The sequence below is a fragment of the Exiguobacterium sp. SH4S7 genome, from assembly GCF_004336795.1.
Taxonomy (GTDB): domain Bacteria; phylum Bacillota; class Bacilli; order Exiguobacteriales; family Exiguobacteriaceae; genus Exiguobacterium; species Exiguobacterium aurantiacum_A.
Map to the genome: position 1 here is coordinate 1 of NZ_SJUT01000004.1, position 114,912 is coordinate 114,912.

115 protein-coding genes and 1 tRNA gene (1 of these 116 only partly in view) are annotated in these 114,912 nt (G+C 52.7%); 78 read left to right on the forward strand and 38 right to left on the reverse strand.

Going from position 1 to position 114,912, the window contains the following annotated elements:
* The coding region (locus EVJ29_RS08985) for a helix-turn-helix domain-containing protein (RefSeq protein ID WP_148669324.1) at window positions 1-123 on the reverse strand (123 nt) is incomplete at its 3' end.
* A 182-nt stretch (window positions 124-305) separates the two neighbouring features.
* Window positions 306-1,121: a histidinol-phosphatase HisJ gene (hisJ, locus tag EVJ29_RS08990; protein WP_131504997.1), complete on the reverse strand. Its 816-nt coding sequence runs from the start codon at window positions 1,119-1,121 to the stop codon at window positions 306-308.
* Between the two features lie 109 nt (window positions 1,122-1,230).
* Here hisJ and EVJ29_RS08995 point away from each other — a divergent pair, with 109 nt between their 5' ends.
* Genes EVJ29_RS08995 through hisE form a run of 10 tightly spaced genes read left to right on the forward strand, consistent with a single transcriptional unit; the run spans window position 1,231 to window position 8,181 of the window.
* Window positions 1,231-2,154 (forward strand): ATP phosphoribosyltransferase regulatory subunit, encoded by a 924-nt coding sequence (locus EVJ29_RS08995; RefSeq protein WP_070327390.1) that lies wholly within the window; start codon window positions 1,231-1,233, stop codon window positions 2,152-2,154.
* Window positions 2,151-2,759, forward strand: a complete 609-nt coding sequence (hisG, locus tag EVJ29_RS09000; RefSeq protein WP_070327389.1) for an ATP phosphoribosyltransferase — start codon at window positions 2,151-2,153, stop codon at window positions 2,757-2,759. The genes EVJ29_RS08995 and hisG overlap by 4 nt, the downstream gene beginning before the upstream one ends.
* On the forward strand, window positions 2,756-3,973 hold the full coding sequence (gene hisD / locus EVJ29_RS09005; protein WP_070327388.1) for a histidinol dehydrogenase: 1,218 nt from the start codon (window positions 2,756-2,758) through the stop codon (window positions 3,971-3,973). Before hisG ends, hisD begins: the two co-directional genes overlap by 4 nt.
* Window positions 3,970-4,986, forward strand: a complete 1,017-nt coding sequence (locus EVJ29_RS09010; RefSeq protein ID WP_131504998.1) for a pyridoxal phosphate-dependent aminotransferase — start codon at window positions 3,970-3,972, stop codon at window positions 4,984-4,986. The genes hisD and EVJ29_RS09010 overlap by 4 nt, the downstream gene beginning before the upstream one ends.
* On the forward strand, window positions 4,973-5,560 hold the full coding sequence (gene hisB / locus EVJ29_RS09015; protein ID WP_070327386.1) for an imidazoleglycerol-phosphate dehydratase HisB: 588 nt from the start codon (window positions 4,973-4,975) through the stop codon (window positions 5,558-5,560). The genes EVJ29_RS09010 and hisB overlap by 14 nt, the downstream gene beginning before the upstream one ends.
* Window positions 5,557-6,144, forward strand: a complete 588-nt coding sequence (hisH, locus tag EVJ29_RS09020; protein WP_071397365.1) for an imidazole glycerol phosphate synthase subunit HisH — start codon at window positions 5,557-5,559, stop codon at window positions 6,142-6,144. Before hisB ends, hisH begins: the two co-directional genes overlap by 4 nt.
* Window positions 6,122-6,841, forward strand: a complete 720-nt coding sequence (locus EVJ29_RS09025; protein WP_131489811.1) for a 1-(5-phosphoribosyl)-5-[(5-phosphoribosylamino)methylideneamino]imidazole-4-carboxamide isomerase — start codon at window positions 6,122-6,124, stop codon at window positions 6,839-6,841. Before hisH ends, EVJ29_RS09025 begins: the two co-directional genes overlap by 23 nt.
* Window positions 6,828-7,595, forward strand: coding sequence for an imidazole glycerol phosphate synthase subunit HisF (hisF, locus tag EVJ29_RS09030; protein WP_070327383.1), 768 nt, complete (start codon window positions 6,828-6,830; stop codon window positions 7,593-7,595). Before EVJ29_RS09025 ends, hisF begins: the two co-directional genes overlap by 14 nt.
* Entirely contained in the window at window positions 7,544-7,876 is a 333-nt protein-coding gene (hisI, locus tag EVJ29_RS09035) for a phosphoribosyl-AMP cyclohydrolase (protein ID WP_131465196.1), read from the forward strand. Before hisF ends, hisI begins: the two co-directional genes overlap by 52 nt.
* Window positions 7,873-8,181, forward strand: coding sequence for a phosphoribosyl-ATP diphosphatase (gene hisE / locus EVJ29_RS09040; RefSeq protein WP_070327382.1), 309 nt, complete (start codon window positions 7,873-7,875; stop codon window positions 8,179-8,181). Before hisI ends, hisE begins: the two co-directional genes overlap by 4 nt.
* A gap of 41 nt (window positions 8,182-8,222) precedes the next feature.
* Here hisE and EVJ29_RS09045 read toward each other — a convergent pair whose 3' ends face one another.
* Window positions 8,223-9,146 (reverse strand): DUF7916 family protein, encoded by a 924-nt coding sequence (locus tag EVJ29_RS09045; protein ID WP_070327381.1) that lies wholly within the window; start codon window positions 9,144-9,146, stop codon window positions 8,223-8,225.
* A gap of 88 nt (window positions 9,147-9,234) precedes the next feature.
* Here EVJ29_RS09045 and EVJ29_RS09050 point away from each other — a divergent pair, with 88 nt between their 5' ends.
* The gene (locus EVJ29_RS09050; protein WP_016509483.1) at window positions 9,235-9,789 is read left to right on the forward strand and encodes a maltose acetyltransferase domain-containing protein; all 555 of its coding nucleotides are present in this window, start codon (window positions 9,235-9,237) and stop codon (window positions 9,787-9,789) included.
* A 43-nt stretch (window positions 9,790-9,832) separates the two neighbouring features.
* Here the strand turns inward: EVJ29_RS09050 and EVJ29_RS09055 are convergent, their stop codons facing one another.
* The 5 genes from EVJ29_RS09055 to EVJ29_RS09080 form a co-directional block, all read right to left on the reverse strand.
* The gene (locus tag EVJ29_RS09055; protein WP_131504999.1) at window positions 9,833-11,191 is read right to left on the reverse strand and encodes a glycosyltransferase family 2 protein; all 1,359 of its coding nucleotides are present in this window, start codon (window positions 11,189-11,191) and stop codon (window positions 9,833-9,835) included.
* 191 nt (window positions 11,192-11,382) lie between these two features.
* Window positions 11,383-12,393: a pyridoxal phosphate-dependent aminotransferase gene (locus tag EVJ29_RS09060; protein ID WP_131505000.1), complete on the reverse strand. Its 1,011-nt coding sequence runs from the start codon at window positions 12,391-12,393 to the stop codon at window positions 11,383-11,385.
* The gene (locus EVJ29_RS09065; RefSeq protein ID WP_070327378.1) at window positions 12,390-13,148 is read right to left on the reverse strand and encodes a transporter substrate-binding domain-containing protein; all 759 of its coding nucleotides are present in this window, start codon (window positions 13,146-13,148) and stop codon (window positions 12,390-12,392) included. The genes EVJ29_RS09060 and EVJ29_RS09065 overlap by 4 nt, the downstream gene beginning before the upstream one ends.
* Window positions 13,149-13,270: 122 nt before the next feature.
* Complete coding sequence (locus tag EVJ29_RS09070; RefSeq protein ID WP_236633492.1) at window positions 13,271-13,786, reverse strand: AAA family ATPase; 516 nt, start codon at window positions 13,784-13,786, stop codon at window positions 13,271-13,273.
* 125 nt (window positions 13,787-13,911) lie between these two features.
* Window positions 13,912-14,418 (reverse strand): hypothetical protein, encoded by a 507-nt coding sequence (locus EVJ29_RS09080; protein ID WP_070327376.1) that lies wholly within the window; start codon window positions 14,416-14,418, stop codon window positions 13,912-13,914.
* A 142-nt stretch (window positions 14,419-14,560) separates the two neighbouring features.
* Between EVJ29_RS09080 and EVJ29_RS09085 the strand changes: the two genes are divergently transcribed.
* The 14 genes from EVJ29_RS09085 to nhaC all read left to right on the forward strand — a co-directional run bounded on the left by EVJ29_RS09085 (window position 14,561) and on the right by nhaC (window position 31,049).
* Window positions 14,561-16,024: a phytoene desaturase family protein gene (locus EVJ29_RS09085; RefSeq protein WP_131489809.1), complete on the forward strand. Its 1,464-nt coding sequence runs from the start codon at window positions 14,561-14,563 to the stop codon at window positions 16,022-16,024.
* Between the two features lie 16 nt (window positions 16,025-16,040).
* A complete protein-coding gene (locus EVJ29_RS09090; protein WP_071397378.1) occupies window positions 16,041-16,469 on the forward strand; it encodes a GNAT family N-acetyltransferase in 429 nt (142 codons plus the stop codon).
* Between the two features lie 102 nt (window positions 16,470-16,571).
* Window positions 16,572-17,003 carry a RicAFT regulatory complex protein RicA family protein gene (locus EVJ29_RS09095; RefSeq protein WP_070327373.1) on the forward strand — a complete coding sequence of 144 codons (432 nt, stop codon included), beginning with the start codon at window positions 16,572-16,574 and terminating at the stop codon, window positions 17,001-17,003.
* Window positions 17,004-17,056: 53 nt separating this feature from the next.
* Window positions 17,057-19,588 carry a DNA mismatch repair protein MutS gene (gene mutS / locus EVJ29_RS09100; protein ID WP_131489808.1) on the forward strand — a complete coding sequence of 844 codons (2,532 nt, stop codon included), beginning with the start codon at window positions 17,057-17,059 and terminating at the stop codon, window positions 19,586-19,588.
* A gap of 4 nt (window positions 19,589-19,592) precedes the next feature.
* A complete protein-coding gene (gene mutL, locus EVJ29_RS09105) occupies window positions 19,593-21,389 on the forward strand; it encodes a DNA mismatch repair endonuclease MutL (protein ID WP_131489983.1) in 1,797 nt (598 codons plus the stop codon).
* A 164-nt stretch (window positions 21,390-21,553) separates the two neighbouring features.
* Window positions 21,554-22,201, forward strand: a complete 648-nt coding sequence (locus EVJ29_RS09110) for a 50S ribosomal protein L25/general stress protein Ctc (RefSeq protein WP_070327370.1) — start codon at window positions 21,554-21,556, stop codon at window positions 22,199-22,201.
* A 208-nt stretch (window positions 22,202-22,409) separates the two neighbouring features.
* Entirely contained in the window at window positions 22,410-23,249 is an 840-nt protein-coding gene (locus EVJ29_RS09115; protein WP_070327936.1) for a formate/nitrite transporter family protein, read from the forward strand.
* A gap of 191 nt (window positions 23,250-23,440) precedes the next feature.
* Window positions 23,441-25,285: an anaerobic ribonucleoside triphosphate reductase gene (locus EVJ29_RS09120; RefSeq protein ID WP_131465184.1), complete on the forward strand. Its 1,845-nt coding sequence runs from the start codon at window positions 23,441-23,443 to the stop codon at window positions 25,283-25,285.
* Entirely contained in the window at window positions 25,263-25,718 is a 456-nt protein-coding gene (gene nrdG / locus EVJ29_RS09125; protein ID WP_070327369.1) for an anaerobic ribonucleoside-triphosphate reductase activating protein, read from the forward strand. The genes EVJ29_RS09120 and nrdG overlap by 23 nt, the downstream gene beginning before the upstream one ends.
* Window positions 25,719-25,773: 55 nt before the next feature.
* Window positions 25,774-26,592 carry a fumarylacetoacetate hydrolase family protein gene (locus EVJ29_RS09130; RefSeq protein WP_131443861.1) on the forward strand — a complete coding sequence of 273 codons (819 nt, stop codon included), beginning with the start codon at window positions 25,774-25,776 and terminating at the stop codon, window positions 26,590-26,592.
* Window positions 26,593-26,713: 121 nt separating this feature from the next.
* A complete protein-coding gene (locus EVJ29_RS09135) occupies window positions 26,714-27,967 on the forward strand; it encodes a S1C family serine protease (RefSeq protein ID WP_131465182.1) in 1,254 nt (417 codons plus the stop codon).
* Between the two features lie 54 nt (window positions 27,968-28,021).
* On the forward strand, window positions 28,022-28,366 hold the full coding sequence (locus EVJ29_RS09140) for a DoxX family protein (protein ID WP_173647363.1): 345 nt from the start codon (window positions 28,022-28,024) through the stop codon (window positions 28,364-28,366).
* Between the two features lie 22 nt (window positions 28,367-28,388).
* Complete coding sequence (locus tag EVJ29_RS09145) at window positions 28,389-29,486, forward strand: amidohydrolase (RefSeq protein WP_131489807.1); 1,098 nt, start codon at window positions 28,389-28,391, stop codon at window positions 29,484-29,486.
* Between the two features lie 162 nt (window positions 29,487-29,648).
* Window positions 29,649-31,049 carry a Na+/H+ antiporter NhaC gene (nhaC, locus tag EVJ29_RS09150; protein ID WP_370246370.1) on the forward strand — a complete coding sequence of 467 codons (1,401 nt, stop codon included), beginning with the start codon at window positions 29,649-29,651 and terminating at the stop codon, window positions 31,047-31,049.
* A 15-nt stretch (window positions 31,050-31,064) separates the two neighbouring features.
* Here nhaC and EVJ29_RS09155 read toward each other — a convergent pair whose 3' ends face one another.
* Complete coding sequence (locus EVJ29_RS09155) at window positions 31,065-32,261, reverse strand: HTH domain-containing protein (RefSeq protein ID WP_131489806.1); 1,197 nt, start codon at window positions 32,259-32,261, stop codon at window positions 31,065-31,067.
* 81 nt (window positions 32,262-32,342) lie between these two features.
* Between EVJ29_RS09155 and EVJ29_RS09160 the strand changes: the two genes are divergently transcribed.
* Together EVJ29_RS09160 and EVJ29_RS09165 are read left to right on the forward strand one after the other, a co-directional pair.
* Window positions 32,343-33,473, forward strand: a complete 1,131-nt coding sequence (locus EVJ29_RS09160) for a mandelate racemase/muconate lactonizing enzyme family protein (protein WP_131465174.1) — start codon at window positions 32,343-32,345, stop codon at window positions 33,471-33,473.
* A complete protein-coding gene (locus EVJ29_RS09165; protein WP_131489805.1) occupies window positions 33,460-34,131 on the forward strand; it encodes a hypothetical protein in 672 nt (223 codons plus the stop codon). The genes EVJ29_RS09160 and EVJ29_RS09165 overlap by 14 nt, the downstream gene beginning before the upstream one ends.
* Window positions 34,132-34,166: 35 nt before the next feature.
* Here the strand turns inward: EVJ29_RS09165 and EVJ29_RS09170 are convergent, their stop codons facing one another.
* On the reverse strand, window positions 34,167-34,916 hold the full coding sequence (locus EVJ29_RS09170; RefSeq protein WP_071397395.1) for a GDSL-type esterase/lipase family protein: 750 nt from the start codon (window positions 34,914-34,916) through the stop codon (window positions 34,167-34,169).
* 117 nt (window positions 34,917-35,033) lie between these two features.
* Between EVJ29_RS09170 and EVJ29_RS09175 the strand changes: the two genes are divergently transcribed.
* From EVJ29_RS09175 to hfq, 7 genes are all read left to right on the forward strand, one after another.
* Window positions 35,034-35,954, forward strand: coding sequence for an ABC transporter ATP-binding protein (locus EVJ29_RS09175; protein ID WP_070327361.1), 921 nt, complete (start codon window positions 35,034-35,036; stop codon window positions 35,952-35,954).
* A complete protein-coding gene (locus EVJ29_RS09180) occupies window positions 35,947-36,945 on the forward strand; it encodes an ABC transporter permease (RefSeq protein WP_070327360.1) in 999 nt (332 codons plus the stop codon). The genes EVJ29_RS09175 and EVJ29_RS09180 overlap by 8 nt, the downstream gene beginning before the upstream one ends.
* A 179-nt stretch (window positions 36,946-37,124) precedes the next feature.
* Entirely contained in the window at window positions 37,125-38,654 is a 1,530-nt protein-coding gene (locus EVJ29_RS09185; protein ID WP_131465170.1) for a M4 family metallopeptidase, read from the forward strand.
* A 130-nt stretch (window positions 38,655-38,784) separates the two neighbouring features.
* Entirely contained in the window at window positions 38,785-39,636 is an 852-nt protein-coding gene (locus tag EVJ29_RS09190; RefSeq protein WP_131465168.1) for a PPK2 family polyphosphate kinase, read from the forward strand.
* A gap of 112 nt (window positions 39,637-39,748) precedes the next feature.
* Window positions 39,749-40,342 (forward strand): AmiS/UreI family transporter, encoded by a 594-nt coding sequence (locus EVJ29_RS09195; RefSeq protein WP_131440514.1) that lies wholly within the window; start codon window positions 39,749-39,751, stop codon window positions 40,340-40,342.
* A 237-nt stretch (window positions 40,343-40,579) separates the two neighbouring features.
* Window positions 40,580-41,530 carry a tRNA (adenosine(37)-N6)-dimethylallyltransferase MiaA gene (gene miaA, locus EVJ29_RS09200; RefSeq protein WP_070327357.1) on the forward strand — a complete coding sequence of 317 codons (951 nt, stop codon included), beginning with the start codon at window positions 40,580-40,582 and terminating at the stop codon, window positions 41,528-41,530.
* 12 nt (window positions 41,531-41,542) lie between these two features.
* Entirely contained in the window at window positions 41,543-41,791 is a 249-nt protein-coding gene (hfq, locus tag EVJ29_RS09205) for an RNA chaperone Hfq (protein WP_016509830.1), read from the forward strand.
* Between the two features lie 41 nt (window positions 41,792-41,832).
* On the opposite strand, the gene EVJ29_RS09210 is transcribed toward hfq, so the two are convergent.
* A complete protein-coding gene (locus tag EVJ29_RS09210; protein WP_236633493.1) occupies window positions 41,833-42,345 on the reverse strand; it encodes a hypothetical protein in 513 nt (170 codons plus the stop codon).
* Window positions 42,346-42,502: 157 nt separating this feature from the next.
* On the opposite strand from EVJ29_RS09210, the gene EVJ29_RS09215 reads away from it, so the two are divergent.
* From EVJ29_RS09215 to EVJ29_RS09240, 6 genes are all read left to right on the forward strand, one after another.
* A complete protein-coding gene (locus EVJ29_RS09215; RefSeq protein WP_236633494.1) occupies window positions 42,503-43,684 on the forward strand; it encodes a DNA-binding protein in 1,182 nt (393 codons plus the stop codon).
* 15 nt (window positions 43,685-43,699) lie between these two features.
* A complete protein-coding gene (locus tag EVJ29_RS09220; RefSeq protein ID WP_131505002.1) occupies window positions 43,700-44,635 on the forward strand; it encodes a CobW family GTP-binding protein in 936 nt (311 codons plus the stop codon).
* Complete coding sequence (locus tag EVJ29_RS09225) at window positions 44,632-45,414, forward strand: 5'-3' exonuclease (protein ID WP_131465162.1); 783 nt, start codon at window positions 44,632-44,634, stop codon at window positions 45,412-45,414. Before EVJ29_RS09220 ends, EVJ29_RS09225 begins: the two co-directional genes overlap by 4 nt.
* The gene (locus EVJ29_RS09230; protein WP_131440526.1) at window positions 45,395-45,784 is read left to right on the forward strand and encodes a reverse transcriptase-like protein; all 390 of its coding nucleotides are present in this window, start codon (window positions 45,395-45,397) and stop codon (window positions 45,782-45,784) included. Before EVJ29_RS09225 ends, EVJ29_RS09230 begins: the two co-directional genes overlap by 20 nt.
* 110 nt (window positions 45,785-45,894) lie before the next feature.
* The gene (gene fumC, locus EVJ29_RS09235) at window positions 45,895-47,295 is read left to right on the forward strand and encodes a class II fumarate hydratase (protein WP_070327351.1); all 1,401 of its coding nucleotides are present in this window, start codon (window positions 45,895-45,897) and stop codon (window positions 47,293-47,295) included.
* Between the two features lie 170 nt (window positions 47,296-47,465).
* Window positions 47,466-48,956: a GGDEF domain-containing protein gene (locus EVJ29_RS09240; protein ID WP_131465158.1), complete on the forward strand. Its 1,491-nt coding sequence runs from the start codon at window positions 47,466-47,468 to the stop codon at window positions 48,954-48,956.
* 14 nt (window positions 48,957-48,970) lie between these two features.
* Here the strand turns inward: EVJ29_RS09240 and EVJ29_RS09245 are convergent, their stop codons facing one another.
* Both EVJ29_RS09245 and EVJ29_RS09250 read right to left on the reverse strand, forming a co-directional pair.
* On the reverse strand, window positions 48,971-49,456 hold the full coding sequence (locus tag EVJ29_RS09245) for a dihydrofolate reductase (protein ID WP_131505003.1): 486 nt from the start codon (window positions 49,454-49,456) through the stop codon (window positions 48,971-48,973).
* On the reverse strand, window positions 49,453-50,247 hold the full coding sequence (locus EVJ29_RS09250) for a thymidylate synthase (RefSeq protein ID WP_131465154.1): 795 nt from the start codon (window positions 50,245-50,247) through the stop codon (window positions 49,453-49,455). Before EVJ29_RS09250 ends, EVJ29_RS09245 begins: the two co-directional genes overlap by 4 nt.
* A gap of 173 nt (window positions 50,248-50,420) precedes the next feature.
* Between EVJ29_RS09250 and EVJ29_RS09255 the strand changes: the two genes are divergently transcribed.
* The 3 genes from EVJ29_RS09255 to EVJ29_RS09265 all read left to right on the forward strand — a co-directional run bounded on the left by EVJ29_RS09255 (window position 50,421) and on the right by EVJ29_RS09265 (window position 52,902).
* Complete coding sequence (locus EVJ29_RS09255) at window positions 50,421-50,945, forward strand: type 1 glutamine amidotransferase domain-containing protein (protein WP_131505004.1); 525 nt, start codon at window positions 50,421-50,423, stop codon at window positions 50,943-50,945.
* A gap of 26 nt (window positions 50,946-50,971) precedes the next feature.
* Entirely contained in the window at window positions 50,972-51,706 is a 735-nt protein-coding gene (locus EVJ29_RS09260) for a Bax inhibitor-1/YccA family protein (protein ID WP_084812878.1), read from the forward strand.
* Between the two features lie 80 nt (window positions 51,707-51,786).
* The gene (locus EVJ29_RS09265) at window positions 51,787-52,902 is read left to right on the forward strand and encodes an NAD(P)/FAD-dependent oxidoreductase (protein WP_131465150.1); all 1,116 of its coding nucleotides are present in this window, start codon (window positions 51,787-51,789) and stop codon (window positions 52,900-52,902) included.
* Between the two features lie 36 nt (window positions 52,903-52,938).
* On the opposite strand, the gene EVJ29_RS09270 is transcribed toward EVJ29_RS09265, so the two are convergent.
* Entirely contained in the window at window positions 52,939-53,514 is a 576-nt protein-coding gene (locus tag EVJ29_RS09270; protein ID WP_236633495.1) for a TetR/AcrR family transcriptional regulator, read from the reverse strand.
* Window positions 53,515-53,625: 111 nt separating this feature from the next.
* Here EVJ29_RS09270 and EVJ29_RS09275 point away from each other — a divergent pair, with 111 nt between their 5' ends.
* The 6 genes from EVJ29_RS09275 (at window position 53,626) to EVJ29_RS09300 (ending at window position 63,199) form a co-directional block, all read left to right on the forward strand.
* Window positions 53,626-54,498 (forward strand): ABC transporter ATP-binding protein, encoded by an 873-nt coding sequence (locus tag EVJ29_RS09275; protein WP_201740699.1) that lies wholly within the window; start codon window positions 53,626-53,628, stop codon window positions 54,496-54,498.
* Window positions 54,499-55,296 (forward strand): ABC transporter permease subunit, encoded by a 798-nt coding sequence (locus EVJ29_RS09280; RefSeq protein ID WP_131505005.1) that lies wholly within the window; start codon window positions 54,499-54,501, stop codon window positions 55,294-55,296.
* Window positions 55,297-55,360: 64 nt separating this feature from the next.
* Entirely contained in the window at window positions 55,361-56,173 is an 813-nt protein-coding gene (locus tag EVJ29_RS09285; protein ID WP_131465142.1) for an aldo/keto reductase, read from the forward strand.
* Between the two features lie 122 nt (window positions 56,174-56,295).
* Complete coding sequence (locus EVJ29_RS09290; RefSeq protein WP_131440548.1) at window positions 56,296-57,042, forward strand: TspO/MBR family protein; 747 nt, start codon at window positions 56,296-56,298, stop codon at window positions 57,040-57,042.
* Between the two features lie 269 nt (window positions 57,043-57,311).
* Window positions 57,312-61,751 carry a glutamate synthase large subunit gene (gltB, locus tag EVJ29_RS09295; RefSeq protein ID WP_131505006.1) on the forward strand — a complete coding sequence of 1,480 codons (4,440 nt, stop codon included), beginning with the start codon at window positions 57,312-57,314 and terminating at the stop codon, window positions 61,749-61,751.
* Window positions 61,748-63,199 carry a glutamate synthase subunit beta gene (locus tag EVJ29_RS09300; RefSeq protein ID WP_131443846.1) on the forward strand — a complete coding sequence of 484 codons (1,452 nt, stop codon included), beginning with the start codon at window positions 61,748-61,750 and terminating at the stop codon, window positions 63,197-63,199. The genes gltB and EVJ29_RS09300 overlap by 4 nt, the downstream gene beginning before the upstream one ends.
* A gap of 149 nt (window positions 63,200-63,348) precedes the next feature.
* Here the strand turns inward: EVJ29_RS09300 and EVJ29_RS09305 are convergent, their stop codons facing one another.
* From EVJ29_RS09305 to EVJ29_RS09315, 3 genes are all read right to left on the reverse strand, one after another.
* Window positions 63,349-64,668, reverse strand: a complete 1,320-nt coding sequence (locus EVJ29_RS09305) for a Na+/H+ antiporter family protein (protein WP_131443845.1) — start codon at window positions 64,666-64,668, stop codon at window positions 63,349-63,351.
* A 147-nt stretch (window positions 64,669-64,815) separates the two neighbouring features.
* The gene (locus EVJ29_RS09310; protein ID WP_070327338.1) at window positions 64,816-65,529 is read right to left on the reverse strand and encodes a YebC/PmpR family DNA-binding transcriptional regulator; all 714 of its coding nucleotides are present in this window, start codon (window positions 65,527-65,529) and stop codon (window positions 64,816-64,818) included.
* Between the two features lie 79 nt (window positions 65,530-65,608).
* Window positions 65,609-66,055, reverse strand: coding sequence for a MarR family winged helix-turn-helix transcriptional regulator (locus EVJ29_RS09315; protein WP_070327337.1), 447 nt, complete (start codon window positions 66,053-66,055; stop codon window positions 65,609-65,611).
* 386 nt (window positions 66,056-66,441) lie between these two features.
* Here EVJ29_RS09315 and adhE point away from each other — a divergent pair, with 386 nt between their 5' ends.
* Window positions 66,442-69,033: a bifunctional acetaldehyde-CoA/alcohol dehydrogenase gene (gene adhE, locus EVJ29_RS09320; protein WP_070327336.1), complete on the forward strand. Its 2,592-nt coding sequence runs from the start codon at window positions 66,442-66,444 to the stop codon at window positions 69,031-69,033.
* A 40-nt stretch (window positions 69,034-69,073) separates the two neighbouring features.
* Here adhE and EVJ29_RS09325 read toward each other — a convergent pair whose 3' ends face one another.
* From EVJ29_RS09325 to nikA, 7 genes are all read right to left on the reverse strand, one after another.
* Window positions 69,074-69,358 carry a hypothetical protein gene (locus EVJ29_RS09325; protein ID WP_141737213.1) on the reverse strand — a complete coding sequence of 95 codons (285 nt, stop codon included), beginning with the start codon at window positions 69,356-69,358 and terminating at the stop codon, window positions 69,074-69,076.
* 74 nt (window positions 69,359-69,432) lie between these two features.
* Window positions 69,433-70,746, reverse strand: a complete 1,314-nt coding sequence (locus tag EVJ29_RS09330) for an MATE family efflux transporter (protein ID WP_161567344.1) — start codon at window positions 70,744-70,746, stop codon at window positions 69,433-69,435.
* Window positions 70,733-71,503 (reverse strand): ABC transporter ATP-binding protein, encoded by a 771-nt coding sequence (locus tag EVJ29_RS09335; protein ID WP_131505008.1) that lies wholly within the window; start codon window positions 71,501-71,503, stop codon window positions 70,733-70,735. The genes EVJ29_RS09330 and EVJ29_RS09335 overlap by 14 nt, the downstream gene beginning before the upstream one ends.
* Window positions 71,487-72,257 carry an ABC transporter ATP-binding protein gene (locus tag EVJ29_RS09340; RefSeq protein WP_131505009.1) on the reverse strand — a complete coding sequence of 257 codons (771 nt, stop codon included), beginning with the start codon at window positions 72,255-72,257 and terminating at the stop codon, window positions 71,487-71,489. Before EVJ29_RS09340 ends, EVJ29_RS09335 begins: the two co-directional genes overlap by 17 nt.
* Window positions 72,258-72,275: 18 nt before the next feature.
* On the reverse strand, window positions 72,276-73,055 hold the full coding sequence (locus EVJ29_RS09345; RefSeq protein ID WP_070327333.1) for an ABC transporter permease: 780 nt from the start codon (window positions 73,053-73,055) through the stop codon (window positions 72,276-72,278).
* A complete protein-coding gene (locus EVJ29_RS09350; RefSeq protein ID WP_161567031.1) occupies window positions 73,052-73,993 on the reverse strand; it encodes an ABC transporter permease in 942 nt (313 codons plus the stop codon). The genes EVJ29_RS09345 and EVJ29_RS09350 overlap by 4 nt, the downstream gene beginning before the upstream one ends.
* Before the next feature lies 1 nt (window position 73,994).
* On the reverse strand, window positions 73,995-75,494 hold the full coding sequence (gene nikA / locus EVJ29_RS09355) for a nickel ABC transporter substrate-binding protein (RefSeq protein WP_070327331.1): 1,500 nt from the start codon (window positions 75,492-75,494) through the stop codon (window positions 73,995-73,997).
* 266 nt (window positions 75,495-75,760) lie between these two features.
* On the opposite strand from nikA, the gene EVJ29_RS09360 reads away from it, so the two are divergent.
* From EVJ29_RS09360 to EVJ29_RS09395, 8 genes are all read left to right on the forward strand, one after another.
* A complete protein-coding gene (locus tag EVJ29_RS09360; protein ID WP_131465130.1) occupies window positions 75,761-76,957 on the forward strand; it encodes a hypothetical protein in 1,197 nt (398 codons plus the stop codon).
* Between the two features lie 111 nt (window positions 76,958-77,068).
* The gene (locus EVJ29_RS09365) at window positions 77,069-77,965 is read left to right on the forward strand and encodes an alpha/beta hydrolase (protein ID WP_236633496.1); all 897 of its coding nucleotides are present in this window, start codon (window positions 77,069-77,071) and stop codon (window positions 77,963-77,965) included.
* A gap of 142 nt (window positions 77,966-78,107) precedes the next feature.
* Complete coding sequence (locus EVJ29_RS09370) at window positions 78,108-78,854, forward strand: DeoR/GlpR family DNA-binding transcription regulator (protein ID WP_070327328.1); 747 nt, start codon at window positions 78,108-78,110, stop codon at window positions 78,852-78,854.
* On the forward strand, window positions 78,851-79,780 hold the full coding sequence (pfkB, locus tag EVJ29_RS09375; protein WP_070327327.1) for a 1-phosphofructokinase: 930 nt from the start codon (window positions 78,851-78,853) through the stop codon (window positions 79,778-79,780). Before EVJ29_RS09370 ends, pfkB begins: the two co-directional genes overlap by 4 nt.
* Window positions 79,777-81,684 carry a PTS fructose transporter subunit IIABC gene (locus tag EVJ29_RS09380; RefSeq protein ID WP_131489796.1) on the forward strand — a complete coding sequence of 636 codons (1,908 nt, stop codon included), beginning with the start codon at window positions 79,777-79,779 and terminating at the stop codon, window positions 81,682-81,684. Before pfkB ends, EVJ29_RS09380 begins: the two co-directional genes overlap by 4 nt.
* A 132-nt stretch (window positions 81,685-81,816) precedes the next feature.
* Window positions 81,817-82,338 carry a GNAT family N-acetyltransferase gene (locus tag EVJ29_RS09385; RefSeq protein ID WP_131505011.1) on the forward strand — a complete coding sequence of 174 codons (522 nt, stop codon included), beginning with the start codon at window positions 81,817-81,819 and terminating at the stop codon, window positions 82,336-82,338.
* Between the two features lie 48 nt (window positions 82,339-82,386).
* Window positions 82,387-83,052 carry an alpha/beta family hydrolase gene (locus EVJ29_RS09390; RefSeq protein WP_131465120.1) on the forward strand — a complete coding sequence of 222 codons (666 nt, stop codon included), beginning with the start codon at window positions 82,387-82,389 and terminating at the stop codon, window positions 83,050-83,052.
* A 198-nt stretch (window positions 83,053-83,250) separates the two neighbouring features.
* A complete protein-coding gene (locus EVJ29_RS09395) occupies window positions 83,251-85,230 on the forward strand; it encodes a methyl-accepting chemotaxis protein (RefSeq protein WP_131505012.1) in 1,980 nt (659 codons plus the stop codon).
* A gap of 63 nt (window positions 85,231-85,293) precedes the next feature.
* On the opposite strand, the gene EVJ29_RS09400 is transcribed toward EVJ29_RS09395, so the two are convergent.
* Both EVJ29_RS09400 and cls read right to left on the reverse strand, forming a co-directional pair.
* Window positions 85,294-86,136 (reverse strand): GGDEF domain-containing protein, encoded by an 843-nt coding sequence (locus EVJ29_RS09400; protein WP_158625523.1) that lies wholly within the window; start codon window positions 86,134-86,136, stop codon window positions 85,294-85,296.
* A 228-nt stretch (window positions 86,137-86,364) separates the two neighbouring features.
* Window positions 86,365-87,822: a cardiolipin synthase gene (gene cls / locus EVJ29_RS09405; protein WP_071397439.1), complete on the reverse strand. Its 1,458-nt coding sequence runs from the start codon at window positions 87,820-87,822 to the stop codon at window positions 86,365-86,367.
* A gap of 95 nt (window positions 87,823-87,917) precedes the next feature.
* On the opposite strand from cls, the gene EVJ29_RS09410 reads away from it, so the two are divergent.
* The 3 genes from EVJ29_RS09410 (at window position 87,918) to EVJ29_RS09420 (ending at window position 89,974) form a co-directional block, all read left to right on the forward strand.
* Window positions 87,918-88,343 (forward strand): OsmC family protein, encoded by a 426-nt coding sequence (locus tag EVJ29_RS09410; protein ID WP_131443834.1) that lies wholly within the window; start codon window positions 87,918-87,920, stop codon window positions 88,341-88,343.
* An 85-nt stretch (window positions 88,344-88,428) separates the two neighbouring features.
* A complete protein-coding gene (locus EVJ29_RS09415) occupies window positions 88,429-88,917 on the forward strand; it encodes a GNAT family N-acetyltransferase (RefSeq protein WP_071397441.1) in 489 nt (162 codons plus the stop codon).
* A 61-nt stretch (window positions 88,918-88,978) separates the two neighbouring features.
* Window positions 88,979-89,974, forward strand: coding sequence for a Gfo/Idh/MocA family oxidoreductase (locus EVJ29_RS09420; RefSeq protein ID WP_131505013.1), 996 nt, complete (start codon window positions 88,979-88,981; stop codon window positions 89,972-89,974).
* A 40-nt stretch (window positions 89,975-90,014) separates the two neighbouring features.
* On the opposite strand, the gene EVJ29_RS09425 is transcribed toward EVJ29_RS09420, so the two are convergent.
* The gene (locus EVJ29_RS09425; protein WP_131489791.1) at window positions 90,015-91,049 is read right to left on the reverse strand and encodes a PTS sugar transporter subunit IIC; all 1,035 of its coding nucleotides are present in this window, start codon (window positions 91,047-91,049) and stop codon (window positions 90,015-90,017) included.
* A gap of 246 nt (window positions 91,050-91,295) precedes the next feature.
* Here EVJ29_RS09425 and EVJ29_RS09430 point away from each other — a divergent pair, with 246 nt between their 5' ends.
* Together EVJ29_RS09430 and EVJ29_RS15610 are read left to right on the forward strand one after the other, a co-directional pair.
* Window positions 91,296-93,959: a cation-transporting P-type ATPase gene (locus EVJ29_RS09430; RefSeq protein WP_071397444.1), complete on the forward strand. Its 2,664-nt coding sequence runs from the start codon at window positions 91,296-91,298 to the stop codon at window positions 93,957-93,959.
* Window positions 93,960-94,016: 57 nt separating this feature from the next.
* Window positions 94,017-94,148 carry a hypothetical protein gene (locus tag EVJ29_RS15610; protein ID WP_016509559.1) on the forward strand — a complete coding sequence of 44 codons (132 nt, stop codon included), beginning with the start codon at window positions 94,017-94,019 and terminating at the stop codon, window positions 94,146-94,148.
* Between the two features lie 71 nt (window positions 94,149-94,219).
* Here the strand turns inward: EVJ29_RS15610 and EVJ29_RS09435 are convergent, their stop codons facing one another.
* The 3 genes from EVJ29_RS09435 to EVJ29_RS09445 all read right to left on the reverse strand — a co-directional run bounded on the left by EVJ29_RS09435 (window position 94,220) and on the right by EVJ29_RS09445 (window position 95,656).
* Window positions 94,220-94,474 carry a hypothetical protein gene (locus tag EVJ29_RS09435; RefSeq protein ID WP_070327313.1) on the reverse strand — a complete coding sequence of 85 codons (255 nt, stop codon included), beginning with the start codon at window positions 94,472-94,474 and terminating at the stop codon, window positions 94,220-94,222.
* A 106-nt stretch (window positions 94,475-94,580) separates the two neighbouring features.
* Entirely contained in the window at window positions 94,581-95,213 is a 633-nt protein-coding gene (locus EVJ29_RS09440; RefSeq protein ID WP_016509573.1) for a hypothetical protein, read from the reverse strand.
* Between the two features lie 86 nt (window positions 95,214-95,299).
* Window positions 95,300-95,656 (reverse strand): PilZ domain-containing protein, encoded by a 357-nt coding sequence (locus tag EVJ29_RS09445; RefSeq protein ID WP_071397445.1) that lies wholly within the window; start codon window positions 95,654-95,656, stop codon window positions 95,300-95,302.
* A gap of 147 nt (window positions 95,657-95,803) precedes the next feature.
* On the opposite strand from EVJ29_RS09445, the gene EVJ29_RS09450 reads away from it, so the two are divergent.
* On the forward strand, window positions 95,804-96,064 hold the full coding sequence (locus EVJ29_RS09450; protein ID WP_233589672.1) for a hypothetical protein: 261 nt from the start codon (window positions 95,804-95,806) through the stop codon (window positions 96,062-96,064).
* Window positions 96,065-96,080: 16 nt separating this feature from the next.
* Here the strand turns inward: EVJ29_RS09450 and EVJ29_RS09455 are convergent, their stop codons facing one another.
* The 6 genes from EVJ29_RS09455 to EVJ29_RS09480 form a co-directional block, all read right to left on the reverse strand.
* The gene (locus EVJ29_RS09455; RefSeq protein WP_070327311.1) at window positions 96,081-96,776 is read right to left on the reverse strand and encodes a queuosine precursor transporter; all 696 of its coding nucleotides are present in this window, start codon (window positions 96,774-96,776) and stop codon (window positions 96,081-96,083) included.
* 146 nt (window positions 96,777-96,922) lie between these two features.
* The gene (locus EVJ29_RS09460; RefSeq protein ID WP_131505014.1) at window positions 96,923-97,483 is read right to left on the reverse strand and encodes a hypothetical protein; all 561 of its coding nucleotides are present in this window, start codon (window positions 97,481-97,483) and stop codon (window positions 96,923-96,925) included.
* A 137-nt stretch (window positions 97,484-97,620) separates the two neighbouring features.
* Window positions 97,621-97,691 (reverse strand) — tRNA-Thr (locus tag EVJ29_RS09465).
* Window positions 97,692-97,800: 109 nt separating this feature from the next.
* On the reverse strand, window positions 97,801-100,182 hold the full coding sequence (locus EVJ29_RS09470) for an immune inhibitor A domain-containing protein (RefSeq protein ID WP_131505015.1): 2,382 nt from the start codon (window positions 100,180-100,182) through the stop codon (window positions 97,801-97,803).
* A gap of 165 nt (window positions 100,183-100,347) precedes the next feature.
* The gene (locus EVJ29_RS09475; protein WP_236633497.1) at window positions 100,348-101,121 is read right to left on the reverse strand and encodes a class I SAM-dependent methyltransferase; all 774 of its coding nucleotides are present in this window, start codon (window positions 101,119-101,121) and stop codon (window positions 100,348-100,350) included.
* 41 nt (window positions 101,122-101,162) lie between these two features.
* The gene (locus EVJ29_RS09480; RefSeq protein WP_070327307.1) at window positions 101,163-101,474 is read right to left on the reverse strand and encodes a hypothetical protein; all 312 of its coding nucleotides are present in this window, start codon (window positions 101,472-101,474) and stop codon (window positions 101,163-101,165) included.
* 181 nt (window positions 101,475-101,655) lie between these two features.
* On the opposite strand from EVJ29_RS09480, the gene EVJ29_RS09485 reads away from it, so the two are divergent.
* From EVJ29_RS09485 to EVJ29_RS09525, 9 genes are all read left to right on the forward strand, one after another.
* Window positions 101,656-102,519, forward strand: coding sequence for a cation diffusion facilitator family transporter (locus EVJ29_RS09485; RefSeq protein ID WP_131465099.1), 864 nt, complete (start codon window positions 101,656-101,658; stop codon window positions 102,517-102,519).
* 86 nt (window positions 102,520-102,605) lie between these two features.
* Window positions 102,606-103,082 (forward strand): GNAT family N-acetyltransferase, encoded by a 477-nt coding sequence (locus tag EVJ29_RS09490; RefSeq protein ID WP_071397451.1) that lies wholly within the window; start codon window positions 102,606-102,608, stop codon window positions 103,080-103,082.
* Between the two features lie 47 nt (window positions 103,083-103,129).
* Complete coding sequence (locus EVJ29_RS09495; protein WP_131505016.1) at window positions 103,130-104,119, forward strand: LacI family DNA-binding transcriptional regulator; 990 nt, start codon at window positions 103,130-103,132, stop codon at window positions 104,117-104,119.
* 109 nt (window positions 104,120-104,228) lie between these two features.
* Complete coding sequence (locus EVJ29_RS09500; protein WP_131505017.1) at window positions 104,229-105,173, forward strand: carbohydrate kinase family protein; 945 nt, start codon at window positions 104,229-104,231, stop codon at window positions 105,171-105,173.
* Window positions 105,170-106,600, forward strand: coding sequence for a sucrose-specific PTS transporter subunit IIBC (locus EVJ29_RS09505; protein ID WP_131465094.1), 1,431 nt, complete (start codon window positions 105,170-105,172; stop codon window positions 106,598-106,600). Before EVJ29_RS09500 ends, EVJ29_RS09505 begins: the two co-directional genes overlap by 4 nt.
* Window positions 106,601-106,622: 22 nt before the next feature.
* Window positions 106,623-108,041 carry a glycoside hydrolase family 32 protein gene (locus tag EVJ29_RS09510; protein WP_131505018.1) on the forward strand — a complete coding sequence of 473 codons (1,419 nt, stop codon included), beginning with the start codon at window positions 106,623-106,625 and terminating at the stop codon, window positions 108,039-108,041.
* Between the two features lie 124 nt (window positions 108,042-108,165).
* The gene (locus tag EVJ29_RS09515) at window positions 108,166-108,459 is read left to right on the forward strand and encodes a hypothetical protein (RefSeq protein ID WP_131505019.1); all 294 of its coding nucleotides are present in this window, start codon (window positions 108,166-108,168) and stop codon (window positions 108,457-108,459) included.
* Between the two features lie 77 nt (window positions 108,460-108,536).
* The gene (locus EVJ29_RS09520) at window positions 108,537-108,959 is read left to right on the forward strand and encodes a hypothetical protein (protein ID WP_131505020.1); all 423 of its coding nucleotides are present in this window, start codon (window positions 108,537-108,539) and stop codon (window positions 108,957-108,959) included.
* Window positions 108,960-109,041: 82 nt separating this feature from the next.
* Window positions 109,042-109,458 (forward strand): hypothetical protein, encoded by a 417-nt coding sequence (locus EVJ29_RS09525; RefSeq protein ID WP_236633498.1) that lies wholly within the window; start codon window positions 109,042-109,044, stop codon window positions 109,456-109,458.
* A 25-nt stretch (window positions 109,459-109,483) separates the two neighbouring features.
* Here EVJ29_RS09525 and EVJ29_RS09530 read toward each other — a convergent pair whose 3' ends face one another.
* Window positions 109,484-110,329, reverse strand: a complete 846-nt coding sequence (locus EVJ29_RS09530; RefSeq protein WP_131465086.1) for an alpha/beta fold hydrolase — start codon at window positions 110,327-110,329, stop codon at window positions 109,484-109,486.
* Between the two features lie 116 nt (window positions 110,330-110,445).
* On the opposite strand from EVJ29_RS09530, the gene EVJ29_RS09535 reads away from it, so the two are divergent.
* From EVJ29_RS09535 to EVJ29_RS09545, 3 genes are all read left to right on the forward strand, one after another.
* The gene (locus tag EVJ29_RS09535) at window positions 110,446-111,441 is read left to right on the forward strand and encodes a helix-turn-helix transcriptional regulator (protein WP_016509555.1); all 996 of its coding nucleotides are present in this window, start codon (window positions 110,446-110,448) and stop codon (window positions 111,439-111,441) included.
* Window positions 111,442-111,662: 221 nt separating this feature from the next.
* A complete protein-coding gene (locus EVJ29_RS09540; protein ID WP_131505021.1) occupies window positions 111,663-112,523 on the forward strand; it encodes a metal-dependent hydrolase in 861 nt (286 codons plus the stop codon).
* Between the two features lie 8 nt (window positions 112,524-112,531).
* The gene (locus tag EVJ29_RS09545) at window positions 112,532-113,290 is read left to right on the forward strand and encodes a DUF817 domain-containing protein (protein WP_131505022.1); all 759 of its coding nucleotides are present in this window, start codon (window positions 112,532-112,534) and stop codon (window positions 113,288-113,290) included.
* Window positions 113,291-113,326: 36 nt separating this feature from the next.
* Here EVJ29_RS09545 and EVJ29_RS09550 read toward each other — a convergent pair whose 3' ends face one another.
* Complete coding sequence (locus EVJ29_RS09550; RefSeq protein ID WP_131465080.1) at window positions 113,327-113,617, reverse strand: hypothetical protein; 291 nt, start codon at window positions 113,615-113,617, stop codon at window positions 113,327-113,329.
* Between the two features lie 336 nt (window positions 113,618-113,953).
* Between EVJ29_RS09550 and EVJ29_RS15365 the strand changes: the two genes are divergently transcribed.
* Both EVJ29_RS15365 and EVJ29_RS09560 read left to right on the forward strand, forming a co-directional pair.
* Window positions 113,954-114,226, forward strand: a complete 273-nt coding sequence (locus EVJ29_RS15365) for a hypothetical protein (RefSeq protein ID WP_131465078.1) — start codon at window positions 113,954-113,956, stop codon at window positions 114,224-114,226.
* A gap of 366 nt (window positions 114,227-114,592) precedes the next feature.
* Window positions 114,593-114,912, forward strand: the 5' end (the start) of a protein-coding gene (locus EVJ29_RS09560) for an ABC transporter permease subunit (RefSeq protein ID WP_201739007.1). The gene runs 541 nt beyond the window's last position; only the first 320 of its 861 coding nucleotides appear in the window; the start codon lies at window positions 114,593-114,595; its stop codon lies off the right edge, out of view.

Here is a 114,912-nt window from a genome sequence, read left to right on the forward strand (position 1 = left end):
GTGGATGGTGATGCGGTCCTCGAGCAGCTTGTTGTAGACGAAGCGGGCGCAGCCGATCGTCCTGACGAGGAACTCGGCCTGTGCCGCCGTCGGGTGGAGCCTGTATTTGTAGCCCTTCAGCATGTCTGCCCCTCCCTTCCACCAGATAGTAGGATGATTCTCTTCTCATTCCGATACCCGCGACGGGGGATGGGGAATCTGACGGAATCACGAACTTCCGTTCGTCATATCTGTCACAGGGGTGGCCAAAAGGTTTATGTACGGGCGATCCATCTCCCACCTACGCTGGGCTTCGCCCCAGACGCTTAGAGGTGGGAGAATTCTCGCTTAATTATGTTAAAGTCGGCACCGACATCTGCCGCAATATGGGCGTCCGAACCGAGTACGAGTGGGATGCCGAGCCGGGTCGCTTCAGCGGCGACGGCCATGGCGTATGGCTGTCCGCAGGCGGCTTTACGGAGACCGGCGGTGTTGAAGTCTAGTCCGAACCCGCGTGAGGCGATTGTACGCAACAGTCGCGACTCGGCGTCTTTGACGTTCGCACGGTCCCATGAGTAGTTCGTCTGATATTTAATCGGTAAATCGATATGCCCGATGCGCGCGACGTTCAGTCGCTCCCACGGGAACTGTAACCCGGTCTCGAGCGCTTCGTAATACCGGTGTAGCACTTCTTCGAACGACCCGATCCGGCTGACGAGCGCATCAAACGTCTCCGGTGAGAAGTCGACGGGCAGGAGCTCGCCTTCGACTTGTAGAAAGTGTTGAGACAAGATCGTCTCGTCGAGGTATGAGCGATAGGGCTCGAGCAAGGCGAGCGTCTCATCGACATATCCCGGCAAATAATCGATCTCGAGACCAATCCGGATCTCGAGTCTTTCGGCGTAATCTCGTTTTAACTGCCCGACCTCTTCTATATAACGGGGCAATAAGTCGAGCGACATCGCCGAGTCTTGATCTGGCGTCGGATCAATGAAACGTACCGGCAGCGGGGCGTGCTCGGTGAACGTCAGCGTCCGAAAGCCTTGAGCAAGTGCTTGTTCGACGTACGCGTTGAGTGAATCGGTCGATCCGTGCGGACAAAATGGGGTATGGACGTGGCCATCATGGGTATAATCAATCATCAAACATCGTTCCTTTCGAGTTCGCCGGTTGACAGCATTGGCTTGATTTGATAAATTTAACACACTACTTTAGTTTGGTAAAGTGATAATAAGGTAAAGGGTGATACTGATGATTTGGTTCAATAAAAAAGGATCCATCCCGGAAGGATGGCACGAGTTGCAAGGTGAGGACGTGCTGCGTCCGAAGCAATGGATAAAATCATTTTTAGAGCGGGCCGAGGGGGACGGCTATAGTGTGATCGAGCCGCCGCTCGTTGAATACTATTCCCATTATCAAGATCTCGCACTCTTCGATGAGTCGGCGTATTACCGCTTGTTCGGCAACGATGGGGAGTTGCTCGTCATGCGACCGGACTACACGCTCCAGATCGCAAGGAAGCTCGCCGACGGACATGAACCGATGCGCGTCGCTTATGCCGGTGCCGTCTATCGACGCACGCCGAAGCATTCGGGACAACCGCATGAACGTCAGCAACTCGGTCTTGAATGGATCGATGGGGATTCAAAAGATATGGAGTTGATCGAATCGTTCCTTAGTATGACGGAACGGGTCCTGCCGAAAGGAAGCTTACGCATCCAAGTCGGATCTGCTGCATTGATCGCGTTAGTGGCGAACGAGGCCGGTATCCCGGAACGGACGTTGCGTCAATACTTAGCACTCCGTAATTTGGAGTCACTTCGCGACCTCGCGGAATCATATCAATACCCGTTGATCGCCAAGCTGCCGTTCTTGATCGGTGACTCGGCGTTAGCAGAGTTACGCGACCTCGCGGAACCGGGCTTAAAACCGGCCATCGACGAAGTGGAGCATGCGGTCGAACATCTACGTGCGATCGGATTGAACGTCTCGTACGACTTCGGACAGACCGGCGACTTTGATTATTATTCAGGTTTGACCGTGACCGGCAGTATCGACGGCAGACGCGTCCTCTCAGGTGGCCGTTACGACTCGTTATACGGGCATTTCGGACAGTCGCGACGTGCCTTCGGACTATCGCTCGACTTAGAACAGTTAGGTGAGGTGATCAAATGAAAGTCGCAATCGCGAAAGGGCGCATCGAAACAGCGGCCCGTGAGTATTTTGAACAAGTCGGTCTCACCGTTTGGCCGGAAAAGCGGGGCCGTGAGTTGACCGTCGAAGTAGACGGTCATGAATTCATCTTCGTCAAAGGCGATGACGTCTATAAATACGTCATGCATGGCGCAGCGGACGTCGGAGTCGTCGGCGGCGACATTTTACGCGAGAAGACACCAGGCGTCCTCGAAGTCGTCGATTTGCCATTCGGCCGTTGCCGTATGGCGGTATGTGGTCCGAGAGAACGGAGAAACGGTACGAAGAAGCTGAAAGTTGCCAGCAAGTATCCGAATATCGCCATCTCGCACTTTGCCTCGAAACGTCAAAACGTCGAAGTGATCGCTTTGAACGGTTCGGTCGAACTCGCGCCGTTGACCGGTCTCGCCGACTGCATCGTCGATATCGTCGAGACGGGGGCGACGCTTCGCGCGAACGATTTAGAAGAATATGAGACGATTTTCACGGTTAACGCGAAATTCATCACGAGCGAGACAGCGCTCGCGAACGACCCGGACGAATTGAAAGCGTGGATTCGCCGGTTAAGCAAGGAGGCAGACAGATGAACGGACAAACGAATCGCACGCGCCGAGAACAGTGGGCAGAAGCCGTCAAACCGATTTTAGAATCGGTTGAGGCGAGAGGTGACGCGGCGCTCCTCGAATGGACGACGCAATTTGACGGGGTCGATGTGATTGAAACGGTCGACCTTGAGACGTTTGAACCGCCGGAGGCGTATCGGGAATTGACCGAGGCGCTAACGCTCGCGGCCGAACGGATCCGTACGTTTCATGCGCGGCAACAGCGTCAAGACGACGTCTTCGAAGATGAGATGTTCCGGCTCGGTCGTCGGTTCATGCCGCTCGATTCGGTCGGCGTCTATGTGCCTGGCGGGACGGCGGTCTACCCGTCGAGTGTGTTGATGAACATCATCCCAGCGAAAGTGGCCGGAGTGAAGCGGGTCGTCATGGTGACGCCACCGAAACAAGGCGGGATCGACTTATCGCTGTTGATTGCCGCGAAGATTGCCGGTGCCGACGAATGTTATCTCGTCGGTGGCGCCCAAGCCGTCGCCGCACTCGCGTTCGGCACCGAGACGATTTCGGCCGTCGATAAGATCGTCGGGCCGGGCAACGCTTATGTGGCGACCGCGAAGTCACTCGTCTCGCATTTCGTCGGGATCGATTCCGTCGCCGGTCCGTCCGAAGTGTTGATCATCGCCGACGAAACGGCCAATCCTAGATGGGTCGCAGCCGACCTGCTCGCGCAAGCCGAGCATGACGTCGAAGCGACAGCACTCGCCCTCGTGACGACAAGTGAACAGGCCGAAGCGATTCGGTCTGAGCTGGACAAGCAACTGCTCGATCTGCCACGCCGTGACATCGCGGTCGAAGCGCTCAAGCGCGGAGGCGTCCTCGTCAAAACGAAAGCAGAAGCAATTCGCTACGCGAACGATATGGCGGCCGAACACGTGCAACTTGCGGTGACAGATCCAGCCGATTATATGGCACAGATTCGCCACGGCGGCTCGTTCTTCCTCGGCCATGAGGCGGCCGAGGCGTTCGGTGACTATATTGCCGGACCGAACCACGTCTTGCCGACGAGCGGGACGGCCCGCTTCTCGAGCGGACTGTCGGTCGATGATTTTTACCGCAGACAGACGTTTCTCGAGATGACAGCGATCGACGAAGCGGTCACACGCGCCGCGATCCGAATCGCGAGACAAGAACAGCTTGAAGGACACGCCCGAGCGATGGCGGTCCGATTGGAGGACGTATGAGACGTAACTATACAGCGATTCCGCGCTATGTCCCACATGCGGTGAGCGGATACGCGCTAAATCAAAACGAGAGTCAATTAGAGCTGCCGGAGCGCCTGCAACGAGCGATTCAGCTCGTGACGCTCCGCTCACTCAGCCGTTATCCGGTCGATGAGCTGACGGCCCTTAAAACTAGCTATGCGACTTATGCGGGTGTACAAACTGACCAATTGATGGTCGGGAGCGGCAGCGATGAGCTGCTCGCCATACTTTGTCAAGCCATTCTCGACACAGAAGACGTCGTCTTGGCACCGGCACCCGACTTTTCGATGTACGGCATTTACGCGCACATCGCCCGGGGCCAGTTCTTCCAACCTGAGGCAGACGGCCTCACGATCGATTCATTGCTTCGATTGATTGAAGCGAACGAACCGAAACTTGTGCTCGTGTCGAACCCGAACAATCCGACCGGGAAGATGTGGACGCTCGACCAATTAGAAATGATTGCGAAACAAGTCCCGTACCTCGTCGTCGACGAGGCGTATATCGACTTCACGATGAGTGATTCCTTCAAGTCGCGACTCGCGGATTACCCGAACGTCATCATTTTGCGGACGTTATCGAAAGCGTTCGGACTCGCGAACTTACGGATCGGCTTCATGATCGCCCATCCCGATTTGATCGAGAAGATCGACCGGTTCCGCTCGCCGTTCAACGTCAGTGGATTGAGCGCGGCTGTTGCGACCGTCGTCCTTGACGACCCGGATTATATCGCTCAGTCCGTCGCGTTCCATAACGGGCAACGTCAAAAGCTCGAACGACTGCTCGCGCCAATCGGCAACGTCTTGCCGAGCCGGGCCAACTTCCTATACGTCGAGACGCCCAATAGTGAGCTATGGGCCGAGCGGTTCCTCGCTTACGGTGTCCACGTCCGTGCGTTTCCGACCGGACTGCGCGTCAGTGCGGGGACGGACGAGGCGTATCGATTCATCAAACAAATGTTAGAAGAGGTGACTTCTTTTGAGAACAGCTGAAATTAAACGTGAGACGAAAGAAACGAACATCGAGCTTCGCCTCGATTTAGACGGTACAGGTCAAAGTGACATTAAGACAGGCGTCGGCTTTTTCGACCATATGTTGACACTGTTCGCCTTCCATAGCCGCATCGACTTAACGGTGCAAGTCGAAGGGGACACGTGGGTCGATGCGCACCACACGGTCGAAGACGTCGGCATCGCCCTCGGGCAGATGATCTTAGAAGCGCTCGGGGACAAAGTCGGGATCCGTCGCTACGGGACGAGCTACTTGCCGATGGACGAGACACTCGCCCGGGCCGTCATCGACGTCTCGGGACGCCCGTTCCTCGTCTACCGAGCTGAAATCAACAATCCGAAGCTCGGTGACTTCGACACGGAACTCGCGGAAGAGTTCTTCCGCGCCGTCGCGATGAACGCGCGGTTGACGCTCCATCTTGACGTGTTATACGGATCGAACTCGCACCATATGATTGAAGGGCTGTTCAAAGCGTTCGGCCGCGCCCTCGCCGAAGCGATCGGGAAAGACGGGCTCGACCGCCTCCCTTCGACGAAAGGACGGATCGAAGGATGAACGTCGCGGTGATTGACTACGGCATGGGAAACGTCTTCAACGTCGAACGGGCGCTACAAGCGATCGGTTGTTACGTCACGATCACGAACGATCCGGCTGAAATCGAAGCGGCCGACGCCATCCTCTTGCCTGGCGTCGGTGCGTTCCCGCAAGCGATGCAGTCGCTTGAGGACACGGGACTCATTCCGTTGCTCAAGCGAGTGGCGACAGAGAAGCCGTTGCTTGGGATTTGTCTCGGGATGCAACTGTTATTCGAGTCGAGCACGGAAGGCATGCCGACGCCAGGACTTGGTTTGATTGAAGGACGGGTCGAACGGATGCGGGCCAAACGGTTGCCTCACGTCGGTTGGAACTCGATTTTACGCGACGAGGACGTCTATTTCGTCCACTCGTATCACGTCGTGACCGCTGACGACAATATCGTCGCCTCAGCTGACTATATGGGAGAGCGCGTACCGGCCATCGTCCGATCAGGTCTCGTGACCGGGATGCAATTTCACCCGGAGAAGAGCGGCGCGTTCGGACTCAGCTTATTAAAAGAATGGAAGGAGGCGGTCGAACGTGAAACTGCTACCGGCAATTGACTTAATCGGCGGCAAGATTGTCCGCCTGACTGAAGGTGATTTCAACACGGAAGAGCAATACGGCGACCCGTATGAGAAGTTAAAAGAATGGACCGGGCGCGTCCCGATGCTCCACTTGATCGATTTAGAAGGAGCGAAAGCTGGTGAGCCGAAACATCTCGATGTCGTCCGTTTCGCCAAATCGTGCGGCTTTTTCGTCCAGACGGGCGGAGGGATTCGCTCCGAAGCAGCGCTTGATGCTGTCATGGCTACTGGTGTGGACCGTGTCCTGCTCGGTACGAAGGCGTTCACCGATCCTGATTTCCTGGACCGGGCACTCGCCAAGTACGGGAGTCGTGTCGCCGTCGCCCTTGACGCCTATGACGGCATCGTCGCCATCAACGGCTGGCAAGACGCGACCGAACTAAAAGACATCGATGTGGCCATCGATCTCGCCAGCCGCGGGGTCGAGACGATTCTTTACACGGACATCGGTTCGGACGGGAAACTGAACGGACCGAACTTAGAGCGCATGAAAGCGCTCCGGGCAGCTGTCTCGGTCACGCTCATCGCCTCGGGCGGTGTCACGACCGAAGCCGACGTCAAGGCACTGAGTGAGGCCGGAATTGATGAGGCGGTCGTCGGGAAAGCGCTTTTGTCTGGCAAAGTCAGTCTTGACGACTTGATCGAATGGGAGGCGCGACATGCTAAAGCGTAGAATCATCCCATGTTTAGACGTGAAAGACGGACGTGTCGTCAAAGGCATCGAGTTTGTCGAACTGCGTGACATCGGTGACCCTGTCGAGATTGCCAAGTACTATGACGCCTCAGGTGCGGATGAACTTGTCTTTCTAGACATTACGGCAAGCACGGAACGAAGACAGACGATGCTTGACGTCGTCAGTGCCGTCGCCCGAAAAGTGTTCATCCCGCTCACGGTCGGGGGCGGCATCCGTTCACTTGAAGACATCTCGTCCCTGCTCAAAGCAGGAGCCGACAAAGTGTCGCTCAACACGCTCGCCGTCGAGTCACCTGACTTGATCAAGCGGGCAGCCGAACGTTTCGGTTCCCAGTGTATCGTCGTCGCCATCGACGTCCGTTTCGAAGAAGGTGACTATTACGTATACACGTACGGCGGGAAACACCGGACCGAGCTGACGGCAGTCGATTGGGCCAAGCGCGTCGCTGAACTCGGGGCCGGGGAGCTGCTCGTCACGTCGATGAACCAAGACGGGAAACAGAGTGGCTATGATTTAAAAATTCTCGAATTGCTACGGGCAGCGGTCGATATCCCGATCATCGCCTCAGGCGGGGCCGGGAACGCTGAACACGTCGTCGAGGCACTTGAAACAGTCGACGCCGCCTTACTCGCTTCGATCTTGCACGACCGAAAAACGACAGTAGAAGAGGTGAAGCACGTATGCAGCGCGAACAACTTGCCGATGCGGTTCGTTACGACGCAAACGGACTAATACCGGCGATTATCGTTTCGACGGAAGATAACGCCGTGCTCATGCTAGGTTATATGAACGATGAGGCGATTCAGAAGACGATTGAGACGAATATCGTCACGTTCTGGTCACGTTCGAAAGGGCGGCTTTGGATGAAAGGTGAATCGAGCGGCAACACGCTCGACCTTGAGAGCATCCATGTCGATTGCGATCAAGACGCGCTGTTAGTCCGCGTCCATGCGAACGGACCGACGTGCCATACCGGAAATCGCAGTTGCTTTTTTACGGAGGTGAACACATGATCCACGAACTCGAAAAACTGATTCAAGAACGAAAGACAGAGCCGAAAGAAGGTTCTTATACGTCGTACTTGTTTGATGAAGGGTTAGACAAAATCGCGAAAAAGTTTGGGGAAGAGTCGTTCGAGGTCGTCATTGCGGCATTGAACGATGAAGACTTGGTCGAAGAGACGGCTGATTTGTTGTACCATTTGCTCGTCTTGCTCGCAGCCAAAGGCGTCTCCTTACATGACGTCGAGACGTTGCTCGCCGAACGGCATGGGACGACGACACCGGCGAAACCGCGCCGCGACGTCACGGAATGGTGACAGACAAAGGGAAGGAAGCCGCGGCTTCCTTCCCTTTCTGGTTAACGATTGACGGAAGCAGCCATACGAATGTACGTATGACGGCGTCCACGGATGGCGATTGACAACGCCTGAATATTCTCAGGTGTGGCGATTCCGGACAGACCGGCGTCGCCGATATGGAAGATGTCGGTACCGCCGCGTTTTGATGATAAGGCGATGTCGCGGATCGTCCCTTCGTCGGCGCCTTCTTGTGACGTTCCGATGGCGGCCAAGACGAGCTTGTTCAGTGCTTGGATTTCTTGCGTCACGTGATAGAACTCATCTTCACGGACACCTGGGACGGTTCCTGGCGCGGGAATCAAGATGATGTCGGCACCAGCTTCGGCAAAGCGGACGTACGCATCACGGTCGATCACGTTACCGACACCCGCTTGATGCATCTTCCCGGCAATGATGACGCCGGCAAATTCAGATCGGGCCGTGATGATCGCCTTTTCGATGGCCTCATTCGTGACACCGGTGTTCGGATTACCGGTCAAACAGACGAAGTCGATTCCGAGTTCGGAAGCGCGGGCGAACGCTTCCTGCGTCGCCAGTCGGCCTTGTTTCACGTCGAACATGTCCGAGGACTTCTCGCTGAAGTCGACAGGCTCGAGATTGACACCGACCGGCAGTCCGATCAGCCGTTTTAATTCCGTGATCGGATTGTCGGACATCGTCTCACCCGGGATGTCGCCGAATAGGGCGTGGCTTTCAAGCCCCTTTATGTACGGATGGAACACGTCAAGCATGTTGAGCAAGATCATGTCGGCACCGAAAGCCCGGGCGAGCTCGGCGTTCGTCACTTCAGGATAGAGCGGCTGCACGGTCGGAATGACTTCGGCGAGCACGGTCCGGCCTTCGGCTTTTCGGATCGACTCAATCAAATCGTTACGGTTGAACGTCAAGAAATCACTCGCTTTGCAATCAAGAATGCGTTTCATAGTCAATTACCTCCTCTGATTCGTCCATTTTCCTATTCCCTATTCTCGCCAATATTCCTCTATAATAAAATAGAATGGAGGCAAAAACATGACAGAAAAAGAAAAGATGATTCAAGGTGAACTTTATCTGGCCGGTGATTTGGAACTCGTCGCTGACCGGCGGCAGGCGCGACGTCTGACGGAGCGGTTCAATCAGTCTGGGATCGATGAGCTCGACGTCCGCAAGCAAGTACTCGGCGAACTGTTCGGTTCGACCGGGGCATCGTTCTACCTCGAACCGACGTTCAAGTGTGACTACGGATACAACATTCATCTCGGGGACCGTTTTTTTGCGAACTTTGACTGCGTGTTTTTAGATATCTGTCCGATCCGGTTCGGAGATGATTGTATGCTTGCTCCAGGTGTCCATATCTATACAGCAACACATCCGCTCGACCCGACAGAACGGATCTCAGGCCTCGAGTATGGCAAACCGGTCACGGTCGGACATCGCGTCTGGATCGGTGGCGGGGCCATCATCAATCCGGGCGTGACGATTGGGGACGATGCGGTCATCGCCTCAGGTGCGGTCGTGACGAAAGACGTGCCGGCCCGTGCCGTCGTCGGGGGAAATCCGGCCCGAGTGATCAAGCTGATTCCATGAATCTTAAAATGACCTTTCCGAACTCGTTCGGAAAAGTCATTGTTCATTTCCAGACTCGTTTTACGTTGAGCGTTTCTTGGGCATAACCCCAAACGGAAATCGGGGACATGAACAATTGATAGCTCACAACAAAAAAGATGAATCCGAAGAAGTTTTTGCGGACCCGTAAGTTCAAGTTTTTGAAAACGTAATCGCGTTGGTAGAAGTAGAGCAGTCCATAGCTAAGGACGGTCAATGGCAGGACGAGGAGCGTCATCGGTCCAACGATCCAATAATGACCGAACAGAGCGAGAACGAGACCCGGGATCCAGAAGAACGTGAAGGCGATATCGAGATACGGCATGATCAAATTGACCCCGGTCAAGTACTTCGTATAAAGCTGGGGCTGACGCCACGGTTTCACTTCTTGCAACCCCTCAATCATCCCACGGGCCCAACGCGACCGTTGACGCGCGAAATGGCGGAACGATTCAGGCGCGTCCGTGAACGCGACGGCGAGCGGTTCGAAATAGACGCGACGTTTCATTTCAAGGAGACGCCACGTGAGAACGATGTCTTCTCCGATCGCGTCCGGCCAACCGCCGACTCGTTTGACGGCATCGGTCTCGTACAAACTGAACGCACCTTGAGCGACGAGTGTCCCTTGGTAAAGCCCTTGAAGCCGCTTGATCGATGCGATGCCGAGAAAATAATCCCACTCTTGAAGCCGTGTCCAAAACGAACTGCGGCTATTGCGAACGAGCATGCTGCCGGCGACGGCACAGACGTCTTTTGGACTCGACACGAGCCGTGCGACCAAATAGCGAATCGCGGACGGATGAATCAACGTATCGGCATCGAGCGTGATGATGTATGAGGTAGTCACTTTCGTTAAACCGTAATTGAGCGCTTGGAACTTGCCGGCTCTCGGTTCATGCAATAGCTCGATTTGTAAGTCGAAATCTTCTTGCGCCCGCATCACTTCGGCTGATGTCGCATCGCTTGAGTTGTTATCAATGACGAATACTTGGAGCGGGCCCGTGTAGTCTTGCAGTGCCACGTAACGAATCGTCTCATAGATGGATGATTGTTCGTTGTAGGCGGCAATCATGACCGTCACGGCTTCGTCCGGATGTTCGTTTGTGAACGGCGGCTGCCGATCGAGGACGAGACTAGCGAGCAAGAACGCCATCAAATAGCCCGGAACGTAAGCGATACCACCGATGATGAACAAGGCGAGCACCCAATTCGTCAGTGCAGCCAAATCGGTCAACCAAGGTAAAGAGATGTAGATAGAAAACAATAACCAGAGCCATGAAAAACCGTGTGCCAACCAAAAGCGAGTCAAAATCGTCCAATACCAACGATTTCCGATGCGATTGCGTCCCCATCTCGATTCGACCGGTTCATTTCGTGAAATCATATGATGTCCTCAATTCTGTTTCAATGGAAACGAGCTTGTCTAATATTGAAAATATATCGTTCAAGTTAGATATACAGACAGCAAATTGAATTTTGATGGGGAATGATTATAAAGTCAACAAATGATGCGTCGTGCATAAAAAATATTGACCCAAATTAAAAACAGGACCCGGGTCCTGTTTTTAGTTTTAGTTATGAAATTGTTTCGGATGCGTGCGCCCAAGCCATCAATGTTTGTCGAGCAAGGGCAAGTGCTTGCTCGTTCCCGAGCGTGACGCGGATCCCGTCCGGTTGCCGCGACGTATGGATGCCGTGCTCGGCTAAGTGGGACCAAACCGCTTCGGATTGGTCGAGTGTGACGTATAAAAAATTCGCCTCAGCTGGCTGAACTTGACCGATCGTCCCGAGTAACTCTGACCACTTGACGCGCATGTCGTGATGCCAAGCGATCGATTCGTCCAAATAGGTCGCATCAGCCAAAAAGACGTTGGCAATTTTCGCGCTCACACCGCTTATATTGAACGGGGGGACGAACTGCCGGAAATACTGAGCGAGTTCGGTCGTCGTGATCATAAACCCGAGACGGACGTTGGCTAAGCCGAACGCCTTTGATAGCGTCCGTAAGACGATCACGTTCGTCAGTTCATTCAAGTGCGTGACGATACTTGATGCAGGCGTGAAATCGATATACGCCTCATCGACGATCAAATAAGGGACGAGGCCTGCCAGTTCGGTCAACTCACCGACCGTCCACAACTTACCGGTCGGGTTGTTTGGGTTCGACAACAGCAACAGCTTCGGTGCATGTTGCTGAATCGCCAGGGCGAGCGCCTCATACGATAAATCGTCCGCCTGAACATGCCGACCGTGTGCGATCGTCGTGAAGATCGGGTAGAGCGCGAAGTCAGGACTCGGTGACAAGACGACGTCTTCTGGTGACAAGAGCGCCTGCGTGACGACGTGAATCATCTCATCACTGCCACAGCCTACGAGCAACTGGTTCGGTTCGACGCCAGCATAGGCCGCGTAGCGGGTGAACAGTTCATCGATCGGTTGGACCGGATACTCATGCAGGTCATGGAACGAGATTGTTGCCAGCTGTTCATGCAATCGCTTCGGCACCGGGAACTGGCTTTCGTTTTGATTCAACCGATGTCCTTCCGGATAAGTGACGGGATAGATTGGGAGGTCGACTTGCCTCATTCCGTCGGCTCCATCGAGAACCATTTTTTAGCGAGTTTATCGATCTCGCCTGAGTCGATCATCTTGTTCAGCTCATCGTTGAACTGATCACGCAAGTCGTCTTCCAATTTGAAAGCGGCCGCCGATCCTTTTTCGCCGTCTTCTTTAAGCGCGAACGTATAAAGACCTGCGTCTTGGTCTAAGTATTTTTGAGCGACCGTGTCTTCGATGACCATCGCGTCGATGCGGCCCGTGTTCAACTCTTGAACGATTTCTGGAATCTTATTCAATGAGACGAGTTCAGCGTCAGGTGCTTGGTCTTGAGCGATAGTCTCTTGAATTGAAGCGGTCTGGACGCCGATCTTCTTGCCGGCTAGCGCTTCGATCTCTTTTAGCGATTCATCTTTTGTCATGATCAAGTTCGTTGCCGATAAATAGATGTCCGAGAACGACGCATTTTCTTTCCGCTCTTCGGTCGGCGTCATGCCGGCCATGACAAAGTCAATCCGTCCGGCGTTCAAGGCTCCGAGCAAACTACCGAAGTCCATGTCCTCAATCTTTAACTCATAGCCGAGACGCTCTGTGACCGTTTCAGCGATCTCGATGTCGAAACCGACGATCTCATCCCCGTTCGCCGTATCAACGAACTCATATGGGAAGTAATCGGCACTCGTTCCCATGACGAGTGTCTTTTTTTCTTCTCCCGTTGTCTCTTGGCTGCACCCCGCTAATAATGCGCTTGCGACTAGTCCCCCTGTAACGATCCACTTTTTCATGTATGAATTCCTCCTTCAAGATATGAGACTAAGTGTAATTGTATAATTATTAATTGTAAAGCATAAAAATACAGAAAAGCTAAAAAAAATCATCCAGTCCGCTTTAAACTGGATGACAAGGATCATCCGTCAATCTGCTGCACGTAGCTGATGACGTCGGTCAAATAGGTCTCGATCATGCGATTTGCATCGATTGTAAGCGTATGCATAAAGTCTGGTTTTTTACGATTTGCGACAGTTCGATGAAAATCGTCCGGGGAAACGGATTCGATTTGACTAATCTTGCGTTCGCGCTCGGAAAGGCGGCGATTGATTTCATCGACGTCGTCGACGACACACTCGACGTAGCGATAAGTGGCGCCATGGTTTTCGGCGAGTGCCAATCCGCGTTCAAGCATCACATCATACAGGCAAGGGCTGTCCAGAATGACGTTCCGGCCTAGTGACAAATTGAACGCAACAAGCGCCCAATCGATGTCATAGGCGACTTTTCCGGCCAGTGCCGGGTCAAGCTTATGATCCACCATTGATTCGAGCAAGGCTGTCTTCGTCACGTCATGGTCGACGATGACCGCATTGAGCTGAGGCGCGATGGCACGGGCCAGCGTCGATTTGCCTGAGCCCGGAAATCCGGACATTTGTAAAAAGAACATGGTCTCACCTTACTTTTCGTTTGATTTACCACGGCTGAAACCGGCGAATAACCTGCCACCGAACGGCAACATCGCCTCGTCAACGAAGCAGACGAGGTCGTCAATCTCATTCATTTGTTCATGTCTTCTTTTGCGGTGATGTTCCATTTTTTCAACGCTCCGTCTTCTTCGTAAATGACCCGGACTTCCATCTGACTCAGTACGAGCCGTTGCTCCGAGGCAAAAAGGACGAGCGGATAGCCGGTCGACAGCGGCTCGTCCGCCTCATAAATGGGACTGTGGGCCTGCATCGCGTAATAGCCGTCAGACCTGGTGTTAGCCGCACCGGCGTCAACTTGGATGACTGTCTCGAAACCTTGTAGCCGTAGTACGTAACTGTACGTCGTTCGGGCCCCACGTTCGAGCCGCCATTCCTCAATCACGGCCTCATGATCGTTTTGATTCGCTTCGAATAAAACTTCTTGCGCCGTGTATTCTCGTTCATATGGAATCATCTCTTGAATGTTGACGGCCGTCATCGTCGCGAGTTTTTGCGATTCTTCCGATGGCGGTGTGATGAGAATCCCGATAAAGATCAAGATAGGGATGAGCAAATAAATGATGACCCGACTTTGCATATGGCTTCACCTGTCCTTTATCGAGTTTTTTCGCCATAATTTGTCAGAACCCTGCCTGACACTTGAAAAATGTCACGAGCAGCACGTTCAATCGTCAAAAATAGGACGACCGGATGTATGATGAATTCAGGAGGGGATTGGGATGAAGATTGGGGTTATCGGCGGGGGAATTGCCGGGTTGACCACGGCGGCTCTCGCTAGTCGATCGGGACATGACGTGATCGTGTTTGAATCATCGCGTGAATGGGGCGGATGTGCCGGTAAGTTTGACCGCGGGGACTACCGTTTCCCGGCGGGGGCGACGCTCGGGATGGGGTTCGAACGAGGCGGACTCCATCAACGCGTGCTCGACTACTTAGACGAGGCGGTCGCAGTCGAGAAGCTCGACGAAGTAATGCATGTCCATCTGAGTGATCGAACGGTCGTCTACTATCAAGCGCGCCAAGCGTTTCTCGATGAACTGAGTATGAAGTTTCCGGAACTGCAGTCGGATATCCGGTCATTTTTTCAAGAAGTATGGACGGATTTTGATAGAATCCGACCGCTGTTCGAGCGATTGCCGGCTTTACCGCTCCGGACGCTTGACGATGCGCTGACCGCATTTCGCGGATTTCGGCCGAATCAAGTAGCGGCACTCGTAAAACTATATCGTCCGCTACATGAAACGTTGCGACGTCATCGGTTGGGCGGGACACCGTTCGAGCAATTCATCGATGGCATTTTACTCGATAGTTTACAGACGGGGGCACGCGAGGCGAGTCACTTGCTCGCGACCGTCGCGCTATCGATTTATCATGAAGGGGCATTTTACGTCGAAGGTGGATTGTACACACTCGCCCACGCCTTGGAACGATCGATTCGACATAGCGGAGGCACGACGCTGCTCGGTCGTCAAATCATGAAAATCGAGCGCGTCGCCGACGGCTGGTTATTGACCGATCGCCGGGGCCGGCTTGAGATCGTCGACGTCGTCGTTGCCGCGATCCCGCTCGAGGCGACACAGCGCTTGCTGAGCGGTGCTGACGAGCGTCGATTTGCCGGGCAATATCGACGTCAGTTGAAGCAATCGCAATGGGGCACGTTCAGTCTATACGTGACGTTGCCCGAGCGCGTCTGTCTGGACCGGCCCTTATTCCAACAAGTGTATACGGACGACTTGCCGTCCGGCCATGCCTTCATCTCGATGTCGGCCGAGGACGACGTGTTACGGACGTCTCTCCCCGAACGGACCGTGACGGTCTCGACGCATATCGATTTATCAGAGTGGGACGATTGGAAAGACAGGGCCACCTATGAGAAACTAGAAGCAATATGGACCGAGCGTCTCATCTCGGCCGTGAAGCGGGCGTTTCCGGACTGGACGGGCGAATCAGCGGTCCTCCTTCCCGGGGGTCCAGGAGCGTGGGTGAAATATACGAGACGACCGCACGGTGCTGTCGGCGGCTATGCACAAACACCGCGTCAGGCTCTGTTCCATGCCGCGAGCTATCGGACGACGCTACCGAACTTTTTCGTGTGCGGGGATACGGTGTTCCCGGGAGCGGGGACGATCGGGGCAATGACGAGCGGGTTGCACGTCGGACGTGCGCTCGGTGCAAAGCTATAATGAAGGAGACGGTGTCATGCATAAGAAAACATTTAATGAGCTGACGACGAAAGAACTGTATGATCTGTTGGCGCTGCGGACCGAGGTGTTCGTCGTCGAGCAAGATTGTCCGTATCAGGAAGTCGACGGGAAAGATGTCACGGCGCATCATTACTGGATCGAAGAAGACGGTGTGATGGTCGCCGCACTCCGAGTTCTCGTCGAAGAAACGCCGATCGCCATCGGTCGTGTCGTCACGAAAGCGTCACATCGAGGCAAAGGGTACTCGCGCAGGCTAATGGAAGAAGCTGTCATTGACTTCGGGTCCGTCGAGCTCTACTTACAAGCTCAGACATACGTCGAACCGTTCTATGCGAGTTTCGGCTTTTCGCGAACGAGTGAAGAATACTTAGAAGACGGTATCCCGCATGTTGATATGACGCGGGAAAGAACAAAATCTTCCTAAAGCAGTGCGGTACCGTTCGCCAGAAGTTCATGGTAGAATGTTGAGGAATACATGCGCACATGAAAACGTGCGATAACATTATAGCGTGCAAAGGGGTTTACGATGGTGACTGACCAACAAGTAATTGAAAAAGCGAAAGAATTAGCCGACCTTTTGGCAAAGACTCCAGAAGTGGCCCGCTTCAAAGAAGCGGAAACGAAAGTGAACGAAAGTGAACGCGTCCAAACGTTGATCAAACGGATCAAATATTTACAAAAAGAAGCGGTCAACTGCAAACATTACGGCAAGACCGAAGCGCTTGCCAAAGTCGAACTAAAAATCGACAAGGCGATGGACGAACTCGATTCGATTCCGGTCGTCCAGGCGTTCCAAGAGACACAAGTCGAAGTGAACGACCTCCTTCAATACGTGACGGTGACGCTCGCCAACTCGGTGACGGACCGAATCATCGAAGCGACGGAAGGCGACGTACTCGCAGGTAAAACAGGAAGCGGCATGGCAGCGGAGAAATCACGCGGCGGTTGCGGATACTAAAAAACAACAGCTGGCCTTTGGTCAGCTGTTCTACTTTATAGAGGTGAGACGAAATGGAAGCGATACATCAGACACCGATGATGAAGCAATATTTTTCAATCAAGGCGGATTATCCTGACGCCTTTGTATTTTACCGGCTCGGTGACTTTTACGAGCTCTTTTTTGAAGACGCCCAAATCGTGGCGAAAGAACTCGAATTGACGCTCACCGCGAAAAACGGCAAAAACGCCGAGCATCCGATCCCGATGTGTGGAGTCCCGCATCACTCGGCAGCCGTCTACATCGAGCAGTTGATCGAAAAAGGATTCAACGTCGCGATCTGCGAGCAGATGGAAGATCCGAAAGCGACAAAAGGCCTTGTGAAGCGGGAAGTCATCCAAGTCATCACGCCAGGTACTTACATGGCCGCGCTCGGAGACAAAGACAACCGTTATTTGGTCGCAGTCGCCAAAGTTGGTGAAACCTACGGGGTCGCCCGTGGTGACGTGACAACAGGTGAATCTTGGCTGACGACGTTGCCGACGAAAGAAGCGGTCCTCCGTGAAGTCGAAGGATTGATCCCGAGTGAGATATTAGTCGATGACGATCAGCTCGCGGACATGTTGCAGCCGCTCGGGATCCCGCTGTCGATTCAAGTCGAACGCCGGTCGAGCGAACTGTCCGCATCGGCGAAAGACGACGCCCAAGTGAGCGCGTTTGATTTGCTGTACGCCTATTTGACACGGACGCAAAAGCGGGCGCTCGACCACTTGCAGCCGGCGATCGCCTATGAGGTCGAGGCCCACATGCAGCTCGACCCGAATACGGCACGCAATTTAGAACTGTTCCGCTCGGCCCGGTCCGGAGAACGGAAAGGCTCACTCTTATCACTGCTCGACGAGACGACGACCGCCATGGGTGGACGTCTTTTAAAGCGTTGGCTCGAACAACCGCTCTATACAGAGCAAGCGATCCATGAGCGTCAAGACGCGGTCGAGAACTTACTTGACGATTTCATGCTGCGCGACCAACTCCGGGACGAATTGAAACACGTCTATGATATCGAGCGGCTCGTCGCGAAAGTCGGCTACGGGACGGCGAACGCGCGCGATCTCGTACAATTGCGCGACACACTAGCACGCATCCCGGCTTTGAGCGTGATGCTCGAAGCGGTCGCATCAAGCCGGTTGCATCATATCCATGAAGACTTGGACACGTTCGAAGACTTGGCGGCGCTTCTTGAAGCGGCGCTCGTCGAATCTCCACCGATCTCGACGAAAGAAGGCGGAATGATTCGTAAAGGCTATTCTGAAGAGCTCGATCAGTTGCTTGAAGCGAAAGCGAACGGGAAGTCGTGGATCGCGAACCTGGAGCAACAAGAGCGGATCGCGACCGGGATCAAGTCATTAAAGATCGGCTACAACCGTGTCTTCGGGTATTATCTCGAAGTGACGAAAGCGAACGCCCGTTTACTCGAAGAAGGTCGGTACGAGCGGAAACAGACGCTGACGAACGCCGAACGCTACGTCACGCCCGAGCTGAAAGAAAAAGAAGCGCTCATCCTCGGTGCGGAAGAGAAGAGCTGCACGCTCGAGTATGACTTGTTCGTCACACTGCGCGACCGAGTCAAACTCGAGACGAAACGGTTGCAACAGCTCGCACGGTCGCTCAGTGAACTTGACGTCCTGCTCGCTTTGGCGATCGTCGCCGAAAAGCGGGACTACGTGCGTCCGACAGCGTCCGCAAACGTTCAAATCGATCGCGGCCGGCACCCGGTCATCGAGACGGTTCTGCCACGCGGTGACTATGTCGCCAACGACTTGACGCTTGACGACTCGCGTCAGATGCTGTTGATCACCGGACCGAACATGTCCGGTAAATCGACGTACATGCGCCAGTTCGCGTTGATCGCGATCATGCACCAAATCGGATCGTTCGTCCCGGCCGAGGCGGCCGAACTGCCGCTGTTTGACCGCATCTTCACTCGCATCGGGGCAGCGGACGACCTCGTGAGCGGTCAGTCCACGTTTATGGTCGAAATGACCGAGACGCGCCAGGCCGTGACCGAGGCGACGGCGAACAGCCTGATTTTGCTTGATGAGATCGGGCGCGGGACGTCGACGTATGATGGGATGGCGCTCGCGCAAGCGATCGTCGAATATATCGCCTCCTCAATCGGCGCGAAGACGCTGTTCTCGACGCATTATCATGAGCTGACCGTCCTCGAAACGACGATCCCGACGCTCGAGAACGTCCACGTCCGCGCCATCGAACGCGACGGACGCGTCGTCTTCTTGCATGAAGTTCATCCAGGCAAGGCCGACAAGTCTTACGGCATCCACGTCGCGGAACTGGCCGACTTGCCGCAATCGCTCATCGAACGAGCCCGGACGATCTTAACAGAGCTCGAACAAGAGAAAGAGCGGGGCGCTGCCCCGACTGACCCGATAACGAAGAAGTCGAGCGATGAAACCGCTCAGCTCTCTTTGTTCGAGACAAAAGATGAGTTAAAACAACAATTGCTCGAGCTCGATCTTTTAGCGATGAACCCGATCGAGGCGATGCAGGCGCTCTATGCGCTCCAACAGTCTGCGAAGAAAGGGTGAGTCGATGGGAATCATTCAAGAGTTGTCAGAACAGTTAGCCAACCGGATTGCGGCTGGGGAAGTTGTCGAACGACCGGCATCGGTCGTGAAAGAACTCGTCGAAAACGCGATTGATGCCGGCGCGACGAAAGTGGAAGTCGAGCTAGAAGAGGCCGGGATCCGGCTCATCAAAGTGCGGGATAACGGCCACGGCTTTTATGAGGATGACGCGGCCCGTGCTTTTTTAAGACATGCGACGAGCAAGATACGAGACGAACATGATTTGTTCCGGATCCGGACGCTCGGATTCCGGGGCGAGGCTCTCGCCTCGATCGCATCGGTCAGTCACGTCACGTTAAAGTCGCGCCGGGCTGATGAGGCCGGCTTTGAGATGACGCTACATGGCGGCGTCGTGATCGAGCAAACACCGACTGCTGCGAACGTCGGGACAGAGATCACGGTCAGTCAATTGTTCTATAATACGCCAGCCCGTTTGAAATACTTGAAAACGTCTGCGACCGAGCTCGCGAGCATCACCGACACGTTGAACCGGATCGCCTTGTCACACCCAGAAGTTCGATTGACGGCTTTCCATGAAGACAAGGAGCTGCTCCGAACGAACGGGAACGGGGACATCAAGCAAGTTATGCTCGCGATCTACGGTCGGCAAGTCGCCGCCCAAATCGTGACGGCGTCGAGCAAGACGAATGACTACAGCTTGAGTGCTCACCTCGTGCGGCCCGAAGTGACGCGTTCAAATAAACAGTATGTGACTTTGATCTTGAACGGGCGGAGCATCAAAAATTTCGCGCTCACACAAAGCGTGCTCGAAGGCTATCATACGCTTCTGCCGATCGGTCGTTACCCGATCGCTGTGCTCGAAGTGAACATGGACCCGATGCTGATTGATGTCAACGTCCATCCGACGAAGCGGGAAGTGCGGCTGTCAAAAGAGAAGGAACTCTGTCAACTGATCCGGGAGACGGTTCAGCTGACACTTCGGGAGCAACGGTTGATCCCGTCGGTCAAACCAAGACAGCCGTCCGTTCCGACAGAGCAATCGAAGCTTGATTTCACCGTCGAACGCTCAGACACAACAGTTGAGCCGAGCGCATGGAACTATCCGATTCCACGCGATCCGGTGACATCTCCGAGTCGCTGGTCGCCGACACCACTCGTTCAAGAGACACCGGTCGAAACAGTGCTGTCAGAAGAACCGGGGGTTGAAAAGGCGGAACGCCGGCTGCCGGCGCTCGACGTCATCGGCCAACTCCATGCGAGTTACATCGTCTGCGGCGCGGACGATGGCATGTACATCATCGACCAACACGCCGCCCAAGAACGCATCAAGTACGAGCTGTTTTATGACCAACTCGGCCAGCCTGAAAAAGAGTATCAGTTGTTGCTGTTGCCGCTCACGCTCGAGTTCACCCAACAAGAGACGCTTGCGATCGAAGAAGTCGTCCCGCTTCTTAAAGAAGCGGGCCTCGATTTAGAGGCGTTCGGAGGCAATACGTTTCTCGTCCGGGAAATCCCGACATGGTACCCGCAGCACGATCTCGAAGGGACAGTCCGTGATTTGATCGAGATGGCGATTCGGGACCGATCAATCGATATCGCTAAATATCGCGAAGAGGCGTCGATCCTGATGGCGTGCAAACGATCGATCAAAGCGAACCATCCGTTAAACCTCGAGATGATGCGACAGTTGATCCGCGACCTTGGCGAGACGACGTCTCCGTATACGTGTCCACACGGACGTCCGATTTTAGTGAAGTGGAGTACGTATGAACTCGAGAAGTTGTTCAAACGTGTCATGTGACAAACGTTGTAATCTTAATTTAACCGACTGTAACGTTTATGGATGCTTAGCTATGGGAACAATATACACATGTCGTCAAACACATCGAGGTTGAGAGGTGGAGTTCACACTGCCTCACCCTCAAGATGTAGACATGATTCATAAACCAGTAGGGGGAAATGATTATGACAGACACGCTTAAAGTAACGACACGAGAATTACGACCACGTTCGGTTCGAACAAACTTACGTAAAGAAGGAAAAGTACTTGGTGTCGTTTACGGCTACAAAGTCGAAAGCACACCAGTCGCGTTTGAAGAAATGGCATTGCGCAAGATTCTCCGTGAACACGGAGACAACGCCTTGATCGAACTCAACATCGACGGCAAGAAAGTAAACACACTCGTTCACGGGACGGAAGTTGACCCGTTCACGAACACATACAAGCACGTCGAGTTCATGGCAGTCAAAATGGATGAGGCAACTGAAGTTGAAGCAGACGTCACACTCGTCGGCGACGCGAAAGGTGTCAAAGAAGGCGGCTTCTTGTCGCAAGCACTCTATAAAGTCACTGTTTCGGCAACACCTGCTAACATCCCAGAGCGGATCGAGCTCGACGTTAGCAAGCTAGAGATCGGTGACTCACTCACAGTTGCTGATATTCCAGAGAATAAAGATTACGAAATCTTATCTGAAGGCGATCTTCAAATCGCATCAGTGAACGAGCCGGTAGCAGTCGAAGAAGAGGAAACTGAAGGTGAAGAAGCTTCAGCTCCAGAAAAATCGACTAAAGCATCGACTGATGAGACGACAGAGTCTTCTGAGAAAGAATAATTGGTTTCATGCGGCCCTTTACGAAGGGTCGCTTTTTTTAGTCACAAATCCGACAAATGTAACCGATTACGATGTGAAAAGTATGTCAACAGTTCGAATGGGCAGTTGCAAAAATGTCGCTCCGGGCTTATATTGTTAATGATTTCACATGTTTGTTCTTATTATATGGTTCATTTAAACAGAAAGAAGGGTTTGTGACATGGCATCAATGGAAATCCATGCACTCGAATCATTACGGAAGAAAGCACAGGCTTCCTCAGCGATGATTCACTATCGGCCGATGGAATATTTTTTACGGGCAATGCTCGCGGGGATTTTTATCGGGTTCGCATCAATCTTCACATTAAAAGTCGTCAACGGCATGTATCTTGTAGATTCACCATTTACGACGCTCATCGGGGGATTCTCGTTCGGGATCGCGCTCGTCATGATCATCTACGGAGGCGCTGAACTATTTACCGGGAATACGATGTATTTTACGACTTCAACGATGCGTGGCTATACGACGCTGAGTGATACGATGCTCGTCTGGTTGCTTTGCTTCGTCGGGAACGCGCTCGGCGGCATTCTTTTCGCCTTGTTGCTCGCGCCGACTGGAGTCATTCAAGAGCTCGGCATGAACAACTGGTTATTTGCCGTCGTCGAGAGCAAGATGCATCATACGACAGTCGAAATCTTTTTTAGAGCCATCTTCTGTAACTGGATGGTCTGTCTCGCCATCTTCTTGCCGAAACAGATGAAAAATGAATTTGCCCAAATCTTCTCGATGATCTTCCTAGTAGCCGTCTTCTTTGCTTCAGGGTTTGATCACGTCATCGCCAACTTCGTCTTGTTCGCACTCACACTCGTTGTTCCGCATCCAGAAGCAATCAGCTTTGCTGGAGCCATCCACAACTTGATTCCGGCTACGTTCGGAAACATTATCGGAGGCGCGTTATTCATGGGAGCGATCTATACATGGTTGAACGCTAAAGGATTGCGTGAAGCACAAGAGTCAGAGCAAGAAGAAGTCGAACTGAAAATCGTCAAGCCAGCCAAAGAAGTATGACATACATCACGAAACGCACAGTCGAGCCCACATCAGGGATTCGGCTGTTTTTTTACGTTCGGGATCGGTTGCAACTGTCACAATATCGACGTGCCTCAAATCGATAAAACGTGACATAATCTATATATAGAATTTTTATCGGTTATCAGCCGTTAAATAATCAATATATAGCGAGGTGATGCGGAGTGAACATGCTCCAGCTTTATAACGATGTCTGTGTGCTACCAGATCAAGATTTGATCCAAGAGAACGCCAACGTCGACGGGAAGTCGCCACTCGGCAAACTAGCGCGCATATCTTCAGAAGTGTCAAAACAATTATCGACCACGTACCTATTGTCGGAACGGTCACGTCTAGCGATCCGTGATAACTACTTGTATGTGCATGACGCCGATTACTATGTGACCGGATCGACGACGTGTTGTCAAATCCCGCTCGGAGAGTTACTCGCGAACGGGTTCCACACCGGACACGGGACGATTCGTCCCCCGCAGGACATTCGTTCGGCGCTGGCGCTCGCCTCGATCATTCTTCAAGCGAATCAGAACATGCAGCACGGGGGACAGGCGTTCCCGATGTTTGACGTCGATCTCGCTCCTTACGTCGAGAAGACGTATGAACGTCAACTCGAGCGGTTGAACGGACTACCGATTGAGCTGACGGTGGAGCAACAACAGCAGATTGCTGAAGCAGAAACCGTATCGGCGACGTACCAGGCGTGCGAGGCGTTTATCCATAACGCCAACTCGATGCATTCGCGCGGCGGCGGTCAAGTTCCGTTCGTGTCGATCAACTACGGCACCGACACGAGTCGGTGGGGACGGGTGTTTATCCGCGAGTTATTAAAAGCGACAGAGCGAGGATTAGGCAACGGGGAGACGCCGATTTTCCCGATTCAAATCTTCAAAGTAAAGGAAGGCGTCAATTTCAATGACGGGGACCCGAACGTCGATTTGTTCCGCCACGCATGCCGCGTGACGGGCAAGCGGTTGTTCCCGAACTTCTCGTTCGTCGATGCGCCGTTCAACCTTCAGTACTATGACGGGACACATGCTTCGGAAGTTGCCTATATGGGCTGCCGGACGCGGGTGATGGGAAACCGTCATGGGGCAGAGACGTCGATCGGAAGAGGTAATTTATCGTTCTCGACGTTGAATTTAGTGAAGATGGCACTCGTGTCATCCGATATCGAGTCGTTTTATAAGACGTTGGATGGATTCGTTGACATCGCCATCGAGCAATTGCTCGAGCGCTTCGACTATCAATGCAAGCGACATGCGGACGAATTCCGCTTTCTTTATGCGCAGCACGTCTGGCGGGGGAGTGAGACGCTTTTGCCTGAATCGGAATTACGAGACGTGTTAAAACAAGGGACGTTGTCGCTCGGCTTCATCGGTCTCGCCGAAGCGCTACGCGTCCTCGTTGGCGGGACGCACGTTGAATCAAGAGAAGCAGAACGTCTCGGGCTTGATATCGTGACCCATCTCGCGGAACGGATGAGGCAGGCGGGAGACGATCATGATTTAAACTTTTCGCTACTGGCGACGCCGGCCGAAGGATTGTCCGGGAAGTTCGTGTTAAACGATCAACACGAATTCGGGATGATCGCCGGTGTGACCGATCGCGCGTTTTATACGAATTCGTTCCACGTCCCAGTTTATCAACACGTCTCAATCCGGGACAAGGTTCGAATCGAGGCACCATACCACGCCTTATGTGACGCCGGACATATTACGTACGTCGAGGTCGACGGTTCGCTCGCCCATAACCCGGAAGCGGTTGAATCGATCGTGCGGCTCATGCGGGCGCATGACGTCGGCTATGGCTCGATCAATCATCCGGTCGATCGTTGCGGGAGTTGCGGTCTAGAAGGAATCATCGACGAGTCGTGCCCGACGTGCGGGGAACGAGATCAGATCGAGCGGATCCGTCGTATCACCGGTTATTTGGTCGGGACGATGGATCGATGGAACTCGGCGAAACGAGAAGAAGAACGAGCGAGGGTGAAACATCATGCGCGTCCTATCCGTACTTGAAGAATCGGTCGTCGATGGTCCGGGCATTCGAACCGTGATTTTTACAGCAGGCTGTCCGCATCGTTGCCCGGGCTGTCACAACCCTGAATCGTGGAATCCGCGAGGCGGTCGTGACATCTCGGTCGAAGAGTTGTTGGACCGTGTCGAGACGGCCGCATGGGAAGGCGTGACCATATCGGGCGGTGAGCCGTTCCTGCAACCGGCTGAGCTGTCGGAGGTCGTGCGCGGTTGCAAGACACTCGGGAAGAACGTCTGGATCTATACTGGCTACACGTTCGAAGCGCTACAACAGCTAGAAAATGAGGACATCGACATCGTCCTTGACCACGCCGACGTGCTCGTCGACGGGCGTTTCGAGCAGCCGCTCATGGACCGCTCGCTCCGTTTCCGGGGGTCGAGCAACCAGCGGATCATTTTTCTGAACAAAGCGTGATCGGGGCGACAACGCCCCGATTTTTTGTATACTAACAAAAAAGGGGGAAATCATTATGAAATGGTGTAGCTATGAAATCGAAGGGGAGACAAGAGTCGGGGTGGTCGAAGCGGACCAAGTATATGATGTCAGTGATCAACTACATACGAACTCATTGTTAGAAGTAATTGCTCGCGAATTTAAACCGGATATCGATCTAGACGTCGCAAGCGTACGAGCGCTCGAAGACGTCAAACTTCAAGCGCCATACCGGCCGCTGAAAAATGTCATCTGCATCGGGAAAAACTACGAGGAGCACGTGAAAGAGATGGATACGGCGGGAGCCGGTAAGCTCGTCATCTTCACGAAAGCACCGACCTCGGTCGTCGGTCCTGATGCCATCGTCGAGCGTCATGCAGCGCTTACCGACCAACTTGACTATGAGGGCGAGCTCGCCGTCATCATCGGAAAGTCAGGACGCGACATTCAAGACGTCGAGGACCACATTTTTGGGTATACCATCATTAACGATATTACGGCACGAGACGTGCAAAAGCAGCACGTCCAGTTTTTCCGCGGCAAGTCGTTCGACACGTTCTGTCCGTTCGGACCATTTATCGTCACGCCGGAAGAACTCGAATTTCCACTGTCAATCCGCACAGACGTGAACGGGGAAAACCGTCAGCTCGGATCGACAGATGACATGATCCGACCGATCGATGAACTGATTCGGACGCTCTCAGCAGGGATGACGCTCGAAGCGGGTGACATCATCGCGACCGGGACGCCAGCCGGGGTCGGACATGGGATGAAGCCACCGGTCTACCTCCAGTCCGGAGACCGGGTCGAAGTGACGATTTCCGGGCTCGGCACGTTACGGAACGACATCGTCTGACGAAATTGACGCAAATTGTGAAGAATCTTGTAATCGTTCCGTCAATTCCATGAAACGGTGCCGGCTTCTATTATACTCAGGGTAGAAGTTAGAGGAAACATCATTGAGGAGATGACATGTTATGGAACGAAATGATCGGCCAAATGAACAAAATCGACATGAAGATTGGTTAGATACAGAGCTAGGTTCGTCAAAGCGGGCGCCTGAGCCTCCGCAAGCAGAACAAGTCGCTCGGCCCTCTTTCATGAGCCGGATGTTCCCAGGGTTCATCGGCGGCGTCGCCGGGGCGTTGTTGACCGGTGCGATTGCGTTACCGTTTATCGATCAAGCACCTGACGTCACGTCGAATACGAATGTGACGTCAGACGGGACACCTGTCCAAACCTCATCGAACATCAAAGACACATCGGTCACCAATGCGGTCGCGGTGGCACAACCGGCAGTCGTGACCGTGAACAACTTCGCGGCGAGCGGATTCTCGAACGAAGCGGTCGAAGCGGGTGTCGGATCAGGGGTCATCTATAAAAAAGAAAATGGCTCGGCTTACATCGTCACGAACCATCACGTCGTCAATGGCGCCGACCGTCTGACCGTCACGTTCAACGACGGTTCAACTGCTGATGCGAAGCTCATGGGAAGCGATGCGACGTACGATTTGGCCGTGCTCGAAGTCGACGCGGACAACGTATCGTCTGTGATTAAGATCGGGAAATCGAGCGAATTGAAACCGGGGCAGACGGTCATCGCCATCGGTAACCCGCTCGGACAGTTTGAGAACTCGGTCACACGCGGGATCGTCTCTTCGACGTCGCGTCTCGTACCGGTCGATACGGACGAGAACGGACAAGCGGACTTTAATGCCGAAGTCATCCAAACGGATGCGGCCATCAACCCCGGTAACTCTGGTGGGGCGTTGATCAATGAATCCGGTCAGTTGATCGGGATCAACTCGATGAAAATCGCGACCGATTCTGTCGAAGGGGTCGGCTTCTCGATTCCGGTCGACATCGCGTTGCCGCTCATCAATCAAATTGAGCAGACCGGCGAAGTGAACCATCCGTCGCTCGGTGTCTCATTGCGTGACGTTAATGAGTTCCCGCCTGGTTATTTGACTGAACAGATCAAGCTACCGGAGTCGGTGACGGCCGGGACGATTATCGTCGACGTGCAGGCGAACAGTTCGGCGGCGGCAGCGGGCCTTGAGGCTCGTGACGTCATCGTCAAAATCAACGATCAACCCGTGTCCTCGTTCATCGATTTGCGGAGCGAATTGATTCGTGACACGGACGGCGTCGTCACGATCGAGTACGTCCGGGACGGCAAGACCGAAACGGTCGATGTCGAGATTCAAAATGCGAACGGAGACGCGTTGTAAAGATGGGCACGATGCCCATCTTTTTTGTTATGCTTAGAAAAAGGAGGGGATAACGTGATTCGTAAGTTATACGGTGTGTTATTTTTAGGGGCCGGCATCATGCATTTCGTTCAAGAGCGCGCCTTCATGTCGATTATTCCGAAATCATGGCCGTTCAAGCGCTTCATGGTACAGGCTAGCGGTGTGATTGAAGTCGTCTATGGCGTGTTGTTGCTCTTGAACAAAGGGACCGGTTTCGTCAAGAAGACGTTGCCAGCTTTTTTGATTGCCGTGTTCCCGGCAAACATCAATATGGCACTCAAACCATCCCGGATCGGGGGCAAGACGTTACCAAAATGGGTGACATGGGGTCGACTGCCGCTGCAATGGGTGTTGATCAAAGGCGTCAAGAAACTGTGACTACATAACGGGGGAATCAATCATGACTACGAACGTACTGAACTGGTTCGAGCATTTTCATGCTCATCCGGAAGTGAGTTGGAAAGAAGAAAAGACGACGAAGACGATTGCGGACATCTTGGCGTCATGGAACGTGCGTCACGAGACGTTTGACGACGTGACGGGTGTTATCGCTGAAATCGGCACCGGTGCCGACGTTATCGCCGTCCGAGCCGATATCGATGCCTTATGGCAACAAGTCGACGGAGAGTTCCGGGCCAACCATTCGTGCGGCCACGACGCCAACATAAGCATGGTGCTCGGCGCGCTCGAGCTGTTAAAGGACGAGGCGCTCTCGAAACGGATCCGCTTTATCTTCCAACCGGCGGAAGAACAAGGTAACGGCTCGCTCGCGATGATCAATAAAGGGGCACTTGACGATGTCAGCCACTTGTACGGCATTCATTTGCGCCCGCTCGAAGAGCTGAAGCGCGGCCAATACGCCGCTGCGATTCAACACGGCGCCGCTTTGTTCTTGAAAGGACGGATCATCGGGGACGATGCCCACGGTGCGAGGCCACACCAAGGTCAGAATGCGCTCGACGTCGTCTTCACGATTCAACAGATGTTGAAAAGCATCTATCTGTCGCCGTTTGAGCCGCATTCGATCAAGCTGACCGGTGTCCAGGCAGGAAGTGACAACATGAATATCATTCCGGGCAACGCCACGTTCTCGATTGACGTGCGGGCCCAGCAAAATAAAGAACTGCTCGAGCTTCGTGACCGTCTCGAGACGATGTTGCATCAAATTAGCGTGCTGCATGGCGTCGAGATCGAGTTGGAATGGCAAGACTTCACGCCGGGTGCCGAGATCGGGAAACACTCGAGCCGGATTACAGCAGAAGCGATCATCGCACTCCATGGCGAGGACGCGCTCGTCAATCGCATCGTGACGTCGGGAAGTGACGATTTTCATTTTTACACGGTCGAGAAACCGGGACTCGATGCCACGATGATCGGGATCGGGGCAAATTTGACGCCGGGACTGCATCACCCGCAGATGACGTTCGACCGCGACGTCTTGCCTGAAGGGGCGGCTTTGCTCGCCGAGACGCTACGCCGAGCGGTTGCAATACTATAAAGTGAAACGAAATGGACGGGGCGTCAGCTTGCCGTCCATTTTTTTGTTGCCAACTCCTCATGTAAGCGTTATCATAATTTCATTAGCGACAATATAACGACAATTCTGAATTTTCGCTAACGGGGAGGAATTTACATGGAACTGCAGGGGAACAGGCAAGACATGAAGCTTGGTTGGGCGTTGTTGCCGCTACTTGTCATGATTGGGGTCATGCTCGTCGCCATCGTCAAACTCGAGCAAGGGCCACACATCCCGCTCATCGTCGGGACGGCGACCGCTTCGCTTGTCGCGTGGCGTCACGGCTACAAATGGAAAGACATCGAGGAGATGATGTACAAGGGGATACGGCTCGCCTTGCCGGCGGTCGTCATCATCATCTTGGTCGGTTTGACGATTGGCGCCTGGATCGGGGGAGGCGTTGTCGCCACAATGATATATTTTGGGTTGAAGATCATCTCGCCGGCCTACTTCCTCGTGACGATCTGTCTCATCTGTGCGGTCGTTGCTTTATCGATCGGCAGTTCGTGGTCGACGATGGGGACGATCGGTGTCGCCGGGATGGGCATTGGGCTCAGCATGGGGATTCCGGCGCCGATGGTCGCAGGTGCCGTCATCTCGGGCGCCTACTTCGGCGATAAGATGTCGCCGCTGTCGGATACGACGAACCTTGCGGCCGGTTTGACGCATACGAACTTGTTCGTCCACATCCGTCATATGCTTTATACGACGATTCCAGGACTCATCATCGCGCTCGGCGTCTATTGGTGGCTCGGGACGCGTTTCAATGATACGGCGACGAATCCTTCAGATATCGTGCAGACGCTCGGCATTTTGGAGGACAGTTTCGTCATTTCGCCTTGGTTGCTACTGATTCCGCTCGCGGTCATCGTGCTCGTCACGAAAAAAGTACCGGCCATCCCGGCACTCGTCGTCGGGATCGCGCTCGGCTTCCTGGCCCAAGTCGTCATTCAAGGCGGATCGCTCTCGGATAGCGTCGGTGCGCTTCAAAGCGGCTATGTGATCGACACCGGCAATGAGCTCGTCGATAATTTATTCAGTCGAGGTGGGCTCGACGCGATGATGTATACCGTCTCGATGACGATCGTCGCGATGACGTTCGGGGGGATTTTGGAGTATTCGGGGATGCTGCAATCAATCATGAACCAGATCGTCAAACTAGCGAAGACGGCCGGCTCGATGATCGCGTCGACGATTCTTGCCGGGATTGCGACGAACGCGACGTGTTCCGAGCAATACATATCGATCGTCGTGCCGGCACGCATGTTTGCCGGGGCCTATGAGAAGATGGGGCTCCACTCGAAGAACTTGTCCCGGGCGCTCGAGGACGGCGGCACGCTGACGTCAGTGTTCATCCCGTGGAACACGTGCGGGGTGTTCATTCTCGGGACGCTCGGTGTCGGGGCGTTCGAGTACGCGCCTTACGCCGTGCTCAACTTCGTCGTCCCGGTCATCTCGATCATCTATGCGTTCACAGGATTCACGATCGAACGGATCACGGTGTTGCAAGCAGAAACACAAGTCGAAGATCAAGCGGCATTATAAAAATTTCCCGGCCCTCTAGGCCGGGAAATTGAATTTATAGACGGCACGGGGGCGGCCTTGGGCGTAACTCATTTCTTCACCAATGACGCTGACAAGGTATGCGTCGTGTAGTTTTTTGATGAGTCGCTCGGTCGTCCGTCGCGAGACGTTCAAGTAGTCGGTCAGCTCTTTGGCGGTGAACTCGAGTTTGCGTTTCGAGAATCGGATGATCTTGCCGGCGTTGGCCGGGCTGATGCCGACTTGTTTGACGATATCGAACGCAACTTCTTCGGTCACACGGTAAGAAGTCACGTCGTCGCGTTTCGGGAAAGACAATCGCTTCGAGTCGTCAACGATGCGGACTCGTTCGTCGGTGGCTGCAGACAAGGCGATTTGTGCATGTTCGTAAGCTTGTTGGTATTGGGTGCCGTAGCCGATCCCGATTGAAGAGTCAAAAGACGCGGGGGCGAGCGTGTTTTCTTCGAGGGCGCTGATCGTCTCGCCTTTCGTCGTCAACAGAGCGGTCGAGGGACCGTCCGTCGTTTCGAGATGTCCGCCGATATAGTGAACCGTTGCCAAATGGTCGCGGAGCGCCTCAGAATCGGTATCATATAAAATGATTGAAAATTGAGCGTTGTCCGCCAATAGTTGCCGAACACGTTGAATCAGTTGCTCGAGATGGTACCGGATCGTACTCGGCGGCTCGATCATGAGCTGACTCTCATAGCCTTGCTCCTGCAATTGGCTGTGGACACGCTCGATGCTCGTCAAGGCCAAGTTCGTTTGAGCGGGTTGTAAGTCCGCATGAAACGCGAATACGTCTTGAAAGTCGACGTCAGGATGAATCTTCATTAAACGAGGTGGTGTCGTCACTGCGGGGAGGGACGATAAAATCGCCGCCAACCGTTTCGGCTCGATCACATCGATCGACACGTGTTCGAGGGAGACGGCACGAGTGAGCGCCGCCGACAGGAGCGTCGTCAACAGCACGGTCTCGTCTTGGACGACGTGGTGCGCCATATTCGTACTGAGATAAGGCAGCGCGTACGAATAAGGGAACGATCCCGAGAAGAAGACGCCGTCGAACGAACCGAGCTGTTTGGCGATCGTGGCCGCCTCGTGCGGATGTTGATACGTATAGTAGGCGAAGCGAACATCTTCATAATCAGGGGCCAGCGCTGTGATGGTAGCGACGAAGTCGGCTGAACCGACGATTGCTAAATGAAGCGACATGCGAAAACTCCTCCTTGCAATTTAGCGACTATTTAACGACAATATATACAATGAACTTTTAAATGTAAAGGAGCACTTATCATGAAACTAGAAAAAATAGAACTGTTTGCGATTGAACTACCGCTCAAAGTCCCGTTCATCGTCAGCTACCATCGCTATGACGTCATGCCGTCGGTAATCGTCAAGATGACGACCGAATGCGGTCTCGTCGGGTACGGTGAGGCGGTTGCCGACGAACACGTGACGGGCGAGTCGCTTGAGAGTACGATCAGTGTCATTCGCCACTTGCTCGGTCCACTGTTGATCGGACGGAACCCGATGCATCTAGAACGGATTCACGACGAGATGGACCGGGCCATCCGTGACGTTCCAGCGGCCAAGGCAGCGCTCGACATTGCTTGCCATGACTTGATCGGGAAGAAGCTCGGACAACCCATCTACGAGTTGCTCGGCGGACGCTATCACGACGCCTTCCCGGTCACACACGTCTTAAGTATCGGTGAGCCTGAAGCGATGGCGGCGGAAGCGTCGGAACAGGTCGCAGAAGGTTACACGGCCGTCAAAATGAAAGTCGGCGTCGATGTCGCCTCGGACGTCCGTCGTGTCGCGGCAGTAAGGCAAGCGGTCGGTCCTGACGTCCCAATCCGTGTTGATGTCAACCAAGGCTGGGTAAACGCGGCGAAGACGCTGCAGGCGATGCGTAAGCTCGAACCGTTTGATATCGATTGGGTCGAGCAACCGGTCAAAGCCGACGATTTTGAAGGAATGCTCGAAGTTAAAGGCAAAATATCGGTCCCGCTTATGATTGACGAAGGGGTACGGGGTGTCGCCGACATGCGCCGCTTGACGATGATGCAAGCGGCGCATAAAGTGAACGTGAAATTGATGAAGTGCGGCGGCATCTATCCGGCGAAAAAACTCGTCCATATGGCCGAGATGTCCGGTATCGAGTGTCAAATCGGCTCGATGGTCGAATCGTCGATCGCTTCGAGCGCGGGCTTTCACGTCGCGTTCTCGAGTAAAATCGTTCAATCGGTCGAACTGACCGGCCCGCTCCGGTTCGCTACGGACGTCGGCAATTTGACGTACGATTTACCGTTCATCCGCTTGAACGACCGTCCGGGTCTCGGTGTCGACGTCGATGAGGACGTGCTCCGTCGCCTGACGACCGATTACTATGAAGTCGGAGGCGCCGATCATGTGGCACGGTGAATGCAATGGACTTGAACTCGACGTTCGGCATTTGACCGATATGGACTTGACGGCCATCGAAGCGGTGCAACAAACCGTGATTGCTGATCTTGCCGAAGGTAGCCATTACCAAGCGCTCACGACAGACGAATTCATGAAGCTGTTGTCGGATCAGACGATCATCGGCGCGTTCCACAAAGATGCGTTGATTGCGTTTCGGGCGTTGCTCATCCCGCCGCTCGATGACGAACATTTAGGTCGTGACATCGGGCGGCGTGAGGATGAACTCGATCGCATCATCTACCAAGAGGTGACGAACGTCGATCCGTCTTATCGGGGCTACCGTTTGCAGCAACATTTAGGGAAGCTGTTGATGGAAGAATTGAGCCAAGACGAGCGGTTTGACCTCGTCTGTGCGACCGTCGCCCCGTTCAACATCCCGAGCTTGAAGGACAAGTTTGTCCTGGGCCTAAGAATCGGCGCACTCAAACAAAAGTATGGCGGTAAACTTCGTTATATCTTTATGAAAGAACTGCATACGGGTTGGCGACCGTTAGGTGAGACGGCGTGGCTTGAGATGAGTGATACGGACGGCCAAGTCGAATTATTGAAGACGGGTTGGTACGGCACGGCGATGAAACGAGTCGACGAGACGTGGCTTATCCAATATGAACGGTAAAAATGGCCTGATCCATGTGATCAGGCCAAACGTGTTTAGTCGAGGATAAATAAAATGTCATCGGCAAGTTTTTCATACGTCCGATCGCTCGGGTGGAACTGATCGCTTGCGAGGTCTCGGGTGACGTCGCTCACGTACGCGAACGGATCGATCACGTCGATGCGGTAAGTATTCCCAAGGTTAGCCGCCGCAGCGTTCCAGTCGAGAATCAGCTGGTTGAACGCCTGTCCGTTCGTGTTCTCGGGGAACGGGTTGTAAAGCGCGATATAGACGATTTGAGCCGTGTCGTTCAGACCACGGATTTCTGCAAAGATATCATTTAAGTTTGCTTTAGCGTCCGTGACGACTTGTTCGATATCGACAGATTCGAAGTTATCGACGTTTTCGCCCCGGTTGAACAGGTCGTTGCCGCCGATCGTGAGCGTGATGTAGCGGGCGTTTTTGATTGTCCGCTGAACTTCCGGCTGAGCGAGCTGAGCGAGCAGGTCCTCGGTGCGTGCCCCCGATATGGCCAAGTTTTGTGTGCGGATATCTTGGTCTTCGAGAGCTGCGCTGACCGGTTGAACGTAACCGGCGCCTGACGTCGAACCGACGCCGCGTGTGATTGAATCACCGAGAGCGACGAAAATTTCGCCGTCTGGTTCAGGTCTCGTATCTTCGCTGACCGAGAGCGTACGCTCCGGCGGGTTGACGATGTCTTGATACCCAATCCAAAGACCAAACAAGGCCGTTGCCGTCAACAAGACAGAGCCGATTAAAAAGGCATACCATTTCCCATTTTTCATCTGATGACCTCACTTTCTATGTAACCATCATATCAAATATATTTGAACCTGCCCTATGTGAATGTTCGAATAGGACAGAAGCGGACGAGTCCGCTAGAATAGAGTTGAGGTGAGACGATGCAACCAACATTGAAAATAGACCATTTGACAAAAGTAATCGGGAAAAAAACCATCATCGACGATATCTCGTTCGATGTGTTTCCTGGGGAAGTGTTCGGCTTTTTAGGACCGAACGGTGCTGGTAAGACGACGACGATCCGGATGATCGTCGGCTTGATCAAACCGACGAAAGGGTCCGTCTCGATTTGCGGTTTTGGCGTCGAGCGCCAGTTCGTCCAAGCGATGAACCAGATCGGGGCGATTGTCGAGAATCCCGAGCTGTATAAGTTTTTGAGTGGCCGCGAGAACTTGAACGTGTTCGCGCGCATGTTACCGGGTATCACGGAGGCCCGGATTCAAGAAGTGATCGACCTCGTCGATTTGACGGCCCGGATCGATGACAAAGTGAAGACGTACTCGCTCGGGATGCGCCAACGGCTTGGAATCGCGCAAGCGATGCTCAACAACCCGCGTGTCTTGATTTTAGATGAACCGACGAACGGGCTCGATCCGATGGGTATCCGTGATTTGCGACTGTTTATCCGTCGCCTCGTCGAAGAAACCGGACTCAGTGTGCTCGTTTCAAGCCACATCTTGGCGGAAATTGAGTTGCTCGCTGACCGTGTCGCCATCATGTCGCGCGGCAAGATTGTGAAAGTCGGTACCGTTCAAGAGCTGATCAATGAATTGGCGTCGACGGTCGACGTTCACGTGGCGGACAGTTTTGAGGTGTTGCCGATTGTTCGTGGTTTTGAATCGATCGAGCAGGCGGACGTCGTCGACGAACGGACGATCCGTGTCTCGATGAACTTAGAAGACACGGCCCGATTAAATCGTTATTTGCTTGATCGAGATGTGGAAGTCTTTGGTCTCGAACGACGTGTTCAGACGCTCGAAGAACTGTTTATCACATTGACCGGGGGTGACCATATTGTCTAATCCATCTTTACTCGGCCTGATTCGTAACGAAGTGTTGAAGATCCATAATAAGCGACGACTATTGGTCGTCTCGGTCATCCTCGTCGTACTCGTCTCGATGTTCACGTACGCCAACTATCGTCAAATCGAGAAGCAGCGTGAAGAGCAAGGGACGATCGACTGGCGTGTCGACTTGCAGCAAGAGATCGTCGATACGCAAAACCGGCTCGCCTCGGCGAACGTCCAAGACGAGTTCCGGCAAATCCTCGAGTTCCAAGTGCAACAAAACCAATACTACTTAGATAACGACATCAACCCGAGTTATCCTGGGGCGCCGACGTTCATGCGTGTCTTCTTCTCCCAAGGGACGACGCTCGTCCTGCCGCTGTTCATCATCGTTCTGATGGCAGACATCGTCAGCGGCGAGCATAACGACGGGACGATCAAGACGCTGTTGTCACGTCCGGTCCGGCGCTTTAAGATTTTGTTGGCGAAATGGATGACGACGCTGTTGTACACATCGATCCTCATCTTCATCACGGCGTTCGTCAGTTATGCCATTTCAGGGATCGTGCTCGGATGGGACGGTTGGACCGCACCGATCTTGACCGGATTCCAGGCCTCAGCGACCGGGACGTTCTCGACCGACTTCGTCCATACGCTGCCGATGTGGCAATACTTGCTCATGTCGGTCGGTCTATCGTGGTTCGTCGTGGCGGCCGTCGGTACGATCGCACTCATGATTTCGGTCCTCGTCAAAAATACGGCGACCGGGATCGGGATCATGATGGCCATCCTCATTTCGGGACCGCTCCTCACGTCGCTCGGTTCGAACTGGGACAGCTCGAAATACTTGGTGAACGTCAACTTCGGTCTTCATACCTATCTCGAGGGACAAGCCCCGCCGATTGATGGGATGACACTGCCGTTCTCGCTCATCGTCATTTTCGTTTGGACGCTCGCGGCGTTGGCGTACGCGTTCTATCACTTCACCCAAAAAGATGTCTATTAAATGAGAAAGTGTCACCATCCCGGTGACGCTTTTTTTATACGGTTGAAAGCACTAAACAGGAAGACTGAATAGGTTAAATGTCTCAATAGTTAGAATTGTCAAAATAATCAATAAGTTGGATTCCTTAACTGTGGGAAACTATGTAAAGTAAGAGACACCACATAAGGAGGGAAACACATATGAAAAAAGTTTTATCGACATCATTGATCGCAGGCGTCTTACTCGTTCCACAATTCGCCGGGGCGGCAGAACTGAAGACAGGCACGTTGACAAAACCATCGACTGAGGCGCCGGCGACGATCGTCAAAGAGTTCGCCAAAGCGAAAGGAGAATTCAAGACGATCGAATCGAAGCGCGACAAAGTCGGACAAGTCGTCAAACTCCAACAGACGGTGGACGGTGTTCCCGTATTCGGCGGTATCGTCGTCGGAGTGGTCGACGAGGCCGGACAATTGAAGACGGTCGTCGATGACACGAAACAACTGAAAGGACTACATAAATCGATCAAACTGAACGAACGAAAAGCAGTCGCCCGCTATAAAGAACTTGTCGGTCATACAGGCGCCTACGAGCTCGAGCCGGCAGCGGAACTCGTCATCTACCCGAACAAAGGTGAAGCGGCTTATGCCTATGAGGTGACCGGGACGATCCTCGATGCTGAGGAACCATCACGTTGGACGTACTTCATCGATGCGGCGAGCGGCGAGGTGTTGAACAAATACAACCAGTTGGCTCACGCCAAACCGGCGAACGGCGTCACAGGAACGGCGTTTACCGGAACGGGGATCGACGTGCTCGGACAGAGCCAAACGTTCAAGACGACGAAGAGCGGTTCATATTACTATTTACAAGACTCGACGCGCGGTAAAGGCATCTACACGTACGATGCCGGCAACCGGACACGTCTTCCCGGATCACTTTGGGCCGACGTCGATAACGTCTTGAACACGACGTATGACCGGGCCGCGGTCAGTGCGCACGTGAATGCGACTAAAACGTACGATTTCTTCAAAAACACTTACGGCCGCAATAGCTACGACAACAACGGGGCGGCTCTCAACTCGACGGTCCATTACAGCCGCAGTTACAACAACGCGTTCTGGGACGGCAGCAAGATGGTTTACGGGGACGGGGATGGACAGACGTTCACTTACCTCTCGGGTGCGCTCGATGTCGTCGCCCACGAGTTGTCACACGCCGTCACCGAGTACACGGCCGGTTTGATCTACCAGAACGAATCGGGTGCGATCAACGAAGCGGTGTCTGATATCTTTGGTACGGTCGCCGAATACAGTGTCGGATCGAACTTTGACTGGTTGGTCGGGGAGGATATCTACACGCCAGGCGTTGCAGGGGACGCTCTACGTTCGATGTCGAACCCGGCCGCTTACGGTGACCCGGATCACTATTCGGTGCGTTATACAGGAACGCAAGACAATGGCGGTGTCCATATCAACTCAGGAATCGTCAATAAAGCGGCCTACTTGTTAGGTAATGGCGGATCGCATTACGGTGTCTCGGTCCAAGGTGTCGGCGTCATGGAGATGGGGGACATCTACTACCGCGCCCTCACGGTCTACTTGACACCGACTTCGAACTTCTCGAGTCTTCGCCAAGCGGTCGTCCAATCGGCTAAAGACCTTTACGGTTCGACGAGCACACAAGCCGTTGCTGCCGCGAAATCGTTTGACGCGGTCGGCATCTATTAATCGGAATCAATTAAGTAGACAGACATCTCTTCCCGCGCGGAAGAGATGTTTTTAGTTTAGTAGGTGATAGACTCGCTAAAGAGGGTAAATAGGGTTGTAGTTTAAACTGAACTGATTCAGAGGAGGATTTATGAATATTCACCAATTTCGTATCGACCATAAAAATGGAATTCGCTTGAGCGACTTCCAAACGAGCATGCAAGACCGGCCGTCTGATGAGACGTTGACTGAGGAATTGATTCCAAAAAGTGTCGACAGGTTAAAAGAGTTACATTGGAAGCTATATGCCGAGGCTAAAAAGGGTGTCGTCGTCGTCTTGCAGGCGCTAGATGCCGGAGGGAAAGATGAAGCGATCAGCTATATCTTCTCAAACTTGAATGCCCAAGGGTTGAAGACGAACGCCTTCCAAAAGCCGTCGGACACCGAAAAGAAACATGACTACTTATGGCGGATGCACGATTTGATGCCGGAGCGGGGTCAAGTCGGTATTTTGAACCGATCGTATTACGAAGAAGTCATCGCACCCCGCGTCCACGATCTACTAGGCGACGAGGTGATCCCAGATGAAGCGAACGTATGGGCCGTGCGCTACCGTCAGATTAACGATTATGAGCAGTATCTTAAGGAGAACGGCTTTGAGGTCATCAAATTTTTCTTTAACGTCTCAAAAGAAGTGCAACGCGATCGTCTGCTCGAACGCTTGAAAGACCCGAAGAAGAATTGGGAGTTTTCATTCAGTGATGTCGAGGAGCGGAGACATTGGGACGATTACCAGGCCATCTTCGAAGACATGTTGTCGAATACGTCGACAAGTCAGGCACCATGGTATATTCTTCCGGCCGACGATGACTGGTACGCGCGTTACATCGTCTCGACCGTTATGATCGACGTGCTCGAGAACATCAATCCGCAGTTCCCGACGTTCACGGAAGAGGAGCAGGAAAAGATTGACGAGGCGATTAAAGAGTTAGAAAGTGAATGATTGAGCGTCGTGTACTGAAACGATTGATTTCCCTATTGCGTTGAAAGCGAATCCAATGTACAGTGGACGTATCGAATCAGACGTCAGACATCTATACAAAGGAGCAATCATTGTGGGGAATATTAGTTTGTTGTTCGGCGGCGTGGCACTGTTCATTAACAGCCTCGTCCTGTTTGGGAAAGTCGATATGAAAAGTGCCGGGGTGTTCAGCCTGTTCACCGGCATGTTCCAGGCGTTCATCGCGACATGGCTCGTCATCGGGGCGAGCCCGTCAGAACTGTTTGGATACGCAGGTATTTACTTGTTCGCATTCACGTATTTGTACGTCGGTGTGACGTTCATCTTTAACTTGGACGGACGCGGTGTCGGCTGGTTCTCACTGTTCGTCGCGATTTCGGCACTATTTTACGCCGTCGTCGGGTTCGCGAACGGTGACAGCATGGGCGCGGTGACGTGGTTGTTCTGGTCGTTCCTTTGGGGATTGTTCTTCTATGGGATGGCGCTGGAACGAGCGATCGACGGCGTGACAGCACGCGTCGCCTTCGTCCTCGCTTGGTTGACGTTGATCGTACCCGCATTGCTCGGCTTGGCCAATTTGATGACGCCGCTCTATGACGTCATTTGGTGGGCGGCGAGCGGTACGGCTGTTCTCTACTTTGCCTTCGCGATGTCGCGGTTCAAACGCCAAGTCGAGACGGCAAACTAAAAACGCTCATCCTGAGCGTTTTTAGTTTGCATGTTAAATTGTGTCTAAAGTGTGAAAAGTGGGAAAGGAGTAGGTAAAGGAGGCGGTCACAGATGAGTGATGGCTTGATTTTACTGCTCGGTTTATTAATCTGCGGTTGGATGCTGTTTGCGGTCGTGTTTGATGATACAATTAAAAGAAGAATTTGACGGGCCGTTTCCTTTTTAGGAACGGTCTTTCGTTTGAGGAGTGACAGAAATGAAAAAGACACCAGTCATCGTGATTGTCGGGCCGACGGCAGTCGGGAAGACGAAGACGGGCATCGAGCTCGCCAAGGCGTTCGACGGAGAAATCGTATCAGGCGACTCGGTCCAAGTGTACCGCGGAATGGATATCGGTTCCGCCAAAGTGACGGTCGAAGAGGCGGAAGGCGTACCGCATCATTTGATCGACATTTGTGACCCGGATGAAGCGATGAGCGTCGCCAAATTTCAACGTCTCGCCCGCGCGGCGATCGACGATATCTACTCGCGCGGGAAGGTGCCGATTGTAGTCGGTGGGACGGGCCTGTATATTCGGGCGATTTTATACGATTACGAGTTCACGGAGCGACCGGTCGATACGGAACTGCGTGCAGCGCTTGAAGCCGAAGCGGAAGCACACGGCGCCGAGGCGTTACATGACCGCTTGCGTGGCCTCGATCCGAGGCGCGCCGACATCATTCATCCAAATAATGTCCGCCGTGTCATCCGTGCCCTCGAAGTCGCGCTCTCAGGTGACGAGCAGGCAATGGATAGTGCCCCATCTGAGCATTACGATTATAAGTTGTTTGTCCTGCACGCCGATCGCGACGTCTTATATGAGCGGATCAATCATCGCGTCGATTTGATGATCGAAGCGGGTCTCATCGAAGAAGTCGAGCGCTTATTGCGTGCCGGGTACCGGGAGACACAGGCGCTACGGGCCATCGGCTATAAAGAAGTCGTGCCGTACTTAGACGGGAAACTGACGCGAGAGCGGATGACCGAGACGTTGAAACAACATACACGCCAGTTTGCAAAACGGCAATTAACGTGGTTCCGTCATCAATTTGATGGGATTTGGGTAGATATGGGAAAGAAATCATTTGAACTATCGTATAAAAATATCTATGATGAGGTTGAGGAGTTTTTTCGAAAATTCCGATTATTTGAACGAGACATAGACTAGGGGGAATGCAACATGAAGGCAAGCTATAACATCCAAGATCATTTTCTGAACCAATTGCGCAAAGAGATGGTTCCGACGACCGTGTTTTTAGTCAGTGGCTTCCAAATTCGCGGAGTCATCAAATCATTTGACAACTTCACAGTGATCGTCGAGTCGGAAGGGCGCCAACAGTTGATTTATAAACATGCGATTTCGACGTTCTCGCCAGCACGGAACGTCACGTTGTTCGAACCGGAAGCGGTCGAGATGACGGAAGGTTAATTGAAGCATAAGGAAAGAGCGGCCCGGGGACCGCTCTTTTCTTATGCCGTTTTTATGTTGCGGTCATCATGGAGCGCCTCGAGGACGCGATGGATGGCGCAGCCACCGAGCAACGAGTCGAGTTGCTCGCACATTTGGGCGGGACTCGACCGATACAAGTGCGTATACGTCCGTTTCCACGAGCGGTCGGCCGACTGGATGCGGACGAGCAGGTCGGCGTGACCGAGCTCTTTCAGCTTATCGATATTCATCCGGTTCGTCCGGGCGAAGGCAGATAAGACGACCGCTTTCGCGAGCGGTGTTTGCACCGGATACCCTGAGACGATTAAAGCGGCCATCGCTCCTTTCATCTCATGCGCGACGACCGAGTCGATGAGGTCGTCGTGCGTATATGGATTTCCAGCGTGACCGGCGACTGCCTGCTCAAGCTCATTGTCTGATACGGGACAGACCGCCCCTTCGAGGATACCGTCAATCGTTGGATGGACATCTGCATAACGTGCCGCTTCCCCTGTCGCGATCAACCGTTCATACGTGTCTAGTAGTGAAATCATCATCATTCCCCCTTTTTGTAACTACTTATATCGTAACAATATAGGTAAGCGCTTTCAATATATTCCTCACAAGTTTCTGACCAGTAACGAAAGTATGTTCGCCTCGAACGATAAAACACGATACAATGGGCAAAGAGAAGAAAAAGGGGGTCATATCATGAATTATTATCAACAGATCGACGCGGTCGCAGGTGGTGGTACGTTCGACCGGGCCAGGTTTCAAGTTCCGAAAGTCGAGAAGTCGACGCTTCGGCTAACGGATTTGTCGGACGGGACACCGATTCAGACGAATGCGCTCGTCAGTTCGGTCGAGGTGCGGGAAGGGAAGTCTGGCGCCAAATGGTTGCAACTTAATTTGACGACGTCTGGCGGGCTGATCCGGGCCAAACATTGGCTGCGGGGCAACGAAGATCAACTGCTACCGATTTACGAATCGGGCGTGATCGCCTTAGAAGGAAAGATTGACGTCTATCCGAAGCCGGACGGCGCCAAATCGATCACGATCGATCGTGTCCAACCGATGTCCCGGGACGAGGCGGTGTCGCTCTTACCTGGACTTCCAGGCGACGAGACGTTCGATCAGTATGCCGAAGAGCTGTTCGCGATTTTGTCGACGCTGTCTCCGGACTATGAGGCGATCGCGTTGGCGCTCCTCGATCAATATTGGGACGATTTCGTATTGGCCCCGGCTGCTCTCTACCATCACCACAACTACGTCGGTGGACTGTTAAAACATACGGTCTGCATGTTGCGACTCGGTTACCGCATCCAAGAGCAAGACGATTATTTGGCGACTGCGTTCCGGATCATCAAAGAAGCCGAGCAGTTGCACAAAGTAGACGTATGGAATACGATGAACGGTGTTAAAGTCGAGCAGGCGTTCCGTGGGACGTTTGAGTCGCTCTATACGGCGTGTGAGGCGATGGCAGAACTGAAAGAACCGCTCCGCTGGGACGAACTCGCGCTCGGTATCTTGTTCCATGACATCGGCAAGTTGTTCGAATACAGTCATCTGTTGTCGTCACCGAGACGGTTCGAGCAGCTGTTTTACGTCACCGGCACGAGTGAGACGACAGGGATCGCCATCAATCCGATGGGGAGTCTGGTCGGTCACATGCCATACGGAGGGCTGTTGTTCGAGAAGAGTCAACAAGCCGCCGGCATCACGTTGCCGCTTGACGTCCACCACCGGATTTGGCATATGATCTTGTCCCACCACGGAAAACGGGAATGGGGTTCTAGCGTCCTGCCGGCCACGACCGAAGGGTGGCTGCTTCATTTGATCGACTTGTTGGACGCTCGCTACGAGAAGTGGGCACGGGTCCACGAAAATTTATAAAGTGAGGTGCAAGGCATGATTCCCGTGCAATTAGTGACCGGCTTTTTAGGCGCCGGAAAAACGACATATATGAACCGTCTTTTAGAAGCGACGGACGAACGATTGCTCTTGATCGTCAACGAGCTCGGCTCGGTCAACATTGACGAACAATTGATCGTCAACATGGATCAAGAACAGATCGAACTGTCGAACGGTTGTATTTGTTGTTCAATCCAAAATGATTTGAGTAAGACGTTTTATCAACTCGCCTCGCGAGGCGAGTCGTTCGATCGCATCGTCATCGAGACGACAGGTGTTGCCGACCCGGCTCCAATCATCCAGACGATTTATTACGACGATTACTTACGATCGCGCTTTAAACTGACGGCGATTTTGACCGTCGTCGATGCGAGCCAGATGGACCGCGAACTGTTCATCGAAGGTATCCATCAAATCGCCTATGCCGATGTGATCTTGCTCAACAAAGTCGATCTCGTCAGCGAGGCCGAGCTCGGGCGTGCCCACGGCCGGATTCGTGAATTGAACCCGACCGTACGTGTCATCGAGACAGAGCAGACGGTCGGAGCGTATGAGTTACTCGAGAATACGTTCCAGCTCTCCCGCATCGATGAACGTCTGCTCGGCGAGCTGACAGCCGGACATACGTCCGTCTCGACGCTGCGGGCTATCACGATCACGACCGACGTGCCGTTAAACCGCGAGCGGGTCACGCGTTACGTCAGAGAAGTGCTCATGCACTATGAACAAGACGTCTATCGTCTCAAAGCGATTGTCCGTATTGAAGGCGAGTCTTCAAAATTTGTCGTCCAGGCGACGAACCAGTTGATGGGCGCGACGTTCGCCAATGAACCGAGCGACGATACCCGGTCTGTTTTTGTCTGGATCGGCAAAGAACTTGACCGGGAAGCGCTTGAACGCGGGATGAAAGCTTGTGAGGTGAATGAACGATGAGATTGATGCTAGTAGATGGATTTAACTTATTATCACGTTATTATTTTGCGACCGAACGACGCCGGGCGCTCGACCCCGAAGTGACGTTGAAAGGTTTGCTCCGTAAAGTCGACGGCTGGACGAACGAGTTTACCCATATCGCTTTCTTTTGGGACGGACCGATTGAAACGACGCATCGGTTCGCCTTGTTCCCTGACTATAAGGCGACCCGGACCGGTCTGCCGGAACCGTTGTTTCATGATTACGTCAAACTGCGGGCCGCGCTCACGGAACGCGGCATCTTTCAGTCTGAGCTGGCCGGGTACGAGGCGGACGATTTGATGGGGGCCGTCGCGACGGCGTTTCCCGGGGAATCGTACATGTACTCGTCCGACCGGGACTTGCATCAACTGTTATCCCCGAACGTGTTTCAAATCGTCCCTAAAAAAGGTGAGGAACTGTTGATGAGCCGGGAATTGTTCGAAGCGACGTACGGGGTGAGACCGTTACAGTTCGTCGATGTGAAGGCGCTCCAAGGCGATGCGTCGGACAACATTCCGGGCGTCAAAGGGATCGGTCCGAAGACGGCGACGATCCTCGTGCAGTCATACGATACCGTCGAGCAATTATACGAGCTGTTGCGAACGGAACAGTTGCTTGAAGCACATCAAAAGTATGCGAAAAAATTGGACGGTCACGAAGAAGTCGCGTTGCTGTCGAAGCGTCTGTCACAAATCGATATCGACGCTCCGATCGAGACCGACTGGGAGGCGTACCGCTTTGGTTCACGTTTATTTTGACGCGGCCACGAATCAACAGACCGGGGAGAACGGGCTCGGTGTCTGGCTAAAGGCGTCCGATGGGACGGTCGTTACGTTCACAGAGAAGCGGACCGGGCTATCGAGCGTTCAAGCCGAGCTCGCGGCACTCGTCTTCGCGCTCAAACAAGCTGAAGCGCTCGAAGGGGAGTCGACGTTCCTGTTTTATTCAGACGCCGAGACAATCGTGCGTGCGCTCGAGCAACGCTTTATGAAAGACAAATCGGTCAAACCGCTATTTCTTGAGGCGTTGATCGCCTACGACGAACTGCCGGTCACGTTCATCAAGTGGATCCCACGGGCAGACAACCGGGCTGACTCGGTCGCAAAGGCAGCGCTGCTTGGCAGATGAAGAAGTCGAGACGTGTCTCGACTTTTTTTCGATTCTCATAGGCGCACGTTTCTTTTTTGCAAAAATTTCGCTAAAATGAAAGCGTAGTCAAAAAAAGAGGGGGAATTTTCATGGATTATCGGATCGAACGGGACACGATGGGGGAAATCAACGTCCCAGCTTCAGCAAAATGGGGAGCACAAACACAACGAAGCTTAGAGAACTTTAAAATCGGGACGGAGAAAATGCCGCTCGAAGTCGTTCATGCGTTCGCGATTCTGAAAAAAGGCGCGGCCTTGGCCAACGCTGAATTAGGGGTCCTCGAGCAGGGCAAGGCGGACATTATCGCCGAGGTCGCAGATGAGATTGTGGCGGGTGATCATGACGCCGAGTTCCCACTCGTCGTCTGGCAGACAGGATCAGGCACACAATCCAATATGAACGTCAACGAAGTGATCGCCCACTTGGCGAACGACAAGTTAAAAGCACGCGGGCAGACGCTGACGATTCATCCGAACGATGACGTCAACAAGTCACAAAGTTCAAACGACACGTATCCGACTGCGATGCATATCGCCGCCATCCTTGCCGTCGAGGATAAAGTCATTCCGGCGATTGAAGCGCTCCATGCGACGCTCGACAAGAAGGCCGAAACGTATATGGACGTCGTGAAGATCGGGCGCACCCACTTGCAGGACGCGACGCCGGTCACGCTCGGGCAAGAGATCAGCGGCTGGGTCCGCATGCTTGAACTATCGAAACAGATGATTGAACGGACGCTTGAACCGTTAACAGAACTCGCGCTCGGTGGGACAGCGGTCGGGACAGGCATCAACGCGCATCCGGATTTCGGTGAAGTTGTCGCTGCCAAAATTTCGACTGAGACCGGTAAACGTTTCGTGACGGCCGTGAACAAGTTCCACGCGCTCACGAGTCACGATCAACTCGTCTTCACGCACGGGGCGTTGAAGGCGCTCGCAATGGACGCGATGAAGATCGCCAACGACGTCCGCTGGCTCGCTTCTGGTCCTCGTGCCGGGATTGGCGAGATCACGATTCCTGAAAATGAACCGGGTAGCTCGATCATGCCTGGAAAAGTGAACCCGACGCAAAGTGAGGCGTTGACGATGGTCGCGGCCCAAGTTCTCGGCAACGATACGACGATCGGGTTCGGCGCGAGCCAAGGGAACTTCGAATTGAACGTCTTTAAGCCGGTCATCATGTACAACTTTTTACAGACGTGCCGTTTATTGACAGACAGCCTTCATTCGTTCGATGTGCACTGTGCCGTCGGGATTGAGCCGGATTTAGATGTGATCGCCCATAACGTCGAGCGCTCGCTTATGCTCGTCACGGCGTTGAATCCGCACATCGGCTATGAAAATGCTGCGAAGATTGCCAAGCATGCCCATAAAAAAGGCATCTCATTGAAAGAGTCAGCGCTCGAGACAGGTCTATTGACTGAAGAGCAGTTCGACCAGTGGATTCGTCCGGAAGAGATGACATCACCTAATCTAAAAGTTGGAAAATAACAGGAAGAGCGGTCGTTGAACCGCTTTTTTTTTGATTTTATAGGACGTTTGAACTAGATTAATGTCAAACAATAGGAATTAAATGAGGAAATAGTTGTATTTTCGCGGGTGAAGTCGCATAATCAGAGACAGAAGCGAATATCGGGGAGAACGAAACTGGGGGGTCGGGCATGGAGCAACATCAACTCACAGATCGCGTATATGGAATTTTGGCGAAAATCACGGAAGCTAGACAGATTCAAAAAACCGAAATCGAATTTTTATTAGATTGGATGAAAACGGAAGTCAAAAACCGTCGACTCATGCATCTGCTTGAGATTTTTAGTCGGGTCGAGTCTGACGTGCGTGAACTGCCGCCCGTCTTGACGCAGTCAGAAGCGATTGCGTTGATTGCGCCGGTCAAACGTTATATTCATACGGTTTTGGGAATCGAACAAGAAGATGAAGACTTAGTATTGATTTTATCGGGTAGTTTCTCTACGTTTAGTCGCTACAAACCGAGAGTTGAAAAGTTAGGGGCGAGGCCGGTGTTTCTGCAGACGATCGCAGAAGCGGTCGAGTACGATTATGAAGACGTCCCGAAAGCGATCGTCATGGATGTCGAACTATGGTCTCACTTCCCAGAGCGAGACATTCAGTCGTTCGTCAGCAAAATGAAGAAACTTTATGTGCCGCTCATCGTCATCGGGACGAATGAGCATTATCGCTTGGCCGCTTATTCATACGGCTTTGATGATTACTGGGAATCGTGGATCCCGATGGAAGAACGGCTCGTCCGGCTCGGCTTACATATTGAAAAGGCACGGCTCGTCTCAAACGCGCTTCTCGTCGATGAATTGACGGGCGCTTTTAACCGTAAATACTTAAAAGCGACGTTCAGCCGGTTCGTCTCCCGCTTAGAACGTTCCGGAGAGAGCTTCACGCTCGCACTTTTAGACATCGATCACTTTAAGCAGTTAAATGACACGTTTGGCCATGCGTATGGCGACGAAGTGTTGCATCGCATCGCCGAAGAAATCCGTCTAGCCATCCGCTCGAGCGATGAGTTGATTCGGTACGGCGGCGAAGAGTTTTTGGTCATCCTTAACGTTTCCGACCGGACCGTCGTCGACGCGGTACTTGAACGGGTCAGGACGCGGATCGAGCAGATGGAGTTTCCTTATGAGCACCATGTCACCGTGTCAATCGGTTATACGCGCGTCTGTCAGACCGGGATGACGCTCGGAGAGTGGTGCGCCTATGCCGACGAGGCCTTGTATAAAGCGAAGCGTGACGGGCGTAACCGCATCATCCGTTATTCGTCTGCAGTTCGAGAAGAGAAGCGTCTCGCTTATGTGACGATGAGCCCGCAAAAATACGCCTCACTAGCCGAACAGCTGCCGAAACAACATCGGCGCTACGAGGTCGTCTATCGACCGTACGACTTATACGCCTGTAACGATAACGTCGAGATGTTCATCTTAGACGAGTCGGGGTCGACCGCGACGAAAGGGACGCTATCGGCCGTGAAAGAACAACGCGGCAAGTATAGCCATATCCTTGCCGTCACGAAGCGAACGGCGACCGAGCTCGGGACGCTGTACGATGATTTGGCGGAGCAAGACCGTAACGACGTCATCACAGAAAAAATTGAGCAATGGCTTGAAAAATTACCGGATTGAAAAAGACATCGATTTCATTCGATGTCTTTTTTGTCGTATTGGCGGAACGTGAAACTATAATCATGTCGCTCATCTTTCGGATGGAACTGTTCTTCCGTGACGATGAGATTTTGCGGCGTGAGCGGATAATACGTGTCCGCCTCGAACGTCCCGTCGACTTCGGTAATATAGAAGCGTTCGGTGACTGGCATCGTCTGTTCATAAAGCGTCGCCCCGCCGATGACCAAGAAGTCCTCGGTGTCGCGCGCGGTGAGGATGCGATCGAGGTCGTGCCAGACTTCGACGTCGGGTGCTGAAAATTCACGGTTCGACGTGACGACGATGTTGCGCCGGTTCGGAAGCGCCCGGCCGATCGATTCAAACGTCTTTCGACCCATGACGACCGTCTGACCCGTGGTGACGGCTTTGAAGTATTTCAAGTCGTCAGGCAGGCGCCAGAGCAAAGCGTTGTCTTTCCCGATTTCACGATTTGATCCACAAGCGACGACATGGATGATCATACGCTGACCGCTCCTTTAATGTGCGGGTGCGGGTCGTAACCGACGAGTTCAAAGTCCTCGAACCGGAAGTCCTCGATCGATGATACGTCACGCAAGATGTTCAGTTTCGGAAGCGGGCGCGTGTCACGCGTCAGCTGCAGCTTCACTTGCTCGAGGTGATTATGATAGATGTGCGCGTCACCGAGCGTGTGGACGAAATCGCCGACCTCAAGACCGGTCACGTGGGCGACCATGTGCGTCAGCAAGGCGTATGACGCGATATTGAACGGCACACCGAGGAACGTGTCGGCGCTGCGTTGATACAACTGGCATGATAGTTTGCCGTCGGCGACGTAAAACTGGAACAACAGATGGCACGGCGGGAGCGCCATGTCCTCGAGTTGACCAGGGTTCCAAGCAGACACGACGAGTCGACGAGAGTCGGGATTCGTCTTGATCTGTTCGATCACTTGGGCGAGTTGATCGACACTCGAGCCGTCTGGTTTCGGGAACGAGCGCCACTGGGCACCGTATACCGGGCCAAGATTGCCGTCCTCATCCGCCCATTCGTTCCAGATACGGACACCGTTGTCTTGTAGGTAACGGACGTTCGTGTCGCCAGAGATGAACCAAAGCAGTTCATGGATGATCGAGCGCGTATGTAATTTCTTTGTCGTGATGAGCGGGAACCCGTCCTGCAGGTTGAAGCGCATCTGATAGCCGAACACGCTCGTCGTACCGGTACCGGTCCGGTCTTCTTTGACGACGCCGTGGTCCAGAATATGGTTACATAAGTCGTGGTATTGTTTCATGGTAGGTGTGCCCCCTTTTCAATCATTCATTTCTAACGTTATCACATCTACCACAAGATGTAGATGATTTCTTGACTGTAAAATCGATATACAGCTACGAGACAGTGATTATTCGTTTTCGGGATGTCCGATTTCGGGTATACTAGGGAAAGACAATTAAAGGGAGGGATTCGATGAAGTTACAAGGTATGAATATTTTGCAGATCGTCAGTGACGACTTTGAAGACTTAGAGCTCTGGTATCCGGTCCACCGGTTACGTGAAGAAGGGGCGAACGTCATCCTCGCCGGCGAGAAAGCGGATCACGCTTATATTGGGAAGTATGGCGTCCCGGCCAAGTCGGACGTGGCGTTCGACGACGTCGACATCTCGTCGTATGATGCGTTGCTCGTCCCGGGCGGCTGGTCGCCCGACTTGTTGCGCCGTTTCGACTCGGTGAAAGGCTTCGTCCGCTACATGGATGAGCAAAAACGGCCGATCGGTCAAATCTGTCACGCGGGCTGGGTATTGATTTCAGCCAACATCCTTCAAGGCGTCAACGTGACGAGTACACCGGGCATTAAAGACGACATGGAAAACGCGGGCGCGATCTGGCACGATGAGTCGGTCGTCGTCGATGGCCATATCGTCTCGAGCCGTCGTCCGCCAGATCTGCCCGACTATATGCGTGAGTTTATCAAGGTCATGGCCAAAAACTGAAAAAAGAATAAAGGAGATTTCTACAGTTGAACTTAAAATCTAACCCAATTCTCCGTAAATCGATGGAGTCGACTGCTTATAGCACGGAGCCGATGACGAAAGCCGGTACGTGGTCGAAAGTGTTCACGTTGCTCTTGCTCGTGACGGCCGCGGCTGGTACGACATGGCTGCTCGTTCCGACGATCGGGGAAGCGCTCTTGTTCCCACTCATGATCGGCTCGCTCATTCTTGGCTTGATCATGGCGCTCATCATCACCTTCAAACCGAACACGGCGCCTGTCGTCGCACCACTCTACGGCATCGTCGAAGGGGTGTTCGTCGGTTCGATTTCGTACTTCTTTGAAGCGATGGCACCGGGCATCGTCGGTCGCGCCGTCTTGACGACGTTTATCGTCGCGTTCGCGATGTGGTTCGTCTATTCTACCGGGCTCGTCAAAGTGACGCAAAAGTTCCGGGCCGGTGTCACGGCCGCGATCTTCACGGTCATGCTATTGTATCTCGTCCAGATCGGCATGAGTTTCTTCGGTTCCGGACTTCCGTTCATGACGGGGTCGTCACCGCTCGCGATCGGTGTCCAGTTCGTCATCGTCATCATCGCCTCACTTGCGCTCGTCCTCGACTTCGACTATATCGCACGTCAAGTCGAAGCCCGGGCACCGAAGCAGTTGGAATGGGTGGCGGCGTTTGGATTGATTGTAACGCTCGTCTGGCTCTATATCGAATTGCTCGACTTATTGTACCGCCTCGCGATGCGAGACTGATCATCGGCCTTGGGCCGATGATTTTTTTAGGAAGACAGGAAAGGATGTGACCGCCCTCGCGATTAAAGGGGGCGAAACTTATGAAAAAAATTATTATCATCGGTTCGGGCATCGTCGGCATCTCGGCTGCCTATCATTTGGCCGGGAAAGCCGACGTCACCGTCATCGATCGAAAAGAAGTGGGCCGGGCGACCGACGCGGCCGCAGGCATCGTCTGTCCGTGGATCGCCCAACGCCGCAATAAAGCCTGGTACGCGCTCGCCAAAGGCGGTGCCCGCTATTATAGAGACGTCGTCGCCGAGTTAATGAATGAGGGTGAGCGTGATACCGGCTATAAACGCGTCGGGACGCTCGCGTTGCATGAAGACAAGAAGTTGAACGAGATGCTTGAGCGGACGACGCTGCGCCGGGAAGAGGCACCAGAGATCGGTGAGTTAACTCGACTGTCGGCTGAAGAGGCGAAAGTTCTTTTCCCACCGCTGTCAGATGAATACGATGCGCTCCTCGTCGAGGGCGGGGCCCGCGTCGATGGCGAGAAGTTGCGCGCGGCGCTCGAACGTGTCGCCGTCAAACGTGGCGTGAAACTTATCGACGGCTCTGCCGTTCTCGTCGAAGAAGACGGCTATCACGTCGAATGTGACGGCGTCCGCTACGATGCGGACGAAATCATTTTGGCGTGTGGGGCCTGGTTGCCTGAACTGCTCGAGCCGATCGGTTATACGGCACGCGTCTCGGGGGAGAAAGCGCAAATCGTCCACGTCCAGTTACCAAACGTCGATGCGTCAGATTGGCCGGTCGTCATGCCGCCGCGACGCCGGTATTTGCTCGGGTTCGAAGGGGGTCGGGTCGTCATCGGTTCGACGCATGAGCGGGGCAAGGCGTTCGACGCACGCCCGACGGCGGTCGGTGTCCATGAAGTGCTCGCAAAAGGTCTGGAGTCGGCGCCTGGCTTAGCAGAAGCCGAATTGATCGAGACGCGTGTCGGTTTCCGTCCGGTCACACCGAACTCGATCCCGATTCTTGGTCGTGTGCCGGGGGCGGAGAAATTACTCGTCGCCAACGGTCTCGGTTCATCGGGCTTGACGGTCGGCCCGTTTATCGGCAAAGTACTTGCAGACTTGGTGCTGACGGGAGACTGCGAACTTGATCTGTCGCTTTATCCGATAGAAGACCATGTCTACCGACAACTGCAGTGAACGAAACAGGCGACAATCCGCGGATTGTCGCCTGTTTTAACGGCTTCGTCGCATGATCCCGTGCAAGAAAAAATGAAAATACTCCTGCATCGTCTCGGTCATTTCGTGCGAAGTGAAATCTGGATCTGATAAAACTGCCTGTTGCATCAAGCGAACGTAACGAAGGTAAGCATCGGTCGATACGTCTGGGTCGATCGCCCCGGTCGTCTTGCCGTACTCGATCAAGCTTCGAAACGCGGCATAGCCACGGGCCGCGAGTTGTTGCCATGACGGGTCGGCCGTGACGATTGATAACACCGCGTCATCGAACAATGCCGCCGATTCAATTTTCCGTCTTAATATCTCAATCAGTAACTCCTCGAACGGGATGTGTTCCCCGATGCGCTCCTCGATCCAGCCCATCTCATCTTCGGTCAGACGCGTGAGCACTTGAAGGACGACTTGTTCCTTCGAGCCGAAGTAATTGTAAATTGAGACAGGTGAGACTGAGGCAGAGCGGGCAAGTTCACTGATCGTGAAGCGTGACTGCTTCTCGCTCATCAGCGACTTGGCGGCGTCAAGTATGGCCCGTTGTTTCGTCTCCGTCCGTTTCGTAAAACCGTCCACCTTCATCCCTCTTCTCCATTGTTTTGTAATCAATATACCATTTCCATTTCAAAAAATAACGTGATATACTAGTTTTGTAATCATATCATGTTTATATTTCAAAAAGGAGAGGGCGAAATGATCCAAATTGAGAAGTTGACGAAACGGTTTGACCAGACGCACGGTATTTTCGACGTCTCGTTCCGTGTCGAGCCCGGCACCGTTTTTGGCTTCATCGGTCCGAACGGGGCCGGGAAGTCGACGACGATTCGTCATTTGATGGGACTGCTCCACGCCGACTCAGGGAAAGCGACCGTGATGGGGCATGACTGCTGGAAGGAGACCGAGACGGTGAAGGCGCTCGTCGGCTATTTGCCAGGTGAGATCAACTATCCGCAAGACATGACCGGGGAAGAAGTCATTCGTCTGACGAGACGCCTTCACGTGACGAGTGCGGAGCGGGAGCGTCAATTGCTCGACGTGTTCGCTTTCGATACGGGTTTGAAAGTCCGGAAGATGTCGAAAGGGATGAAGCAAAAACTCGCCATCGTCACGTGTTTCATGAAAGACGTTCCTGTGTATGTCCTCGACGAGCCGACGAGCGGGCTCGACCCGCTCATGCAAGAGCGTCTCGTCGACTGGGTGCTCGCTGAAAAAGCAGCCGGGAAAGCGATTTTGATGAGCTCGCACCACTTCCCGGAAATGGAGAAGACGTGTGACCGGGCCGCCCTCATCCGCGACGGCCGGATGATCATCGAAGAAGAGATGGCGGAGCTGAAACGGCGAAGCAAAAAGACGTATCGCATCGGCATGAAAGACGAGGCGGCGGCGATCAAATTGAGCGAACAGATCGGGACACGTGAACAGACATTCGTCACGGTGTCGTTATCGACGTCAGAAGAGTTGAACGGCTTGATCGAGCTGCTCGCCCGTCACGACATCGCGTCTTTGACGAGCGGCACCGACGAACTCGAGCACATGTTCATGCAATATTACGGGGAGGCGACTTAAATGGTACTCGTATCGTCACTGTTCAAGCAAAATCGGGGTTGGATATTAGGTTACGCGCTCGGGACGAGTGTGTACTTGTTCTTCTTGGCGGCCATCTTCCCATCGATTCAAGAGACCGGCCTGATCGAAGGGAAGCTCGATTCACTACCGCCAGAGCTGCTCGACGTGTTCAAGATCGACCCGAATCTCGCGATGGACAACGTCATCAACCTGCTCGCCGGGAACTATTATGGGCTCATCTTCTACGTGCTCGCCATCTTGTTCGCGTTGACGTTTGCGTCAAGGCTCATGGCCAAACCGGTCGACTCGGGCGAGGTCATGCTCTACATGGCGGCCCCAATCTCAAGAAGCGGCTACGTGACGGCGAGTATCGCCTTGCTGGTCATCGCGACCGTCTTGTTCGTCGGGTTGAACGGGCTCAGCCTCATGCTCGCGAACGTGTTGTTCGACTTAAACATCGATAGCGGTCTGTTGTGGACGTTGCAACTCAACGCCGGTCTCATCTTGCTCGTCCTCGGGTCGCTCGCTTACGTGCTCGCGAGCCTGTTCGATGACAGCACCCGGTCGTACATGGTCACAGGCGGCATCTTTTCAATCTTCTTGATTGCCAACATCTTCTCAGGCTTCAGCAATCAACTCGACTGGTTGCGAAACCTGTCGATCTTCTCTCTATTTGACGCAAACGCATTGATTCAAGGCGATTCGGTTTGGTTGTCGTTGTTTTGGCTGACAGCGCTGAACGTGTTGATCATCGTCTCCTGCTATGGCTGGTTCACACGGAAAGACTTGACGATTTAGTTTTTCGGAATAAGATGTCGGGTATGTTACAATCAGCTCGACAGATTAGAAAGGGGAATGATTTATGCAACTCGCAACGTTACGAAACGGCGTTCAAATCCCGATGATCGGATTTGGCGTCTGGCAAGTAGACAATGAGACCGAGGCGCCGCAAGCTGTCGCCGAGGCGTTGAAAGTCGGGTACCGTCACATCGATACGGCGGCCGTCTATAAAAACGAAGAAGGCGTCGCCAAAGGGATTATGACTTCAGGCGTCAACCGCGCCGACATCTTTTTGACGTCGAAGATTTGGAACGAGGACATCCGTCAAGGACGGACGAAGGATGCGTTCGACGAGTCGCTCGCTCGCCTCGAGACCGACTATTTGGACTTGTGCCTGCTTCACTGGCCGGTCGACGGTTTCGTCGCCGCTTGGAAAGATCTTGTCGACTTGTATGAGGCCGGAAAAATCAAAGCGATCGGCGTCTCGAACTTCAAAGAGCATCATCTTGAAGCGTTGAAAGAAGCGGGTCTGATGACGCCACTCATCAACCAAGTCGAACTTCATCCGCAACTCCCGCAACCGGACCTCGTCGAGTACTGCCAAGATGAAGGTATTCAAATCGAGGCGTGGAGCCCGCTCATGCAAGGAAAATTCCTCGATGTCCCGGTGTTTGCCGAAATCGCTGACAAGTATGGGAAGACACCGGCTCAAGTCGTCCTCCGTTGGCACTTAGAGACAGGGAACGTCGCCTTGCCGAAATCGGTCACACCACACCGGATCGAAGAAAACTTCAACGTCTTCGACTTCACACTCGATGCTGACGATATGGCGAAAATCGATGCGGTCGCGACACATGAACGCATCGGTCCAGACCCTGACACTATTGAATTTTAAACCGATTGAGACTCATTATTTGAGTCTCTTTTTCATTTCGCTTGTGTATGAGCAGAGACACACGGGTATAGAATACTATGTTAATAAAGGAGGTGTCAGGTCTTCTTCGGAAGATCCTATTTATGGACTTGTCAAAATGGCCTTTAGTCAACTGGCTGGCGTTTTTAGCGACAGTCGTCATCAACTACTTCGCGAGCGGTGATAACGCTGCCGTGTCAGACCGGATCGATATTTATTTCAAACCGGCTGGATACGCTTTCTCGATTTGGGGACTCATTTACGTCGCGCTCGCAGTATGGCTCGTACTCCAATTGAAGAAAGGGTCGGTCGCGAACCGACAGGCTAACCGGATGAAGGCAGGCTTCCTCGTGTCGTGTATTTTGAACGGTCTTTGGCTGCTCGCGTTCACAAACGAGTGGTTCATCGCCTCGCTCGTCGTCATGGCGGCGTTTTTAGCGACGCTCGCTTGGTTGTATTACATCGCCTTCCGCACGTCGACGAGCTGGCTTGACCGTTTCCCATTCTCGGTTTACCTCGGTTGGGTGTCGGTCGCGACGATCGTTAACGTCTTCATCGTCATGAAGACGGAACGGATTACGACGTTGCTCGGCTTAGATGAGTTGGCATGGACGTCACTCATGCTCATGGTCGGGGTCGTCCTCGCTTTGGTGTTTATGTGGTGGCACCGCGACTTCATCTACCCGCTCGTCTTCGCCTGGGCGTATGTGGGCATCTTCGCCCGAATCGACAACGGGACGCTTTACGTCGTCCTCGTGAGCGCGCTCATCGTGCTCGCGCTCGGTTACGTCGGCTTGATCATTTGGAAACGGCCGCGTTCGTTTTTGCATCACTCCAGAAAAACAGTATGACAAGCAAAAAGATAGCCTAAACGGGCTATCTTTTTCTTTGGGTATAACAAGTTCTGATGAACCTATACATAAATATATTTGATGGATAAATATTCATTATGGATTATAAGTTGTTTTTAAAAATCCCTTGATATCAAATATGTATCCGCTTTCAAAAAATATTCATTCCGTTACCGTTATGCAAAAATTCATTCAACATACTTGATTTTTCAGAATATTTAGAACAAAATAAAATTTACGAACAAGATGGATAGAGAGGGGCTGATTCGATGGAGCGAACAAGTTTGTACGATCCACGATTCGAAAAAGATGCATGCGGTATTGGGTTATATGTCAATTTAATGGGAGAAACAAAGCACGATATCGTCAGCAAATCGCTATCGATGCTCTGTAAGCTCGAACATAGAGGTGGGCAAGGCGTCATCGACGCTGGTGACGGGGCCGGCATCATGACCGAGTTGCCACACGAGTTATTCACTCAGACGATGAACTTGCCAGCGCCGGGGGGCTATGCGGTCGGCATGGTGTTCTTCCAACCGAACGAGACAAAGTTGCGCGACAAGCAACAACAAATGGAGCGACTCGCCGATGAACTCGATTTCGCGACAATCGCCTGGCGGGAAGTACCGGTCGACAGTTTGGCGATCGGTGAACACGCTCGGGTGACACAACCGACGATTTATCAATGGTTCGTGTCGTGCCCGTTCGCGGACTACGATTCAAACGAACGCTCGCTCTATCAGCTTCGCCGGATGATCGAGAAAACAGACGAATTAAACCTTTATCTTCCGAGCCTGTCGACGAAGACGATCGTTTATAAAGGGATGTTGACGCCGATCCAGATTGAGCGGTTTTATCTCGATCTGCAATCGCCGGCTTATAAGAGCACGTTCGGGATCGTCCATTCACGGTTCTCGACGAACACGTTCCCGTCATGGGAGCGGGCCCATCCGAACCGGATGATCGTGCATAACGGTGAGATCAACACGTTACGCGGGAACATCGATGCGATGCGTGCCCGCGAAGGTGTGACCTCGACCGACCTGTTCGATGATGTGAACGAACTGTTCCCCGTGCTCCAAGAAACGGGCAGTGACTCCTCGATGCTCGACAACGCGTTCGAGTTCTTCACTCGGACCGGTCGTTCGATCGCACACACGGCGATGATGCTCATCCCTGAGCCGTTCGCCGAAGTATCGATGGATCCGTTCAAAAAAGACTTTTATCAGTACCATTCGTCGATTATGGAGCCGTGGGACGGACCGACGGGCGTCGTCTTCACGGACGGGCGTCAAATCGGGGCAATCTTGGACCGGAACGGCTTGCGGCCGATGCGTTATATCGAGACGATGGACGGGGAACTCATCCTGTCGTCTGAGAGCGGGGTCATCCCGGTCCATGCGGAGAACGTCAAGACGAAGCAGCGTCTCCGTCCCGGGCAGCTCCTCCTCATCGACTTGGAATCGAAACGTCTCATTCCAGACGCAGAGATCAAACAGACGATCGCCCGGGCCGAACCGTACGGGAAATGGTTGAAGCAGATGACGACGATTGCGGACCAGCCTGTGAATGAACCGGTCGTCGAACAGGTGCACCGTAAACAACGGGCGTTCGGATACACGAAAGAGGATATCGAGCAATATCTCGTGCCGCTCATCCTCGAGAAAAAAGATCCGATCGGCTCGATGGGCCATGACCAACCGGTCGCGGTCTTATCAGAGCGACCGCGGTCGCTGTTCCATTACTTTAAGCAACACTTCGCCCAAGTGACAAACCCTCCGATCGACGCGTTGCGCGAGAAAATCGTCACGGCGACGTTCACTTGGCTCGGTCCTCAAGCGAATCCGGTTCATACCGGTCGGGGACACGCCCGCCGCGTCTGGCTCGAACATCCGATCATTGACGCGGCGACAGTCGAGGCGGTGAAGTTGAAAATGAACGTCGTCCGCATCACGACAACGTATGAAACAGACCTCGAACGTTCACTCGAGTCATTGTTTGAACGTGTCGATGCGGCCGTCCGAGATGGGGCTGAAGTCATCGTCTTGTCTGACCGTGACATGTCCGAGTCATCGCTCGCGATGCCGGCCCTGCTCGTCATGAGCGCGGTCCATCAACATTTGATTCGGTCGAACTTACGGGCGTCATGCAGTCTCATCGCTGAAAGCGGAGAAGTGAGAGAAGTGCACCAAGCCGCCGCTTTGATCGGATACGGGGCCGATGCGGTCTATCCGTATTTAGTGTACGCGACGATCGCCGAAGCGGTAGAAGCCGGATTGATTTCGTTCTCGGTCGAAGAAGCGATCCGCCGCTATCAAACGGCTGCAGTCGATGGAATCGTCAAAATTATGTCGAAGATGGGGATCTCGACCGTGCAAAGTTACCGGGGAGCACAAATTTTTGAGGCGGTCGGCATCGACCGCGCATTGATCGACCGTCATTTCCGCGGGACGACGTCACAACTGTCCGGGATCGGGTTCAAGGAGCTCGAAGCAGAATCACGGCGTCAGCACGAATCGGCATTTAGCCGTGACCGTCCACTTGAAGCGGGAGCAGATTTCCAGTGGCGAGCCGACGGAGAAGAGCACGCCTTTAACCCTAAGTCGATTCACTTGTTGCAACGGGCATGCCGCGAGAACGAACGCCGTTACTATGACGCTTACGTCAAACAGCATGAAGCATCCGGTCAATTTTTAAGACAGTTGTTCGACTTTAAATCGCAAGAGCCTATCCCGATCGACGAGGTCGAATCGGTCGCCTCGATCGTCAGCCGTTTCAAGACGGGCGCGATGTCGTTCGGCTCCCTGTCGAAAGAGGCACATGAGACGCTCGCCATCGCCATGAACCGGATCGGCGGGAAGAGCAACTCAGGTGAAGGCGGCGAAAACCGTAACCGCTTCACTCCTGACGCGGACGGGAACGAGCGCATCAGTCGGATCAAACAAGTGGCAAGTGGACGATTTGGTGTCACGGCCGAATATTTGTATCATGCCGATGAGATCCAAATCAAGATGGCGCAAGGTGCGAAACCAGGGGAAGGTGGGCAGTTGCCGGGCAATAAAGTCTACCCGTGGGTCGCCGAAGTGCGCGGCTCAGTCCCGGGTGTCGGGCTCATCTCGCCGCCACCGCACCATGACATCTACTCGATCGAAGACTTGGCCCAGTTGATCTTTGACTTGAAGCACGTCAATCCGAAAGCAAAAGTGAGCGTCAAGCTCGTCTCGAAATCCGGTGTCGGAACGATTGCGGCCGGCGTCGCCAAAGCGAACGCCGACACGATCGTCATCAGCGGCTACGATGGCGGGACAGGGGCTTCGCCTCGGACGTCGATTAAGCATACGGGTCTTCCTTGGGAGCTCGGATTGCTTGAGACACACCAGACGCTCGCATTGAACGGACTTCGCGGTCGCGTCACGCTCGAGACGGACGGCAAGCTCATGACCGGACGCGATATCGTCCTCGCCGCCATCTTTGGGGCGGAGGAATACGCGTTCGCGACGGCACCGCTCGTCGTGCTCGGCTGTATCATGATGCGGGCCTGTCATCTGGACACGTGTCCGGTCGGCGTCGCGACACAAGACCCGGCGCTTCGCCAAAAGTTCATGGGTAAACCGGAACACGTCGTCAATCTTATGACGTTCCTCGCCGAAGAAGTGCGCGAAATACTCGCCTCGCTCGGCGCGAAGACGATCGGTGAGGTCATCGGCCGAACGGACTTGCTAGAAGAGAGCGCCTGGAAACAGGAGCACGCGAAAGCGAAAATGCTCGATTTGACACCGATGTTATCGGTCCCGACAGCGTTACCGGGGAAGGAAGAGTTAGCTCATCCGGCTTTTCAGTCGTACGACCATCGAAAATTGATCCCAGCCGTATCGCGTTCGATCAAATCGCTTCAACCGACGTTCTTCGTCGGGCGGGTCCGCAATACGGACCGGGCCGTCGGGACGATGCTCGGCTACGAAGTGACGAAAGTTCACGGCAACATCGGTTTGGCTGAAGATACGATCTCACTCCGACTGAGCGGATCGGCCGGACAAAGTTTAGGCGCATTTCTTCCTCATGGCATCACAATCTCTGTGATCGGGGATGCGAACGATTATGTCGGAAAAGGGTTGAGCGGCGGGAAACTCGCGGTCATCGCTGAGAAACATGCCCCGTTCGACGAGAGCGAACAAATCATCGCCGGCAACGTCTGCTTGTACGGGGCGACATCGGGGATGGCATTTTTCAACGGACACACGGGGGAACGGTTCGCGGTCCGAAACTCAGGTGCCGTCACCGTCACTGAAGGCGTCGGGGATCACGGGTGTGAATATATGACCGGTGGGACGGTCGTCGTCCTAGGAACGGTCGGCCGCAACTTCGCGGCCGGGATGTCCGGAGGTGTCGCCTTCCTATACGGTGACCAAGACTATGACCAACTCGTCAACACGGAACTCGTAGCGGTCGAACGCGAGTTGACCGATGAGGACACAGAACAGATTTACACGCTGCTCGAGATGCATCAATTCCACACGGATAGTGTGAAAGCGAGTCGTATCCTCGAGTCGTTCGATGACGAGCGGAAGCGCTTCGTCAAAATCGTACCTCGCGATTATGCGAACGTACTTGACGTCATGCGTCAAATTGAAGCCACTCGTCCGGAACTGAACGAGGCAGACCGTGCCCTCGAACTGTTCCGGGTCGTGACTGAAGGAGGCGTAGTATGAGACATAAATTTATCGATATCCCACGTGAGACGCTCCCTGAGCGTACAGTGCTCGAGCGGATACGTGACTATGATGAATATGCATCCCGGATGGACGATGAACCGATCGTCAAGCAGGCCGAGCGCTGCATGGACTGCGGGACCCCGTTTTGTCACGTCGGTGACATGATCGGGCAAGAGACGATCGGGTGCCCGATCCACAACTTGATTCCGGAATGGAACAAGCTCGTCTCGGACCAAGACTGGTATCGTGCCTACGAGCGGTTGATGGAGACGAACAACTTCCCAGAGTTCACGGGCCGCGTTTGTCCGGCCCCATGTGAAGGGTCGTGTACGCTCGGCATCAGCGAAGACCCGGTCGCCATCAAATCGATCGAACGGACGATCATCGACCGCGCCTTTGAAGAAGGGTGGGTCCAGCCGCGCCTCGTCCAGATGCGGACCGGACGCTCGGTCGCCATCATCGGCAGTGGTCCGGCGGGTCTCGCTGCGGCGGACCAGTTGAATCAAATCGGTCATCACGTCACTGTGTATGAAAAAGCTGACGAGGCGGGCGGGTTGTTGTTTTACGGGATCCCAAACATGAAGCTTGATAAAGACGTCGTCCGGCGCCGGATTCACTTGCTGGCGGCGGAAGGAATCCGCTTTAAGACAGGTGTCAACGTCGGTGTTGATGTGACGGTCGAGTCACTCCGCCACAAGTTTGATGCCGTCATCCTCGCGACGGGGGCGCAGAAACAGCGGACGCTCGGAATCGAAGGGGACGATGCGACCGGCGTCGAACCGGCGATGGACTATTTGACCGAGTCGACACGGGTGCTCGGCGGAAAAATGATCGACGCACAGTATGACGCGGCCGGGAAAGACGTCATCGTCATCGGTGGCGGTGACACCGGGGCCGATTGTGTCGCCACAGCGATCCGGCAAGGTGCGAAATCGGTCACACAGTTCGGCAAACACCCGGAAAAAGGCATGTTCCGGGCGCCAGAACGTCCGTGGCCACTTCAACCAGACACGCTTTCGGTCGATTATGCTTACGCCGAGGCGATCGAACGTTATGAGCATGACCCGAGAACGTATTTGATCCGCTCGAACCGAGTTATTAGCCAAGACGGTCGCGTCGCCGGCATCGAGACGGAACGGATGGAAAAGATCGTCAAACCGGACGGACACGCGACGTTCTTCGTCGTCGAAGATTCAGTTAAGACGTATCCGGCCGACCTCGTCCTCGTCGCCATCGGTTTTGAACGTCCTGAATCCGAATTGCGCAAACTTGGCGTCGAAGCGAAGCAAGACTACGTTTCGAACGTGGACGGCGTCTTCGTCGCCGGGGACGCGAGACGCGGACAAAGCTTGATCGTCTGGGCGATCCGCGAAGGGCGAGAAGTCGCCGAAACGGTCGACGCTTACTTGGAGGCTTGTCAATCTCGTCTAAAAACTTCATCATAAAAAGGAGCGACGATTTCGTCGCTCCTTTTTAGATTGATCAATAGGAGGAGTCAGAGATGCTAACAGAAGTCCTCATGTATACGGGTTTTTGGTTTTTACTCGTGCTCGTCTTGCTCGGCACGATTTACACGCGGCGTAACCGGAAGTGATTACAGCACCATTGCGGCGATCAAACCGAAGACGATGAGCGGGATGTTGTAGTGGAGGAACGTCGGCCAGACCGTCTCACGCAAGTGGTCGTGTTGCCCGTCCGCGTTCAAACCGCTCGTCGGTCCGAGCGTCGAATCACTCGCCGGGCTACCGGCGTCACCGAGTGCTCCGGCCGTTCCGATGATGGCGATCGTCGCCTCGACCGAGAAACCGTACTGGATACATAACGGCACGAAGATGGCGGCGATGATCGGTATGGTCGAAAAGCTCGAGCCGATACCGAGTGTGATGACGAGACCGACGAGGAGCATGACGAGGGCGGCCAGGAACTGCGAGTCACCCATCAAGTTGCTTGCTCCGCTCACGAGCGGTTCAATCGCACCCGTTTCACGGATGACGGCGGCGAATCCGCTCGCAGCGATCATGACGAAACCGATGAAGGCCATCATGCGCATGCCGCTCGTAAAGATATCGTCCGCTTCTGACCAAGGGATGAGACGGAAGAGCGTCAACAGGATCAAACCGGTCACGGCCGAAGCGATCATCGATTCGGTCTGCAATTGAACGACCAAGACGACCAAGACGACGATCGCCGTCAACCAAATCTTCATGTTGCTCAACGTGCGGACCTCATAGTCGCTCGGACCGAGTTGGATCGTTTCATACGACCGCGGTTTCCGGTAGTGGAAGAAAGCGGTGATGAGTCCGACGAGCATACCGAGTGCCGGGATGGCCATGATGCTGACGATATTGACGTCACCGACGGCCATCCCGTTCGTCTCGACGTTCGGGAGCAAAATCTCGTTCAAGTAGATGCCGCCGAAGCCGACCGGTAGCAACATGTACGGTGTGACAAGCCCGAACGTGAGGATCGTCGCGACGAGCCGGCGATCGAGTTTCAACTCATTGAACAAGACGAGTAACGGCGGTACGACGATCGGAATGAAGGCGATGTGGATCGGTAAGACGTTCTGTGAGCTGATAGCGAGTAAGAGCAGCAGCGACAGCAGTAACGCTTTGACGCGACCGACACTCTTGCCGGTCACATCACGGCCAGACATGCTGATCAACCGTTCAGCCAGGACGTCAGGAAGGCCGGTCTTTGACAAGCCGACAGCGAACGCGCCGAGCAGGGCGTAGCTGAGGGCGATCGTGGCACCGCCACCAAGCCCGTCGCTGAAAGCGGTCAACGTGTCGTTGAAACCGAGTCCTCCGACAAGTCCACCGACGATGGCGGCGAGGATGAGCGATAAGACGATATGGACACGACTGATCGCGAGAGCAAATAAGACAATGACAGCTAATAATACAGCATTCATGAGTTCCAACACCTTTCGAATCATAAGTTCTTTCTCTTGTTATCGCTTTAATACGATAAAGACTTTTGAAATTTAACATACGTTTTATGACTTGTCAAATCATGAAAACAAAAAAAGCGACAACTTCGAAAAGTTATCGCTTCTTCATCATAGTTCGACGTTATGGTACACCTGACGAACGTCTTCTAAGTCTTCGAGTACGTCGAGTAGTTTCTCGAATTGCTCTTTCGACGCTTCGTCGAGTTCGACTTCGTTTTGCGGTAGCATCGTCAGCTCGGCGACTTCGAACGTCTCCACACCCGCCGCTTTGAACGCGGTCTGGACGGCATGGAATTCTTCCGGCTCGGCATAGACGATGACCGTCTCGTCTTCTTCGATGACGTCACGGACATCGAGGTCGTGCTCCATCATGAGTTCGAGCACGTCGTCTGCTGTCATCCCGCCGACACCGATGACGGCCGTCGCATCGAACATATACGCGACCGACCCGCTGACTCCCATGTTACCACCGTTCTTGCCGAACGCGGCCCGAACTTCAGAGGCGGTCCGGTTGACGTTGTTCGTGAGCGTGTCGACGATGAGCATCGACCCGCTCGGCCCAAAGCCCTCATAGCGGAGTTCGTCGAAGTTCTCTTCGTCGCCGCCTTTCGCTTTGTCGATGGCCCGGTCGATGATCGCTTTCGGGACGTTATACGTCTTCGCGCGCTCGACGACGAACTTGAGCGATTGGTTCAATTCCGGATCAGGTTCACCTTGGCGGGCGACGATGTAGATCTCGCGGCCGAACTTCGCGTAGATACGACTCGTATTGGCGTCTTTAGACGCCTTTTTCTCTTTAATGTTGTTCCATTTACGACCCATTACGTGTCATCTCACTTTCCATTGTTCGATAGATTCACTGTCGATTATATAAGAAGAAGCGAGCGTTGACGAGAGAAAATCATCCCTCGCTCTTGTCCATCTTCTCAACGATCTCGGTCAGCGTCTTTAAACTGTCGATCAAGCGGTCGGTCTCATCCTCATCGAGGAACGCTAACCGATCCTCGAACAGGCGCCGAAACGAGTCGCGCCGCTCGAGGAGCACGCGCTCTCCTTGGTCGGTCAATTGGTTCCAGATGACACGGCGGTCGCGCTCGTCAGGGACACGTGTAATATACCCTTCGTCGACGAGCTTCGTGATGAGCGGCGTCACGTTCGGCGGGGCAATCGATAACGTCTCACTAATTTGTCCGTTCGTGACCGCGCCTTCATCCTCGATCAACATCAGTAGATGAAAGTGAGAGAAGTTCAAGTTCGGGATTTGCGGGAGGTCGGAGCGGCGGAGCAGTTTTCTTCTGATTAACGGGATCAGTTTCACAAACTGATCGGCTGCATCTTGTCTTGGCATAGTCATAGTCACTTCCTAGTCAGGTTCTTTCTTCATTATACACGACCACAGGCGGGGTGGACGAGCAATCATCGGACTGTGAGCATTTACACACCGATTCCGCCAAACTAATGACACAAACAATGTAAGCGTTTACATATGGATCTGTCCTTGTTTTCATGAAAACGCATACGATTTTACTGAGCTGATCTGTAAAAATCAAGACCTATCCTCAAACAGCAAAAAAATATTGTGAAAGAGTTCACATTGTTGTCACGCACAAATTGAATGAAACGGTGTATTCTATGAATGTGAAGGAAAGCACAAACTCTTATCAGGCAAACCGATTATCCCGTGCTCTCCATCAAGTCAGAAGATCAGCTCTCATTCATGAGGAGGAAACCAACATGGCAGTTAAAGAGAAAGCAGTAGTGGAAACATCAGCAGAACAGATGGTCGACACGCTCGTCAAGCAAGCGCACACGGCACTCGACACGTTGATGACGTTTGACCAAGAGAAAATCGACACGATCGTCCAAGCGATGGCGTTAGCCGGACTCGAGCAACACGTCGCACTCGCTAAACATGCATTTGAAGAAACAGGTCGCGGTGTGTTTGAAGACAAGATGATCAAAAACATCTTTGCGACAGAATATATTTTCAACTCACTTCGCGGTGAGAAAACAGTCGGCGTCATCGAAGACGATGAGCAAAACGGCATCACATACATCGCCGAGCCGGTCGGTGTCGTCGCCGGGGTCACACCGGTCACGAACCCGACATCAACGACGATGTTCAAAGCGATCATCGCCATCAAAACACGTAACCCGATCATTTTCGGCTTCCACCCGTCAGCACAACAATGTTCAAGTGCAGCGGCCCGCGTCCTTCGTGACGCAGCGATCGCAGCAGGTGCACCGGAACATTTGATCCAATGGGTCGAAAAACCGTCACTCGACGCGACGAAAGCACTCATGAACCACCCAGGCGTGGCCATGGTACTCGCAACAGGCGGCGCGGCAATGGTGAAGTCGGCTTACTCGACAGGTAAACCAGCGCTCGGCGTCGGACCTGGTAACGTCCCGGCTTATATCGACAAGACAGCGAAAGTAAAACGCGCCATCTCGGACGTCATCTTATCGAAAACGTTCGATAACGGCATGATTTGTGCGTCAGAACAAGCGATCATCGTCGACCAAGAAGTATATGAAGACGTGAAACGTGAAATGACAGCGCTCGGCTGCTACTTCTGCTCACCAGAAGAAAAAGCCAAACTCGAAACACTCGTCATCAAGACAGACACATGTGCGGTCAACCCTGAGATCGTCGGGAAACCGGCAGCATGGATCGCCGAGAAAGCTGGACTCAGCGTCCCGGCCGACACGAAAATCTTGATCGCTGAACTCGAGACAGTCGGCGCAACAGAACTGCTCTCACACGAGAAGCTCAGCCCGGTGCTCGGCGCTTATAAAGTTCAATCACGAGAAGAAGGCTTCGCGATCGCTGAGAAAATGCTTGAAATCGGTGGTCTCGGTCATACGGCCGCAATTCACTCGACAGACGACGACGCGATCCTCGCGTTCGGACTTCGCATGAAAGCTTGCCGCATCATCGTCAACTCGCCAACGGCACACGGCGGTATCGGTGACCTTTACAACGAAATGACACCATCACTCACACTCGGTTGTGGGTCGTACGGTAAAAACTCCGTCTCTGAGAACGTGACGGCGAAACATCTACTCAACGTGAAAAAGGTGGCGAGACGTCGCGTGAATATGCAATGGTTTAAAGTCCCTGAAAAAATTTACTTCGAGAAAAACTCGGTTCAATACTTGCAGTCGCTCACGTCAAAAAAACGAGCAATGATCGTCACGGACGAAATGATGGTCAAACTCGGATTTGCTGACAAAGTCATCAAAAACTTGCCGGCTGGTGTTGACTACCGCATCTTCGACCAAGTCGAACCAGATCCATCGGTCGAGACGGTCATGGCCGGTGCTGAAGCGATGCGCCAATTCCAACCAGACATGATCATCGCCCTTGGTGGTGGTTCACCGATGGATGCTGCGAAAGGGATGTGGCTCTTCTACGAACGTCCAGAAGAGAAGTTCTCAAACCTTCGCCAGAAGTTCATGGATATCCGCAAACGGACGTACAAGTTCCCGACGCTCGGCAACAAGTCGATGTTCGTCGCGATCCCGACGACGTCAGGTACAGGTTCAGAAGTGACACCGTTCACGGTCATCACTGATAAAAAACGGAACGTCAAATACCCGATCGCCGACTACGCGATCACACCAGACGTCGCCATCATCGACCCTGAGTTCGTTATGACGGTACCGGCTTCAATCACGGCTGACACAGGAATGGACGTCTTGACACACGCGATCGAAGCGTACGTATCGGTCATGGCGAACGACTATACAGACGGACTGGCCCTCCGTTCGATGAAGATGATCTTCGACTACCTCCCGAAAGCTTACGAAAACGGAAGCGACGCTGAAGCTCGTCAAAAAGTGCACAACGCCTCAACGATGGCCGGTATGGCGTTCGCGAACGCGTTCCTCGGAATCAACCACTCGATCGCGCACAAAATCGGTGGCGAGTTCCACGTGCCGCACGGTCGGACGAACGCGATCCTCATGCCGCACGTCATCCGCTACAACGCGACACGCCCATCAAAACTCGCGGCGTTCCCGAAATATGAGTCATTCATCGCTGACGAGCGCTACGCTGAAATCGCACGCTTCCTCGGACTCCCGGCGAAGACGACTGAAGAAGGCGTCGAGTCACTCGTCCAAGCGATCATCGAACTCGGACAGCGCTTGAACATCAAACTCTCGTTCAAAGCACAAGGCATCAAGAAAGCGGACCTTGATGCGAAGATCGACAAAATGGCGGTCGATGCGTTCGAAGACCAATGTACGACGGCGAACCCGAAAATGCCGCTCGTCGAAGAATTGAAAGAAATCATGTACGCAGCGTACGAAGGCGTCTAATCAAAAAAAGGCGATCACTCCAACGAGTGGTCGCCTTTTGTCATGCAATTAAGGAAAGTCCCATGAACAGGAGGATGACGGATAAAGCGATGACGTTGAACCAGACGACAAACTTGATCGCGATCTCAGCCCACGCTTTATTTCTCAGCCCAAAATAAAGCAAGAATGCATAAAAAACTAGACCGCCGACGAGTCGGTACGGAGAGGATGCGTCAAAACCAATGTCGTATGCATGTTGTACTGTATTGAGCAAGGCGAGGAGGAGGAAAGCGCACAGGTAGCGCTTTTTCTTTATTTGTTGATTCGGATTGTAAACATTATTCATAGATTGCACCAACCGTCTTTTGGTTTTCGTATTTCTATCTTTCGACTTTGTAATATCTTTTCACTATACCATTTTTATGAAAGGTGAGATGGCGAAAACAGACAATTTCGTCTCCTGCGTTCATTCATCGCCAACGAGAGCGACCGTGTGAGACTGAAGCAAAGAAAAGCTAACCAAACCCCATGATTCCCGATGGAGGGGACGAGCAAGAAGGCCACAATCGTAAACACGATAAACGCATAGATGAGTGAGTTACGGACGGGCCGAGCGTCTCCGATGCCGGCAAAGACACCTTCATACAACATGGCCAAACCACCGATGAACGGATACAAAATAATCCACATATAATACGTCTCAATCGTCGAGCGGAGCGCTATATCTTCCGTGAAGAGGTGAATGATTCCATCCTGTGCCACTGACAGTAGTACGGTGATAATAACCGTTGACCACAAAATAAACCGAGAGCCGATCTGAACCGTGAGTCGATAGGTTTCATTCGATTTTTGCCCGATTGCGCGCCCAATCAATACGGTGGAAGCTTGACCGATGCCGCTGAACCAATAAGCGATCACATACTGCAATTGAAACAAGATGGCATTCGCACTCAATGCCTCGACGCCTTGTTTGGCTCCAAGTGCAGTGAACGAGCCCGTCATGAGAAGTAAGAAGACGGTACGGATGAACAAGTCACGGTTGACGGTCAAATAAGTAATATAAGCGCCCGTGTTCATCAAATCGCGGCTTATCTGTGCGGAAAACGTGATACGGCTTTGTACGAACAGCCAACCCAATCCAAACGTCATCACTTCTGACAAACTCGTCGCAAAAGCAATCCCGGCAACCGGATCGTAAAACACGTGGATAAACCAAACGTCTAAGATGATGTTCATCAGGTTGCCACCGACTTGGATGACTAAGGCGGTGCGCACGCTCCCATGCCCAATCAGCCAGCCGAGTAGGACGTACGTACCAAGCGCGAATGGAGCGGCGTAAAGTCGCGTCGTAATATAAGTCCGAACGGAGTCGGCCATGGATGCATCCGTTACAAGTAGATGAATGGCGGTTTCGCGAATCGGGATCAGGAACAAGAGAAAACTTGTTCCAACAACAAACGCGATGACGAGCGGCCGGAACAAACTCATTTGAACGCGTGTTGCATCTTGTTTCCCGAGTGCTTGCGCTGTGAATCCGCTCGTACTAATCTTTAGAAAGCCGAACAGCCAATAAAGGGTGTTAAAGACGACCGCACCGACGGCGACTGCACCAATCGCGGTCAATTCGTCCGTGTTCGCGATTACAATCGTATCGACGACACCAAGCAGCGGCGTTGAGAAACCGGCGAGCACGAGCGGGTAAGCGATGAGCCAAAATGATTTAGTCGACACCATGCAAGAACCGACCCTTCTCGACGAAGGCGTCGCGCAATGCAATCGTGTACGGATGGCGCGAGTCATCAAACAATTCATTGCCGTTGAAAGAGTCCACGATCGTCCCTTCGGACAAGACAAGGATACGGTCACACAGTTTCGATACGACCGATAAATCGTGGGAGATGATTAAAAATGCCATCGACTGGTCGCGATGATAGGACTTTAGCATGTCGACGATGTGATGTTGCGTGATGGTGTCCAGTGCTGTCGTTGCCTCATCGAGAAGAATGAGTTGAGGATTCAGGCTAAGAGACCTGGCGATGGCGGCACGTTGTTTTTGCCCTCCGCTCAATTCACGAGGATACGAGGCCATGCATGTGTGCGGAAGTTGAACGATGTCAAACAAGTGTTCTAACTTGGCCCGTTCATCGTACGGTTCAATCAAACGAAAATGACGAAGCGGCTCCAAGATGGAATCTGCGAGCGTCCATCTCGGGTTGAACGATTCGGCGCTGTCTTGAAACACAGCTTGAATGCGTTGCCTCATCTGTGTGACTTCCCGACATGAAGCGGTCTGCCAAGACAGATCACATAGCTGAATCTGTCCTGCGTCAACCAGCTCAAGTCCGAGTATACAGCGAGACAAGGTGCTCTTTCCGCTACCGCTCGTCCCAATCAAGCCGACCGATTCGCCAGCCTGAACCGTGAACGTGACGTTACATAATACAGAGTGGCTACCATAGTTTTTCGAGACTTTTTCAACGTGTAATAACATGTTCGAGTCGTTCCTCTCGTTTTAAAATCGGTGCCGCTTGAAGCAAAGACTTGGTATACGGGTTCTCCGAGGCGATCAGGTGCTCACGATTTCCCGCGTCAACGATGCGCCCATCTTTCATGACGAGGATGTGATCGGCATAGGTCATCGCTTCGGCTAAATCGTGAGTGACCCACAGCATGCTCGATGTTTGACCGATCATCGACTTCAACCATTCGGTCACTTGCCGAGCCGTCAGCACGTCGAGCGCATTCGTGATCTCGTCCGCGATGATGAGTGTTGGTTGAAGAATGCTCGCAAGTAATAAGCAAAACCGCTGAAGTTGACCACCGCTCAGTTCGAGTGGATAGCGATTGAGGAGTTCTTCCGATAAATGAATCTCGGCCATGGAGGAGCGGATACGGTCTTTGTCGTATGCCTCGTCATGACTTTCGAACAAGTCCCGAATATGCTCATCCATCGTCAAAAATGGTGCGAACGACGTCGTGTAATGTTGTGGGATGTATCCAATCTCGCACCCATAAATGGAACACGTTTTACTGGCATCCCCAATCTCTTGGTCGTTCCAATAAATTGTACCTGTCGTCTGAAGCGTGTTGGGAAGCATCTGCAAAATCGATTTGACGAGAAGTGATTTGCCGCTTCCGCTCGCGCCGACGAGACAGACCCACTCATTTCGTTCGATGGCGAATGAGACGTCTTGTAAAAGTGGACGTTCGTCATGCTTGATAGAAAGTTGATCAATGACTAACATTACGTTGCCTCCTAACGCTTAAACTTGAAAATGACGTGTCAGTTTTGTCGAGAGTCTCGTCGACCCGATAATGGTTAACACGATACAGAACGCCGGCCAAAAAACGAGCGCCGGATTCGTTGCAAGGTAATGTCGTCCTTCACTGATCATCCCCCCCCATTCTGGTAACGGTAATTGAACACCTAGTCCAATGAAGGAGAAGGCGGAAATCAAGAGGATGACTTTTCCAAGGTCAAGACTCATGACGACAAGAATGTGCGGACAGACGGCAGGAAGGACGTGCCGGAGTGCGATTTTCGGTTTCGAAAGACCGTTCACGCGCGCAGCGAGGACGTGTCCCTTCGTGCTCTCTTGCAGGACGAGCGTGTGTACGAGTCGTGTATAGGACGTCCACTTAATCAAACTGATGGCGAGCACAAGGCTTTGAATGCTCGGACCTAGGACTCCAGCGAGGACGATGGCGAGCACCGTATCGGGAAAGATGATGGTCGCATCTGTCACTTTTGTGACGATTCGCTCCAATTTGCGATAGACGAACCCGCTGATCGTCCCAAGAATGATGCCGACCGTCGCTGTGATGAGAATGATGACGGTACTTAAACCGACCGTGATCCCGCCTGCAAGAAGGAGTCGTGACAAGACGTCTCGCCCTAGGTGATCGGTGCCGAGCAGATGATGCAGCGATGGTGAGGCAAGTCGATTCGTCACGTTCGTCGCGAACGGGTCGACCATCGATGTCAATGCATACATCACGACGAAGATTGCCAAACCGCTTATGATGAATCGGCGCTGTTTCATCGGGACACATCCTTTCGATAGAGGTGAGGCTGCAGTAAACGTAACATCACGTTGGTCACGAGATTGATACTGACGACTAAACAAGTCGTAAAGACGAGATACCCTTGCAAGACGGGGAAATCACGGCGTAAAACAGAATCCACCATCAGTTTGCCGACCCCGGGATAAGCGAATAACACTTCGAGCACGACGACTCCTCCCATGAGGCTCGCCACGCTCACGCCGAACATCGAGATGACAGGGGGCAAGGCGGCCCGGGCGATATAGCGCGTCAGTAACTTTTTTGAACGGATTCCCCGAACTTTTGCTATCACGACGTAATCAGCCGCCATCACGTCGAGTAATGTCGAGCGGATGAGCCGGATATAGACGCCGCCAACGGCAATGCCTAACGTCAAAGACGGTAAGGCGAGGCTGTCCCAGCCGTTTCGTCCCATTACAGGGAACCATTGGAGTGACACGGCGAATACATACATCAAAAACAAGCCGATTAAAAAACTAGGGACCGATGACCCGACAATCGACAATCCGGTTGCTAGCTTGGAAAAGACAGACATTGGTCGGAAAGCGCTGATGGTACCGAGCGGGACGGCGAGCACAATCGCCACGAGGAGACCTCCGGCCGCGAGTTCGAACGTCGCGGCATAGTTGTTTTTAAACAATTGTGTCACAGGCTGACCGGTGATGAGTGAATCGCCTAAGTTTAATCGAACGATTTCAGAGAGCCAATTCACGTATTGGACCCATACCGGATCCGTGAAGCCAAGCTCCTCGCGGAGGCGGTCAATCTCGGCGACATCGACTTGCAGTTCGTCGACCTTCAATAAGTATAGGACGGGATCTCCCGGGACGAGTCGGAGAAGCAAAAAACTGAAAAAAGTGAAGACTAGAAAAGCTAGTCCCCACTCAAGCGATTTACGTGCCACGAATCGCGTCATATCACAACACATCCAAATCTTTTGTGATCATATAGTATTCGCTCTTTTCAGTGACCCACCCATGCACGTTGTCTTTCAAAGCAACATTCGTCGAAGGGTGGACTAAAAATGAGTTGATGACACGTTCATCGACATATTGCGCAATTTCTTCGGTCATTCGGTCGCGTTCAGCACGGTCGACCGTCTGATTCAAGCGGTCGATTTTCTGCGTCAATGTCGCATCTTCTACGCCACTGAAATTCAACGCGCCGTTCGGATGGAACGTGGCGTTCAAGTAGTAGCCGCCGTCCCCACGTGGTGCGGTCAAATTGCTATACGTCGCAAGGTCCCAGTCTCGTTCGGCGGCCATATATTCTTCCGGTGTGTCAATCATTTGAATATCGATTTCTATCCCGACTTGCTTCGCATCCGATTGAATCAACTGTGCGATGAGTGGTAAGTCAGGTCGTGAGCTATACGTCAACAGATTGAGCCGAACCGGCTCACCGTCTTTCATCAACACGCCGTTGACTTGCTCGTAACCGTCTTGTTTGACCAGGTCCAGGACATCTTGTCCCTCGTCAGAAGGGTAGGACGGGGCGAACGGGAAAGACGGTAAGAATGGACCGACAGCAGGTGTGGCATAGCCATTCAAAATGCCGTCCACGATTTGTTCGCGATTGATGAGCGAGTCAATCAGGCGGCGCATCGCGAGTGACTGCATATGTTCACGTTCAAGGTTCATCGTCAACTGATGGACACGGAACGTCTCCGCCTTGTCGACGACGAACCCGTCCTGCTCCAACGTGTCGATCATCTCGATTTCTGGACGATAGACGATGTCTGCTTCGCCAGACCGGAGCGCCATCGTGCGCGACCCCGGGTCTTCGTTGAACGTGAACGTGACCGTATCGAGTTTCGGTTGACCGTCCCAGTATGCATCATGCCGTTCAAGTTGGATGTTCGAGCCGGGTTGGAACGACGTCACTTGATAAGGGCCGGTCCCGACAGGTATTTGATCGATGGCATCATCTGCAGTGACGTCAATGATGGATGTGTTCGGATGGACGAGTTCATTGACGAGTTCTGGATAAGGGACGGTCGTCTCGATTAGGAGGCTCGATGCTTCCGCTGTAATCGATTCGATGCGTAACGCGCTGCGGATCCCTGTATTCTCTTCGAGAGAACGGTCGAGTGAACGTTTGACGGCCTGCGTGTCGAGCGGTTTCCCGTTATGGAACGTCACGTCTTCTCGTATGTAAACGCGCCACGTCGTTTCGTTCACTTGTTCGAACGATTGTGCGAGCCAGGGGTCGACCGATAACGTCTCATCGTTCAATTTAAAAAGCGTCTCTGTCACACCGGCCCGGAGCGGAACGTAACTTGAATCGCGGTGGGGGTCTAGCGACTGAGTTGAGAAGTTATAGACGAAATGTAAATGCCGATCGTCTTGATTGGAATCGTTGCAAGCCGTTAAAAAAAATAGAGCGATAGTACATATGAGCGGAACTACATATTTCATAGAGATGACATCCTTCTTTCAAATTGTAATGATTACGAATTACATCATAGCGTAATCATTACAATGTATCAACTGGTGAATTTTATGTTTAAATTAACAGGTAACACTGGTGGTGATTGAATGGTTATGTGTTGTTAAATATATTTAAACCTATAAAAAATTAAATGAAAAAGTACTAAAAGCCATTTATAATAATAATTTCCAAGTTATCCATTGTTTCTTGATCATTGGTTGAAATTATTACTTAGTTATTGGAGACAACTCGTATGAACATTATGTTTAGCTTACTATCGGTACTATATGTCGTCTTTTTGTACGTCAGTCCGTTCACAAACGCCACCCCGTATGAGACGGCCGAATACTTTGCGTCTTTCGACCGAGACGTTAACAGTTGGGAGAACGTCGAGCTGTTCGAGTCGCTCGGGACCGAGCTCGATCTTGAGATGGACCGTTTCGTCCATTATGCCTCCGTACCGAGCCATTGGACGACGTTGACCATTGAAGACGACGAACGATTCGATGGTGTATCTCATTTCATCTTAGAAGCTGGATTTGACGGTGAAGTGATTCAAACGGATTGGAACGAACCGATTGATGATGTAGAAGGAAAAGTCGTCGTTTTGCCGATGACGGTCAAATCACTCGAGTTTGACAGGAGGGACACGTCGGCTGATCCATATGGAGAGGTCCTCATTGATGATGAGGCGAATCGCCACTTACTCAACCTGTTGGAGGCAGGAGCCGAAGGGTACATTGTCACGCCCGATGAACAAGAAGAGGCTTATTACGGAACCATTTATACTTCGCCACGGACGCGGCTGCCCGGCATCGGCGTCGACGTTGAGACAGCAGATCGTTTGACGGACGGGACGCATGTCTCGGTCGAACCGTTCGTCGACGACGAGGTGCCGTATGTCGAATTTATTCAACCTGGTAAAACAGACGAGGAGATTGTGATCTTGGCTAGGCTTGACGGCACGGGTTACGGGGACCATGCGTTATGGAGCCTTGGTGGTTCATCGATATTGTACGCGCTCATCGAACAAATGGATGGCATTGATACGGATGCAACGATCCGGTATCTCTTCTTGAACGGAAGTGGGGGTGGCTACGAGACCGCCATGGATTATTTAGAAACAGCGAAACAGGCTGAAACTTTGCCGTCTTTAGTACTGTCATTAGATATTCTTGGTACCGGGGAAGATGCACGTTTTGTAAGGACAAAAGGGATGACAAGACTGCCGGTCCTTGAGCAAGGAAGCTGGTCATCACTTGATGTGAAGCCACTCGGGACGTCGTATTTAGATGAATTTCATGCGGAAGGCGTACCGGTCATGTCATTAAGCGATTCATTGACGGCTGAGTTTGATGCTTTAACTGAAGCCGATACAATCGACCGTTTGTCGAACGAGGCGATGGAAGACCACGTCGCTTGGCTAACAGATTGGCTCGCCACACAATGATGTCTTGAACCGTCCCCGTGTGAGGGCGGTTCTTTCTTTTTGACTGAAACACTCGTCCTCTCTCGAATTGTTCGGTATGATGAAAGAGGAGGCGATACAATGGAACGAAACATGAACATTACAAGACATTACGGTGAACTGGCCGGTACGCTTTTATTGCATGACGGGAAGCGAAAGACGGTCGTCATCTTGAGCGGGAGCGGGCCGAGTGACCGGAACGGCAATGTCGGACCTGTCCAGTTCAATACGTATAAAAAACTAGCCGACGCGCTATATGGCATGGGCGTCAACGTATTTCGGTACGACAAACAAGGGATTGGGGAGTCGGATGGTGACTTTAATAAAGTCGGACTCCATGACTTGGTCAACGATGCGATCGAAGTCGTGAAAACGATCCAACGGTTGCCTGAAACAGGCGATGTCTACGTGCTTGGCCATAGCGAAGGGGCGGTCATCGCCCCGGCCGTTCAACTCGAGACAAATGCGTCCGGATTGATCCTACTCGCCGGCTTCAACGACTCGTCGAAACAGATGTTTTTACATCAAGCCGACGCGCTCGCGTCCGAGATCGGGCGCGTGAAAGGGTTGAAAGGGATGTTTTACCGGTTGACCGGCGTCCCGAAAAAAGTCAGACAACGGCAAGACGATCTGCTCGAGCGCTCGCTCCGGACGAACGTCGCTGCGTTCAAATACCGAGGCCAAGTCGTCAACGCCAAATGGATTCGTGAACATGCGTCGTATGACGTCCGGGAACGGCTCGAGCTCGTGCGTGTCCCGCTGCTTGCCATCACCGGTGACCGTGACGTCCAAGTCCCGCCTGAACACGTCCATTCACTGCGGACGAAAGGCGATGTCGACAGCTATATCATTAAAGATATGAACCACCTGCTCGTCGAACGGACGAGCCCGCATTCACTTTTAACGTTGCACAAAGAATATCGTGAGGCGATCGAGGCCCCGCTTCATCCACAGCTGTTACAGAAATTGAACGATTGGTTAATCAAATAGTCAAAAACAGTCGAAAACGGTCAATCAGTGACCGTTTTTTGTGTTATAATTGTGACAATAAGATAAAAAGTGAATGAATTTGAATGTTTTTGATTGTTTTTTGAATGTAAACGCTTTATATTAGAGATACGGAGGGAATACGATGTTAACGAAACAACGACATCAGATGATTTTGCAACGGTTGTCGGAACAAAAGATCGTCAAGCTGAAAGAGTTGGTCGAATGGATGGGGGCGTCAGAGTCGACGATCCGCCGTGATTTGACGGACCTTGAGGCCGAAGGCTACCTTGAACGGGTTCATGGCGGGGCGACGCTCGTCGTTCGCGCTGAAGACGAACCGACGTTCGAGGAAAAACGGGATCGGCACGTCGATGAGAAAGTCGCGATCGCACGGAAGGCCGCGACGTTCATCGAAGACGGGATGTCCGTCTATCTCGATGCCGGGACGACGACACAGGCGATGGTCCCTTACTTGACAGGTAAGAAAGTCATCGTCGTCACGAACAGCCTCCCGATTGCCAACGACTTGTTCGATCTCGATATTAAAACGTTCGTGATCGGCGGCGAGTTGAAACGTTCGACGCAAGCGCTCGTCGGCTACAACGCCCGCGAGAGCATGATGAACTATCGGGTCGATGTCGCTTTTCTCGGTATCAACGGGGTCGACCTAGAAGCGGGCTATACGACGCCTGACCCAGAAGAAGCCCTCGTCAAAAAAACAGCGATTGAACTGGCTCGGGACGCCTACATCTTGGCGGACGATTCAAAATTCGGGAAACGTTCGTTCAGCCGAGTGGCGCCCCTCGAGGCGGCGACACTCATCACGATGAGCGGTGCACCGTACGTCAGTTCAGTCGAAACATTAACAAAGGTGGTGAACGCCCAATGATTTACACGTTAACACTTAACCCATCAATCGATTATTACGTCACATTGCCAGAAGTCGTCTTAGGTGAGGTCAACCGCATCCAAGAGACGACGCAACGGGCCGGAGGAAAAGGTATCAACGTCTCGTTCGTCTTACGTGAGTTTGACGCCGATACGGTCGCCCTAGGATTCATCGGCGGAACGACAGGTGAATTTATTAAGAAAGCGTTGACGGACAAGGGTGTCGAGACCGATTTCATCGAAGTCGATGGCGAGACCCGAATCAACGTCAAGATCCGGGCGAAAGAAGAGACGGAATTGAACGCGAGTGGTCCTGTCATCTCGGACACGGAACTTGAACAGTTGACAGCACAGTTCGAACACGTCCAAGCAGGTGATATCGTCGTCTTGGCCGGAAGTATCCCTGGCAATCTGCCGAGCACACTTTACCGGACGCTCGCTGAGAAAGTTCGAGCGAACGGAGCCGACTTCGTCGTCGATACAACAAAAGAGGCGATGCTCGAGGTGCTCTCGCTCGAACCACTCATGATCAAACCGAACCATCACGAACTCGGTGAACTGTTTGATGTCGATATCGAGACGTTTGACCAGGCGCTCCCTTACGCGGAACAGTTAGTCGAGCGTGGCGCCAAAAACGTCATCGTCTCGTTCGCAGGAGACGGCGCGATGCTCGTCAACGGTTCAGGCGCCTATACGGCTAACACGCCGAGCGGGAAACTCGTCAACTCGGTCGGAGCGGGTGATTCACTCGTCGCCGGCTTTGTCGCTAACATTTTAGACCACGACGCAACCAAGGCGTTCCGCTATGCGGTCACGACCGGCAGCGCGTCTGCTTATACGTTTGGCCTCTGTACGAAACAAGACGTGGACCGCTTGGTCGGCGAAGTCGACGTCACCCCACTATCCCGATTGGAGGAAACAACATGAACATCACGGACCTACTCAAAAAGGACACGATCCAACTGAATCTCCGCAGTCGTTCAAAAGCAGACGTCATCGATGAGCTCGTCGACGTGCTCGACCGGGCCGGTAAGCTATCGGACCGGAACGGTTATCGCGACGCCATCTTGGCCCGCGAAGCGCAAAGCACGACCGGACTCGGTGAAGGGATTGCCATCCCGCACGCGAAGACGAAAGCTGTCAAAGCACCCGCGATCGCCTTTGGTCGCTCGAGCGGGATCGACTATGAAGCGCTCGACGGCCAAGACAGCCGCCTGTTCTTCATGATCGCAGCAGGCGAACACGCCGACAACGAGCACTTAGAAACACTCTCGAAATTATCCGTCTTCCTTATGGATCCAAAATTCCAGGAACGTCTCTATGCGGCAACGTCAGAAGATGACGTCATTCGCGCAATCGAAGAGAAAGAAGCGGCCGAAGCGGCACCGGTTGCTGAAAAAACGGTCAAAAAGGATGCACCTTATATCCTTGCCGTCACAGCTTGCCCGACCGGCATCGCGCACACGTATATGGCAGCAGACAGCCTGAAACAAAAAGCAGAAGCGATGGGTGTCGACATCAAGGTCGAGACGAACGGTTCGACTGGCGTCAAAAACGAATTGACGGCAGCTGATATCGCCAAAGCGACAGCTATCATCGTCGCGGCCGATAAAGCCGTCGACATGGAGCGGTTCGCCGGGAAACACGTGATCGAAGTACCGGTCGCGCAAGGCATCCGCAAACCTGAAGAGTTGATCAATCGGGCTGTGAAACAAGATGCACCGGTTTACCGTTCGACAGGGACGTCAGGCGCTCCTAAAGAACAGCGCACCGGCATTTACAAACACTTGATGAGCGGGGTATCAGCCATGCTGCCACTCGTCGTCGCCGGTGGTCTGTTGATTGCCCTCAGCTTCTTCTGGGGCATCAACTCGGCAAACCCAGATGACCCGTCTTACAATGAATTTGCGGCTCAGCTCATGACGATCGGTGGCGCGGCGTTCGGTTTCCTCGTCCCAATCCTTGCCGGTTTCATCGCGATGTCGATCGCCGATCGTCCGGGTCTCGCACCTGGTCTCGTCGCCGGTGTGCTCGCGAGCGAAGGGAATGCCGGATTCCTCGGTGGACTCATCGCCGGTTTCTTAGCTGGTTACGTCGTCCTGTTCTTGAAAAAAGCACTCGCGAAATTGCCAGCGACGCTTGAAGGAATTAAACCAGTCCTCCTGTATCCGTTGCTCGGCTCGTTCATCTCAGGGATGATCATGCTACTTGTCGTCAACGAACCGATCGCAGCGTTCATGACATGGTTGATGGATACGCTCAACAGCATGAGTGGTGCTAACGCCATCTTGCTCGGTGTCATCGTCGGTGGCATGATGGCCGTCGATATGGGTGGCCCGATCAACAAAACGGCGTACGTGTTCGGTACGGCGGCACTCACAGCCGGAAACCAAGAAGTCATGGCGGCCGTCATGGCAGGTGGCATGGTGCCACCGCTTCTCGTCGCGCTCGCGTCAACCGTGTTCGCTCGTCAGAAGTTCTCGAAACAAGAACGTGAAGCTGGTAAGACGGCGTACATCATGGGCGCCTCGTTCATCACAGAAGCAGCTATCCCGTTCGCTGCGGCCGACCCGATCCGGGTATTACCGTCAGCAATCCTCGGGTCAGCACTCGCCGGTGGATTATCTGCCTTCTTCGCGATTCAATTGCCGGCGCCGCACGGTGGGATCTTCGTCTTCCCATTACTTGAAGGAGCTGGAAACGTCGCGATGAGCATGGGTCTCTACGCACTTGCGATTCTCGTAGGGGCACTCGTCGGAGCACTCCTCCTCTCGTTCTTGAAAAAACCGCTTACGACAGCGACGGCAGAGCCAACGCGTGATGTCGCTTAACAAACTCGACCGTAGGGATTCCTACGGTCGTTTTTTGTCAAATGATTGTCAGTCGTTTCTGGAAGAAGTGTGATTTCGATTCGGTGATTTGTGGTAAACTACTTGTAAAACTTAGGGTAGGAGGGGGTACGGATGCAAATACGGAAAGCTGAGCCGAAAGACGCTTACGGGATCGCACGCGTCAGGGTCAACGGTTGGCGAACGACTTATCGGGGGATCGTTCCGACTGAAGTTTTATTAAAGCTTTCTTCTGGGTCGATCGAGTGGTCGGAAAAAATCCGAAGTGCCCTTTCTAACCGCGAAGTCAGCGGATTCGTCGCCATAGTCGATGAGGAAATCGTTGGTTTCGTATTGTATGGGGACGAGCGGACGGGGGACTATCCGGACCATCCGAACGAGATTTACGCGATTTACATTTTAGAAAACCATCAACGGAACGGAATCGGCTCACTCTTACTCGAACGCGCGGTCCAAACGATGTCTAGCCGTGGACTACTCATTTGGGCGCTCGAGCTGAACCCGCATCGGGCGTTTTATGAACAGCGCCAAGGACGAGTCGTCGATGCGAAAGAGCGTTTGTTCGGCGAACTTGCGTTGCGCGAAGTCGCCTATGGTTGGACGGAAGCGAACTATGATGCAATTGTTGGAGCTTGAGACGCGGCCTATCGGGCCGCGTCTATTTCATTAATAAGGAGGCAGTTTATGATTCAAGTAGTAACGAGTACAGTGACAGGAATTGGCGGAATCGAAATCCCGTATTCGCTGATGCAACATGAGACGACTTCTTCTCAGCTTGCCATTTTATTGCCCGGTTTTCGCTATTCGACCGATGCCCCGATGTTTCATTTTTCGACGAGCTTGTTGCTCGAGCGCTCCGTTGATGTATTGGAGATTAACTATGAATATTATCGCGAGCAATACGATGAAATCGAAGACATCGGCGAGATTGTTAGACAGGATGTGGCCACGGTTGTCGACCACGTGTTGTCAAATCATACATATGAGCAATTTTATTTGATCGGCAAGTCGCTCGGCACGATTGCGATGGTCACGGAATTGAAAAGACCGATTTTCCAGGATGCGTTTGCTATCTGGCTAACGCCACTCATTCAACGAGATGATGTCAGGGAGACTATCGTTTCGTCTGAGACACCTCGCCTCGTCGTCATCGGGGACCGTGACCACTGTTATACGGAGAGCCGTTACAAAGAAATTTCAGACGTTCCTTTGCTGACGTCGGTTCTGCTTCCTGATGTGAACCACAGCCTAGAACGTGAGCACGATACGTTGGGCTCGCTTGCCGTCCTCACACAAGTGATCGATGCCATCAATCAGTTTCTACCAGACAATGCAACGGATGACGATTAAGCCGCGGTTAACCCATTGACAGGACCGTCTGTTCGCTTGATGTGAACAGACGGTTTTCTGTATATAATGAAAAGGTTTTCAATTGACAAGAATAGAAAAACGGTAATGATTTTTTGTCTAGGTCATCAAAAAGACCCGAATTCTAGCCGATACATAGGTTAACGTAGCGAGAGTTATTCTCGGGAATAGGGGTTATTTATGAAACGGACGAAACAACGAACCATCAGCATTAAACAAAAATTGATCACGATGTCATTGCTCTTATTATTGATTCCATCGTTATTGATCGGCTTTGTCGCTTACTATCAGGCGAAACAAAAAATTACGGATCAAATCATGCAGTCGGCACACGCGGGTGTGGAGCGGATGAATGATGAGATCACGAATTTGATTGAACCGATTGAGCGCGACGTCGCCTTTTTTGCGGGGCGGATCGATGAGTCGCTCTACGAAGACGGAGAAGACAACCTTGGGTTAGAGGAGAAGTTCGTCGAATATTTGGCGACCCATCCGAAAGTGACGAACATCTATTATGCGTCCATTGAAGGCACGATGACGATCTATCCGGTCCAAACGATGCCGGACGACTATGATCCCCGGACGCGTCCGTGGTACGAAGCGGCAGATGGTGCCAAAGGAAACGTCGTCATCACCGACCCTTACGTCGATGCGGCCTCGAACAAGATGATGGTCACGTTATCGCAGACAACGGATGACGGTCGTGGCGTCATCGCGGTCGACGTCGACGTTGATGATATCGCCGAAGTCGCGACTAGCATTCAAATCGGGAAAGAAGGCTACGTCACGATCCTTGATGCGAACCAGCAGTTCGTGACCCATCCGACGTTAGCAGCAGGCGAGAAGGGGTCGGGCGATTGGGTCGAATCGCTTTATGATGGCAAAGATGGCAGTTTTTCATATGTGTTCGAAAATGAAGACAAACAGATGGACTTCATGACGAACGACTTGACGGGTTGGAAAGTGGCCGGAACGCTGTATGATGATGAGATCACAGAAGAGACGATTGGTATTCTTTGGACGACCGTGGGCGTGATTGCTGCGATGAGTCTGTTGGCCTCAATCATCTTATACTTCATCTTACGCTCGATCATTCGACCGTTGAACCGTTTGACGACGGGCGCGGAACGGATTCAGGCGGGAGATTTGACGGAAGAAATCATCATCGATTCGAACGATGAGATCGGCCGGGTCGCTGAAAGTTTCAACGGCATGACGGCGTCACTCCGTTCGATCATCATCAACCTCGATCAATCGATTGGACAAGTCGCCGCATCGTCGCAAGAACTGATGGCCAACTCGGCGCAAAATACAGCATCTTCTGAGCAGATTGCCGGTGCGGTCCAGCAGATGGCGGCCGGCGCCGACGATTCGAAACGTCAGCTCGACGACAACGCCGTCTCACTCCAAGCGATCACGGCAGGCATCATGCGCATCGCTGAAAGCTCGACGGACGTATCGGAACTGTCTCGCGAGACGGCGATCGAAGCGGAAGACGGGACAGCTGCCGTCACCCATAACGTGACGCAAATGAAAGCGATCGACACATCGGTCGAGACGTTCGGCGCAGTCATCGAGTCACTCGCAAAGCGTTCGAACGAGATTGGAAACATTGTCGATGTGATCAACGGGATCGCGACGCAGACGAACTTACTCGCTTTGAACGCTGCGATTGAAGCTGCCCGCGCCGGTGAGAACGGGAAAGGGTTTGCCGTCGTCGCGAGTGAAGTCCGGAAGCTAGCCGAACAGTCACAGGACTCGACGAAGCAAATTTCGCAGTTGATTGAGAACATCAAGCAAGAGACGGAGCGGTCTGTCACGTTGATGAAAGAAGTGTCGGCCCATACGAAAGCGGGTCTTGAGACGACCGAGAACACGGCGGAGCGCTTCAAGAAGATTATGTTACGGACGCAGGAGATGACGCCACGGATCGAGGACGTGACGGCCACTGTCGAAGAGATCGCGGCGAACGTCGAAGAAGTTTCAGCATCAGCGACGCAAATCGCTCACATCGCCGACGAGAATTCGAACGCCTCGAGACAAGTCGCGGCAACGACAGAAGACCAGCTCGGTTCGATGGAGGAAGTCTCGCAATCCGCGAAAGCACTCGCCGATATGGCGGAGGAGTTGCAAGAACTCGTATCACGATTCAATGTATAAACGAAAGGCAGAGCGGATCCGCTCTGCCTTTTTGGTACATTTCGATTCTTCTTAGAGTTCATATCATCGTTTGCTCGACACTTGGTTGCGGCCTGAGTTTTTTGCCACGTACAGCGCCTCGTCCGCGTCTTGAAGTGCTTGTTCGACGGTCTTTCCGCCATCAAGCGAACTGACGCCGAACGAACATGTGACGTGCGGGACCGGACCGAACGGTTCGTCGTTGATCTTTTGACGTAACTTGTCGGCCAACTGGATGCCATCAGTAAGTGTCGACTGCGGGGCGACGATTAAAAACTCCTCGCCGCCCCAGCGACCGATCGAATCGGTCTTCCTTATATTTCGGCGGAGCAATTGAGCGATCGAACGTAACACGAGATCGCCGGTCGGGTGACCGAACGTGTCGTTGACGAGCTTGAAGTAGTCGATATCGAGCATGATGACGGCGGCAGGTGCTTTCGTGTCGACCGTATCTTGGACAGCCGAGGTCAGGACGTCGCCGACTTTTTTACGGTTGAATAACTCGGTCAACGGGTCGAGTGACGACAGATGCTCCATCCGTTCTTCATAACGTCGCTGTTCGGTCATGTCTTCGATGACGCCGACCCCGCCGTCGATTCGGCCGTCAGCCTGAAAGCTGGGCGACATCGTCGTCCGGACGAAACGGGGCTGTCGATTCGGAGGGGTATACCAACCGGCTAAACGGACGGTCTCGCCTGCCAATACACGGGCGACGGCACCGTATAAGTCAAACGTTGAGGTCGTGCACCGTTCAAACGTCGAGCTTGTCATTGGGACGACCCCGAGTAAGTCGACGAATGAATCGTTGTAACTGATGATGCGTCCGAACGTATCGAATGCAAAGAGACCGATCGGTAACTGGTCCCACGAGGAAGGATCGGGTTTCATGGTGTGGGTGTCTTGGTGAATTCGTTCTTGATCAGCCATAGAATGACATATGCGCGAACGCATACTTCCTCCTTTCTTTAACGAAACGAGAGTTTAGGACGTTCGTACTGATACTTTATACCCTTATTTGGAAGAATATTAGCTAAAACATGATAAAAATAAGCTGAAATCTAGAATCTGTCGGCTGATGGACATAAAAAAGAGACCGCTGGCGCGATCTCACAACGGTCATAAGATTGGGCTGAGCAACCGTGACACACCTTCGCGCATCCGGACGCTCCACTTCCGGACCGCATAGTCGTCGACCGTATAGCGGCGACTGACGGCGACGTCCGACTCGAACAACGAGGCGAGCTCAAGAGCGACCCGCTCGTCGTAGATGATGGCGTTCACTTCGAAGTTCAAGCGGAAGCTGCGAGCGTCCAAGTTCGTCGTCCCGACAGTTGAAATTTCATCATCGACGACGAGCGTCTTCGCGTGCAGGAAGCCTTCATCGTACATGTAGACGTTCGCCCCGTAGTCGAGCAGCTCACCGAGAAACGACAGCGACGCCCACATGACGAACGGATGGTCCGGTTTTCCGGGAATCATGATGTCCATCTCGACACCAGAGAGGAGTGCCATCTTGCAGGCGTCCATGAAGCTCGTATCCGGGATGAAGTAAGGCGTTTGGATGATGACCCGTTGCTTCGCCGACGCGATCATTTTGATCATCATATTCTTCAAGTGCTCGGTGTCCGAGTTCGGTCCGCTCGTCACGATTTGCATCGGTGACTGCTCTTTAATATCATGGTGCGCGAAGCAGAACGAGTTTTCAGGGTCGTGATGCTTGCTCCCCGAAAAGTTCCAGTCCAAGATGAACCGGTGCTGCAGGTGGTAGACGACGTCCCCTTCGACCCGGAGGTGGGTATCGCGCCAATAGCCGAACTTTTCGACGAGGCCGAGGTATTCGGTACCGACGTTAAAGCCGCCGACGTAGCCGATCTTCCCATCGATGATGACGACTTTTCGGTGGTTCCGGTTGTTCAACTTGAAATTGATCAAGCCGAACGTCGGTGGGAAAAAGACACGGACTTCACCGTTATGCGCGATCAACTCCTTAAAGTCTGAATCGCGGAGGCTGCGCGATCCGACCGCGTCATACAACAGCCGGACTTTGACGCCCGCTTTGGCGCGCTCGATCAACTCGTGGATCAATGCCTTCCCGAGGGCATCACGCTGGATGATGTAGTACTGGATGTTGATCTCGGTCTCGGCGCTCCGAATATCGTCCATCAGCGCCTTGAACTTCTGTTCACCGTCATGCATGATGGTCGACTTGTTATGGACGCTGATGAGTGACTTCGATGAGCGCAAGTTCATCTCGAGCAACTGTTCGTACTTCGCAAACAGCGGTTGCGAGAGGGCGGTCTCTTTGCGACGAATCTGTTCGATTTGACTCTCGACTTGCAACGAATGAAACGATCGTTCCTCAACACTCAAGTTAAAGAAGTTATCTTTTTTAAGCTGTCTACCGAGGAACAAGTAGATGATAAATCCAAGGATCGGTAGGAAAAATAATACGAGCAACCAGGCCCAGGTGGCACCGACATCGCGGCGCTCCGCGAAGATAACTGCTAAAGCGAACAATAAATTTAACCCAAGGACGATATACAGCCCCCAACTGATTATGACCGACCATTCCATGCGACCCACTCCTAAACGACAAATTGTGCAACTAGCTTTATAATACCTCAATCGAGGGAATAGTATGCTAGTGAAAAAATAAGGGGGAGACTGAGATGAACTTGAAAGTGGATTGGCAACAAGGGATGGCGTTTCAAACGACGACTCCTTCCGGACATAGCATGACGCTCGATGCGGCGGCGGATGTCGGGGGAATGAATACGGGGCCACGGCCGACCGAGATGTTGCTGCACGCCACGGCGGCCTGCACGGGCATCGATATCGTCTCGATTTTGCACAAGATGCGCCTGCCGCTCGAACGGTTCGGTATGGAAGTCGATGCGGTGCGGGCGACCGAGCACCCGATGCGGTTCACGACGATCCATATTTTATATGTACTCGAAGGGGAGATGCCGGAGGAACGGGTCCGCCGTGCCATCGAACTGTCCGTCGACCGCTATTGCTCGGTATCGCATAGCTTGAACGCGACTTTGACGTATAGCTATCAATTGAACGGGGGCGACGTCATCCCGTTCCGATGACATCGCTCAAGCAAGATGGTTGAAATCGGTCGAATGTCTCCGTTATATTGGTATTTCAAATACTGCATAAATAAAGGAGGACGTTATGATTCGACTCGCGACGAAACGCGATGCTAAACACATCGCGCACCTAATCGAACAACGAGCCGTAGCGCTTAATGAAACAGGAAGTGACCAGTGGACGGAATATTTGGAGCTAGATTTGTTAGAACGCGTGCGAACCGACATTGCGACGGGAAGTGTGTACGTGTATGAACAACATGGCTTTGTCTTGGCCTCGATCGCCTTGCTTCCTCCGGATGAATGGGATCACAATTTATGGGAAGATGGCGAGCGCGGTCAATACATCCATCGCATCGTCGTCAGTGAGCAATTGAAAGGCCGTGGCGTCGGTCAACAGCTGATGCAACATGTGCTCCGCGAAGCCGATGGTAACGAGCCGATCCGTCTCGACTGTGTCGCCGACAACGAGTTTTTGAACGAGTATTATCCACGTTTTGGTTTCGTTTACGTCGATTCACGTAACGGATACAACACGTTTGAATATGGTTTGGATGAAAGTGTCAGTGCGTGAGGGGTTAATGTACCCCTTTTTTTGTTACAATGAATCATGAAGAAACAAAGGAGGAATAGATATGATCAACACTATATTGGTCGGTTTCGGCTTCTCGGCTACAACGTTCCACCTGCCATTTTTGACGACGCTCGAGGAATTCAACATCACTGGGGTCGTCTCCTCTAGACCGGATGACGTCCGTGCCGTGCTCCCTGATGTGGATGTATACGCGACGCTCGAAGAAGCGATTTCGACCGATGCGACGCTGTTCGTGATCACGACACCGTCGAACTTACATAAAGACATGGTAACGGTGTGTCTCGACGCAAACAAAGACGTCCTCGTCGAGAAGCCGGCGTTCCTAACGTCTGAGGAAGGGGAATCCCTCATCGCCCTCGAGAAGACGCGTGACGGGATTGTCAACGTGTTCCACAACCGACGCATGGACGGAGATTTCTTGACGGTGGCGTCACTGCTCGAATCAAACCGAATCGGAGACTGGAAAGTGTATGAATCACGCTTTGACCGGTTCCGTCCGCTTGTCCGGGACAGATGGCGTGAGAACGCAGGTCCTGGGTCTGGTATTTTGTTCGACCTCGGCAGTCATTTGATCGATCAGGCGCTCGTGTTGTTCGGCGAACCGGACCACGTCTCAGCAGACGTCATGGTCCAACGAGACGGCGGACAGTCCGACGACGGCTTCAACGTGACGCTACACTACGGTGAAAAGCGCGTCTACTTACGTTCGAACCCGTTCGTCGCCGTTGAAGCGCCTCGCTTTGAAGTCCACGGTACGGCAGGCAGCTTTATGAAATACGGTCTCGACCCGCAAGAGGCCGCGCTCCGAGACGGCACGATCGAAGCGGGTGTCCGTGAGACGGGGACGCTCGTTGTAAATGAGCCGCAAACGATTGAAATCGAGCCGGGGCGTTATTTGGCATTTTATCGCCAGCTCGCTGACAGTTATTCGACGCGACGGCCGGTCGTTTCCCTCGAGGACGCTTTGTTGACGACGCGTGTGATCGAACTTGCACGGCAATCGTCTCGAACGCAAACAACATTATCGTTTGAATAACGAAAAAGCAGGAAGTCCGCGAATTGGACTTCCTGCTTTTTCATGCGGCTTCCTCTTCCGGATTTGCCATCTTTTCCGTATGTCGAACGATCGGGAAATTGCTGAACAGTTTGCTGCCGATGAGACCGGCGATGATGCCGACGGCGAACACGATGATTGCCGTCACCGTCACCGTCTGCCAGTCATTAAAGCCATACATGACGAGCAGTCCCGGGATACCGGCGGCAGACCCAGGTGCGTTGTTCACCATTCCGGTCATCGCGACGATGAGTCCGGCGATGGCACCACCGACAAAGTTGACGCTATAGATTGGGATCGGATTCGCCGAGATGAGGTCGGCTTGTGTGAGCGGTTCGATCGCGACCGAAAGTTGGTCTTTCTTCGAGCCGATGTTCAATCGCTTAAAGAGTAAATAGTTCATCGAAATCGACGCCGTCAAGGCAAGGGCCGCGATTGCCATCGGGACACCGGTCAGACCGAGCATCGCCGTGAGCGCCATCGAACTGAGCGGTGATGTCGAGACGACCGTGACGATTCCGCCAAGGACGAGTCCCATCACAATCGGATTTTGCGTCGCTGCGAGCTCGATGACCGCCCCGATTTGAGCGAGCGTGTTCGAGACGAGCGGATCGACACCGATGGCGACGAGACGGGCGAGCGGTGCCATGACGATGACGTAAAAAATCATGTCGACACCGGCCGGGAGGTGCCGGTCGAGCTTGCCGCCGAGTAAGGCGAGGACGTACCCTGCGAAAAAGCCGGGGAGAATCCCGAAGCCTGACACGGACAAACCGAGCATCAACGCGTAGACCGGGTTCATGCCGAGCGCAATCGCGACAAGTGCTGCTGCCGCAGGTCCCGACAGCGCACCGGCAGCTTGGCCGACTTCTTCATATAAAGGGAGCGGCAGTAACCCACCGATCGCGTAGGCGTTGAACGCTTCGACGAGGAAGCTCGCGATTGCGGCGCCGGCGAGTGCTCCCATCGCTTTCATCCCGAACGGTGCTTTGTAACTGAATAACGTGAACAAGGCGAGAATCAACAGCAACAGGGCGATCCCTTGAATAATGACCATACGTGTACCTCTTTCTCTCTGTTTTATTTTCTCTATAGTTAACCATTCAGACCGTTATGTAAAGCCATTTCATCCATCTGACACGACTTTTTTGGATGGGAGCGTTTCCAAATGAAAAACGAGGCAAATGTGAACGGTTTTTTTGAAAAAGTTGTGAAAATGTGTCGTCTGATGTGTCAGGAAGCCGTGGAGTGGGAACATAAAAGAGATAGATTTTCATATAGGATCGACCAAGGAGGAGTAGAGATGCAAATGGAGAACAAAAATTGGCACGCACTCGAACCGGAAGAGGTGAGGAGTAGTCTTGAGACAGACGTAGACAACGGGCTGTCGAAGCAAGAAGTGTCGAGTCGGCAAGAACAGTTCGGGAAGAACGTTCTGCCGGAAAAGGAAAAGACACCTGAAATCATAAAATTTTTGAGACAGTTCAATGACATTCTTGTGTACGTCCTGATCGGTGCGGCCGTCGTCACTGGCTTTTTAGGTGAGTATATCGATACGATCGTCATCGCGCTCGTCGTCACGATCATTGCCGTCGTCGGCTATTTGCAAGAAAACAAGGCTGAACAGGCGCTTGAAGGGATTAAAAAACTGCTCGAGACGAAAGCAAGCGTTATCCGAGACGGCAAACAGATTCAAATCGAATCGAGCGAACTCGTCGTCGGAGACCTTTTGGTGCTCGCCGCCGGTGACAAAGTGCCGGCCGATGCGCGAGTCATTCTAGCCGAGAAGTTCAAAGTCGAAGAATCGGCTTTGACAGGTGAAGCGACGACGGTCGAGAAGAAAATTCAAGTCGTGGCGGAAGATGCTGTCCTCGGTGACCGGAAAAACATGATTTATTCAGGAACGAGTATAGCGACGGGCAGCGCGAAAGCGATCGTCACGTCGATCGGTGAAGGGACGGAGCTCGGTCAAATCAACGCATCGATCGCTGAAGTCGAGACGGTGAAGACACCGCTCATCCGTCAGACGACGAAATTCGGTCAAACGGTCTCGATTGCGATCCTTGTGATCTCGGTCATCATTTACGCGTTCGGCTACTTTGTACGTGATTTCGATCCAATCGAACTGATGCTGACAACGATCGGGTTAGCGGTCGCAGCGATTCCGGAAGGTCTCCCTGCCGTCATCTCGATTATTCTCGCACTTGGTGTTCGTAACATGGCCGAGAAGAAAGCGATCGTTCGTAGTCTACCGTCCGTCGAAACGTTAGGGGCGGTCTCTGTCATCTGTACCGATAAGACAGGTACGCTGACGAAAAACGAGATGACCGTCAAGCAAGTCGTCACGGCGAAGCACGATATCGAAGTGTCAGGCGGCGGATACGCTCCAGATGGTGACCTCGAACAAAACGGTCAACCGTTCGACCTCGATGACGACGAGTCGATGATCGATCTGCTCACGGTCGGGAAGACGTGTAATGATGCCCAATTGTATGAAGAAAACGGCGAATGGGTCATCAATGGCGACCCGACAGAAGCTTGCTTGCTCACGCTCGCCGAAAAAGCGGAGCGACCGATTGAACGGCTGAAAGTCATCTCGAAAATCCCGTTCGATTCGGAGTATAAGTACATGGCGACGCTCGTCGACTATAAAGATGAGCGGATGATCTTCATCAAAGGGGCGCCAGACCGCCTGTTCGATATGGCTGAAGATACGGAATTTGACCGCACCTATTGGGATGAGAAACGTAAAGAGATCGCCGACCGCGGACAACGTGTCCTCGGTGGCGGATTCAAACGGGTCGATCGCTCGAAAGAGACGGTCGACCATGAGGACGTCCAATCCGGTATCACGTTCCTTGGTTTGTACGGAATCGTCGATCCACCACGTCCAGAGGCGATTGAAGCCGTCGCGGCGTGCCGTGACGCCGGTATCCGCATCAAGATGATCACGGGTGACCATAAAGACACAGCCGTCGCCATCGCCCGTGAACTCGGCATGGAAGTCGAAGGCGCACTTGAAGGGAAAGAATTGACGAACATGTCGGACGAGGAGATCAAAGAAGCGTCGGTTCATAACGATGTGTTCGCACGGACGAGCCCAAATGATAAGCTGCGTCTCGTCAAAGGATTGCAGCAAAACGGGCTCATCACATCGATGACCGGTGACGGTGTCAACGATGCCCCGGCCTTGAAACGGGCCGACATCGGTGTCGCGATGGGTATCAAAGGGACCGAAGTCGCAAAAGAGGCGTCGCAGATGGTCCTCGTCGACGACAACTTCAAAACGATTTACAACGCGGTGCGTGAAGGCCGCCGTGTATACGACAACTTGAAGAAGACGATCTTGTTCTTGCTCCCGACGAACGGTGGACAAGCGCTCCTCGTCGCGATGAGCATCTTGCTCGGTGCCGCGGCACCGCTCAGCCCGGTCCAAATCCTTTGGGTCAACATGGTCGTTGCCATCACGCTGTCGCTCGCGATCGCCTTCGAACCGCTCGAAGAGAGCACGATGAAACGTCCGCCGCGTCCGGCGAACGTCCCGCTGTTGAGTCGCTATTACGTGTTTCGGATCATCTTCGTCTCGATCTTGATCGGGGGAGGCAGCTTGATCATCAACTACATGTTAGCCGACTTTGATTTCTCGACTGCGAAGCTGCAGACGATCACACTCAATACGATCGTCATGGCCCAGTTGTTCCACTTGTATAACTGTCGGACCGAACTCGCTCCGGCGTTTAACCGCCACTTTTTCGATAACAAGATTGCGTTTATCGTATCGGCACTATTGATTGCACTTCAACTGTTCATCACGTACGTGCCGTTTATGCACACGTTGTTCGGGACAGCGGCACTTGATTTGAATGATTGGATCTATCCGGTCGTCTTCGGTGCCATCGTCTTCGTCATCGTCGAGATTGAAAAAGCGATCTCACGTCGTGTCATCGGCAATAAAGACATACACTGATGTTTCGACTCTTGATCGATGTGGAATTAATCCACTATGACAGAGGAGGGATGCTCAATGAAACGTGACGAATCGCAACCTGGGGTTCACCCAGACCCGATGCCAGACGATGAGTCTGATCCGGCGAAAAAACCGGCTCCGACGCAACATCCAGATCCAGACCCGGAAGAAGATAACGAGGAGTCATAACGCACGTCGATGACTCGAACGATAAAAAGGCGACTTTCCCGATTAAATGGGAAAGTCGCCTTTGCTGTGGGTCACTTTTTCGGTGCGACCACACGATACTCGTTCATTTTATCAAACTCTTTTTCATTGAAGTATTCGACGACGACGAAGTCACCAACCGGGCATTCCCACCGGTCTTTCGCGACTTGGCACTCTTTGAGCGTCACTTTCTCGTCGAACATGTCGAGCTCTAACGTATCTTTGAGGAATTGTTCAGCCTGTTTGTCGGCGATTTTGAAATACTCGCTTAGGATGACGTCTTCTCCCTTGTCGTTCGTGTGTGTCATTACTTTAAAAAATCTCATTGGATTTGACCCTTCTTTCTCTAGATAAACTCTCGCTCTAGTATAAAGGAAAGAGTAGGTTTTGGGAAACCCACTCTCAAGTACAACATCAAACCACTTTCGGCCGTCGCGGCGGCGCCTCGTTGAACGGTTGCTTATGACGAATGATGAGCCAAAACAATAGACCGAATAACGGGATGTACGGGAGCGGCCACAAGCTCATCTTATAGCGCTTCGCATCTCGGGTCATCAATGTCATTTGGACGAAGGCGAGCAAAAAGAAATCGACCGTCATCGTGCGGACGAATTGATTCTGTTCGACGTATGACCAATACTGTGCGACATTCCCAGTCATCGCGGCAGCGATGAATAAACCGATCGTGACGAGGAGCAACACGACCCCGAGCAGTCTCGTCGGCAACGGCTTGATTGGCGTCGGGTAGGGCGACTGCCGTGCGAACGCGAGATACGGAGCGATGATGAATCCTCCGACGACGAAACCGGTTGCTGCCGGTAGGAGTGGATTCGGCCGCAGTTGGTTCACTTCCGACCAAAGCAGCGGGAACAGCGCGAGCGGGTAGACGCCTAGCACGCTAAAGAGGGATAAAGAATATCCTTCATAGGCATCGGTATTGTACGTCAGGAAGTCGAGCAAGAACCGGCTCGAGAACGGGGTGTTGGGACCAAGTAGCGCGATCGCGATCGCGGCGGCCCAAGGAATCAATAAAAATTTTCTAGTCATGGCTACACCTCTAATCTGTCTCTGTTGTCATTAGTATACCCTGTTATCGGACGAACAAAAAATGAGAAGTGTCTGACGACACGTTCTCATTGGTTCTCTCTTGCATAAGCTTTGATCATCGTCACGAGCTGTTGGGCTTCTTCTGAATTCGCTTCAAGACGGATCCCGTAATCGTACATGCTTCCTATTTGACTGCGGTGACGGACGTGACCAGTCAACTCGATTGACTGGATGAGCGGGACGAGGTCGAGCACGACCTGAACTTTCAGCCCTTCCGACAGCGGGAACAAGTAGTCGCAGCGCAACTTCAAGCCGTGGGCACTAATGTTGAGCAGCATGCCTTCACCGTCATGCAACTCCTTATCTTCCCATACGAGGCGGTAGGGGATGAAACGGGGGTTCGGTAAAATGTAGCGGAACGTTTCTTGTCGGCGATAACGCATCGGTTCACCTCATTTCTCTTCTAGATTATCGGTTCGATTCCACCATTTTTGAAGCGTTGGACCGCCAAATTTTCGGGAAGCACGGTTTACAGAATCGTAAGCGCTTTCTATAATGAGGATAAAGGTTTGGTTTAAGGAGGGGATCGCGTGAACGTGTCTGATTTACTCCGACGTTACTCGATTGACGAACCAATCATCTATGTGAAGAACCTGCACGGGCAGTGGGTCAAGCTCGAACATCTGCCGCCCTACACCATACTTGAGGTCGAGACGACGGACGAGACCATCGAAGCGCTCGCTATCGACGCTTACATGGCGCTCACTGTTTGTCGGGAGACGTCGTCACTCGAAGATGCGCGGCCTTACGCGGTGCGTCTGCAAATTCGAGAAAAAACCGCAACCCGTTGAGGTTGCGGTTTTTTATTTAGGCTGCTTTTTCCGTCTCGTCGTCTTGTGGTTCGGTCCGTTTCGCATAATACATGAACGGCGTGGCCATCCAAGCGATGATGAACTTCGCGACATACGTCGTGACGAAAATGTTCCACCAGATATCCCATTCCATTCCCCAAAAGGCGATCGTACAGAACGTGAGCGTATCGATCAACTGTGAGACGACCGTCGATCCAGTCGTCCGGAGCCACAGTTTCTTCTCACCCGTTTTCGCCCGAATCTTCGAATAGATGAAGACGTCGAACAGTTGCGAGACGAGGTACGCCGCGAGACTGCCGAGCGTGATGAGCGGGAGCATCGAGAACAACGCCTTGAAGCTCTCATGCATGTAGAGCGCTTCTTCGAACGGTTCGTAAAGCAAGGCGAACTGCATGAGTACCGTCGAGACGATCAAGATGAAGAAGCCGAGCCAGACGCCTTTGCGGGCGGCGTGACGGCCATGTTTCTCGTTCAAGATGTCTGTCGCTAAATAAAGGGAACCGTAGACGATGTTCCCGAGTGTGAAGATGAAACCACCAATCACAATCTGCTGCGTCACTTGGATGTTGGCGACGACCGAGGCCATCGCGATCCAGGCGTACAGTCCGACCCGTCCGAACAGTTTATAGCTGAGGACGAGCAGACCGAGCGTGAGCAGGGCAGAAGGGATCCATAACCATTCATTCAGCATCTGTCATGCTCCTTCCAAAAAAATCATTCAATTCAACTTTTCAAGTTTATAGAGGAACCGTAAACGTGTCAAGACAGTATCCATGACTGTAAGAAAAAAGCCCTCATCCGAGTTTGGATGAGAGCAGCCTATGTAGTTGATAAATGTCACACACCACTTAGATAAATAGCGATGCCTTTTATGGTCGATGACATGCTATTCAATTGGGTCCGGGCTTCTTCCCAATAAGCCCAATCGTCAGTCTCTAAAAACTGCGTCAACCCCTCACTGACGGCTGTGAGTTCGTTCAATACGCTGGTCAGTCCTTCGCGGTCGATTCCTGATGCGTCAGATGACACCAAGTGGTCGAGCGCCGGAAGAACTTCATCAAGGTCGGCACGGACGGATTCGAGCTCTTCCCGGTTACTGTCGATTTGAGTAGAGATTTCTTCGAGCGGACGGTCTTCACAAGACGTCCCACAGGCGAAGATGGATTGCTCGGATTGACGCAGCGCACCGAGCGTATCACTGCTCAGTGACTCGAGATAGCCTAAAAATATCGAGACTTCTTCTTCGGTCGGGACAGGTTCGGAGAAGGGTTGCGTCTCAGATACATCGATCACGATATTTTCATTCTTTGGTGGTGAGTCAATCGGACGATCCGTTGTCTCTTGGGTACAAGAGGCCAACAAGGCGACGGCAGCTAGTAGTGTGATGAAACGTTTCATATCTAGTCTCCTTTAGGTATGTATCTGCTCATTATACCATTTATTGGAATATCAAATCGGATTAGATACAATAAAAAGCACTTTCTCTATTTTTCGAGAAAGTGCTTTTTATCGCTCCGTAAAACGGATTCAGTTGATGCCTCCGACGAGAATCGAACTCGTGCTGCAGCATTACCATTGCTGAGGTCTGCCACTAACCTACAGAGGCGTTACAACTAGTATGTTACACAGTCTCGATTGAAAATTCAAGCTTTTTTAGAATAATAAGACCCCCGTTCTTCTCTTGATGAGAAGAGCGAGGGTCAAACAAATCATGCTTACTTCGTCCGGACCCAAACAGCTCCAGCCGAATTGTCTTTCGCTTCGCCGACGACGTCGACGACGAGTCCGTATTGTGGAAGCTTACGGCCCGCATCCGGGATGAGCGAGTTGATGTACGTATTGGCGTCATTGAACTGTTTCACGCCAGATTGCGCCTTGTAGTCGTAAATTCCGCGGCTCGGAGAATCGAGGTACCAAGCGAGCGTTTTGTCTAAACTGAACGCGGCGTCCGCGATTTGGTAACGCGTGCTGCCTGAAACCGTTTCTTTGCCGTTCAAGTTACCGACAATTGCCTCTGGATGTGAGTCGACGACTCCGAGGAAACCTTCGCCCGGGTGGATACCGACCCAGTTGTCCGAGAACGAGTCGTCGGCATACCAGACAACGAGACCGGTGTTGTACTTGACGCCACGGCCGTTCAAGAGACCCGTGTCAGCGCCTGCGTGGTTACGCCATTCGAGGTAGTAGTAGTGCGGTTTCGTGTCATAACCGTCCGACTTGACGAAGCCGTCGAGCGTGACCGCCTCAGCACCTTCCGCGTCATCTGCGAGAAGCGTCTGTCCGCCTGACGTGATCGCCAAGTTGTCGAGGGCGAATCCTTCAAGGGCGAGACCGCCGTCTGTCACGTATTCGAACACGATCTGGACGTCTTGACCGGCGAACTGTGACAAGTCGTACGATTTGTTCACCCAAGCGCCGTTTGTTGACTCGGCGTCATTTCCGGTGTTGTCGTCACCGTAGACGTCAAGGACGACTTCTTTGCCGCCGCTCAGTGCTTTGACGTACAAGTAGTCGTAATCATATTCGATCTCGAACCGTGTATCGAAGGCGAGTGTGCCGTCAGCACTGAGCTTGACGCTTGGTGTCACGAGTTCAGTGTGCAAGTTATCACCTTTTGTCGAGTAGTAGTAGTACTGTCCGAACTCAGGTTCAATACCTTTCACTTTCTTGTCCGGAAGGTTCACTTTCAACAACCCTGGGTTGTTCGATTTCGTCACCGATTGATCGAGTTTCGAGACGAAACCTTGCTGGGTGATGTCTTCAAGATCGACTTCCGTGATGTTGGCCCAGTTGCCGCCCATCAATTTTTGGAAGTATTCCTTGTTTTGTGGCGAGAAGCTCGTCGGCTCCGTTCCTGCCACTTTACCAGCCCAGCTGCCGCCGCTCATGATCGACCATGATTGGACCGGCTCGCCTTGGCCTGTGTACTGCGTGTCATATTCGTCAGGAAGACCGAGGTCATGACCGAATTCGTGGGCGAATACGCCGACCGCTCCGTCTTCAGGTTGGATCGTGTAATCGTATGCGGCCATTTTACCGCCCCAATATGGGACGTCAGCCGTCGTGTTCTCCACGCCATATACGCCATCTAGTACCCAACGGTGTGACCAGACCGCGTCGTCACCGAGGACACCGCCGCCCGCTTCTTGGCCGGTACCAGCATGAATGATCATCAAGTGATCGACCAAGCCGTCCGGTTCGTTGAAGTCGCCGTCGCCGTCGAGGTCATACAAGTCATACTCATCGTATTCGGCGAGGTCCATTCCTGAAGCGACCGCCGCATTCAACGTGTCTTTGACGAGTTGACGGGGACCTGGACCAATGTTGTCATTCCCGCCGGCCGGATTGTCACCGCCGTAGTCTTTCGCCGTACCTGGTACGGTCAACCATTCAGAGACGGTACCGTCGACCGTGTAGCTGCCGCCAGACTGTTCTTCATAATACTGTTTGAACGTCTGAACTTTCTCACCGTTGAACAGTTCGAACGACTTATCACCGAACATATACTGCTCGTAGTGTTCTTTGCTGAAATTGTCGCTATACATATAACCGGGATCTTGGACAATGTTGTTATGTTTGAAGTCGCTGTACTCGACGAGGAGGACGAGCACTTTGTCTTCACGAACCGCACCGTTATAGCCCGTTGCTTTGGCCGGATCAACTTTGATTTGGCCATTCGGTTTGCCTTTTCGATAATTGCCTTGACCTTTTTTCGCTTTGTCGAGGAGACGTTTCGATTCTTTTTCGAATTGGTTATGTATCTTCTCTTTCGCTTTCGCCGCTTTGTCATTCAATTTGTCATCATGTTTGTGATCGTGGGCATCTTGCGCTGTACCTTGCTTCTTTTTAATATACGCGTCGACGGCTTTCTGTCGCTCTTTCGTTGAAAGCCCTTTTTTGATGACGCCACGCTTTTCGAGCGCTTTGGCGAGTCGATCCTCATCGATGATGTTGTGATCGAATGGGGCAGTATTTGTTGCGGTTGGTAACGGTGAAGCGGCAAGTGGAGCGGCACCGACGGCCGGGATCGCACTGACGCTCATGACCGATGTCAGCGCGACGGCGAGCGTCGTACGACGGATGGAACGTTTTTTCATTTGGACTGACCTCCTGTAAAAATAATGGGAAATTGTGTGAGCTTGATGTAAACGTTAAACTTGTGTCTGATTAATGTCAATATTCAGAAAATAACAATTATGAAAAATAAGAAAAAAGAGACTTTCGTCCCGATTAAGTCAAAATACCTAATCCGAACGAGTCTCTCAGTCGATATATCCATAATGGAACTTCGAAGTTTTGCGTGAAAGTCGCTTAAATCCATACTTTTCGAATGCCGGGCTCTCAAAATGTGCTTTTAGGACAATTCTGTTTTTCGCAACGCGTTTGGCTTCTGAAATCAGTTCATCTGACAACTGCGCTTCGTTTGCCAACGCTCGTAACGGGTTCAGATGAACTGATTCTGAAATCGTTTTTTCGAACATCGGATCGAAATAGACGACCTCAAATTCGTCATCCGCACAATTTTTCAAATAAGTGAGGGCGTCGGTCCAAACGACCTCGATGCGTCGCATCGCTTCATTCAAAGCGTTCTCTTTCTCTTCCCAGACCGACATGCCTTCTTTGACGAGTGTCGCTGTGATGAATTCGCTCTCGAGGCCGACGACGCGACCGCTCGGGCCGACGGCGTGGCTCATGACGATACTGTCGGAACCGAGTCCGAGTGTACAATCGAGCACGCGGTCTCCGAGTTGAAGGTCGGCCGCATCGATCAGTGGGTCGTTGCCATCACGAAGCAGTTGCTTGACACGGAAGACCGAGCTTGATGGATGGAAGAAGAACGGCTCTTTGGCGCCGAGCGGCGTATACTCAACGCGGCGCTTATCGAAAACGAGGACGGCGGCACCGTGCCGGCTCATCAACGTCTCGATTGAATGCTTTCGCCGCGAGACGAACGGCACATCGTGTAGCAATGAGTGCTCGTTTGCCTTATGAATGATTGCTTCAGTCGGCCGTAGACAAGTTGTGACGATATACATCATTTAATCTCCTTACTTAAAAAATGAGACGCGGTGGCGTCTCATTTTTTCTTACTGAGTAGATCTGACAACTCGTCGATGAGCGCCTTGTTCGAGGCGAGTTCTTTCTTTTTCTCATCGTTCGGGTTGATCGGACGTTTCGAGCGGGTTTGGAGCGCTTCGAGCGTCTCATCGATCGACGTTTTGAGCGTATCACGATCTTCTGGCTTAAGTGACGCTTCTTGTGGGCTCTCACCACTCGCATCAAGTTCGCGTAAGCGTACCATCAATTGTTTCGCTTCACGATTCAAATCGGATAACAATCTGTCAATTTGTTCCAAACGAAGTTTAATACCATCACGTTCTGTGAACATATCTTTCACCTCTTTTACGGTTTAACCACAAGGGTCTCTTCTTGTTTACTTTACCATAATTTTCGGAAGACGAAACTACCGGGAATATATTCCATTTATTTTGACTTCGGGAAACACTGTTTCTCTATGCCCACACGAAGAACAACTGGTATACTAACTTAGCTAAAAAGGAGGTGGGCGGATGCATTCGACAAATCATCCACCAAAAGCGCTCAAAGGAGCCATTTTATCAATCACGACTTATTTGATTTTATCTGTTCTCAAAGTCGTCTTCGGCTATATTTACAATTCGGAAGCCGTGCTCGCCGACGGTTTCAACAATACGACCGACGTCATCGCATCAATTGCCGTCTATATCGGGATTCGTGTGGCGGCAACGCCGCGGGATGCTGAACATAAGTATGGCCATGCGAAGATGGAGACGATTGCCGCGCTCGTCGCTTCGCTCATCATGGTCGCGGTCGGGTTGTTCGTGTTATTGAACAGCATCGCCAATCTGCTCGCCGGTGTCTACGTCGAGCCGAACCCGCTCGCCGCCGTCGTCGCGTTCTTTAGTGCGATCGTCATGTACGGTGTCCATCGCTACAATTTGAACTTGGCGAAACAGACCAAATCACTCGCGCTGAAAGCGGCCGCGAAAGACAATTTGGCCGACGCCTTGATCTCGATCGGTGCGACGCTCGGCGTCTTGTTCGCTTACTTTAAGCTGCCGTGGATGGATACAGTGCTCGCGGTCGTCATCGCGGGGCTCATCATCCGGACGGCCATCCAAATCTTTCTCGATGCGACGCATCAACTGTCTGACGGGTTCCCGCCTGATCTCGTCGAGTCTTATGAAGAGACGATCCAACATTTTGATACCGTCAAAGAAGTTCGAGAGATCAAAGGCCGGCATCTCGGTAACCACGTCATGCTCGACGTGACGATCGCCGTTGACGGTGGTTTGACCGTCGACGAGGCTCATGTGCTTTGTGACGATATCGAACGGGAACTCGATAAACACCACGCCGTCGATTCGGTCCACATTCATATCGAACCGGTCTGATTTAGGTTATCTTTTGCGCTTCATGATGCGCTTCGTATATAATGAGTTTGGAAAGACGTTGGAATAACTGTTAAGGAGGGCACGGGATGAAAATCGTGCGTCAACCTATTCGCCAGATCGATGAGATCGAATATGAACATTTTCAGAAATATGGTCAAAGCTCATACGGCATGTCGGCCGAAGAACTAAAAGGTATTTTTGTCGAGATGGGGGCCGAGCATGTGTACATGGCTGACGAACATAGTTATGGCGAGGATTTTTACTACGACCTTGTTCAAGACGGACAAATCGTCGGTAAAGTACTGCTTTTCAAGCTAGCTCGCGTCTATCAGCTCGATTTGATGGTGTTTGACCCGTATAAAGATAAAGGCTATGCGACAGAAGGATTACGCCTTGCACTCGAACAGTCCGATTTAAAAGACGGTCACACCGTCCGCGCCGGCATCCCGCCGACGAGTCCGCATCAAGAAGCGATGCGTCGCGTCCTCGAACAGAACGGCTTCGAGAAACGCAACGGACTTTACTATTTAAACTTTAAAAAACGATATGTGATGAACCACTGAACTGACGGCGTCTAGCGCGTCAGTTTTTTCGTATGGAGGGTTTTTGGATGAAACAAGTGACGATCAACGACATCGCTAAACTCGCCGGTGTTGCCAAAAGTACTGTCTCCCGTTATTTGAATGGGGGATCGGTCGGGAAGGCGACTCGTGAGAAAATCGAGCGAGTCATCCGTGAGACGAAATATGAACCGAACCAGTTCGCCCAAAGTTTGAAGTCGAAGCAGACGAAGATGATCGGCGTCATCGTCCCACGTCTCGATTCGTATGCGGCTTCAAGGACGATGATGGGGATTGATGAACGCTTGACCGAGCATGGTTATCAGATGCTCGTCGTCAACACGGCCCAACAGACCGAGCGTGAGATCGAGCAACTGTATAACTTGGCCAAGCAAAAAGTGGCCGGCATCATTTGGCTCGGGACGACCGTGACGCCAGCGCATCTACAGGCGATCGAAGCGATTCAAATCCCGGTCCTGTTGATTGGTCAGCAGCACGATGACGTGCATAGCCTCGTCTACCCGGACAATGAGTCGGCTTATGCGCTCGGGCGACAGTTCATGGAGTGGGGGCACCGGGACATCATCTATGTCGGGGTGGCAGAGGATGATATCGCCGTCGGACAAGCCCGTCGTGACGGATTTTTGAGAGCGTTCAATGAAGCTGGCGCCATCGTCCGTTCGATGACGACGACGTTCAGAATCGACGACGCCATCCCGATCGGTGAGCAGCTCGCGACCGACGTGACGGACGCGAAGCTCGTCGTTTGTGCGACCGACAACATCGCGCTCGGTGTCTTGAAAGGGTTAGCGAACGGCGGCAAACGAGTGCCGGATGACATCTCGGTCAGCGGTTTCGGTGGGTACGATTTCACAGAAGTATTGCATCCATCGCTGACGACGGTCCACCTTCCATATCGGCGGACTGGTTCTCGTGCGGCTGACATGATCCTCCAGTTGCTGACAGGTGAAGCCACCCCGATGAAAACGTTCACAAATTTCGAATTAAAATTACGAGAAAGCGTTGACATGTTGAATTAAATCGTTTACATTTGTGTTGCGGAACCGGTTCCGCAACATTTTTTATTCGCTTTTGGAACCGGTTCGATAAATGATACGAAGCAATACATTCAAACATGGAGGTGGACGGATGAACACCGTACATTGCATTGGTGAACTATTGATTGATTGGGTTTGTGAAGACGCGTCGAGCGATCTCGTCAATGGGACGACGTTCGTGAAGAAAGCAGGTGGCGCACCGGCAAACGTGGCCGCCGTCGTCAGTAAACATGGGGGACGCTCAAGTTTTCTCGGACAGGTCGGAGCCGACCCGTTCGGACAATTTTTAAAACAGACGCTCGTCGACAACGGCGTCGGCGTCGAGAATCTAGTCGAACAGGGTGACACGACGTTCGCCTTCGTCTCGATCCAAGCAGACGGGGAGCGCGACTTCACGTTCCGTCGTGGGAGTGACGGCGACTATGCGTTCGAAGCGATCGACTTGACCGCGTTCAAGCCAGGTGACATCGTTCATTTCGGTTCAGCGACGGCACTGCTCGACGGTGAGTTGAAGAACGCTTACTTTAAACTGTTACAGTTCGCCAAGCGTGACGGCCTGTTCGTCTCGTTCGACCCGAACTACCGGGATGCGCTCGTCACAGACATCGACGCGTTCAAACAAGACTCGCTTCACTTTATCGCAGAAGCCGATTTTGTGAAGTTGAGCGAAGAGGAAGCGCAACTTTTGACCGGGCATGACGATTTAGATCAAGCGGTCGCGTCGCTTCTCGAAACGGGTGCGTCACGGATTGCCATCACGCTCGGCTCGCGCGGGACGTTGATCGCCACGAAAGACGGCAACAATGTGATTTCGTCGGTGAAAATTGACAGCGTCGATTCGACGGGAGCTGGTGACGCCTTCGTCGGTGCTTACTTGTATCGATTAGCGACACTCGGGGTCGATGACGCTCGTTTACTAAAGGATATCGAATATGCGAACGTGACCGGCGCGCTTACGTGCACCGCTTACGGCGCGATTCCAGCCATACCATCACAACAACGTGTGCTTGAAGCACTAGGAGGGAAACCAGTATGAACTACAGACAAGAAGCAGAAGCGATTTTAGAGGCGGTCGGCGGGAAAGACAACGTTGCAGCAGCGGCCCACTGTGCGACCCGGCTCCGCCTCGTCCTAAACGACGAATCGAAAGTCGACGAGAAGAAACTCGACGCACTTGACGTCGTCAAAGGGACGTTCTCAACGGGCGGGCAGTATCAGGTCATCATCGGTCAAGGTACAGTCAACAAAGTGTACGCCGAATTCGCCGAATTGACAGGTCTCGGTGATATGTCGACGACCGACGTCAAGTCGGCCGGTGCGAAGAAAGGTAACCCGCTCCAACAGTTCGTGAAGATGCTATCTGATATTTTCGTACCGATCATCCCGGCCATCGTCGCCGGCGGTCTCTTGATGGGGATCAACAACTTGCTCACAGCACCTGATTTGTTCTTCGACGGCAGCTCGCTGATCGACCAGTACCCTGGTATCGCCGATCTTGCCGCGATGATCAACACGTTCGCCAACGCCGCCTTCGTCTTCCTACCCGTCCTGATCGGGTTCTCCGCCGCCAAGCGGTTTGGGGGTAATCCATACCTCGGCGCCGCGCTCGGGATGATCATGGTCCACCCGGATCTCGTCAACGCCTACGCACAAGCGACGGTCGGCGACATCCCGGTTTGGAACATTCTCGGCTTTGAGATTGAGAAGCTCGGTTACCAAGGACAAGTGTTACCGGTCCTCGTATCCGCCTATATCTTATCGAAACTTGAAATCAACATCCGTAAGTTCATGCCAGCATCACTCGACATCTTGCTCACACCGTTGCTCTCGCTCCTCATCACGGCGTTCGTCACGTTCGCCTTCGTCGGACCGATCACGCGTGAAGCAGGTAACTTGATCATCGATTCGCTCGTTTGGACGTATGACTCGCTCGGATTCTTCGGTGGTCTCGTCATGGGTCTCTTGTACGCCCCGATCGTCATCACAGGGATGCACCACAGCTTCATCGCCATCGAGACGCAACTTCTCGCAGACATCGCGCGCACAGGTGGTTCGTTCATCTTCCCGATCGCGGCCATGTCAAACGTCGCCCAAGGTGCGGCTACGCTTGCCGTCTTCTTCTTGACACGCGATAAGAAGATGAAAGGTGTCGCTTCGGCATCTGGTATCTCGGCACTACTCGGTATCACTGAGCCCGCCATGTTCGGGGTCAACTTGAAACTACGCTATCCGTTCATCGCGGCCATCATCGGTTCAGGGATCGCCTCGGCGTTCATCGTCGGTCGTGAAGTCCTCGCTGTCGCCCTCGGCGCGGCAGGTCTTCCAGGGATCATCTCGATTGCACCGGCATCAATTGTCTCGTATATCATCGGTATGGCCATCGCCTTCGCGGTCGCCTTCGGATTGACGTTCGTCCTTGCGAAACGCCAAACGAAAAAAGAAGCAGTTAAACAAGCAGCATAAGAAAGAAAAAGGAAGTGATTGTATGAGTTGGACGAAGGCAGAGCGTTACCGCTCGTTAAGTGACGTGAGTGCCCTCGAGATGGAGACGCTCCGTGCGAAGACGGCGGCTTCCCCGTGGCGGTTCGGATACCATATCCAACCGCCGACGGGCCTCCTGAACGACCCGAACGGATTCACGTATTACAACGGGGAGTATCACATGTTTTATCAATGGTTCCCGCTCGGACCGGTACACGGTCTGAAGCATTGGTACCATGTCACATCACCCGATCTCGTCACGTGGACGGACCGCGGGGTGGCGTTAGTCCCGGAGACGACCGAAGACTCACACGGTGCCTATTCGGGCAGCGGCTTCGTGAAGGACGGTGAACTCCACGTCATGTACACCGGCAACCACCGGACGGACGACTGGACGCGTCACGCCTCGCAAATCATCGGCGTGCTACGAGACGGAAAAATCGAACGCCGGAACGTCGCCATCCCGGACGTACCGGCCGGGTACACGGAACATTTCCGTGACCCGAAAGTGTGGCTCGAGAACGATGTCTATTACGCCATCGTCGGAGCGCAGCGTGATAATGATACGGGCTGTGTCGTCTTGTATCGGTCGACTGATTTGAACGACTGGACGTTTATCGGTGAAGTCAAAACGGGTCTCGACCCGTTCGGCTACATGTGGGAATGCCCAGACGTGTTCGAACTGAACGGTCAACACGTCCTCGTCTTCTCGCCACAAGGCATCGAGCCGGAAGGCCACCGTTATCACAACATCTATCAGTCTGGATTCTTGATCGGCAAACTCGACGTCGAAACGTTGACGTTCACACACGGTGCGTTCGAAGAACTCGATTTCGGGTTCGACTTCTACGCACCGCAGACGACCGAACATGAGGGACGTCGCGTGCTCGTCGGTTGGATGGGTTTGCCGGAGATTGACTACCCGACAGACCGCTACGGTTGGGCCCACGCCTTGACGTTGCCGCGTGAACTCTCGCTCGAGGACGGATTGCTTAAACAGCGTCCGGTGCAAGCGATGACGAAGCTGTGCCAAAACGAATTCGTCAACGCATCCGGTACGGTGATTGAAACTTCGACACCGGACCGTTACGAGCTCGAGCTGAAAACGGACGAATCTGACTTCACGCTCGACCTGCTCCAAATCGGGAATGAGTCACTCGTCATCCGTTATGATGCAGCGACGCATGAACTGACGATCGACCGGACGAACGCCGGTGAGCCGTTCGCGACCGAGTTCGGAACGACCCGGACGAAAACGATCGCCGTCGAATCACTTCACGTGTTCGTCGACTCGTCGAGTGTCGAATGTTTCGTCAATGACGGCGAGGCCGTCGCCACGCTCCGCGTGTTCCCGAGCGAGCTTGAAAAACAGTTGCGTTATGAAGGAGCGACTGCGAGCCTGACCGGTTGGACGTATCAATAAGGAAGAGCTGGGCTTCGGCCCGGCTTTTTTGTTGTCCTAAAAATCCGACTGCTTCATTCCTTGCGTGTGTTATTCTGGGAATAGGAAATAACTTACATATCAAACAACAGGAGACGATAGGACAATGTGGATCATATTTGGATTACTTGCGATTGCGGCGACGCTGTTCAACTTGTATACGTTCAGTGTCGGGAGAGACTACAAGCTGCCGATGGCGATTGCTTTATCGCTGACCGCATTGACGCTGTGCGCGGATTATAGTTATTTAACAGTCTGGGTCGAAGCGGAGGATTGGAGTACGTTGGCGGATGTCGTACCGGGCATGGGGCGAGCGTGGTGGGTGCTGACGAGCATTTCGATTCTGCTGAACATGTTGCCAATCTTTTTAGAAAGAAGCATGAAGAAACGAAGATTATAATTCCGAAATGCAAGTGAAACCAAGCGCTCACTTTTTGCGTATGAAAGGATAATCATAAACTTGGGAGTGATGTAATTGTGGACCGACTGTTTGATTTTATGAAAGAAGTAAGGCGGATCACGTTGCCATATGGATATGGCAGAGAAGGACTCAAGGCGATTGACGCTGAAGAGATGGATCAGGTGAAAATCGCTGAGTCCTCAGGGCGGACGCGATTCAATGAACAATTTTTAGTCGAGTTGAATCGATTAAATGACATTAAAGTGTTCGCGGACATGCTTCGAAATGCTGATGAGTTTACGGGCGAAACGATTCACAATGAACCGGATTTTGATCTCGAAATCCGTTACAAGGGCGATGACGTGGAACGCTATCATCTTTGGCTCGGTCGAGTCGGGTCACCGAGTGTACTGATGAACGTCTCGCAAACGCATCTCGTATACAAAGTGCCGGCTGACGTCACGGACCGCTTGATTCTTACGCTCGGGATTGACGACTAAAGAAGTTAATTGTGTTCATCCTTGAAACCAATCACAAGCGTCTCTCGTATAGATACAAGACAACATGTGGAGGTGGGACTAGATGAAACGTCGGGATAAATGGATGACAGGTATAGCTGCACTGACCGTAGGGTTAATGGGAGGATGCGAGACGAGCGAGCTCGTCGCGGAAGACATCGTGCAAGTCCGTATCGCTGAATCGGTCGACTTTGGTCGGTTCCAGGAGCGAGAAGTCGTCACATACGACAGACTCGAAGACGTCAAAGTATTTGCGGACATGATTCGAAATGCTGACGAACAACCAGGAATCGTGAATATGGCGACACCTGAATACGATGTGGAAGTTCGATTTAAGAGTGACGAGACAGACCGCTATTACGTCTGGATTGGGGAATCCGGTAAACCGACTAGCCTGATGAACGTGAATGATACGAACACGGTGTACCTCGTCCCGGCTGACGTGACGGACGAGTTGATTGAACTGCTTGAGACGGATTGAAAAAAGACACCTGACTAAAGGTGTCTCACGAGTTGAAGCGGATGAAGCGTTCGATCTGTTGTTCGCTCTTCCGGGCGTGGCGGCCGATCCAAATCAAGTGGCCGGGGCTGTTCAAGATGATAAGTTGAGCGTGCGAGATGAGCCGCTTCGCATAATAGGCGTGACGGATCGGGACGGCCTTGTCGTTTTTAGAGTGTACGATGTACGTCGGACAAGTCACCCCGAGCAACGCCTCGGCGGCGACACGTTGCCTAAGATCGAACTGGGCGCCAAGCCCGAACGTCATCTGACTCGCGACCCGCTTCAATAAGAAGATATCGTACGGCGTCACTTCGTCGCGAACGGCGTCTAGTGCGAGCAGACTCGTCGATTCGATCATCCGTGCCGTCGCCTCGAACGGTTGTTTTTGAATCGCTTTAAAGACGAAGTACTTCATCGCATATTGTGCCAGGATGAACGCGGGCTGAGCGACGTTTCGGCTGACGTAGTCTCGGTACGGGAAGTCGACCGCGCTCGTCACGGCGGCGGCGAGCGTCAAACTCGACGCCCGCTCATTGTCAGAAGCGAGCTCGATCGCCGTCGGTCCACCTGCCGAGATGCCGTAGATGTGATAGCGATCGATGGCCATGACTTCCATCAAGCGCTGTAAGTGTCCTGCGAACTGTTGGGGCGTGGCCGAAAATGAGTACGGAGTCTCACCGTATCCAGGTCGCGATGGGACAATGACCCGGAATCCGGACAAGACGAGACGGTCCACATGGTACGGTTCTAGACTCGACGATTGGGTCCCATGAATCAAGATGACGACCGGACCATGACCGCGGTCCATATATTCGATTTTCGTGCCGTTGACATGGGCATAGTGTTTCACAGCGGCGTGCGCCTCCTTAAATGAATTGTAATGGAAAATAACTTTATTTCATGGAAATTACATGATAATGTCTGTTTATACATCATACATATAGAGAACTGAAAGGGGATTAAACCGTGAACAACCGAGAACGGTTACTCGAGGTGAGACGGTTTTTCGAACGCCACACAGATGACAATCATCCAAAGACGTTAGAAGACTTGCTCGAATATTTATCGACAATTGGAGATACTTCTAAGTTAGCAAAAAAATCGGTGAAAGACGACATTCAAGCATTGACCGATTCGGGGTTCGAGGTGCAGGATGAGCTTGAAAAGAACGGTCTCGCCAAAAAATACTGGCATTCGGCCCGTCTATTTGAAATTCACGAGCTTCGCATGATGGTCGATGCGATCGTCGCGGCCAAGTTCATCTCGGAAGATGTGACGGAAAGTATCGTCGAGAAGCTTCAGAAACTGACGAGCATCCCGGAAGCAGAGACGCTCCAATCGATCATCAAGACACCGAAGAAAAAGCATGGACAGATCCCGTACCATATCGACCGCATCCAACGGGCGATCCAAGAACAGAAGGCGATCTCGTTCCAATACACGGACGTCGTCGGCTTTGACGTCACGAAACGCACGTTCCCGCTCCGCCGTGACGGCGAGCGCTACGTCGTCAATCCGATCGACCTACACTGGAACCATGAGCAGTACTATTTGATCGGCATCGATGAATCGATCGGGGAGATTCGCAACTACCGTGTCGACCGCATCGTCAATTCACAGATCGTCGAGGACGACACGCCGCGCCTGAAGCATCATCTGGCGGACGATTACTTTCAAAAGTCGTTCAACATGTATAACGGGCTCGATGAGGAGATCATTCTTGCCGTCGATGAGCGGGTGCTTCCGGTCATCTTCGACAAGCTCGGGGAAGATGTATCGATCACACGTGAAGAGGAACGATTCCTCATCCGCTTCGACGCGGCCGTATCAGACGGTTTCGTCTTCTGGCTCCTGTCGCTCGGCACGCAAGTCGAGGTGCTCGAACCGGTCACGCTGCGCGACCATATGCGTGAAACGATTGAGTCGATGGCAGGCCGTTACGCCAAGGCGAGCATCCACTAAAACGATTGATTTGAAACTGTGATATACTGCTTGCGACACTTGTAGAAGGGGGACAGGCGGATGTTGAATTGGATGCCTTTGATCATTCCGATTGTCGCTGTCATTTTTGTCGCCGTCGTCGCAAGACGCGCCATGAAAATGGACCAAGAGAAATAAAGCACGGACGGACATCCGCCTCGCGATGAGGGGGATGTCTTTTCAAAACAGAAAGAAGGTGTTGCATGGATACGATCACACATACGTTGTTCGGCTTGACGTTGTACGGGGCGGCCGACAAACGTGAACTACAAAAAAATGAAAAGCGGGCGCTGTTCGTGACGACGCTTGTCGGGAGTCAGATTCCGGACAGTGACGTCGTCTCGCGGTTATGGGACACGGAAGGGATGTATCAGATGTGGCACCGCGGCATCACCCACTCGATTTTCCTCGTGCCGCTGTTCGCGTTACTGATTTACATACTCGTCCGCGTACTGTTCAACGTGACCGATGTCCGCTATTTCTGGTGGGCGCTCTTGTCCGTCTTCATCCACAATACGGCCGATTTGTTCAACGCCTGGGGGACCGGTTATTTCGAACCGTTGTCCGACGTCCGGGTCACGTTCGGCGTCATTCCGATCGTTGACTTCGTCTATTGGGGGATTTTCCTCGTCGCTTGGCTGATCGCGCGTCGGGCGGACGTCCGGCACACGGTGTATCGCTACGCCTGGGCAGCGATTGTCGTCCACGTCTTGATTCAAAGTGCGCAGGGTGCGTACTTGTATCAGACGTACGCCGCCGAGCATGAAGAAGTGGCACTCTCGGCCTCTTTCATCCCGACCCAGTTCACCGTCATCACGAAGACAGACGAAAGCGTCTCGATCTTCAGTGACTCGATCTATCAGACACCTGAGCTCGAATACGAGCTGACGAGCGCGGACGATGCCGACTTGACGCCGCTGTTTGATGAGAATAAAGAAGCGATCACGCTCAAACAGTGGTCCCCGTTCGTTGTCGTCGTCGAAGAGGATGAACGTCTCGGTCTATACGATCCGCGTTTCTTTGACGGCGAGTCGTCATTCCTCTATGAATACATCGAATTGTAGGTGACATCATGCGACGGCTACGTTATTTGTTCATCTTCGGTTACGAACAGGCGCTCAGTTGCATCTTCCCGGTTGCGATCTTCGGCGCGCTCGCGCTGACGAAATGGCTCGACTTTCCGCTGCCACGTTATGACGTGCTGCTCATTTGGTGCCTGCTCGTCCAAGTCGTGCTCGTCAAGACCGGGCTCGAGACGATGGAAGAACTGAAAGTCATCAGTTGGTTCCACATCATCGGTCTCGGCCTCGAACTGTTCAAAGTACAGATGGGGTCGTGGAGCTATCCCGACGAGGCGTTGACGAAACTTTTTGGTGTCCCACTTTACGCCGGCTTCATGTATGCGAGCGTCGGCAGTTACGTCGTCCAGTCGTGGCGCCGGCTCGACCTCGAGTTTTTGAAGATGCCCCCACCGCTGATCGCTTTCGGGCTCGGTATTGCCATCTACTTCAACTTCTTTTGGCACCACATCTGGCTCGATCTACGTTGGCTGTTGATCGGACTCGTCTTTCTCACGTTCGGTCGGGCCATCGTCACGTACCGGCTTGACGACCGCCGTTTCACGATGCCGGTCGTCCTAGCCTTCTTTTTGATCGCCTGCTTCATCTGGTTCGCCGAGAATATCGTCACGTTCTATAACGGCTGGGCGTATCCGAATCAGTTGAGCGGTTGGGCACTCGTCGACCTCGGCAAGTTGTCATCGTGGTTCTTGCTCGTCATCATCAGTATCTTGCTCGTGGCGTGGCAGAAGCGGCGTCAAGGTCTCTCGTGAAAAACGTGTGCAACCGGAATCGGTCGCACACGTTTTTTAGGTCGTTGGTTGTTTGGAGCGGGCAATCATATGGACGATGAATATATAAAGCGGGAACGTCAATACGAGCGCGATGATGACGAGTCCGATGGCGGGACTTGGCCAGGCTGCTTCGCTAGGAGCAGGGATGACACGCGTCCAGCCGTATGTGAACAGCGCCAAATAAGGGAGCCACAGGATATAGAGGAACAGGTTAAATGGTGAAGGTGCAAGGTGCTTTAAGCGTTTGATGATCAGACGTGCGAACAAAATGAGTGAAGCGAGACCAGTAATCGCTATGATAATCAAAGAAGCGTCACCCATAAGTAGGGATACTCGTCCGCTATTGGCGAGCAGTTGGATATTTATAAGTGAGGTGAGTGCCAGTAAGATTGATATTGATTGTAACTTGAGGAAGTGGGTCATAAAATACTCCTTAATCTGATAGGATGATGAAACATTGTTCAGCAGTGCTCGTATAGTATGAAAGAGGTGATCAAGTTGGCACAATTAATTGCATTTTGGTTTTTTGGATTCATGTGTGTGTTCTCGACGTATATGTATATTTCGCAATGGAGGAGCGAGCGAAAACTGAGTAAATTGTTAGGTGCCGTATTCAGTGTTTTTATAGCCGTCGTTTGTTTTGTGATTGCCGTACCAGATACATACGATCGGGCCTTCGACCGTTATGAAACGGCGAGCGGAAATTGCTATGTGGTCGACAATCAGTCAAAACAAGGTGGCGTGACGCTCTGGTTCGAAGAGGAGTCCTACGATTTTCCAGAGATACCGGAAGACGTCGCGTATGGCCCAGGCACGTTGTTTGCTTGCAACGTCACGTTGACGAAAGTGAACTCGACTGGAGTTGACTATATGTTAAAATCTGAAGATGGCAAAACTCTCTTTTCAACATACTAAAGTATTCTTCTGATGAGAAGGATACTTTTTTTAAACGATTTTCTGCCATTCATCTTACTAAAATTCAATTATCATCTGGAATCTATTTTCCCGATAAAGATATAGTGGGAATGGAATGGATGTCGCTGAGTTATAAAGAGCATTTATTTAATGCGAAAACTGTCGAATCAAATGACTAGTTAAATTCCTGAAATTTTCCGAATATTGTTTTTATTCATAAATAATTATGATAAAATCATAACAGTGTAAATGGAGAATTTTTACTTTAAGGTGAGTGATATGCTCTATTTTGGAATTGGTTCTTAAATCTATATGTAAAATCGAAACGGTTATGAGATTGTACTTTTTTTGAAAGGAGAGAATCGGATGAATTTGCTTGCTCAAAAATCGGCTCAGTTTTTCATCACACTGTTTGTGTTGATTGCGATCAGTGCCTTGCCGTCACTCGTCGTGCAGCTCGAGTTCGTGCCATCGAATTACTGGAACGGGCTGCAACAACAATTTAGTCAGTTGGCGAAACTTGATGAGATTACATACTTCAACGTAACCGCGCAACGAGAATTACCGTTATTGCCTGCACTCGGTCCGCTCATGAAAGAGACGGTCATCATCTTTATGACGTCGCTTGTCGTTTCGGTCGGGTTCGCTCTTCTGTACGCTTATTTCTTTTATCGAAGCGGGAAGCG

Bases quoted from the DNA above. Each gene is read 5' to 3' on its own strand.
- hisJ (WP_131504997.1), bottom strand. From the start codon at position 1,121: ATGATTGATTATACCCATGATGGCCACGTCCATACCCCATTTTGTCCG.
- EVJ29_RS08995 (WP_070327390.1), top strand. From the start codon at position 1,231: ATGATTTGGTTCAATAAAAAAGGATCCATCCCGGAAGGATGGCACGAG.
- hisG (WP_070327389.1), top strand. From the start codon at position 2,151: ATGAAAGTCGCAATCGCGAAAGGGCGCATCGAAACAGCGGCCCGTGAG.
- hisD (WP_070327388.1), top strand. From the start codon at position 2,756: ATGAACGGACAAACGAATCGCACGCGCCGAGAACAGTGGGCAGAAGCC.
- EVJ29_RS09010 (WP_131504998.1), top strand. From the start codon at position 3,970: ATGAGACGTAACTATACAGCGATTCCGCGCTATGTCCCACATGCGGTG.
- hisH (WP_071397365.1), top strand. From the start codon at position 5,557: ATGAACGTCGCGGTGATTGACTACGGCATGGGAAACGTCTTCAACGTC.
- hisF (WP_070327383.1), top strand. From the start codon at position 6,828: ATGCTAAAGCGTAGAATCATCCCATGTTTAGACGTGAAAGACGGACGT.
- hisI (WP_131465196.1), top strand. From the start codon at position 7,544: ATGCAGCGCGAACAACTTGCCGATGCGGTTCGTTACGACGCAAACGGA.
- hisE (WP_070327382.1), top strand. From the start codon at position 7,873: ATGATCCACGAACTCGAAAAACTGATTCAAGAACGAAAGACAGAGCCG.
- EVJ29_RS09045 (WP_070327381.1), bottom strand. From the start codon at position 9,146: ATGAAACGCATTCTTGATTGCAAAGCGAGTGATTTCTTGACGTTCAAC.
- EVJ29_RS09050 (WP_016509483.1), top strand. From the start codon at position 9,235: ATGACAGAAAAAGAAAAGATGATTCAAGGTGAACTTTATCTGGCCGGT.
- EVJ29_RS09055 (WP_131504999.1), bottom strand. From the start codon at position 11,191: ATGATTTCACGAAATGAACCGGTCGAATCGAGATGGGGACGCAATCGC.
- EVJ29_RS09060 (WP_131505000.1), bottom strand. From the start codon at position 12,393: ATGAGGCAAGTCGACCTCCCAATCTATCCCGTCACTTATCCGGAAGGA.
- EVJ29_RS09065 (WP_070327378.1), bottom strand. From the start codon at position 13,148: ATGAAAAAGTGGATCGTTACAGGGGGACTAGTCGCAAGCGCATTATTA.
- EVJ29_RS09070 (WP_236633492.1), bottom strand. From the start codon at position 13,786: ATGTCCGGATTTCCGGGCTCAGGCAAATCGACGCTGGCCCGTGCCATC.
- EVJ29_RS09080 (WP_070327376.1), bottom strand. From the start codon at position 14,418: ATGCAAAGTCGGGTCATCATTTATTTGCTCATCCCTATCTTGATCTTT.
- EVJ29_RS09085 (WP_131489809.1), top strand. From the start codon at position 14,561: ATGAAGATTGGGGTTATCGGCGGGGGAATTGCCGGGTTGACCACGGCG.
- EVJ29_RS09090 (WP_071397378.1), top strand. From the start codon at position 16,041: ATGCATAAGAAAACATTTAATGAGCTGACGACGAAAGAACTGTATGAT.
- EVJ29_RS09095 (WP_070327373.1), top strand. From the start codon at position 16,572: ATGGTGACTGACCAACAAGTAATTGAAAAAGCGAAAGAATTAGCCGAC.
- mutS (WP_131489808.1), top strand. From the start codon at position 17,057: ATGGAAGCGATACATCAGACACCGATGATGAAGCAATATTTTTCAATC.
- mutL (WP_131489983.1), top strand. From the start codon at position 19,593: ATGGGAATCATTCAAGAGTTGTCAGAACAGTTAGCCAACCGGATTGCG.
- EVJ29_RS09110 (WP_070327370.1), top strand. From the start codon at position 21,554: ATGACAGACACGCTTAAAGTAACGACACGAGAATTACGACCACGTTCG.
- EVJ29_RS09115 (WP_070327936.1), top strand. From the start codon at position 22,410: ATGGAAATCCATGCACTCGAATCATTACGGAAGAAAGCACAGGCTTCC.
- EVJ29_RS09120 (WP_131465184.1), top strand. From the start codon at position 23,441: ATGCTCCAGCTTTATAACGATGTCTGTGTGCTACCAGATCAAGATTTG.
- nrdG (WP_070327369.1), top strand. From the start codon at position 25,263: ATGCGCGTCCTATCCGTACTTGAAGAATCGGTCGTCGATGGTCCGGGC.
- EVJ29_RS09130 (WP_131443861.1), top strand. From the start codon at position 25,774: ATGAAATGGTGTAGCTATGAAATCGAAGGGGAGACAAGAGTCGGGGTG.
- EVJ29_RS09135 (WP_131465182.1), top strand. From the start codon at position 26,714: ATGGAACGAAATGATCGGCCAAATGAACAAAATCGACATGAAGATTGG.
- EVJ29_RS09145 (WP_131489807.1), top strand. From the start codon at position 28,389: ATGACTACGAACGTACTGAACTGGTTCGAGCATTTTCATGCTCATCCG.
- nhaC (WP_370246370.1), top strand. From the start codon at position 29,649: ATGAAGCTTGGTTGGGCGTTGTTGCCGCTACTTGTCATGATTGGGGTC.
- EVJ29_RS09155 (WP_131489806.1), bottom strand. From the start codon at position 32,261: ATGTCGCTTCATTTAGCAATCGTCGGTTCAGCCGACTTCGTCGCTACC.
- EVJ29_RS09160 (WP_131465174.1), top strand. From the start codon at position 32,343: ATGAAACTAGAAAAAATAGAACTGTTTGCGATTGAACTACCGCTCAAA.
- EVJ29_RS09165 (WP_131489805.1), top strand. From the start codon at position 33,460: ATGTGGCACGGTGAATGCAATGGACTTGAACTCGACGTTCGGCATTTG.
- EVJ29_RS09170 (WP_071397395.1), bottom strand. From the start codon at position 34,916: ATGAAAAATGGGAAATGGTATGCCTTTTTAATCGGCTCTGTCTTGTTG.
- EVJ29_RS09175 (WP_070327361.1), top strand. From the start codon at position 35,034: ATGCAACCAACATTGAAAATAGACCATTTGACAAAAGTAATCGGGAAA.
- EVJ29_RS09185 (WP_131465170.1), top strand. From the start codon at position 37,125: ATGAAAAAAGTTTTATCGACATCATTGATCGCAGGCGTCTTACTCGTT.
- EVJ29_RS09190 (WP_131465168.1), top strand. From the start codon at position 38,785: ATGAATATTCACCAATTTCGTATCGACCATAAAAATGGAATTCGCTTG.
- miaA (WP_070327357.1), top strand. From the start codon at position 40,580: ATGAAAAAGACACCAGTCATCGTGATTGTCGGGCCGACGGCAGTCGGG.
- hfq (WP_016509830.1), top strand. From the start codon at position 41,543: ATGAAGGCAAGCTATAACATCCAAGATCATTTTCTGAACCAATTGCGC.
- EVJ29_RS09210 (WP_236633493.1), bottom strand. From the start codon at position 42,345: ATGATTTCACTACTAGACACGTATGAACGGTTGATCGCGACAGGGGAA.
- EVJ29_RS09215 (WP_236633494.1), top strand. From the start codon at position 42,503: ATGAATTATTATCAACAGATCGACGCGGTCGCAGGTGGTGGTACGTTC.
- EVJ29_RS09220 (WP_131505002.1), top strand. From the start codon at position 43,700: ATGATTCCCGTGCAATTAGTGACCGGCTTTTTAGGCGCCGGAAAAACG.
- EVJ29_RS09225 (WP_131465162.1), top strand. From the start codon at position 44,632: ATGAGATTGATGCTAGTAGATGGATTTAACTTATTATCACGTTATTAT.
- fumC (WP_070327351.1), top strand. From the start codon at position 45,895: ATGGATTATCGGATCGAACGGGACACGATGGGGGAAATCAACGTCCCA.
- EVJ29_RS09240 (WP_131465158.1), top strand. From the start codon at position 47,466: ATGGAGCAACATCAACTCACAGATCGCGTATATGGAATTTTGGCGAAA.
- EVJ29_RS09245 (WP_131505003.1), bottom strand. From the start codon at position 49,456: ATGATCATCCATGTCGTCGCTTGTGGATCAAATCGTGAAATCGGGAAA.
- EVJ29_RS09250 (WP_131465154.1), bottom strand. From the start codon at position 50,247: ATGAAACAATACCACGACTTATGTAACCATATTCTGGACCACGGCGTC.
- EVJ29_RS09255 (WP_131505004.1), top strand. From the start codon at position 50,421: ATGAAGTTACAAGGTATGAATATTTTGCAGATCGTCAGTGACGACTTT.
- EVJ29_RS09265 (WP_131465150.1), top strand. From the start codon at position 51,787: ATGAAAAAAATTATTATCATCGGTTCGGGCATCGTCGGCATCTCGGCT.
- EVJ29_RS09270 (WP_236633495.1), bottom strand. From the start codon at position 53,514: ATGAAGGTGGACGGTTTTACGAAACGGACGGAGACGAAACAACGGGCC.
- EVJ29_RS09275 (WP_201740699.1), top strand. From the start codon at position 53,626: ATGATCCAAATTGAGAAGTTGACGAAACGGTTTGACCAGACGCACGGT.
- EVJ29_RS09280 (WP_131505005.1), top strand. From the start codon at position 54,499: ATGGTACTCGTATCGTCACTGTTCAAGCAAAATCGGGGTTGGATATTA.
- EVJ29_RS09285 (WP_131465142.1), top strand. From the start codon at position 55,361: ATGCAACTCGCAACGTTACGAAACGGCGTTCAAATCCCGATGATCGGA.
- EVJ29_RS09290 (WP_131440548.1), top strand. From the start codon at position 56,296: ATGGACTTGTCAAAATGGCCTTTAGTCAACTGGCTGGCGTTTTTAGCG.
- gltB (WP_131505006.1), top strand. From the start codon at position 57,312: ATGGAGCGAACAAGTTTGTACGATCCACGATTCGAAAAAGATGCATGC.
- EVJ29_RS09300 (WP_131443846.1), top strand. From the start codon at position 61,748: ATGAGACATAAATTTATCGATATCCCACGTGAGACGCTCCCTGAGCGT.
- EVJ29_RS09305 (WP_131443845.1), bottom strand. From the start codon at position 64,668: ATGAATGCTGTATTATTAGCTGTCATTGTCTTATTTGCTCTCGCGATC.
- EVJ29_RS09310 (WP_070327338.1), bottom strand. From the start codon at position 65,529: ATGGGTCGTAAATGGAACAACATTAAAGAGAAAAAGGCGTCTAAAGAC.
- EVJ29_RS09315 (WP_070327337.1), bottom strand. From the start codon at position 66,055: ATGCCAAGACAAGATGCAGCCGATCAGTTTGTGAAACTGATCCCGTTA.
- adhE (WP_070327336.1), top strand. From the start codon at position 66,442: ATGGCAGTTAAAGAGAAAGCAGTAGTGGAAACATCAGCAGAACAGATG.
- EVJ29_RS09325 (WP_141737213.1), bottom strand. From the start codon at position 69,358: ATGAATAATGTTTACAATCCGAATCAACAAATAAAGAAAAAGCGCTAC.
- EVJ29_RS09330 (WP_161567344.1), bottom strand. From the start codon at position 70,746: ATGGTGTCGACTAAATCATTTTGGCTCATCGCTTACCCGCTCGTGCTC.
- EVJ29_RS09335 (WP_131505008.1), bottom strand. From the start codon at position 71,503: ATGTTATTACACGTTGAAAAAGTCTCGAAAAACTATGGTAGCCACTCT.
- EVJ29_RS09340 (WP_131505009.1), bottom strand. From the start codon at position 72,257: ATGTTAGTCATTGATCAACTTTCTATCAAGCATGACGAACGTCCACTT.
- EVJ29_RS09345 (WP_070327333.1), bottom strand. From the start codon at position 73,055: ATGAAACAGCGCCGATTCATCATAAGCGGTTTGGCAATCTTCGTCGTG.
- EVJ29_RS09350 (WP_161567031.1), bottom strand. From the start codon at position 73,993: ATGACGCGATTCGTGGCACGTAAATCGCTTGAGTGGGGACTAGCTTTT.
- nikA (WP_070327331.1), bottom strand. From the start codon at position 75,494: ATGAAATATGTAGTTCCGCTCATATGTACTATCGCTCTATTTTTTTTA.
- EVJ29_RS09360 (WP_131465130.1), top strand. From the start codon at position 75,761: ATGAACATTATGTTTAGCTTACTATCGGTACTATATGTCGTCTTTTTG.
- EVJ29_RS09365 (WP_236633496.1), top strand. From the start codon at position 77,069: ATGAACATTACAAGACATTACGGTGAACTGGCCGGTACGCTTTTATTG.
- EVJ29_RS09370 (WP_070327328.1), top strand. From the start codon at position 78,108: ATGTTAACGAAACAACGACATCAGATGATTTTGCAACGGTTGTCGGAA.
- pfkB (WP_070327327.1), top strand. From the start codon at position 78,851: ATGATTTACACGTTAACACTTAACCCATCAATCGATTATTACGTCACA.
- EVJ29_RS09380 (WP_131489796.1), top strand. From the start codon at position 79,777: ATGAACATCACGGACCTACTCAAAAAGGACACGATCCAACTGAATCTC.
- EVJ29_RS09385 (WP_131505011.1), top strand. From the start codon at position 81,817: ATGCAAATACGGAAAGCTGAGCCGAAAGACGCTTACGGGATCGCACGC.
- EVJ29_RS09390 (WP_131465120.1), top strand. From the start codon at position 82,387: ATGATTCAAGTAGTAACGAGTACAGTGACAGGAATTGGCGGAATCGAA.
- EVJ29_RS09395 (WP_131505012.1), top strand. From the start codon at position 83,251: ATGAAACGGACGAAACAACGAACCATCAGCATTAAACAAAAATTGATC.
- EVJ29_RS09400 (WP_158625523.1), bottom strand. From the start codon at position 86,136: ATGAAACCCGATCCTTCCTCGTGGGACCAGTTACCGATCGGTCTCTTT.
- cls (WP_071397439.1), bottom strand. From the start codon at position 87,822: ATGGAATGGTCGGTCATAATCAGTTGGGGGCTGTATATCGTCCTTGGG.
- EVJ29_RS09410 (WP_131443834.1), top strand. From the start codon at position 87,918: ATGAACTTGAAAGTGGATTGGCAACAAGGGATGGCGTTTCAAACGACG.
- EVJ29_RS09415 (WP_071397441.1), top strand. From the start codon at position 88,429: ATGATTCGACTCGCGACGAAACGCGATGCTAAACACATCGCGCACCTA.
- EVJ29_RS09420 (WP_131505013.1), top strand. From the start codon at position 88,979: ATGATCAACACTATATTGGTCGGTTTCGGCTTCTCGGCTACAACGTTC.
- EVJ29_RS09425 (WP_131489791.1), bottom strand. From the start codon at position 91,049: ATGGTCATTATTCAAGGGATCGCCCTGTTGCTGTTGATTCTCGCCTTG.
- EVJ29_RS09430 (WP_071397444.1), top strand. From the start codon at position 91,296: ATGCAAATGGAGAACAAAAATTGGCACGCACTCGAACCGGAAGAGGTG.
- EVJ29_RS15610 (WP_016509559.1), top strand. From the start codon at position 94,017: ATGAAACGTGACGAATCGCAACCTGGGGTTCACCCAGACCCGATGCCA.
- EVJ29_RS09435 (WP_070327313.1), bottom strand. From the start codon at position 94,474: ATGACACACACGAACGACAAGGGAGAAGACGTCATCCTAAGCGAGTAT.
- EVJ29_RS09440 (WP_016509573.1), bottom strand. From the start codon at position 95,213: ATGACTAGAAAATTTTTATTGATTCCTTGGGCCGCCGCGATCGCGATC.
- EVJ29_RS09445 (WP_071397445.1), bottom strand. From the start codon at position 95,656: ATGCGTTATCGCCGACAAGAAACGTTCCGCTACATTTTACCGAACCCC.
- EVJ29_RS09455 (WP_070327311.1), bottom strand. From the start codon at position 96,776: ATGCTGAATGAATGGTTATGGATCCCTTCTGCCCTGCTCACGCTCGGT.
- EVJ29_RS09460 (WP_131505014.1), bottom strand. From the start codon at position 97,483: ATGAAACGTTTCATCACACTACTAGCTGCCGTCGCCTTGTTGGCCTCT.
- EVJ29_RS09470 (WP_131505015.1), bottom strand. From the start codon at position 100,182: ATGAAAAAACGTTCCATCCGTCGTACGACGCTCGCCGTCGCGCTGACA.
- EVJ29_RS09475 (WP_236633497.1), bottom strand. From the start codon at position 101,121: ATGTATATCGTCACAACTTGTCTACGGCCGACTGAAGCAATCATTCAT.
- EVJ29_RS09480 (WP_070327307.1), bottom strand. From the start codon at position 101,474: ATGTTCACAGAACGTGATGGTATTAAACTTCGTTTGGAACAAATTGAC.
- EVJ29_RS09485 (WP_131465099.1), top strand. From the start codon at position 101,656: ATGCATTCGACAAATCATCCACCAAAAGCGCTCAAAGGAGCCATTTTA.
- EVJ29_RS09490 (WP_071397451.1), top strand. From the start codon at position 102,606: ATGAAAATCGTGCGTCAACCTATTCGCCAGATCGATGAGATCGAATAT.
- EVJ29_RS09495 (WP_131505016.1), top strand. From the start codon at position 103,130: ATGAAACAAGTGACGATCAACGACATCGCTAAACTCGCCGGTGTTGCC.
- EVJ29_RS09500 (WP_131505017.1), top strand. From the start codon at position 104,229: ATGAACACCGTACATTGCATTGGTGAACTATTGATTGATTGGGTTTGT.
- EVJ29_RS09505 (WP_131465094.1), top strand. From the start codon at position 105,170: ATGAACTACAGACAAGAAGCAGAAGCGATTTTAGAGGCGGTCGGCGGG.
- EVJ29_RS09510 (WP_131505018.1), top strand. From the start codon at position 106,623: ATGAGTTGGACGAAGGCAGAGCGTTACCGCTCGTTAAGTGACGTGAGT.
- EVJ29_RS09515 (WP_131505019.1), top strand. From the start codon at position 108,166: ATGTGGATCATATTTGGATTACTTGCGATTGCGGCGACGCTGTTCAAC.
- EVJ29_RS09525 (WP_236633498.1), top strand. From the start codon at position 109,042: ATGAAACGTCGGGATAAATGGATGACAGGTATAGCTGCACTGACCGTA.
- EVJ29_RS09540 (WP_131505021.1), top strand. From the start codon at position 111,663: ATGGATACGATCACACATACGTTGTTCGGCTTGACGTTGTACGGGGCG.
- EVJ29_RS09545 (WP_131505022.1), top strand. From the start codon at position 112,532: ATGCGACGGCTACGTTATTTGTTCATCTTCGGTTACGAACAGGCGCTC.